The sequence below is a fragment of the Microcoleus sp. N9_A1 genome (assembly GCF_036701795.1).
Classification (GTDB): Bacteria; Cyanobacteriota; Cyanobacteriia; order Cyanobacteriales; family Microcoleaceae; genus Microcoleus.
On sequence record NZ_JAUBRI010000024.1, the window covers coordinates 1 to 87,749 of the forward strand.

65 protein-coding genes and 2 pseudogenes are annotated in these 87,749 nt (G+C 46.0%); 22 read left to right on the forward strand and 45 right to left on the reverse strand.

The annotated features are described in order from the left end of the window. Nucleotides 1-254 precede the first annotated feature (254 nt). The 6 genes from QUA58_RS13310 to QUA58_RS13335 all read right to left on the reverse strand — a co-directional run bounded on the left by QUA58_RS13310 (nt 255) and on the right by QUA58_RS13335 (nt 5,297). Nucleotides 255-1,031: a DUF6816 family protein gene (locus QUA58_RS13310; protein ID WP_333394429.1), complete on the reverse strand. Its 777-nt coding sequence runs from the start codon at nt 1,029-1,031 to the stop codon at nt 255-257. A 254-nt stretch (nt 1,032-1,285) separates the two neighbouring features. Then, nucleotides 1,286-1,690 carry a ChuX/HutX family heme-like substrate-binding protein gene (locus tag QUA58_RS13315; protein ID WP_333255493.1) on the reverse strand — a complete coding sequence of 135 codons (405 nt, stop codon included), beginning with the start codon at nt 1,688-1,690 and terminating at the stop codon, nt 1,286-1,288. 120 nt (nt 1,691-1,810) lie between these two features. Beyond that, the gene (locus QUA58_RS13320) at nt 1,811-2,764 is read right to left on the reverse strand and encodes a PhoH family protein (protein WP_333255495.1); all 954 of its coding nucleotides are present in this window, start codon (nt 2,762-2,764) and stop codon (nt 1,811-1,813) included. A gap of 372 nt (nt 2,765-3,136) precedes the next feature. Further along, the gene (locus QUA58_RS13325) at nt 3,137-3,625 is read right to left on the reverse strand and encodes a KH domain-containing protein (RefSeq protein ID WP_333085049.1); all 489 of its coding nucleotides are present in this window, start codon (nt 3,623-3,625) and stop codon (nt 3,137-3,139) included. Further along, nucleotides 3,597-3,881: a 30S ribosomal protein S16 gene (gene rpsP, locus QUA58_RS13330; protein ID WP_333255498.1), complete on the reverse strand. Its 285-nt coding sequence runs from the start codon at nt 3,879-3,881 to the stop codon at nt 3,597-3,599. The genes QUA58_RS13325 and rpsP overlap by 29 nt, the downstream gene beginning before the upstream one ends. 81 nt (nt 3,882-3,962) lie before the next feature. Next, nucleotides 3,963-5,297, reverse strand: a complete 1,335-nt coding sequence (locus QUA58_RS13335) for a D-alanyl-D-alanine carboxypeptidase (RefSeq protein WP_333255500.1) — start codon at nt 5,295-5,297, stop codon at nt 3,963-3,965. 351 nt (nt 5,298-5,648) lie between these two features. On the opposite strand from QUA58_RS13335, the gene plsX reads away from it, so the two are divergent. From plsX to fabD, 3 genes are all read left to right on the forward strand, one after another. Further along, nucleotides 5,649-6,698, forward strand: coding sequence for a phosphate acyltransferase PlsX (gene plsX / locus QUA58_RS13340; protein ID WP_333255502.1), 1,050 nt, complete (start codon nt 5,649-5,651; stop codon nt 6,696-6,698). Between the two features lie 295 nt (nt 6,699-6,993). After that, a complete protein-coding gene (locus tag QUA58_RS13345; protein ID WP_333394430.1) occupies nt 6,994-7,995 on the forward strand; it encodes a beta-ketoacyl-ACP synthase III in 1,002 nt (333 codons plus the stop codon). A gap of 401 nt (nt 7,996-8,396) precedes the next feature. After that, nucleotides 8,397-9,278: an ACP S-malonyltransferase gene (gene fabD / locus QUA58_RS13350; RefSeq protein ID WP_333255506.1), complete on the forward strand. Its 882-nt coding sequence runs from the start codon at nt 8,397-8,399 to the stop codon at nt 9,276-9,278. Nucleotides 9,279-10,210: 932 nt separating this feature from the next. Here fabD and QUA58_RS13355 read toward each other — a convergent pair. The 3 genes from QUA58_RS13355 to infC form a co-directional block, all read right to left on the reverse strand. Further along, nucleotides 10,211-10,687 carry a cyclic nucleotide-binding domain-containing protein gene (locus QUA58_RS13355; RefSeq protein ID WP_333394431.1) on the reverse strand — a complete coding sequence of 159 codons (477 nt, stop codon included), beginning with the start codon at nt 10,685-10,687 and terminating at the stop codon, nt 10,211-10,213. Between the two features lie 122 nt (nt 10,688-10,809). Beyond that, on the reverse strand, nt 10,810-13,854 hold the full coding sequence (locus QUA58_RS13360; RefSeq protein ID WP_333394432.1) for a HEAT repeat domain-containing protein: 3,045 nt from the start codon (nt 13,852-13,854) through the stop codon (nt 10,810-10,812). A 107-nt stretch (nt 13,855-13,961) separates the two neighbouring features. Further along, nucleotides 13,962-14,498 carry a translation initiation factor IF-3 gene (infC, locus tag QUA58_RS13365; RefSeq protein WP_006635262.1) on the reverse strand — a complete coding sequence of 179 codons (537 nt, stop codon included), beginning with the start codon at nt 14,496-14,498 and terminating at the stop codon, nt 13,962-13,964. Between the two features lie 417 nt (nt 14,499-14,915). Here infC and QUA58_RS13370 point away from each other — a divergent pair, with 417 nt between their 5' ends. The 5 genes from QUA58_RS13370 to QUA58_RS13390 all read left to right on the forward strand — a co-directional run bounded on the left by QUA58_RS13370 (nt 14,916) and on the right by QUA58_RS13390 (nt 20,895). Then, nucleotides 14,916-15,938, forward strand: a complete 1,023-nt coding sequence (locus QUA58_RS13370) for an alpha/beta fold hydrolase (RefSeq protein ID WP_333255514.1) — start codon at nt 14,916-14,918, stop codon at nt 15,936-15,938. A gap of 478 nt (nt 15,939-16,416) precedes the next feature. Further along, a complete protein-coding gene (locus tag QUA58_RS13375) occupies nt 16,417-16,779 on the forward strand; it encodes a hypothetical protein (protein WP_333255516.1) in 363 nt (120 codons plus the stop codon). 584 nt (nt 16,780-17,363) lie between these two features. Next, nucleotides 17,364-19,157 carry an N-acetylmuramoyl-L-alanine amidase gene (locus tag QUA58_RS13380; RefSeq protein ID WP_333394433.1) on the forward strand — a complete coding sequence of 598 codons (1,794 nt, stop codon included), beginning with the start codon at nt 17,364-17,366 and terminating at the stop codon, nt 19,155-19,157. Nucleotides 19,158-19,278: 121 nt separating this feature from the next. Further along, complete coding sequence (gene murI / locus QUA58_RS13385; RefSeq protein ID WP_333255520.1) at nt 19,279-20,160, forward strand: glutamate racemase; 882 nt, start codon at nt 19,279-19,281, stop codon at nt 20,158-20,160. 180 nt (nt 20,161-20,340) lie between these two features. Continuing rightward, nucleotides 20,341-20,895 (forward strand): NYN domain-containing protein, encoded by a 555-nt coding sequence (locus QUA58_RS13390; protein ID WP_333255522.1) that lies wholly within the window; start codon nt 20,341-20,343, stop codon nt 20,893-20,895. Between the two features lie 637 nt (nt 20,896-21,532). On the opposite strand, the gene drt5 is transcribed toward QUA58_RS13390, so the two are convergent. The 3 genes from drt5 to QUA58_RS13405 all read right to left on the reverse strand — a co-directional run bounded on the left by drt5 (nt 21,533) and on the right by QUA58_RS13405 (nt 23,713). Beyond that, complete coding sequence (gene drt5, locus QUA58_RS13395; RefSeq protein ID WP_333394434.1) at nt 21,533-23,029, reverse strand: antiviral reverse transcriptase Drt5; 1,497 nt, start codon at nt 23,027-23,029, stop codon at nt 21,533-21,535. A 299-nt stretch (nt 23,030-23,328) separates the two neighbouring features. Further along, nucleotides 23,329-23,454, reverse strand: coding sequence for a hypothetical protein (locus QUA58_RS13400; RefSeq protein ID WP_333394436.1), 126 nt, complete (start codon nt 23,452-23,454; stop codon nt 23,329-23,331). Nucleotides 23,455-23,566: 112 nt separating this feature from the next. Then, complete coding sequence (locus tag QUA58_RS13405) at nt 23,567-23,713, reverse strand: hypothetical protein (protein WP_333394437.1); 147 nt, start codon at nt 23,711-23,713, stop codon at nt 23,567-23,569. 175 nt (nt 23,714-23,888) lie between these two features. Between QUA58_RS13405 and QUA58_RS13410 the strand changes: the two genes are divergently transcribed. Continuing rightward, nucleotides 23,889-29,864 (forward strand): AAA family ATPase, encoded by a 5,976-nt coding sequence (locus tag QUA58_RS13410; protein WP_333394439.1) that lies wholly within the window; start codon nt 23,889-23,891, stop codon nt 29,862-29,864. Between the two features lie 71 nt (nt 29,865-29,935). Here QUA58_RS13410 and QUA58_RS13415 read toward each other — a convergent pair whose 3' ends face one another. The 3 genes from QUA58_RS13415 to QUA58_RS13425 all read right to left on the reverse strand — a co-directional run bounded on the left by QUA58_RS13415 (nt 29,936) and on the right by QUA58_RS13425 (nt 35,198). Further along, on the reverse strand, nt 29,936-31,141 hold the full coding sequence (locus tag QUA58_RS13415) for a glycosyltransferase (RefSeq protein WP_333255531.1): 1,206 nt from the start codon (nt 31,139-31,141) through the stop codon (nt 29,936-29,938). 562 nt (nt 31,142-31,703) lie between these two features. Further along, the gene (locus QUA58_RS13420) at nt 31,704-33,335 is read right to left on the reverse strand and encodes a polysaccharide biosynthesis protein (RefSeq protein WP_333255533.1); all 1,632 of its coding nucleotides are present in this window, start codon (nt 33,333-33,335) and stop codon (nt 31,704-31,706) included. A gap of 582 nt (nt 33,336-33,917) precedes the next feature. Then, nucleotides 33,918-35,198 (reverse strand): PilT/PilU family type 4a pilus ATPase, encoded by a 1,281-nt coding sequence (locus QUA58_RS13425; protein ID WP_333394441.1) that lies wholly within the window; start codon nt 35,196-35,198, stop codon nt 33,918-33,920. A gap of 288 nt (nt 35,199-35,486) precedes the next feature. Between QUA58_RS13425 and QUA58_RS13430 the strand changes: the two genes are divergently transcribed. Then, the gene (locus QUA58_RS13430; RefSeq protein WP_333394443.1) at nt 35,487-36,656 is read left to right on the forward strand and encodes a DUF58 domain-containing protein; all 1,170 of its coding nucleotides are present in this window, start codon (nt 35,487-35,489) and stop codon (nt 36,654-36,656) included. A gap of 286 nt (nt 36,657-36,942) precedes the next feature. Further along, the gene (locus QUA58_RS13435; protein ID WP_333394444.1) at nt 36,943-37,932 is read left to right on the forward strand and encodes a DegT/DnrJ/EryC1/StrS family aminotransferase; all 990 of its coding nucleotides are present in this window, start codon (nt 36,943-36,945) and stop codon (nt 37,930-37,932) included. 44 nt (nt 37,933-37,976) lie between these two features. Here QUA58_RS13435 and QUA58_RS13440 read toward each other — a convergent pair whose 3' ends face one another. The 5 genes from QUA58_RS13440 to QUA58_RS13460 form a co-directional block, all read right to left on the reverse strand. Next, nucleotides 37,977-39,221: a cupin-like domain-containing protein gene (locus QUA58_RS13440; RefSeq protein ID WP_333394445.1), complete on the reverse strand. Its 1,245-nt coding sequence runs from the start codon at nt 39,219-39,221 to the stop codon at nt 37,977-37,979. Between the two features lie 48 nt (nt 39,222-39,269). Continuing rightward, nucleotides 39,270-40,043 carry a glycosyltransferase family 2 protein gene (locus QUA58_RS13445; RefSeq protein WP_333394447.1) on the reverse strand — a complete coding sequence of 258 codons (774 nt, stop codon included), beginning with the start codon at nt 40,041-40,043 and terminating at the stop codon, nt 39,270-39,272. Between the two features lie 70 nt (nt 40,044-40,113). Then, nucleotides 40,114-40,908 (reverse strand): methyltransferase domain-containing protein, encoded by a 795-nt coding sequence (locus tag QUA58_RS13450; protein WP_333394448.1) that lies wholly within the window; start codon nt 40,906-40,908, stop codon nt 40,114-40,116. A gap of 73 nt (nt 40,909-40,981) precedes the next feature. Next, on the reverse strand, nt 40,982-42,796 hold the full coding sequence (locus QUA58_RS13455) for a M3 family oligoendopeptidase (RefSeq protein ID WP_333394449.1): 1,815 nt from the start codon (nt 42,794-42,796) through the stop codon (nt 40,982-40,984). Nucleotides 42,797-43,334: 538 nt separating this feature from the next. Then, on the reverse strand, nt 43,335-43,901 hold the full coding sequence (locus QUA58_RS13460) for a hypothetical protein (protein WP_333394451.1): 567 nt from the start codon (nt 43,899-43,901) through the stop codon (nt 43,335-43,337). A gap of 530 nt (nt 43,902-44,431) precedes the next feature. Between QUA58_RS13460 and QUA58_RS13465 the strand changes: the two genes are divergently transcribed. Continuing rightward, complete coding sequence (locus tag QUA58_RS13465; protein ID WP_333394452.1) at nt 44,432-45,580, forward strand: hypothetical protein; 1,149 nt, start codon at nt 44,432-44,434, stop codon at nt 45,578-45,580. A 298-nt stretch (nt 45,581-45,878) separates the two neighbouring features. Here QUA58_RS13465 and minE read toward each other — a convergent pair whose 3' ends face one another. From minE to minC, 3 genes are all read right to left on the reverse strand, one after another. Further along, nucleotides 45,879-46,250, reverse strand: a complete 372-nt coding sequence (minE, locus tag QUA58_RS13470) for a cell division topological specificity factor MinE (protein ID WP_333394453.1) — start codon at nt 46,248-46,250, stop codon at nt 45,879-45,881. A gap of 215 nt (nt 46,251-46,465) precedes the next feature. Then, nucleotides 46,466-47,272 carry a septum site-determining protein MinD gene (gene minD / locus QUA58_RS13475; protein ID WP_333394454.1) on the reverse strand — a complete coding sequence of 269 codons (807 nt, stop codon included), beginning with the start codon at nt 47,270-47,272 and terminating at the stop codon, nt 46,466-46,468. A 584-nt stretch (nt 47,273-47,856) separates the two neighbouring features. Then, complete coding sequence (gene minC / locus QUA58_RS13480) at nt 47,857-48,660, reverse strand: septum site-determining protein MinC (RefSeq protein ID WP_333255106.1); 804 nt, start codon at nt 48,658-48,660, stop codon at nt 47,857-47,859. 762 nt (nt 48,661-49,422) lie between these two features. Between minC and QUA58_RS13485 the strand changes: the two genes are divergently transcribed. Together QUA58_RS13485 and QUA58_RS13490 are read left to right on the forward strand one after the other, a co-directional pair. Then, the gene (locus tag QUA58_RS13485; RefSeq protein ID WP_333394455.1) at nt 49,423-49,674 is read left to right on the forward strand and encodes a hypothetical protein; all 252 of its coding nucleotides are present in this window, start codon (nt 49,423-49,425) and stop codon (nt 49,672-49,674) included. A 590-nt stretch (nt 49,675-50,264) separates the two neighbouring features. Then, entirely contained in the window at nt 50,265-50,459 is a 195-nt protein-coding gene (locus QUA58_RS13490) for a hypothetical protein (RefSeq protein ID WP_333255155.1), read from the forward strand. A 116-nt stretch (nt 50,460-50,575) separates the two neighbouring features. Here QUA58_RS13490 and QUA58_RS13495 read toward each other — a convergent pair. Continuing rightward, nucleotides 50,576-51,641 (reverse strand): annotated as a pseudogene (locus QUA58_RS13495) (IS630 family transposase). 405 nt (nt 51,642-52,046) lie between these two features. Between QUA58_RS13495 and QUA58_RS13500 the strand changes: the two are divergent. Further along, a complete protein-coding gene (locus QUA58_RS13500) occupies nt 52,047-52,685 on the forward strand; it encodes a lysophospholipid acyltransferase family protein (protein ID WP_333075772.1) in 639 nt (212 codons plus the stop codon). A gap of 109 nt (nt 52,686-52,794) precedes the next feature. On the opposite strand, the gene QUA58_RS13505 is transcribed toward QUA58_RS13500, so the two are convergent. The 3 genes from QUA58_RS13505 to QUA58_RS13515 all read right to left on the reverse strand — a co-directional run bounded on the left by QUA58_RS13505 (nt 52,795) and on the right by QUA58_RS13515 (nt 55,658). After that, a complete protein-coding gene (locus tag QUA58_RS13505; RefSeq protein WP_333309636.1) occupies nt 52,795-53,406 on the reverse strand; it encodes a GAF domain-containing protein in 612 nt (203 codons plus the stop codon). Between the two features lie 103 nt (nt 53,407-53,509). After that, entirely contained in the window at nt 53,510-54,100 is a 591-nt protein-coding gene (locus tag QUA58_RS13510) for a YdcF family protein (RefSeq protein ID WP_333255114.1), read from the reverse strand. A 727-nt stretch (nt 54,101-54,827) separates the two neighbouring features. Continuing rightward, nucleotides 54,828-55,658, reverse strand: a complete 831-nt coding sequence (locus QUA58_RS13515) for a GUN4 domain-containing protein (RefSeq protein WP_333394456.1) — start codon at nt 55,656-55,658, stop codon at nt 54,828-54,830. 221 nt (nt 55,659-55,879) lie between these two features. Between QUA58_RS13515 and QUA58_RS13520 the strand changes: the two genes are divergently transcribed. After that, entirely contained in the window at nt 55,880-56,158 is a 279-nt protein-coding gene (locus QUA58_RS13520) for a hypothetical protein (RefSeq protein ID WP_333394457.1), read from the forward strand. A 20-nt stretch (nt 56,159-56,178) separates the two neighbouring features. Here QUA58_RS13520 and QUA58_RS13525 read toward each other — a convergent pair whose 3' ends face one another. The 8 genes from QUA58_RS13525 to QUA58_RS13560 form a co-directional block, all read right to left on the reverse strand. Beyond that, on the reverse strand, nt 56,179-57,321 hold the full coding sequence (locus QUA58_RS13525; RefSeq protein ID WP_333394458.1) for a hybrid sensor histidine kinase/response regulator: 1,143 nt from the start codon (nt 57,319-57,321) through the stop codon (nt 56,179-56,181). Between the two features lie 150 nt (nt 57,322-57,471). Beyond that, nucleotides 57,472-60,153, reverse strand: coding sequence for a GAF domain-containing protein (locus QUA58_RS13530; protein ID WP_333394459.1), 2,682 nt, complete (start codon nt 60,151-60,153; stop codon nt 57,472-57,474). A 424-nt stretch (nt 60,154-60,577) separates the two neighbouring features. Beyond that, nucleotides 60,578-60,739 (reverse strand): hypothetical protein, encoded by a 162-nt coding sequence (locus QUA58_RS13535; protein ID WP_333255122.1) that lies wholly within the window; start codon nt 60,737-60,739, stop codon nt 60,578-60,580. Further along, nucleotides 60,740-61,873 (reverse strand): glycosyltransferase, encoded by a 1,134-nt coding sequence (locus tag QUA58_RS13540; RefSeq protein WP_333255123.1) that lies wholly within the window; start codon nt 61,871-61,873, stop codon nt 60,740-60,742. Nucleotides 61,874-61,901: 28 nt separating this feature from the next. After that, complete coding sequence (locus QUA58_RS13545) at nt 61,902-62,066, reverse strand: hypothetical protein (RefSeq protein ID WP_333255124.1); 165 nt, start codon at nt 62,064-62,066, stop codon at nt 61,902-61,904. A 491-nt stretch (nt 62,067-62,557) separates the two neighbouring features. Beyond that, nucleotides 62,558-63,706, reverse strand: coding sequence for an NAD-dependent epimerase/dehydratase family protein (locus QUA58_RS13550; RefSeq protein WP_333255126.1), 1,149 nt, complete (start codon nt 63,704-63,706; stop codon nt 62,558-62,560). Between the two features lie 111 nt (nt 63,707-63,817). Further along, entirely contained in the window at nt 63,818-64,408 is a 591-nt protein-coding gene (locus QUA58_RS13555; RefSeq protein ID WP_333394460.1) for a chromophore lyase CpcT/CpeT, read from the reverse strand. Nucleotides 64,409-64,629: 221 nt separating this feature from the next. Beyond that, nucleotides 64,630-64,842 carry a helix-turn-helix domain-containing protein gene (locus QUA58_RS13560; RefSeq protein WP_332942973.1) on the reverse strand — a complete coding sequence of 71 codons (213 nt, stop codon included), beginning with the start codon at nt 64,840-64,842 and terminating at the stop codon, nt 64,630-64,632. 174 nt (nt 64,843-65,016) lie between these two features. Between QUA58_RS13560 and QUA58_RS13565 the strand changes: the two genes are divergently transcribed. Further along, nucleotides 65,017-65,205: a hypothetical protein gene (locus tag QUA58_RS13565; protein WP_333255130.1), complete on the forward strand. Its 189-nt coding sequence runs from the start codon at nt 65,017-65,019 to the stop codon at nt 65,203-65,205. Nucleotides 65,206-65,487: 282 nt separating this feature from the next. Further along, a complete protein-coding gene (locus QUA58_RS13570; RefSeq protein ID WP_333394462.1) occupies nt 65,488-65,901 on the forward strand; it encodes an SET domain-containing protein-lysine N-methyltransferase in 414 nt (137 codons plus the stop codon). A gap of 181 nt (nt 65,902-66,082) precedes the next feature. On the opposite strand, the gene petL is transcribed toward QUA58_RS13570, so the two are convergent. After that, nucleotides 66,083-66,184 carry a cytochrome b6-f complex subunit PetL gene (petL, locus tag QUA58_RS13575; RefSeq protein ID WP_333227274.1) on the reverse strand — a complete coding sequence of 34 codons (102 nt, stop codon included), beginning with the start codon at nt 66,182-66,184 and terminating at the stop codon, nt 66,083-66,085. 517 nt (nt 66,185-66,701) lie between these two features. On the opposite strand from petL, the gene aroB reads away from it, so the two are divergent. Then, nucleotides 66,702-67,796 (forward strand): 3-dehydroquinate synthase, encoded by a 1,095-nt coding sequence (gene aroB / locus QUA58_RS13580; protein WP_333255135.1) that lies wholly within the window; start codon nt 66,702-66,704, stop codon nt 67,794-67,796. A gap of 96 nt (nt 67,797-67,892) precedes the next feature. Here aroB and QUA58_RS13585 read toward each other — a convergent pair whose 3' ends face one another. Then, nucleotides 67,893-68,663, reverse strand: a complete 771-nt coding sequence (locus QUA58_RS13585; protein WP_333255137.1) for a tetratricopeptide repeat protein — start codon at nt 68,661-68,663, stop codon at nt 67,893-67,895. Nucleotides 68,664-68,854: 191 nt separating this feature from the next. Here QUA58_RS13585 and QUA58_RS13590 point away from each other — a divergent pair, with 191 nt between their 5' ends. After that, nucleotides 68,855-69,691, forward strand: a complete 837-nt coding sequence (locus tag QUA58_RS13590) for a stomatin-like protein (RefSeq protein WP_333255139.1) — start codon at nt 68,855-68,857, stop codon at nt 69,689-69,691. On the opposite strand, the gene folP is transcribed toward QUA58_RS13590, so the two are convergent. From folP to QUA58_RS13615, 5 genes are all read right to left on the reverse strand, one after another. Continuing rightward, a complete protein-coding gene (gene folP / locus QUA58_RS13595) occupies nt 69,682-70,530 on the reverse strand; it encodes a dihydropteroate synthase (RefSeq protein ID WP_333394463.1) in 849 nt (282 codons plus the stop codon). The two genes, QUA58_RS13590 and folP, sit on opposite strands and share 10 nt — an antisense overlap. A gap of 104 nt (nt 70,531-70,634) precedes the next feature. Beyond that, nucleotides 70,635-70,973 (reverse strand): hypothetical protein, encoded by a 339-nt coding sequence (locus QUA58_RS13600; protein WP_333255143.1) that lies wholly within the window; start codon nt 70,971-70,973, stop codon nt 70,635-70,637. Between the two features lie 219 nt (nt 70,974-71,192). Beyond that, the gene (gene tpiA / locus QUA58_RS13605) at nt 71,193-71,918 is read right to left on the reverse strand and encodes a triose-phosphate isomerase (protein ID WP_333255157.1); all 726 of its coding nucleotides are present in this window, start codon (nt 71,916-71,918) and stop codon (nt 71,193-71,195) included. Between the two features lie 75 nt (nt 71,919-71,993). Further along, complete coding sequence (locus tag QUA58_RS13610; RefSeq protein WP_006633749.1) at nt 71,994-72,179, reverse strand: PCP reductase family protein; 186 nt, start codon at nt 72,177-72,179, stop codon at nt 71,994-71,996. Nucleotides 72,180-72,278: 99 nt separating this feature from the next. Continuing rightward, nucleotides 72,279-73,232, reverse strand: coding sequence for a hypothetical protein (locus QUA58_RS13615; RefSeq protein ID WP_333394464.1), 954 nt, complete (start codon nt 73,230-73,232; stop codon nt 72,279-72,281). Nucleotides 73,233-74,067: 835 nt separating this feature from the next. On the opposite strand from QUA58_RS13615, the gene QUA58_RS13620 reads away from it, so the two are divergent. Beyond that, the gene (locus tag QUA58_RS13620; protein ID WP_333255147.1) at nt 74,068-75,081 is read left to right on the forward strand and encodes a PleD family two-component system response regulator; all 1,014 of its coding nucleotides are present in this window, start codon (nt 74,068-74,070) and stop codon (nt 75,079-75,081) included. 232 nt (nt 75,082-75,313) lie between these two features. Next, nucleotides 75,314-81,346, forward strand: a complete 6,033-nt coding sequence (locus QUA58_RS13625; RefSeq protein WP_445301875.1) for a response regulator — start codon at nt 75,314-75,316, stop codon at nt 81,344-81,346. 94 nt (nt 81,347-81,440) lie between these two features. Here QUA58_RS13625 and QUA58_RS13630 read toward each other — a convergent pair whose 3' ends face one another. The 3 genes and pseudogenes from QUA58_RS13630 to QUA58_RS13640 all read right to left on the reverse strand — a co-directional run. Beyond that, entirely contained in the window at nt 81,441-85,301 is a 3,861-nt protein-coding gene (locus QUA58_RS13630; RefSeq protein WP_333394467.1) for a GAF domain-containing protein, read from the reverse strand. A gap of 566 nt (nt 85,302-85,867) precedes the next feature. Further along, the gene (gene psbC / locus QUA58_RS13635) at nt 85,868-87,247 is read right to left on the reverse strand and encodes a photosystem II reaction center protein CP43 (RefSeq protein ID WP_333255153.1); all 1,380 of its coding nucleotides are present in this window, start codon (nt 87,245-87,247) and stop codon (nt 85,868-85,870) included. 157 nt (nt 87,248-87,404) lie between these two features. Then, nucleotides 87,405-87,749, reverse strand: a pseudogene (locus tag QUA58_RS13640) (photosystem II D2 protein (photosystem q(a) protein)); the annotation flags it as partial.

Genomic DNA, 87,749 nt, shown 5'->3' on the forward strand with positions numbered 1-87,749 from the left:
GCTTGTGACCCACTCACAAAAGCGTTCCCAGACGTTGGCGCTTTCGCGCTGCTGTAAGGTTGTTGTCATGGTTTTATAATTGCTGTATTTGGTTGTCAATGTTCGGATGATGTTTCTATTATTAACGGTTTTGTTAATCTTTGTAAAGGGGTTGAGCGACAGTTAAACTGATAGAAGTCATCAGGAAAGCTGATGAAAGGAGAGAGGGGCGAACAAGGTCGATCGTTGCTAGGTCGATCGAGATGACAGCTTAATTATGCCCGCACCAACTCCAACCGATATTGGTACAGAGCCACAGGATGCCCCCCAGCCGCAAAATAATCCGGGTCTTGCGGCGACAAATAAATTGCTGTCACCTGATCGGCCTCAATTCTTTTACTCGCAGAATCTCCATTTTTTCCGCCTGCAACCACTCGATAAGCCGTTGTAGTTTCCACCTCGTTTAAATAAATATCAGACTCTCCTCGAAAAATCTGCTGAGAAATCTCTGTAGACACAAACTCGCGAGGATTCGGCGTCTCAGTTCCCCGACTGGTAACAATCGAAATTAATTGGCGTTCCCCTTTCAAAACAGTAATTTGGCGGTTGGGATTTGTCGGATCGACTTTCACCGAAACTACGCCACGATCGCCTAAATAAGCCTTGGCAATATTCAAACCGTTAAAAGTGCGATCGGCTACAATCTTTTGAGCCTTTTTAAAGGTATAATTAGAAATCAACCCAAAATTTTTTTCAGGTTTAAATCGCACTTTAAATAATACCGGCTGCTGCAAATACTGGCGGTTGCTTTCAAACCCTGGCGTGACAATATTTGGCGCTAAAGGAGCGGCTAAATCTACCAAAGTGCTCGCAACATTCCAATTACCCGCCATCCAGTCGGGATATACCAAATCTCCCTTAGCGACAGCGATAGGAGGCTTGCTTTCCCAATTGGGAAAACTTGATATGCGATCGCCCAAAACGCCCGATCTCGCAACGCCACCCCACAGCAGTAACACCAAAACCAGACAAAAACCCCAAATTACCTTCATACCCAATTACATTCAAACAACTAACCTGATATTTCTCTTTATCTTCTTTCTCTCTTCGGGGCGTTCTCTGCGCCCTCTGCGCTTCATTAATTCAAAAATTAGACAACAAATCAGTTAAACATCATATTTTATACCATTTTCATAAACAGGCAAGATGCCTGTTGCACAAAAATAAATGTTCTGCTTGTGGGGAGTAGGGGTTGGGCATCCTGCCCACCCCCAATATGCAATTTAAAGGTGGAAAAGCCTATTTTTTAAAGCGCCTCAACAGGTGCAGGTTCCCAAACCTCCCCGTATTTTTCCTTTAATTCGTGCCAATTTTCTACCTGTCCCGGTTCGTATTCCCCCGGTTTTCCCCACTGCAAAAACGCGCTCAAAGCAGCCTCATTTTGCTCGTCGAGGAAACGAATTGCATAAGTTGTAAAATTGCCTCTTTTCGCCTCCCCAGTCTCGAACTTCACCTGTTTGATTTTGTCGATATTCAGGTGAAATTCAAATATTTCGGCGTGCATATTTGCATATTTACCCTTCGGCAACTCCGCATAAAACAGCTTGTGAATTGATCCGCGCACTTCCAGCACAGCCGCGCTGCTAGTCACGATCAAACGCAGCGTTCCCAATTTTTCGCAAGCTTCTAAGAATTCTTTCAGATTAGGCATAATTTGGGAATTAGGAATTGATAATTGGTAATTGGGAATTGGTAATTGGTAATTGGTAATCACAACCCAAAACACCAAATAACTAATAATACCCCATGACAACTGACAACTGACAACTGACTATTTTTCGTGCAGTTCGTAAGCCGCAACAATCCGCTGTACTAGCGGGTGTCTCACCACATCCGCCTGATTGAATTCGCAGAAAGCAATGCCCTCAACGTTTCCCAGTATTTTTTGGGCAACTGACAATCCCGACTGTTGGTTTGGTGGCAAATCTGTTTGAGTGATATCGCCCGTCACTACCATTTTCGATCGAAAGCCGAGACGAGTCAACACCATTTTCATTTGAGCAGGCGTTGTATTTTGAGCTTCGTCCAAAATTACGAAAGCATTGCTGAGAGTGCGCCCTCGCATATAAGCTAACGGAGCTACTTCGATCAGGCCTCTTTCCATTAAATCGGCCATTTTTTCGGGGTCGATTATTTCTTGGAGGGCGTCGTAAAGCGGACGCAAATAGGGATCGACTTTTTGCTGCAAATCTCCCGGCAAAAATCCTAATTTTTCCCCAGCTTCTACGGCTGGCCTGGTTAAAATCAGCCGTTCGTACTGCTTGCTTAACAGCGCTTGTACAGCGAAAATAGCTGCTAGAAATGTTTTGCCAGTACCCGCTGGGCCGATGCAAAATGTCAGGTCGTGGGTGCGTACTGCTTGGACGTATTGCCGCTGCTTGAAGGTTTTGGCTCGAATTTCTTCGCCGCGGCGGGTTTTGGCGAGTACGTCTCGTTGCAAGTCTTGCAAATCTTCTTGGCGGTTGGTATCCAATGCGTAGCGCGCTGTTTGGATTTCTACTCCGGTGATGGTTTTGCCGGATTTCCAATAGTCGGAGAGCGATCGCACTAATTTATGACACAATTCTACTTGGCTTTTTGTGCCGGAAATCAGCAGTTCTTGCCCTCGCATAACCAGGTTAGCACCGGTTTGCTTAGAGATAATTTTCAGGTTTTCTTCTTGATTACCGGCCAGCGACATTGCGCTTTGAGTGCTCGGTAACTCTATTGTTAGTTTTTCATTCATGCCAACATAAGCTCCTCCAAATAAGCAATTAAAATTTAACAACTAAGCGTTAAACGACTCACTATTTGCGAACAAAAAAACGCCAGTTACTAGGTTTTACCTAGTATCTAAGGCGTCTTTTAGATTTAGCCCAAATGAGTTTGGTGCTTGAGGCACAAATCAAATCTCCCTTCTATTAAGTCAGGCAATTTTAGATTTTAGAGTGGAAATTTTAGATTTTAGATTAACCTGATGCCGCTGACATTTGAAATTTAAAATTTTACATTTGTGTCCGATCGCAAAATCGGCAATTTCAAACTAAACGCGGCTTGTAATACACAGTCTACAACAGGCAATCTAAAATCTAAAATTCTTTCTTAGCTCTGCAGTTAGTTAATAACCGGGAGTATTTCTGCTCGTTCTAAACGTAGGTGTGTTAGTACGGCGAGGTTGTTCTCTCGGAGTTCTGCTAGCTAAGGGACTCGGCGACGGAGGTGGCGTCCGGGGTCGGAAGTCGCCTCGCGGCTCCCGCGAGCCACGATCAGGGCGGTCGCGATCAGGGCGATCGCGATCGCCCCTGGGCGGGCCAGATCCACGATCGCCCGCTTCACCATCGTATATATCTAAGTAGAGGGACTGACCCGCCGTCTGCGCCACCGCTTCCAGCGTAGTTCTAATTGCCTGAATATTGCGTCCGCCCCTACCGTAAACCCGGCCTTTGTCGGGATCTTCAAAAGCAAGCCTAACCCAGACCCGCGATTGGCGCGGGTGCAGTTCGCAATCAACCCGCAAAGAGCCTGGGGTCTCTAAAAAAGGCCCAATTAAAAACTTAACCAGTCCAGCGTAGTTGGGACTAGCTGACTGCTGTTGTGCTGGATTCAACGTTGGCTCCGGCTCCGACTTGTTCAAATACATGGGCTTTTCTGAGGATGTCACGCACGGTGTCAGTTGGCTGAGCGCCTTCTTGCAGGCGCTTGACAATCGCTGGAACATCCAGCCTGGTTTCATTATTTCTCGGGTTGTAAAAGCCGAGCTCTTCTAGGGGACGGCCGTCGCGGCGGGTAGAACTGTTCATCGCTACAATCCGGTAGCTTGTCTCGCGTTTTTTCCCGTATCTCTTCAATCGCAGTTTGATCATCTTCTTGCACAATAGTCTTGTTCCAATTCTAAGCTATTTTGTCAATGCTCCTTCCCCGAACCCCAACTCAACCCGTATTTCTTAACCTCCGACCAAAATATCGCTACGATTTGCTGCCCCCAAGGCAGGTCTGGCGCCGTCAATGTGCGGTGTAATTGCTAGTGGCAAAATCGATGCTGTTCCCCATTGCTGCACCAATTTTTGCAAAAATATATCTTGCTGCGCTCTCAAAGAGTCCCAATCGGTGCCGCGATTAATAATTGCAAACCAAACTAAACCCCGATCGCGCGTGGGTATGGCTCCAGCCAAAGCAATCACCGTGTCCAAAGTACCAGTTTTCACCACAGCCGATCGCGGAATGTGTCGGTGTTCCAAAGTTCCTCGATCGCGCCCGGACACCGGAAACAAGTCAGCAACTGTCAGCCCAGTCGTCTGAAGGTTGCGTCCGATCGCCTGCATCATCCCACAAGCCGCCCTCGGAGACATCCGATTTTCCACTCCCAATCCCGAACCGTTAATTAATTGAAGTTCCTCCTCCGGCACCCCCGCAGCCCAAGTCGCTTGCTGCTGCACTATTTTTGCCCCGCCCAAATCGTCGGCCAGCATCTGAGCTATTTCATTATCGCTGTGGACGTTCATCTGCTTCAGAATTTCGGCTAAAGGAAGCGATCGGCGCTTCAGCAACAAATGCCCCGAACTCACAAATTTCTCAGCAATGACGCTGCCGGCCACCGTTACTTGCGGCTTTCTAGTTCCCGGAGCCATCTTAGAATACATTGCCACCACATCCTTTGGCCAACTGCTCCCGTCGAGGGCTTGCCGCAGTATGTCCCCCGCCACCAAAGGATCGGACTCGTAATTCATGCGGAAATTGCCTGTCACCACCAAATTTCCCGCCACACGATTGATACCCATTTGATTGAGAGCATTGCCAACAGCGATCGCCTCCTCCCACACAAACAGCGGATCGCCCCCGCCGCTGACCACCAAATCTCCCTGCAATACACCATTGGTAATCGGCCCCGTTGCTCGGAACCGCGTTTCAAACTGATAATCCGCGCCCCAAGTCTCCAGCGACGCCAGAGAAGTCGCAATCTTAGTCAGCGAAGCCCCAGGCATCAGCGTCTTGCCCTGCTGACTTACCAGTGGCACCATTCCCGCTTGCACCCAAATTCCCTGATTGCCCTCAATCAAGTTCTTGTCTTTCAAATCTTTTAAATATTCCCGCACCGTCGCTTCTGCAGGCAAGTCTGAATTAGCCACATCTATTCCCCCAAAAGCCAAATCTTCTGCCACCACTAACCCGGGTATCCCTCCCCGCCAAGCCAGCACTGACGCAGCATTAGGCGCGGCACTGCGTACCCCAGCCATGTCCAGCCACAGAGATATGATTCCTGAGCTAAATAAATCCAGCATTTTTTACTCCTAAAGTCAATCGATTTGAGATTTTAGATTAAAGAATTGAAGAAAGCGCTCCCACTGATAAATCCGGGGGCTTGTGATCAGGATGGGGAGCTTTTTATCGCTCCACGGATGAATCCGGCGTTACCGGACTAAAGTGCTTGCGGTCATGTAAACTATTTCATTGATTTTTTCAATATGCCGTCAAAAATAGTAAAGTAGTGACAAAACAAGTTCTATCAGAGTAGTCGGAAATAAGAATTGTCCGATCACTAGGGCGAGCGGATTTTAGTTCTTTATTCAGACTTCTGGATTCACGCTCCTGACTTCCTGGTAGAATTTTTAGTGTTTCTCAAACATTGGTCAATGGGATCGACACGCGCAAGAATTGCAATAGACGCTATGGGTGGGGATCATGCCCCCGCCGAAGTTGTAGCTGGAGCGCTTAAGGCACAAGAAGAATTAGGCGTAGAGATTTTGCTCGTGGGCGACCCGCAGCAAATAGAAGACTCGCTCCGGCAACAAGACGCGATCGGCCGCGTCTCTACAGGTCAGCTAGAAATCGTTCCTTCTGAAGGAGCGGTGGAAATGCACGAAGAACCTTTAAGTGCCCTCAAACGCAAGCCCAAGGCTTCGATTAACGTAGCGATGAACTTGGTGAAGCAGCAGCAAGCTGATGCTGTGGTGTCCGCCGGTCACTCCGGCGCGGCAATGGCTGCTGCCCTGCTCAGGTTGGGGCGGCTCCCTGGCATCGATCGCCCTGCGATCGGTGCGGTTTTGCCGACAATGGTATCGGGCACTTCTGTACTCATTCTAGATGTCGGCGCTAATGTGGACTGCCGCCCCAAATTTTTGGAGCAGTTCGCTCTTATGGGAACTATTTACAGTCAGTGTGTGCTGGGTGTCGCCGAACCTAAAATCGGCCTGCTCAACATTGGCGAAGAACCTTCTAAAGGCAACGACGCAGCGGTGCGAACCCACCAGTTATTGGTGGACAACCCGAACATTCCTTTTGTGGGCAATGCCGAAGGCCGCGACGTGCTGTCGGGGAAATTCGACGTGATTGTCTGCGACGGATTTGTCGGCAACGTGTTGTTGAAGTTTGCCGAAGCGGTGGGCGAAGTCGTAGTCCAGGTGCTTAAGGAAGAGTTGGTCAAAGGACTCCAACATCAAATTAACGACCCTATGCTGCAAAAAAGCTTGCAAGGATTCAAGCAGCGGGTAGACCACGTTGAACACGGCGGCGGTTTGCTATTGGGCGTTGCTGGAGTTTGCATTATCAGCCACGGTTCGTCTCAAGCTGCCTCGATTTTTAATGCCATTCGTTTGGCGAAGGAGGCTGTTGACAACCAAGTGCTGGAGCGGATTCGATCGTCCAATCAGCAAAGCGCTCTGGAACAAGAAGCTGTAAATTAGAGGCAGTAAGTTGACAGTTGACAGTTGACAGTTGACAGTTGATAGCGACCTCTACCTGGAAGGAAGAGGATTGGAGTAATGAATAGTCTTCTTCTAATTTCTCCCGATCAGGGAGAGGCTTTAAACCAATTCTTTCTGGTAAGTAGGAATTAAAAATTAAAAATGTAAAATTAAAAATGTCAGCTTAAACCAACTGTTTTGCTTAAAAAAAGTAATTTCAGCAGTTTAAAAAATAATTTTAATTGGTAGTTTTTAATTTTTAATTTCTCGATCGAGCGCTCATAAATGGAGAGGAATGTTGCAGCAATCAGGGTTCGGAATTGCCGTCACAGGTAGCGGTTCTTGTATACCGCAGGTTTCGCTTGATAATAACGGTTTGAGTCAGATAGTAGAAACGAATGACGAGTGGATTGGGGCGCGAACGGGCATTCGCTCCCGCAGGCTGGCGGACGATCGCACTTCCTTGTGCGATTTAGCGTCCGAGGCATCGCTGCAGGCGATCGCAATGGCAGAAATTTCGCCGACAGATATCGATTTGATTATTTTGGCAACCTCAAGTCCTGATGATTTGTTTGGCACTGCCAGTAAAATTCAATATCAGTTGGGCGCGACAAAAGCTGTGGCTTTTGATTTGACAGCAGCTTGTTCGGGCTTTATTTTTGGTTTAGTTACAGCCTCGCAGTTCATTCGGACAGGGGTGTATCAAAATGTTTTGCTGATCGGAGCAGATATTTTGTCTCGCTGGGTGAATTGGTCGGATCGGGGTACTTGCATTCTCTTTGGAGACGGTGCAGGTGCGGTGGTATTGCAAGCTTCCGAAGTCGATCGCTTTTTGGGATTTGAAATTCGCAGCGACGGCACGCAAAATTCGTCTCTCAATTTGGCTTACAAAGCCGAGTCAAAAGAATTAATTGAAGGCGTGAATATCGGAGTAGGCGGATTTGGGCCCATCACAATGAACGGTCAAGAAATCTATCGCTTTGCCGTGAGAAAAGTGCCGGAAGTCATAGAAAAAGCTATGTTTCGGGCAAATATTAGCGCTGCTGAAATTGACTGGCTGTTGTTGCACCAAGCCAATCAGCGGATTCTGGATGCAGTTGCCCAAAGGCTAAAGATTCCCCCCGAAAAAGTAATCAGCAATTTGGCAAATTACGGCAATACCTCAGCGGCTTCAATTCCCCTTGCCTTAGACGAATCCGTGCGTCTGGGTACAGTTAAAACGGGCGATACTATTGCTGCGGCTGGTTTCGGTGCAGGTTTGACTTGGGGGGCGGCGATTTTTCAATGGGGAAGGTAATATTTGGCTGCCGGCTGTAAACTTGCTCCGGTTATTGTCGGGAGTTCGATCGAGTAAAATACAAATCCTTTAACACGCCATACATAAGGCAAGGTTTGCAGCGGTGGACCACCTGGACAGCAGTTATTGACAAGCGTGTGCTGAAATGGAAAATCCTCTATTCTTCGATCGACTTTCCCCTGCTTGAAGCTTGAAAATTGTGCTACGGCTATTAATCAGATTCAAGTAGCAAAAAAAATAAACCTGGTAAAAATCGCAGTTAGATGTTATAATTATGAGTCGCGAGTAGATAGTTCGTTAACAGAAAGATAGCGGATACCAGCGAGCGAACTTAGAAGCGGGAAAGAAAGAATTTTTGCAATCACCAATTAGCAACCACCAATTAGCAGATTACCGGAAAAATGACTAAAACAGCATGGGTATTTCCCGGACAAGGTTCCCAGGCGATCGGGATGGGTGCAGACTTATTAAACTTGCCAACAGCCAAAGCCAAATTTGAGCTCGCTAAAGAAATTTTAGGCTGGTCTGTCCCGGAAGTTTGCCAAAAAGAAGAAGCAAAACTATCTCGGACTCTCTACACTCAGCCTTGCTTGTTCGTAGTAGAAAGTATTTTGGCCGACTTAGTGCGAGAAAAAAGCGATCGACCAGCGGTAGTTGCAGGTCACAGTTTAGGAGAATATGTTGCCCTTTACGCAGCAGGCGTCTTTGACTTTGAAACCGGATTGCGCTTAGTCAAACGCCGCGCCGAACTCATGGACACTGCCTCCGGTGGGCAGATGGTGGCTTTGATCGGGTTCGACAGGCAGGAACTAGAATTGCAAATTCAATACAGCCGAGATGTGGTGCTGGCAAACGACAACAGCGAAGCACAAGTCGTGATTTCTGGAACGCCCACAGCAGTAGAAGATTTGCTTGCCAAAATCAAAGTCAAACGCGCCGTTAAATTGAATGTTTCTGGTGCGTTTCACTCTCCCCTGATGGCATCAGTGGCGGCAGAGTTTCAACTAGCGTTAAAGTCTGCAAGGTTTTCCGATGCTAAAATGCTGGTACTCTCGAACGCAGAACCGTCAGCCACTACCAGCGCAGCCACTTTAAAGCAGCGGTTGAACCAGCAGATGACCAAAGGTGTGCGCTGGCGAGAAATTTCCCTGCAATTGCCACAACAAGGAATCGATCGCGTAGTGGAAATTGGCCCCGGCAAAGTTCTCACAGGTTTGATCAAACGGACTTGTCCGGATTTAGCGCTGGTAAATGTTAGCAGTTTTGCAGATTTGCCCGCTTAGTCTATGTTTAACCTGTTATTCAACGGCAGGTTAGAAAATTGAGAGTTAACAAAGCAAGTTTTGGATGGGTTTATAGACGTGAAAATTGGTTAATTGCCCATGACTGCTGTCGGGAGTGGGTAGCATCTATGATGAATTTAGTTCCCATTCGCAATTAGCAGTCATTTTACCAGAGGTGCACAGAGCTATAAAGCAGATAGAGCAACCACTTTAGCCTCGTTCTCGCCCCCTGAAGCGGTTAGGTTTAAGCACTGTCGTTATGGTCCGTCTGCACAGAGAATCATGGAAGGAAACCACCACGGAAATTCAATTCTATCTGAGCAGTTTAGAAGATCAGGCTAAACGACACAACCAAGTGATTCGTTCTCATTGGACTGTGGAAAATAGTTTACATTAGGTGCTAGATGTCACCTTCAATGAGGATGCCAGTCGGACTCGGTTTGGTTAGCCCCCCCAAATCTGAGCTACCTCCGTCATTTAAGGTCAATTTACTCAAGCAGGAGCCGTCCAAGATGAGTTGAAAAATGAAACGTTATAAAGCTGGTATAGATAATGACTTCCTGATTCAAATCCTCAAAAGTAGTGTGAGTGAGATTTGAGCGGGTCCTAATGCAAGCAATACTTATCATAATCAATAGCCAGAATAGATGATGGAGATTAATCAATGAGGTAGAACCCCAATTTGGTGGTAGCAGGCTATCACCAACCTACCAAATTGGGGGGTCTTACTTCACGAGGATCTCTTGAATGGTGGTGTCAATTTTTTGAATAATTTCCCGCTCTTAGGTATCTCTATTAAGATGCGATTACCCTGGCATTGTGTAATCTACCAGAGAAATTGTGCGTATTCGTAATCGCTATTGGCAGCTGACAAAAGATAAATTGTGCAGAATTACCGAGCGACTAAAAACACAATTCCCAATTCCCCAATTTCATCGCATCTCAGGAACTCTCAGAGTCTCAGTAGGAGGCATAATTGCCTCTTTAGCATTCAACTTTTGATTCAACTCCCGAATCCGGCGCGACAGCAAGCGAATAATATTCACAGCAATTCCCGGCGTTTCATCAATCGCATCATATAGCTGCATTTGAGTCAACATCAAACACTCGGATTGTTCGAGAGTAGAAATAGAAGCCGAGCGAGGTTCTGCATCAAACAGCGACATTTCCCCGAAACAAGCCCCCGCTTTCAACTGTGCCAAATCCCGATCGCCTATATGCACCCGCACCGTTCCCGATACCAAAATATAAAGAGACCGACCTTCTTGTCCTTCCGTAAAAATCCTGTGCTTGGAAGGAAACGAAAGTTCATCCATTACCGATGCTAGACGCACGAGAAAATCATCCCGCAGTTCCTTAAAAATCGGAACCTCCCTCACAAACAATAGGCGTTCGACGCTGGTTAACATAATGAGATGCAATGATTAATTTAAACTTAAAAAAGGGAACAAGAAGGAAAATAAAAACGGTTGACGGTTGACGGTTAACTGTTGACTGACAATAACAACTGCCAACTGACAACTGACTCATATTACCTTTTTCCCCCAGCACCCAACTCTGCCATCATCTCTTCAACTTGAGCGGACACCAAATTATCTGGGTCATTTTGCAGCCTCGGCAACAATTCGACCAAAGCCCGCGGCGAGGCTATTTTCAAATAGGCTAACACTGCTTCGCGGACAAAACCCGTCGGGTGTTGCAGACAGACAAGAGTTTGTTGAGCCGTAAGGCTCCAGCGCGCTTCTCTCGCCAAGTGAAAGCAGCAGGCCAAGGCCCAATCCGAAAGGAAGTGGCGCAATTCTAGCAAGCGGCGCAAACGATCGCTAGGGGCTAGAGGTTTGTAAACCATCAATTCCGAGAGGTTGCTCAATTTTTCTCTTTCCGAGTGTTGATCTAACAAATTGATGAGCGATCGCTTCCTAACTATATCCACAGTATTATCGAGAATTTCCAATCCCCTAGCAACCAAAGAAGGTTGGCCAGAAGCGATGTTGAAAGCAGCCGCTTGTACCGTGTCCAGCGGATAAAGAAACTTCATCAGCAAAAAACACCGCTCCCTAGCATCAGCTTCCAACCCCGCCAGAGCACGCTGCAACAATTGAGCCGGATCGTTCCCAGGTTCCCGGGCGCTGTTGGCTTCTCGCTCTGAGAAATTGCCGTAGCTTGTTACCCCAGACAAATCTACCAGACCTGCATAAATTTGACCGATAAACATCAACTCCTGTTCGATGAGAGTTTCCAAGCCGCTACGGCCGATGCGGTCTAGAACCCCTTCTATCCCCGCTTCCGAAGGCATTTTTAACAGAATGCGGAGGATATTGCGCCTCGTCGTTCCCCAAGCCGTCATCAAATTGCTGACCAAAATGTCGATCGCCTCCACAGTCCCAATTTGACCGAGAGCCGTCCAAGCTTGCAACCTGACCAAATCCGACTTGTGGATATCCTCAGCCAAATACACGAGCAAAGGAATAGCATCGTTGTGAAGTTTGACTATCGCCTGCAAAGCCGCTTCCCGAGTCGATTTGTAACCGAGTCCGCGCAGCAGCGAAGGATAATATTCTTCCGAATGAGTAGACGAAATCACGTCTAACAGAGCGCAGCGCACTCGCAGAGATTCATCTTGCAACAGATTGGGGATGTACAGCCGTAGTCCTTGCAAATAATCAGCTTCTCCCAGAGCCCGCGTCCCCATCACCCGTTCTCGCTCTTGCTTGTGCGTCAGCATTTGGCGCAGCGTGTTAGTCGCCTCTGCCTTTTGCTGGCGATCGCCCCTTCTCATAATTAAAGCAGCCGCCGTACCCCGCACCACCGGATCGACGGTCGGCTGCAAGTAAGGCCGCAAGCTCTCAATATTCGGTTCAGCTTCCGTCAGCCAGATGTAGCGCAAAGCCAAGGCCAGCACCTCCGGCGGCAAGGATTGCTGCGAGAGTGCGCGGACAGATTCTAAATATGCGGGGTTCGGGTGTTGCAGCATCGTTTCCAAGCTCTGGCGCTGCAAAACTGGCGGCAGCGAATCCAGGATGGGAGCCAGAACTTCTCCGACATTTTTGGGGTCAATTTGCGTCAGGAGTTCTATGCAAGAGCGCTTTTCATCTTCGCCCCCCGGCTTTTGTAGAGTTTCCACCACTGCGCGCTTAAGAGCTTTGAGGTCAACGTCGGTGACGCCCAAGCGTCCGCGTTCGGCACTTTTGACCAACAAACCCACGTATTGAGAGCGGATCAACCATACGACAAACACCCACAACAGTGCCAATATGACGATCGCGCCAATAAATATCAAGCTTTGCTGGTCGTGAAATACCTCTTCATCTTGCTGGGGGAGTATCTTGCCTGTCACGAAGAGCATAATCAGGATGCCGACTCCTGTAACTCCGCAGGACAAAGGTTCGCCCACACCGTTGACCAGAGTTTGAATTCCCGATCGAATATTGTCGGGAATCGGTTGAAATAACACCGGGCTAACGGTTTCCAAAAGCGTGTAGTGAAGCAGTTCGTCTAAAAATCTCAGCAATATTAGCCCGATAAACACAGATACTAGCTGGCCCAGAGATGCTCCTATGGTCAGCACCCCGAGTATAGCGATGCCTGCCGGCAAAATCATCGCCGTCACGAATACACCGATTCTTTCCACCAACCGGCTCGAAGCGAACCACTGAGTCGCCACTTGAAACAAGCCTTGTATGCCTTCATAAATGCCCAGGAAACTAGCGATCCAGCTAGCTCCGTCCCCCGGGTTTTGGTATTCTAACTGGCTATAGAATTGGAAATCTATCAGCACGTAGACGACTTCTGCCAGGATGAAGAAACTGACTAGAGGTACGGCGTATTTTTGGAGCGGGCCTGTAACTTTGCGGGCGGTAAATTCTTCTTGGTCGTCCTCTTCGTCATCATCCGTCCAGTGAGCCGTTTCCGGGAATGCTTGGCTGTATTTTTCCGTGAGGTAGTAGAGCAACACCGAGCCTGTCGCCACCATCAACCCCGATATGAGGGTAACGTTTTTGAGTCCGACTACGTACAGTAAAACAGGCAGAGAAAATCCGCTGACTACTCCAGCGACTAGATAGCCGCTACTGACTAGCGGATAGGTGCGCTTGATTTCTCTAATATTAAACAGTTGGTTGGAAGTGATAGAAGTATTAAGGTCGTTGAGGACATAGCAAGCTTCTACCCACAGCCACATCAAAAAAATAGTAATAAAAGCGATGCTGACGCCAGCTATCTTAGTATTTTCGTAGCCGATGCCGAATCGAAACAAAAATAGCGGTATCGACATCATTGCCAGAACAACCACTACGGTGCGCCTTAGCGGCAGGATTTTTTGCAGCCACGAGTAGACAAATCCCAAGCCAGAACCGATAAACGCGCTGGCTATGTAAATCCAGGGCATTTTGTCTGCACCAAATTCATCTAGAAAAAGACCTACTGTGCTGAGTTCCAGCCAGATCAGCCCGACGGAGGTTAGAGTGTAGACGAGGAACATCAGTACGGTTCGCTCTACTTCTTCCGATCGCAGGTTGAGCGATCGTAGCACTCCTTGTCTTACTCCCGCCGAACCGCTGATTTGAAAATTTTCCATGCAGCGTTGATTTCCCTGTGTGGTAGCTTATTCCTGACTAAATTCGGAAGTCATCAGTTATCAGTCACCAGTTGATGACTGATGACTGCTTACTAATGACTATCTATTTATACTTTCTTCGGCGACAGCAGCATCATCATACTGCGTCCTTCTTTTTTGGGGGCTTGCTGCACTTCTGCGATTTCCTGCAAATCTGTGGCCATGCGCTTAAGCAAGTCCTCTGCTAGGTTGCTGTGTTGGATTTCCCGACCTCTGAACATGATCGTGGCTTTTACTTTGTCCCCAGATTTGATAAAGCGGTCTGCTAGTTTGAGGCGCACTTGGTAGTCGTGTTCTTCAATTTTGTAGCGCATCTTCACTTCTTTAACATCGGCAGTGTGCTGCTTCCGCTTTGCTTCTCGCGCTTTCTTTTCCTGCTCGAATTTGTACTTCCCATAGTCCATTACCCGGCATACGGGCGGGTCAGCTTTGTCGCTGACAAGTACAAGATCCAGTTCTTTTTCTTCTGCCAGGCGCAGCGCTTCTGCAGGCGTCAATATCCCTAGTTGCGCGCCGTCGGTATCGATTACCCGGATTTTGGGGTATCGAATATTTTCGTTGATCTGGGGTAGGTTGCGATTTTGTCTTCTTTCAATCACAGGCATGAATGGTTTTACAAGCAGTAGTTTAATAGCGAAGCTTCTTGATAGTTACAGGTTTGATCGGTCAATATTTCACGATTGACGATCGAACTGTTTTGCAAGGTGTTACCCTTACCGGACGTACTACCGCGTCCTGTCTCCCCTCCGCTAAAGCCTTGGGGAATATTTGGACGATCGTAAATGAATTCTTACAATACTTGCTATTCTACTCAGTCTGGCTGAATTTCTGCCGAGTTTTATTTTAACTTCACACACGATCGCCCGCCCCCTTACCCGATTGATGACAAAACCGTCAAAAATTCAGGGTAAAAGCTTAAGGATGAGGTACAACCGCTTTTCGCAGCCCATCTCCCCCAGTCTGGCAAGTCCCCCAAGTCGCCTGATTTGCCTTGTAGAATAGGTATAAGCAAGTGTAAATTTATGTTGCGAGCTGAGGCAAAATTGACAAATTCTCTGCTGTGGCACCAACGGGTGGGAACTCAACGAGACTGGATGTGGCGGGGTTGGCAAACTCGCTACACTTATTTGCGGCCGACTTTGGGGCGAAATCAAGGCGCGCTGGAATTTCAAGATTCTGCTGCCGAACCAATGGCCCCGCGCGCATCGGGAACGCCGATTATTTTACTGCACGGGTTTGGAGCTTCGATCGGTCACTGGCGACAAAATCTCGCCCAACTAGCCGAAAACCAAACCGTTTACGCCTTGGATTTGTTAGGGTTTGGCGCTTCCCAAAAAGCTCCTATCGACTACTCTGTGTCTTTGTGGGTTGAGCAAGTTTATGATTTTTGGCTGACTTTTATCAGAGAGCCAGTAATATTGGCAGGAAACTCGATCGGCTCGCTGATTTGTCTGGCCGTGGCGGCAGCTCACCCGGACATGGTGGCCGGCACGGTGATGATTAGCCTCCCCGACCCCTCTGTGCGAGCCGAAGCGGTGCCTGGATGGCTGCTTCCGGCGATCGAAGCTGTTGAAAGTTTGTTTGTTTCTCCGATCGTACTCAGGCCTTTGTTTTATTTTGCCCGCAAGCCTTCCTTTGTCCGTCGCTGGGTTGGCTTTGCCTACTCCAACCCCGAAGCTGTTACCGACGAATTAGTGGAAATTCTAGCAGGGCCAGCAGGCGATCGGGGAGCCGCCCGCGCCTTCTGCGCCTTATTTAAAGCTGTAGGCAGTTCAAAATTTTGCCCCAGTGTCAAGATTGTGATGCGAAATTTAAACATCCCCATGCTGTTAATTTGGGGCAAACAAGACCGGATGATTCCCCCTCGGTTCGCCCGACCCCACCAATTTGTCGAATGCAATCCCAATTATGTAGAGCTAGTTGAATTAGACAATGCGGGCCACTGTCCCCAGGATGAATGTCCGGAACAAGTAAATCAAGCAATTTTGAACTGGATGAGCCGGAATTTTGCACCTCTGGGCGAGAACCAATTGCAGCACTGTTGATTAGACATGGGGCCGTGGATTACTAAGGGGAAAAATAACTTCCAGGTATCGATCCCGCTCAAAAATAAATTTGCTATAACTCGATCGCACCGGTGGTATGGTATAGCAGATGTTGAAGGCTATAGCAGCGAAGCGGAGCGGGTAAAAAGAAGTCAAGCGTGAAGGCGCAATCAACCGCTTAGGTTTCAAAAATTAAGAACGTCCTCACCGTCAGGGCGGTTGCTATATTACAAAACTTCCCTATCTTGAGAGTCAGTCGATTTGAGGTTCAAGATTGACTCCCCAGCCGCTATCTAGAGGCTTGAACTAACCTAAACCACTTGTTTGCTGTGGACGACTCCTGCAGGAAAGTAAGTCTCCGTCTTTCTGTGATGTCATGTATCTACTGTTATTGATGGCCCCTTTTTTTAGAAGCTCAGAGATTGACACAATCACCAAGATAGTGTATCTTCTCTAACTGGTAGTACACATCCAAGTTATGCAGTTAGTCGAAAGGCAAGTCATTAAACCAAATCACAGATTTTACCCAGAAGCCGATCGATTGTCCTTGCTGTCCAACAAACTTTACAACTGCGATAACTATATCTACGGTCAAAACTTTTTCTCAGGTCAACCAACCAATGCTCTGGCTGTCGATCGTGCACTCAAAAAGAGTCTAAATGACAAAGCATTGCCGGCCCAAGTAACACACAAAACTCTCCCGTTACTGCTGAAAACATGGACTAGCTATCATAGTGTCAAATTGGCGGGCGCGATCACGATCGCCCCACTAAGTTTCAAGCAGCACCGAAAATCCCTGATTAAAAAATTCAGAAAAAAAGAGAGCAGGGGCGATATGTAGTTGTATTTAACTGTCAATGTGTTAGCAAAAAAGCTTTTCCCAAAGAATATGTCAGTTTGTCTGGGAGTAACATTTGGCAACCTTGAAAAGTTACCTAAATCTTGAAAATCCGGATTGTTCGCGAGGTAAGTTGTTAAGTTATTGAGGTAATTTAGGAAAAGTTAGAACAAAACGCAAGTGTAAAGCGGATTATAACCGTTGCCATAACGAGCTTCGCCAACATTAAAGAGCTATGAAACCCCTCCCTGAAAAAACGGTAAAATTATACCTTCTAACTTGTACCTTCTAACTTGTACCTTCTAGCTTCAAGAAACACCTTGTTTCTTGCTCCTAAAAATAAATACTTTCCCTTGTGCCAACAATCTTTCAGTCTGCTTATAACCGATCGCCCCCAAGTATACGGGAAAGTTCCAAAATGCCGGAATCTGGCATTTTGGAGCCTGTTAACGCATAAAAAGTCAATTTAGCCAACAACTGACGGCCCCCGTGCCCCCGGTCTGCTGGCGGCTAACTGCTGAAAGCCTCTGAGGGCAAGCAGCGCCCTTCCAGCTTTTGGCAGTAACGCAAACGAGGAAAAAACTGTCGTGAAATTCCACTGGCTACTACCGAGTTTCTTAAGTGTATTTTTGCTCGCCGGAGCCGCCGAAGCAGCTAGACTGCAATCTTGGCGGTTTGATGCTTCAGAGAACCGGCTTTACATTACAACAGAAGGGGGAGTACAACCCAAGGCTCAACTGATTTTCAACCCGATGCGGTTGGTAATCGACTTGCCGGGGACGAGTCTGGGTCGTCCCTCGGTCAGCAAACCGCTCTCAGGGGCGATCGAATCGGTGCGGGTAGGGCAGTTTGACAACGATACGACCAGAATTGTCGTCGAGATCAGAGACGGGTTTACTATAGACCCTCAGCAAGTAAAATTCCGGGGTATTTCTTCGAGCGAGTGGACAGTGGATTTGCCAACGCCGGTGCGGGGAGAAACTCAAAATCCGATTTCAGAGCCAGGGGGAGAAAGGTTATCGGTTGAACCTTCAGCATCCCAAGCCCAGTCGGCTGAGGCGACTGTAGTTCAGAACGTTCAGGTGACGGCGGACGGTTTTTTAGTCCGCACTGCGGGCGGCAGCCCCCAAATTAATTTTCAACAAAGTCGGGCCGGGGACATCGCCACCCTCGATATTGAAGGAGCTAGTTTAGATCCGGGCCTAAGCAGCCAACAGCCTCAAACTAACGGTAAGCACGGGGTTGACAAGATTGAAGTCCGGCAACTGCCAACAGACCCGCCCGTTACCCGCGTGACTTTGCGGATGAAGAGTCCTAATACTCAGTGGCGGGCGTCTGTGAGCAATTTAGGCGGGGTTGTGCTATTGCCTGGAAGTGTAGTAAGACAGCCCTCGGTTTCCCGCCGCCTGACTGTAGATCCTCCGGCTAGACAAGCTCAAGGAAATTTAGCGAGAGTTCAGTCAATTGATTTAGCCAGTAATGGCACGCAACTCGTGGTGAGAACTGACCGCCAAGTCTCCTATACCAGCGGGTGGGACCAGGGGTCGAGAGCTTACTGGATCAGGATCGCCTCTAGTTCTCTGACGGGGCAAATTCCTCAGCTCGATGCCAACAGTCCTGTATCGTTTACTGCCAGCCAAGAAGATGCGGAGACTGTGGTGATTTGGGTGCAGCCGCGATCGGGGGTAGAGGTAGGCAGGGTGACGAGGCCGAGTCCGCAGTTGCTGTCTTTGCAGTTGCGATCAAATGCTAGCGCGCAGCAACCTTTGACTCGAACTCCCAATTTGTCGCCTTTGCCGAGAAGGACTTTGGGAAGCGACGATTTGCCCCAAGCTTCTAACCGCCGGGCCGTAGTCGCGATCGATCCTGGTCACGGCGGCCGCGATCCGGGGGCAGTCGGGATTCAGGGCATTCAGGAGAAAGAAATTGTTTTGGATATCTCGTTTCAGGTGGCGAGGCTGCTGGAACAGCAGGGCGTGCAGGTGGTGATGACTCGGACTGACGACAGCGAAATCGACCTGGAACCGAGAGTTTCTTTGGCGGAACGGGTGAATGCTACTTTGTTTGTCAGCATTCACGCTAATGCGATTAATATGAGCCGGCCGGATATTAGCGGGATTGAGACTTATTATTTCAATAACGGCCAAGATTTGGCGAAGGTGATTCACGCCAGTATTTTGGAGGGGACGGGGGCGACTGACCGCCGGGTGCGGCAGGCGAGATTTTATGTTTTGAGAAAGACTTCTATGCCTTCTGTTTTGCTGGAGGTGGGTTTTGTCACGGGTGCTGAGGATGCTGCTAGGCTTTCAGATCCAGCTTACCGCAGTCAAATGGCGGCTTCGATCGCTCGCGGCATTTTGTTTTATCTTCAACAAAGATAATGGGCAGTGGGCATGGGGCATTGGGCATTGGGCATTGGGGATGGGGCATGGGGCATGGGGCATTGGGAATTGGTAATTGGTAATTGGTAATTGGGAATTGGTAATGGGGAATTGGTAACTAATGACAACAGACAACAGACAACAGACAACAGACAACAGTCAACAAAGAATCGGTATTTTTGACAGCGGCGTGGGCGGTTTGACTGTGTTGACCCAGTTGTACCGACAATTGCCCAACGAATCGATACTTTATTTTGGAGATACGGCGAGGCTGCCTTACGGCACTCGCACGCCGTCGGAAATTGTGGAGTTTGTCCGCGAAATTATGGCGTGGTTGGTGGAACAGGATGTGAAAATGGTGATTATGGCCTGCAACACCAGTTCTGCTTTGGCGATGGAGATGGTGCAGGCTGAATTTGATATTCCGGTGCTGGGAGTAATTCTGCCGGGGGCGCAGGCTGCGGTGCAGCAAGGCAAGCGGATCGGGGTCATCGCAACTCCTGCTACGGCTGCTAGCAATGCTTATCGAAATGCGATTTTGGAGATGGACGATTCTTGCCTGGTGTGGCAGGTTAGCTGTCCGGCTTTTGTGCCGCTGGTGGAGCAAAACCGGATTCACGACCCTTATACTTGTGAGGTGGCTCGGGAATATTTGGCTCCTTTGATTCAGCAGCGCATCGATACGCTGATTTACGGCTGCACTCATTATCCGCTGTTGGCTCCTGTGCTTCGCTCGCTTTTGCCTGCTGGGGTGACATTGATCGATCCTGCGGTACGGGTGGTGGCTGCTGCTGCCAGAGAATTGGAGCTTTTAGGGCTGCGGAATCCTGGTACTGCGCTACCGACTCGTTTTTGCGTGAGCGGCCCCCCGCAGCAGTTTGCGGAGTTGTCCGTGCAGTGGCTCGGTTGTACTCCGGCTGTTGAGAAAATATCCCTGCCGACAGTTGTACGTAGCGAAGCGGGGCGTAAGCCATCGCCCGTATCGCTGGAATCTGGCGAATAAGCCCGAAAATTTATAGGTTAATCTAACCCCCCAAAACTCAGGTAAAGCTGGCTCTGGGGGGTTTAATTATTGCGATGTAATCTAGCAATTACACATCAATAGGTAATATTATTGAACAAAAGCTTTGATGAACAATGCAAATAATGTCCTATACGTGCTGGATCTCTTCAGCCTTGAACCATGTCACCCTATGTATCACAAGCAGTTTTACTTGTAGACGGCTATAACATAATTGGGCTTTGGCCTCGACTCCGAGAGAAGCGCGATCGCGACGAACTCGAAACGGCTCGCCGCGAGTTGATTGAGGTTTTAGTTAACTACAGCGCCGTTCAAGATTTTGAGGCCAGGCTGGTGTTTGACGCGCACTATCGAGATACTCCCAGCGTTAAAGAAATTATTACTAAAAATTTATCGGTGCACTACACTGACTTCGGTCAGACAGCAGATACTTATATTGAAAAATCTTGTGCTAATTTGCGGTATGAGTTGCGATCGGTCAAAGGCAAAGGCCGCATGATTGTCGCCACATCAGACCGAGCGCAGCAATTGACCGTAGTCGGCTACGGTGCCGAATGGATGTCCGCCGAACAACTAGCGGCTGATGTAGAATCCACCGCCCGCCGCAGCGAGCGTCGGCACAAATCCCGCAAACAAAATTCCAGTCGCTTTCTCTCCAGTTCCCTCGATCCAGAATCCCAGCAGCGCCTCGCCAAGTTGAGAATGGGGCTGCATTAACTGCTGAAACCCGCTCGCTGTCTGATTAAAAAAAAGTTTCTCAAAGGCCTTGCCAAATCGAGTAAGTTCAGCTATTGTTAGTAAATGTGGGTAACAAAAACCCCCAATCCTCGGTAGCTCAGTGGCAGAGCGGTCGGCTGTAATGAATGCAAGCCTTTGGCATAAACCAAAAGCCCTAGTGACATAGCAGCTCTATCCGGTAACGGATACTGAAAAATCGGGTGAATTCAAGGAAACCGCAGCACTTCGGGTGGCGGCAATCTTGAGCCAAGTCTGGCGAAAGGCAGCGGTTACGATCGCAATTAGCCGGAAAGGTGCAGAGACTAGAGATGAGGAGCCTAACCAATAAATCTCATAGCGCCCGACATCCGACGACAGATCACAAACATGATTTGTAGGGATGATGAAATAGTCCGCGCCCTTCGGAAACGTTGGGATAAGTGTAACCGATTGGTCGTAGGTTCAAATCCTACCCGGGGAGTTAGTAAAAGTCTGAAGTTGGAATTTTCCAGCTTCAGATTTTTTGTGTTTGTTGCGCTGGCGAAATAACATTCCGATTCAGCGGCTACTAATACCTGGAACTCATAACCAGCGACGTTTGTGAGTCTGTTGCACGAGAATTGTTATACAGGATTATTTAGAGTGCAGAAATGCAATCAGATATCAGCTTGTTCATTGAGCTAGCTTTGGAGAAATACTTCAAAATATAATTCCTACGGCTTTCAGTCTCTTTACGACAGCCTACTGCTGCTGACCAAGATAACCAATCTGACTTTCCAACACGAAGATGTTCAGACCTGAGTTCAGGTAATCCAAACCGATGGTCTGGGATCTCAAGTAATTTTGCTTGTGTCAAGCTTGTGGCGTGAGGATGATTATATAACAAGTCAATTATGTCACCATAGTTATGAGACTTCATAAGATAATCTTCTGCCATTTTAGCAAGCCAAAATAATTGATTTTCTGTTGTATTTCTAGAGGTCTTAAGAAATTCGTGAACCAGGTTAGATAGCTCTGTTTTATCATTTAAATATCCGCAGTAGGTATAAAAAGTTTTGCTAAGGCTTGGGAAACGTTCTAGAAAACTTCTCATTTGCTCTAGAACATCACTTCCATGATTTCGGAGTAGAACTAAAACCAGTTCAGCATCTTCTTCATGAATATCTGGATCTTTTAAAATATCTAGCAAATATGCGATTTCCTCATCACTCAGGTTCTCATACTCTTCCTCTTCCTCATCCTGCTCAAACTCTATACCAGAAACTTCAATAATATGTCGTCTAACTTGCAATAAGCCTGCTTTAATAGCATCAACTTGCTTTTCAATATTAATTTCGTCTACTTGACCAATTTTTGTTTTTGCAGAATTCAAAAAAAGACCTTTTTCCCCCAACATTCTCTGAATTACAACAAAATCTGAATTAATTACAGTCTCATCATTATCAAAGAGATAATAATCATCCATGAAACGGAGCATCAGTTGACTTCTTATATTAATAGAATTGTCAACAAATTTTAAAAACTCTGCACCTATAACCTTACATGGATGCAGTCCTTGCGGCAAACAATCGACTGATCTGCCAGCATTTATTTCCCTTAGAAACTGCCCAAAGTCTTCTGTGTCCTTTAAACTTCGCCCTCCTTCACTTGGCTTTTTTTCACTAAACCAAGCTATAAGATCATGATGATAAATTGAGTTGAAATACGAACTTATGTCAAACTTGGCGCTAAACCGATAAGATTTCTTTGCCTCTCCAATACATGACTTAAATTCTGCATAACTCTTGGTTTGAGCAACGGGTTGCCCACCTTCAAATCTATAGCCAAAACTTTTTCTATTCTCACGAAAATCAGAGCGAAAACTTGTTCTATTTCTATAAACCAGATCATAAATAAACAATTCTGCCACAGGATCTAATTTAACTGTTCGCCGAAGGTGAAAACCTGTTTTAGAGGCATAACAGGGAAGCTGAGGCACAAATGAGTACTCTTTCTCTGATTCATTTAATACTTTTTCATAGATATATTTAAGAATTGCGTCCCCATGATTCTCAATAAGAATACGAGTAGTAGCCAGGGGAAACAATGTTCTTGGGTAATCTGCTAAGAAGTATTGCAGTGTTGCCTCGTTCATGCTCTTTGTCTCCTTTTGGTGTTGGCTAACTGATAATTATATCGCAGATGGGGTATAATACCTTGTCTAACCTAAAAATACCCCAGGTCGCTCAGAGAGCATCTAAGTTTTGCAAAAAGTATTTTTTTTATTCGTCGGAGCGTCCCCGCACAGCGAAGGTTGCAGAGCGAAGCGGGCGGGGACGCTGGTACTATAAAACCAAAACTGAGAGGCTCCCGATCGCTCATACAGCAAATTGCAAGTTTATAGATGACAGTAACAGCATTTAGTAAACCAGTTTTTTAGATGTTGAGGATTTATTAAGCGGTTATTTGTTCTGGCGATCGCAAGTGCAGGGCCGTAATGCGATCACCCACCACATCTACCTTAACCACCGCCGTTTCTTCTCTGACTAAGCATCCCATTTCTTCAGCGTGTCGCAGCAAAATTTCGTCATATTTTGCTCGATCAATTTGGAAAGCAGTTTAGAGTTTTCCAGCCCCGGGCGTCTAATTTTTTCTTGGTAACAAGGGTCAAAAAGTTAGCTAAACCTTGAATTCATAAGGATTTGTCTTTCATGCGTGCGATCGGCATCACAGAATTTGTTACAATATTGCAATCAACTCGGTGAGGTGTCAGACCGTACATGATTAAGTCAAAGCTCAAACCAGATGTTCTGCTGTCCGCCCCTCCATGCCATTTCAAAGTTTAGGCATCTCCCTATCTAAAAAATCCCTGAGTAATTACTGATATTTTAACATAGTTAAAGTATTATAAAATACCCGCTACCTAAAAAATACTTAAGTACCGTCCGTCCGAGAGTCGCTCGACATCAAGAAAAATGTTTACCCAAAATTTAGTCATAGATAGAATAAAACCCATGAATGCAATTCCCGGTTACAGAATAACAGAAGTTGTTCAACTTGGTGTGAAATCCATCATTTATCGCGCAGTCAGGGAATCAGATCGAGCATCAGTCATCGTTAAAACACTCAATACCGAATATCCCACAATAGAAGAAATAACCCGCTTGAGACATGAATACAAAATTAGCTCGAATCTCAAAGTCGAAGGGATTGTCCAACCCTATAGCTTAGAAAAATATAAAAACAGTTTCGCCCTCATATTAGAAGATTGTGGCGGTCAATCTCTCAGACACCATCTAGCGGGTAAAAGGATTAAAATTCAGAAGTTTTTGCCGCTGGCTATTCAAGTGGCTCAAACTCTCGGAGAAGTGCATCAAAACCAGATAATTCATAAAGATATAAAACCCTCAAATATTATCATTACCCCAGATTTTCAACAAGTAAAAATCACCGATTTTAGCATGGCAACGCGCCTATCTAGAGAAGTCCACCAAAATAGCAATGCCACCATGCTAGAAGGCACTCTAGCCTATATATCCCCAGAGCAAACCGGTCGGATGAACCGAGACCTCGACTACCGAACAGACTTGTACTCTCTAGGCATCACCTTTTATGAAATGCTGACAGGAGATTTGCCTTTTAACTCAACCGACCCATTAGAATTAATTCACAGCCACATTGCGGTGACGCCCGTTCCTCCCCATCAACTAAACAATGAAGTCCCGCAGATGGTTTCATCCATTGTCATGAAACTATTAGCTAAAAATGCCGAAGACAGATATCAAAGTGCCTTTGGAGTAAAAGCAGACCTGGAAAATTGTCTAACTCAGCTACAAACTACTGGCCAAATAGAAAATTTCATTCCAGGGACACTTGACAAATCAGGTCAATTTTTGATTCCCCAAAAACTCTACGGCCGCACACAAGAAGTCGCTGATTTGATGGCATCATTCGAGCGAGTCAGCTTTGGGAAAACTGAGATGGTGTTGGTAAGCGGTTACTCAGGCATCGGTAAAACCTCAGTTGTCAGTGAAATCCACAAACCAATTGTCAGGCAGCGGGGTTATTTTATTGCTGGTAAATTTGACCAGTTTAAGCGGGATATTCCTTATGCTTCCCTGACTCAAGCCTTTGAGTCATTGATGCAGCAGTTATTAACAAAAAGCTCAGACGAGTTGGCAATTTGGAAAGAAAAGCTCTTGTCGCGGCTAGGTCAAAACGGTCAAATTATTATTGATGTTGTCCCTTCTGTCGAACTAATAATTGGTTCGCAGCCTGCTGTTCCACAATTGGGGCCGACAGAATCTCAAAATCGCTTTAATCGATTGTTCAAAGAATTCTTGAAGGTGTTTGCCCAAGCAGAACACCCCTTAGTTCTATTTCTGGATGATTTGCAGTGGGCAGATTTAGCTTCCTTAAAATTGATTCATGAACTGGTAACAGACTTGGAAAGCAGATATTTTTTACTGATAGGAGCCTATCGAAATAACGAAGTCAATTCGACTCATTCTTTAGTTCAAACTGTCGAAAAAATTCAACAGAGTGGTGCTCAGGTGCATCACATTATGCTCCCATGTTTAGAGTTGAGCAGCGTCACTGAGCTAGTACAGGATACTTTGGGTAATGAAACCGAAAAGTTAAAGTCTTTGACACAGTTAATTTTTGATAAAAGTGGCGGAAATCCCTTTTTTCTAACTCAACTGCTCTCAACTATTCATTCAGAAAAACTGTTAGCTTTTGATTTCTCTGTTGGTGCGTGGCAGTGGGACATCATGGAAATTGAAGCCGCTGGCCTTGCAGATTACAGTGTCGTTGAATTAGTGGCTCGAAATATTCAACAATTGCCGGAGGAGACGCAGCAAGTATTAAAATTAGCTGCTTGTATCGGGAACCGTTTTAGTTTAGAAAATTTGGCAATTGTTAGCGGAAAATCAGGCTCGGAAACGGCGACTTATTTATGGGATGCGCTGCAAGCTGGTTTAATTCTGCCAATGAGCGATGCTTACAAAATTCCCCTGGTTGATGAAGAAATCGTGAAAACACAGCGGAGGGGTGAGACGCCCATCCCACAAAACAATCAAAATCATCCCGCGACGGGCGAGACGCCCATCCCACAAAACAATCAAAATTATCCCGCAATTACGCAACGCTCAATTGATTACAGGTTTTTGCACGATCACGTACAGCAAGCCGCCTATTCTCTCATCCCTGACTCCCAGAAAAAACAAACCCACTTAAAAATCGGCTCCCTGCTGCAAAAGGGCGGGCACGGGGGCACCGTCCCTACGGCATCGGAAATAGCAGAAAATATCTTTGATATTGTTAACCAACTCAATATCGGGGTGGAATTCATCATAAATCAAGACAAACGAGATGAACTAGCTAACTTGAATCTGATAGCTGGTAAGAAAGCTAAGAGTTCTGCCGCCACGCAAGCAGCGCTCAAATATTTTAATGCAGGTTTAGAACTTCTACCCGATCGAGCTTGGCAGAGTCACTACGATTTAATCGTGGAACTCCATACCGAAGCGCTGGAATTGTCTTATATAAATACCGATTTTGAGCGAGCGTTCCAGGTATCAGAGATTATTATATTACACGCCAAAAATTTGCTAGAAAAAGTCAAAGTTTACGAGCTAAAAGTTAGTTTTTACTTTAATCAAAATCAACCCCAAGCTTCGATAGATATAGCTATAGAAGCTTTAAAAATGCTGGGAGTGTACATCCCAAGAACCCCACAAAAATTGAAGATACTCAAGGAGCTATTTCTGACAAAACTAGCTTTAAGAAATAAGCAGATTGAGGATTTATTGGAACTGCCACCAATGGCTGACCCTAATAAAATTGCAGTTCTACGGATTTTAATGAACATGAGTCCGGCTACTTTTGTAGCAGCACCCGATATGTTCCCATTGATAGTCTTGAAAATGGTTACACTTTCTCTTAAATACGGGAATGCGCCGCTATCTAGTTTCGGATATGCAAACTATGGTTTGCTCCAGTGTGGGGTGTTAGGCGATATGGATGCTGGATACCGATACGGTCAAATGGCTCAGGCACTTTTAGAACGATTCCACACCAACTTGCACAACTCTCAAATTTCACTAATTTTTAATGGTTTAATCCGTCACTGGTCTGAGGGTGGCCGAGCAAGTTTTACAGGTTTAATTGAGGGTATTCAGAGCGGACTAGAAACTGGAGATGTCAGCAATGCTTGTTATTGTGCTAGTTTTTATAGCAATTATATATTTTTGAGCGGCGAACCTCTGGACTCCGTGGAAACTAAGCAGAATCAATATATTCAAATGTTGCTTAATTATCAAAATGAAATTATGATTTATCAAGCCAAAGTTGGGGCGCAAGCTGTCTTAAACTTGCAAGGTAAAACAGCAAATAATTGCCTATTGACGGGAGAAGAATTTAATGAAGAAACTATGCTGCCAGCTTTAAGGGAGAGTCAAAATAATCTGGTATTATTTGTAGTATATTTATATAAATCATGGCTAAATTATTTATTTAAAGATTATGCTAAATCTGCGGAAAATGCCGCGACAGCATCAAATTATTCTGAGGGTGCGATGTCTTCGATGTATGTTCCCATCCACAATTTTTACTATTCCCTAGCGCTCTTAGCTTTGTATCCCACAGCTTCAAAAATTGAACAGAAAAAACATTTAAAAAAAGTTGCTTCGCTTCAGAAAAAAATGAAGCATTGGGCTTTGAACTCTCCGGGAAATTATCAGCATAAATATGACTTAGTAGAGGCCGAGAAAGCGCGAGTATTGGGACAGTCTGAAAAAGCTGCTCTGTATTACGATCGCGCGGTGAAAGGAGCCTCGAATAATGAATACATCCACGAAGCAGCGCTAGCAAACGAACGGGCGGCAGAATTTTATCTAGCTAACGGTCGAAATAAAGTAGCTCAGACTTATCTGATAGATGCTTACTACGGCTATATTCACTGGGGAGCAACCGCTAAGGTAAAACATTTGGAGTCACAGTATCCGAGTTCTTTACCGCCTGCATCGGTGGGAAAAGCCAGCGCCGATCGAACTATTACTAGCACTAATTATAGCACGAGCAGCAGTCACAGCAGTTTATTGGATTTGACAACTGTTGTTAAAGCATCTCAAGCGCTAGCTAGTGAAATTGTGTTGGACAAGTTATTAGAAAAGTTAATGAAAATGGCGATTGAGAATGCTGGGGCGCAAAAAGGTTTTCTCCTGATGCCCAAGGACGGAAAATTGCGGATTGAAGCAGCGGCATCGGTGGAGTCTTCGGATGTTGCAGTTGAGCAATGTCCGACAGTTGCTCCAGCGGAGGTTTTGCCAATAACGGTGATTAATTATGTTGAAAGGACGCACTCTGATGTGGTTTTAAGTCAGGCGGCTAGGGAAGGTCTATTTACAGATGACCCCTATATTAAAAGACGGCAAGTGAAATCGGCGCTTTGTACTCCCATTCTGAATCAAAGCAAACTCGTAGGCATTCTTTATCTGGAAAATAATTTAACTTTTGAAGCGTTTTATCCAACCAGATTGGAGGTGTTAAAAATGCTTTCTTCCCAAGCGGCTATCTCTCTGGAGAATGCCGTACTTGTTGCTAATTTGTCGGCGGCTAAGGAACAGTTGGAGGATTATTCGCGGACGCTGGAGGTGAGAGTAGAAGAGCGCACGCAGGAATTAAAAACTAAAGAAGCTAAGCTGCAAGAAGCTCAAAAACTGGCGCACCTCGGCAACTGGGAATTTGATTTGGAGGGGGATAAATTAACTTGGTCTGAGGAAGTATTCCGAATTTTTGGTCTTGACCCTAAACTACCAGAACCCACTATTTTAGAACACAGGAAGCAAATTCATCCAGATGACCTACAGTTGTGGTTAGAGGCAGTAGAGCAGATTAGTCGGTTAGGAAATCCTTGCGAGTATGAGATGAGAATTTTGCGCGCTGATGGAGCTGTCAGATATATTTATGTTAAGGCGCAAGCTATTTTTGATGGCGGTAAGGTGATTAAGTTATTTGGGACGATACAGGACATTACCGCGCGCAAGTTAGCGGAGGATGCTTTGCGACAGTCGGAGGGGCAATTGAGAGAAAAAGCGACACAATTGGAAGTTACTTTGTCCGAATTACGCTCGACGCAGACTCAACTAATTCAAACTGAAAAAATGTCTTCTTTGGGGCAGTTGGTGGCGGGGGTTGCTCACGAAATTAATAATCCGATTAATTTCATTTATGGCAATGTTCTCCATGCTAACGATTATAGCTCGGATTTGCTGGGATTGATTGATCTTTACCAGGAGTCTTACCCGAATGCTAATCCTGAGATTGTTGCTAAAACAGAAGATATTGACCTCGCTTTTATTCAAGAAGATTTGCCCAAAATTCTAAAATCAATGCAGGTTGGGGTCGATCGCGTTCGCAATATTGTGCTGTCCCTGCGGAATTTCTCACGCCTGGATGAAGCCGAGATGAAACCAGTGGATGTTCACTCCGGGATTGATTCGACTCTGCTAATTTTGCAGCACAGGTTGAAAAAGGATGCAGTCGGACATGGCATTGAGGTAGTTAAAGAGTACGGTCAACTGCCGGAGGTAAATTGTTATGCTTCTGGGTTAAATCAGGTGTTTATGAATATTTTGAGCAATGCAATTGATGCAGTGGAGTTAGGAGTTGGGCGGCCGGAGACAACTGCCAAACTAGAAAATCCTTTATCTCCAATCTTTGAGCGAAAGATTAAGATTCGGACTGAGGTATGCGACAAAAACTTGGTGAGAATTTATATTGCTGATAATGGTCGGGGGATGATGGAGGAAGTACGATCGCGAATATTTGACCCTTTCTTTACTACAAAAGCTGTGGGGAAAGGTACCGGTTTAGGGTTGAGTATCAGCTATCAGATTGTGGTAGAGAAACACGGTGGGAAGCTAATGTGCATTTCCGCACCGGGTGAAGGGACTGAGTTTGCGATCGAAATTCCGGTGCAGCGGTGAGCTTTTATTGAGTTTTTATATAATGTTTTTTAACCGCAGATATCTGCGGTTAAACAATCTCAATCTAAATATTAAACATCGCGTTCTGTTCGCACCCATTTGGTTTGGCGTTTGAGCAGAAAACCCAGATACAAAGGGATTTTCCAGAGTATGTAAAAAGGTACGGATAACAAAGTGGAACCGGAAATGTCGGCACGCCCAAATTTAGCCCAAGCGCCGACAATTGAAATTAAAATTAGCAATCCTTGTAGTCCTAACAAGACGGCCGGAATTGGAGATATTCCGAGGGTTGCTGCTAGTAATGAGGCTGCAAAAGCTGCTAGCCAGATAGCGACTAACAGCGAAAGGGGAGGGACGGATAAGTCGAGGGCGATCGCCATTAAGTCAAAACGCTGTTGCTCGATCGAAGCTGTCGCCAGCCTGGGAGTCTGAGTTAGCAGTGTCTGGATGTGTCCGTGTTCCCATCTGGTTCTTTGACTTTTAGCTGCTTCCTGCTGCTGCGGCAAACACCCTGTGACTCGGGCTTCGGGGCAGAATACGGTTGGATGTCCGGCGATCGCCAGATCCAAACTCATTTGCATATCTTCCACGATATTGCTGCTAGCTAAAGGAACATCTCGAATGATTAACCAGGGAAAAGCCATGCCCGTACCTGTTAGCAATGACGGGAATCCTAGCTGTTTTAATCCGCTGGGGCGGACGAGGTTTTTCACGAGAAATGCTAAGGCTGAAATGGAATCTTTTGGGGTAGGATCTGGCGGTTGTTCCATTAAATATGTGGCCTGCACCGGTCTTTGTTTTGCCATTGCAACGCGGGCTAATGTTTCTATGGAATCTGGCTCACAGATGCAGTCTGCATCAACCATAATGACTACTTCTGGGGGGTCTGAGGCGATCGACTGCAAGCCGAAATCCAGGGCGTATCCCTTCCCCTTGCGTTCTGTGTCGTGGCGCTCGATCGCCGTTGCACCGTAGTTGCGGGCGATTTCTGCCGTAGCATCCGTGCAGTTGTCAGCAATGACTAACAGGCGGTCTTGAGGTGTTAGCTGCGGCAGAATGGTGGAGATGGTGGCGGCAATTCCTGCTGCTTCATTGTAGGCGGGAATTAAAACTGCTATTTTGGGGCGGGGTTCTTTACTTTTTGCTGTTTCACCGAAGCCCGACAAGAAAGCTGCACTGCATTCTAGGAATAGAACTGCAACGGGAATTAGCAGGATTAGGGCGATCGTCAATAGCACAACATCAATCAATAGAAACAGTAGCTGATTAATTTCCACAATTCTAGTACCTTAATTTTATTTTATTTTTTCCGTTCATTGAGTTTATTTAATCTTATTGCACCTTTGTTAACTCACGACGCCACGCTCTCTAAAGTATCATTATATCATGCACGCAAAAAATCATCATTTTCACATTAGTTGCGACGACTTAAGTCCTCCTAAAATTACTAGGAATAGCGTCATTACTACCAATTAATTTCATTGCGGTTGTGCGATCGCAACTAATATCATATCATGTCTATTCTGACAATGTTAAGTCACTCAATTTAATTAAACCTCAAACAAGGCCAGACTGGAGAAACCAGGTTTCTTTTAGAAACCTGGTTTCTGGGTGTTATATTTTTAATCAACTAAACACTTAGTCGATGTTTAACATCCAATCCGGTTGCATCGGAATAATAAAATGGAGTCAACAGTTAACACTCAACCATTCAGTTTTTAGATCTTGAGTCAACAGTCAACAATCATTTCGCTCGTGCAACCGGAATTGATATAACTCATTTACCCCCTGTGGGTGGCCAGTCAGGAAGCAATCTCCCAACTCAAAACTATGTTCAAGCTACGCTGCATCGGGGATAGCAAAAGGTTCAGATTTTTTGGTGTTGAACTGTGCGGGGGGTGCAAATTCTCTGAGATATCTCGACACCGATCGCAAATATCCCACTTCTGCTTGAATCAAATCCAGCGTTGAAAGACTCTCAACTAAGTCATCAAACTCATCTGCAGTAACTCCCGCACTGTGTAAGACTTCTTGGTTAAGCCGCCCGCAAATTCCTTGCAGGAGGAGTTCGATAATTTCGCTGTAGTCAGCGATTTCCGTTCCATAACCTTGCAATTTCTTCGGATTGATCCCCCACTGCAAAATCTTCAACAAGTCTTCGGGGGAACTCCACGCAAAAGAGGAAGCAATCACTTCTTTTTCCGCTGCGACAAGAGCGTGCTTGATTTCCACCTCCGGGAAATCTGCATCGCCGATTAAGCTTTCCAGTTTCGACACTTGTTTATCTAACACGCGCAAAGAAAAAGGAGCTAATTCTACACTCACCATGTCACCAGTATCATCAACACTTCTAAAAGGATCTTCCAAAACATTAATTAGGAGGTGAATGTCTGTAGGCTTTTTCCAGTCAAACTGTCCAAGGAAAAACGGTTCTTCATATCCCGGCAAAAGTCCTTGAAAATAAATCGGCAGGTTTTTGCCTGATTCAAGAATTTTATAAAGAGCTACTTCCAAGGTTTCTGTCGGCCACCCGAGATTACTCACGGCGACAAATTTCAGTTTTCCGGGAACGGATACAACCAGCGAATTCAGTAATAAATGTACAGCTTCGACAAGATTTTGAGCGGTTACGTAGCGGTGGGGAGCGTGAACGTTGACAGTTTTACCTTGCTGTACTTTTTTGGACATTTGCTCGCAGAACAAGCTATTTTCCAACATATGAGTAAAGCGAACCATCCCATAGGTGACATCTCCTTCTTGAGCTGCTTTGGCAAATTGCCATTCGGCAAACTTTTTGGAGGCCGCGTAAACTTCAGTTGTAAAATATCGAGATGTTTTGCCTGTGGAAGAGAAGATGCAGTGTTCTATGCCGTATTCTTCGCAGAGTTGGATGATGTGTTTACATCCTAACAGGCTGGTTGTAACTGTTTCTCGGATTTTGATTTCAGCGAGTCCGGGTTGGCGTTGGGCTGCTAGGTGAAAAACAATTTCTGGTTTTTCTACCTCAAATATGTGTTTTAGCGCCTCGAAGTTGCGAATGTCGGCGGCATAGAAAGTTACAGCACCTTCTCTGTTAAAAACCGGGAGATTTTCTTTGGGGTTTTGACATCGGGCGTTGTCTGCGGAAATGATTTTAGTTGCGCCTAATTCGAGGAGTTTTGCGATTAAGAAACGACCCACGCATCCTTCTCCACCAGTGATGAGGATGGTTTTTCCTTTGATTTTGCTGCTGCAGGCGGATGCGTATAGGTGAATTGTACGATCGCGCACGTCGCTAAAAGGTTCGCTTTCTAATTGTCCGTCGGCTTGATAGGCCCAGATTAGCTGTGCGGTGAGAGTTTGTAAGGCCGCTAGGATTTCCGGATTTTGCGGTTCCGGGGAACCTGGGGGAACTAGCTGCTGGATGCAATCGATGATTTCTGCTTTGCTGGCAGCTTCAAACACTTCTGAGGGGTTAAATGCACTCTTCACTTTTTTGGCTCCTTTAAATTGTAGAAATACGGTTAGTGATAAGCGAGTTGTTAAACAGATTTTCGAGGGACAGAATCTTTCAAACTCTGCTTAGTTTTAAGATTTTTTAGACTGAAAGCCACTTAATGGAAAAAACACGCGATCGGCTCTGCTACTAATTGCTTGTATTAAGCCTACTTGTAGTTTTATTAAGCGCTTTTTTAACCGACTTATTTTTGAGATCGGCAAAGTCGGAACCTTCTATCTCCAAAATTTGTCACTACAACTATATACTTAAATTGCTGAGTGTTGGCAATACTCCGAACATATCTTTACTATTTCTTTGCAATCACCTGCGAGTTTTCACGCAATTTTAAAGTTTATGTAAAGTAGGGTCTACGTTTAAAAAACTTAACAATACACTCGATATTGATTCTAGCATTTTACTCTTTAATTAAAATGTATTTTTTGTTACCAAATATAGTTGAATTTTAAGTAAAAATACGCACAAAAGCCCTCATCAAATATTTCCGTCTGCTGAAAATCTTGTGATTTGATGGGTGGGGTAGTCCTGCTGTGGCTACCCCTGTATGTGTGCTGCTACTAGGCGCGAACAATGCGTTCTTTTTTGCTGCCTTCAAAGCCACGAGCGTCCCCAACATCGTAGCCTCCTGTTCGCAAGCGACGGTCTAAATCGCTGGCTTCGGGAGAAGTTTTGGCCGCTTCTTCGATCGTCACTCTGCCTTCGAGCACCAGTTTGTAAAGACCCTGGTTGATAATCTGCATTCCTTCGTAAGTATCATGTTCCATCAACCGGAAAGCTTCATCATCAGCACCTTTCATCAAGTATTCCTGCATGGCTGGCGTGTTCACTAAAATATCGTGAACTGCGACGCGGCGGTTGTCAACAGTTGGCAACAAAAGTTGGGCAACTACTGCTACTAAAGAATCGCAAATTTGAATCCGCATCGCCTGCTGTTCTTCGGGCGGGTAGAGGTTCAACAATCGATTGAGAGCGTTAATCGCGCTGCGAGTGTGGAGAGTTCCCAATACTAAGTGACCAGTTTGAGCTGCTTGCAACGCTGTATTGATGGTAACGCGATCGCGCATTTCCCCAATCAGAATTACATCCGGATCTTCCCGCAAAACTGCCCGCAAAGCCTGTTGAAACTCGTGGGTATGCAAGCCGACTTCACGCTGGCTGACCAAGCATTTTTTAGAGGGGTGAATGAATTCGATCGGGTCTTCAATTGTAACTACGTGCTTCTGTTCCATCTGGTTGAGATGGTCGATCATCGCAGCTACGGTTGTCGATTTCCCCGAACCGGTAGGCCCTGTAACTAATATTAATCCCTGCGACCGCAAAATGATATTTTTGAGAACTTCTGGCAACCTCAAGGAATCGATAGTCGGTATTTCCAAACTGATCAACCGCAATACTATGGCACCGCCGCTGAGGGAATCAAAACAGTTTAGCCGACACCGCACGAAGCCCGGGTAAAAAATTGCGGCATCTAATTCCTTGGTAGCTGCAAACTGTTTTCGCTGTTCGGGGGTGAGAATTTCGGCTAGGTAATGTTCAAAAATTTCTGGCGTTACTTTGGGGTGGGTGGTTGCTACTTGCATCACGCCACGAATCCGAAATCGAGGTACTTGGCCGACTCGAATGTGAATGTCGGAAGCTCCTGCGCTATGGGCATCTCTGACCATTTGTTCGATCGTGCTGACGGGTGTCTCGACAGGCCGCTGCTGGGCAGGAGCGGGTGCAGGAGGCGCGGGTGCAGGAGGCGCGGGTGTTACAGCCAAGGGCGGCGGTGGCGGCGGTGTTCGTCGGCGGGCTTGAGCCTCTGGTTGAACGGGTGTAGGATTGTTTAATGGGTTCATTTTTTGGTCTCCAGTCAGTCTATTTTAGATTTTAGATTTTAGATTTTAGATTTTAGATTTACTCCACAGATTAATCTGGGAGCAGGAACTAGAGTCTAAAATTTGGGGAGCAACCCTGACTGAGTGTCGGGGGCTTGTATCCGTTTTTGGGCGGGGTCAATGTGATTTATTGCGAAAAAATGCCCGATTTCTAATCTAATGGCTCGCAGCTAATTCGGTGCTAAATGCTGAGAATATTTTACAATTAGGCTTGATGGGGCGATCGAGTAATTAACAATTGCAACTCCTATGAACATCGGTCACAAAATTGCCGACTGGCTCGAAAATCGCGCTGTTAGCCCCGCCTACGCGGGTTGGCTGCTCTTGGGGATGACGGTTTTCTTTTTTGGGTCTGCGACCAATACAATGTCTGGGTGGCTGTACGCGCTTAGCGGTGGGGGTTTGGCGTTGTTGGGAGTAGCGGCGGTTTTGCCGGGAAAATCGCTCCGTTCCTTGGAAGTCCGCCGCCGCCCGATCGAACCGGTGAGTGCGGGCGATCGAATCACCGTCGAACTAGAAATCGAAAATCGCGCCAGCGAACCTAAGACTTTGTTGCAAGTGGTAGACATCTTGCCGTTTGTACTGGGAGAACCAATCGTCCGCCCGATCGAAGTCATAGACCCTAACAGTATATACAGGGATACATACTATCTAGAGGTCCGGCAGCGGGGCGTCTATCGGTGGCAAGAGGTAAACTTGAGGACGGCGGCGCCTTTAGGGTTGTTTTGGTGCCGGCGCAGCCGCCCAGTCAAAGCGGTGGCAATTGTCTATCCGCAGGTTTTGCCGTTGAGCACTTGCCCTTTGATCGATCGCATCGGTCAAGAAGACAGCCCGCAATTTTACAATCGCAGTCGATCGCAAGCTGCTACCGAAGGCCTCACCCGCAACCTTAGACCTTACCGCCACGGAGACCCCACCCGCCTGATTCACTGGCGCACCAGCGCCCGCTACGGAGAACTGCGAGTGAGAGAATTAGAAGTTGCAGCCGGCGGTCAAGAAATTATTATTGCTCTCGACAGCGCTGCGGTGTGGCAACCAGAAGAATTTGAACGAGCCGTAACTGTAGCTGCATCCCTGTACTTCTATGCTAGCAAGCGCCTGTTAAACGTCAAACTTTGGACTGCCGGGACTGGACTCGTCTCGGGGAACAGGGTAGTTTTGGAAACTTTAGCGGCAGTTAATGCTGGAGAAGATGCGATCGATAATCGGTCGAAACTGCCGATAATTTGGCTGACTCAAAACTCTGCAAGTTTAAGCACTCTTTCCCCTGGCAGCCGCTGGGTACTCTGGCCGTTGGCAACTGCTGAAACAGGCGAAAAAATGTTAGTCAAACACGAGTTACCCGGTTTAGAAATTCGCTCCGACCGACCCTTAGAACTCCAGTTACAATCTCCTCTGGAAAGAGCGATTAGTTATTAAGATAGTCCGGGACGCAAGCTTCTCTGGAAAGAGCGATTAGTTATGAGGATTAACTTCATAAATTTTCAGATAAGTAGCTCCACCTAAAAAAACATAAGATAGATTGAGGCTAGTGGATAGAGATTAACAGATCCCAGCTCCTTTACGACTCAAGCGAGGGTGAGCGAGGAATATCGCAAGAGAGCGTGAACGAGCGTAGCGCCAATGGTGTGCCAGTAAGAATTAAGCAGCGTGCGAGACACAAGAGGGCTAAAATTCAGCAATAACAGTTTCAGCCAATTTGTTTATGACTTCTAAATTGTTAGGCCGTATAGCGCTAACACAAGGGCTTGCAAAATTTTACGGAAAAACGACTGGTGCGCTGGTTAACAGTGGTGCGGCGGCAATAGAGCTAGCCCTGCACTATCTTGGCATTCAGCGTGGCGATCGTATTCTCATTCCAGATAACTGCTGTTACCTAGTCCCCGAAGCAATCCTGCGTTTCGGTGCCGTACCGCTTCTAGTAACCGTAGGCGATGACCTCGTGCTGACCCCCGAGCGTATTGCCTGCGCCCTATCCAAAAAAGTCAAAACGATTATTGCTATCCACCAATGGGGATTGCCTTGCGATATTGCAGCCCTTCGCCATCTTGTGGGAACACAAATACCTATTATTGAAGATGCAGCTCAGGCGTGGCGGCTAAAAGCAAGAGGGCGAGAGATTGGTTCCGAGAGCGATGTAGTTATTACTTCCTTTGGCGATCGCAAACCAGTATCCATCGGTGAAGGTGGCGCGGCTTTCGCAAACATTGAGGCTATTGCTGAAATTATCGATCGCTGGTCTCCCAATCAGCGTTCTCGCTCCTTACCGCACCTGCCAATTGCTCTATCTCAATACGCTCTTCCCCATCTCCCCGAAGCACTACATCTCGCTGACACCTTGGTTGAAACTAGACGTGCCTTCGTAGCGCAAGCACTGCCCCTTTTACACCAATACGGTCTTCGCGTTTGGACTCCCGCAGCAGGTGATGAACCCTACTGGTATTATTTACCCGTGTGGGCGGAAACTGAAGATTTAGCACAGCGAGGTAGGAATTCGACCCATGCAGATATTCTCGATATCTGCCGACCCCACCCTGTCCCCCTACGAGATATTCCCCTATTACAAGGAAAGATTGAAGTTGCGACCGCTTCAAAAAAAGAGGCCAGCCAAATTCCCTGTCTCTTGATTGGAACGTCTGGGGAGCCTTCAACTATTAGCGTTTTGAAGGCATGGTTGCGAGATATTTTTAATTAGGGAAATGGCTGGACTTTGACATTTACCTGCTATCTTCAAAAATTTCACAGTAACTTGAGAGCTGAACTCAGGGCGCTTGCCTCTTCTTTACTCAGCTCCTCTATTTTGTCTTTGCCAAAACACTCCTTAAGCGTCAATGTAAAACACTGCTTTTGCTGGGGACTTTTCTCTAGCAAACCCTTTAGGTGGTCTATCTGTAATTCTCTGGCGCTAAAGGGCGCGTCTTCTGTCAGCCACAAGTTTTCCTGGGGATGGTAATAGGAAAGCTTCGAGAACAGCGAACTCTCAAACTCTTCAAGATTTGACAGCATATAGAGTTTTTCTTCACCTTTGAGACAGAGATTTCGGTACGTCTCTCGCACTACGCTATGGACAGCTTCATAACACTCCTGGGCTGTTTTATAGGGATAGAGGCGAGCCACAGCAATTTTCATAAAGTCAGCCAGATATTTCTCCCTCACCGTTTGCTCGTCAGCAAATCGGGAAACAAGACCTTGCCAGTAAAGATTTGGGTAGATATTCTTAACTAAGAAGCTAAGATATTGATTGTCTTGATGGATAAATCGAAAGCCGACTGACATACCTGTATCAATGTACTCTATATAGTGCCAGCTAGCTTTGGGAATAAAAACAGCATCTCCGGGTTGGAGGATGGCTTCTTGAGCATTAGTATAATCAAGAAAAGGTTTCAAGTCGCTAACAGAAAAGTGTTCCAAAAAAACGCCGCTGAAATTCCTGACAGGCGAAAGTTTCGGCGTTTGCTCCTCCGAAATAATCACTACCCGTTTGCGCCCGAAAATTTGACAAAGTAAAACATCTCGCCCATCCGTATCAAAGTGAAGATGAGCGCGGTTTCCAGCATTGCCTACAAATAAACGCATCAGTGGTTCGCGAGAGTTTGACCCCATACACAAAACAGGTGATGGTAATATTTGACGCAGAAGCGAAGGAACTTCATTGACAGAAGCCATCTTTCTAGTGTGAGGATTTCGGGCTATAAAGGAGAGATATTCATCCAAGTTACAGGATTGAAAAGAGTCTTCAGACTCAGAAGCTAGGGATGGAAAGATACCCATTTCTTTGAGCATTGTCGTGCCAAATTCCTCTCCCAGCGTCAATTGCATTGACCCCAACTTAGAACGAGCCACTTCAAGATTGGACAACTGTTCGAGCGGTGTATTGCGGAATAATCCCTCAATAATGACGGGTTGGCGACACTCCACAAAGTCTCGATTAAACGCTTCTAAAGTAATGTGTTCTACCCGTTTAATATTTTCCAGTAAATACATAGTTTTTTCAAAAATTTATTACTTGATATATACTCGTTCACCCTAAAGTTAAATCCTGATTTTTTCCGGTTCGCCATCTTCATCTTTCTTAGGTTGCGGCCAACCTTGAATCTCCGTAATCCCCCACTTCTTAAACATCAGTTGCCGATCGTGGATGAACCGCATCCGAAATTCTTTGTACTCTTCCGGCATTTGTTTATCGTGCAGGATCTTAACGGTTGGCTCATAACCCACACGCACGCGGCGTTGTTGACATTGGAGGAAAAAGTCGAAATGCTCAGACTGTTTGAGATTATCGTCCCAACGTATAGCCTTTAACATATCTGTCTTAGCGGCGAAAAAGTTCAGCACAATGTCGGCTCCTTGGTGACGTTTATACTGTTCTAGTGGCGAAAGTCGTAAGATGCCAGACTTTAGCTCCATGTAACCCTCAAAATGCTCAATTTGACCGTCAGGAAGAATCCAACTTCCTCCCACCAAATCGTACTTATCTGCACGTACGTGTTCTACAAGTACGTCAAGTATTGTCTCGTTTGTCAACACGAAATCGTCATCGAACAAAATCACATACGGTGTCTGTGCAGCATCAACAAGACGATTTCTCCCGGCAGAAAGCCCGACATCGAAAGGCAATTTCAGGAACGTCAACCTGTCGCCAGCACAAGCGAGCGCTAGTTCTGCAATTCTCTCTTGTGTTGCCGGCTCGCTGTCATCAGCAATAATAATGGGTAGATAGGGATAGAATTGGGCGATGCTTTGCAGTAGGTGTTCAATACATTGTGGGCGAAGGAAAGACTTGATGATTAGTGTAGTATCTTGCATAGCAAATACTGAGTGTGTACTATCTAAAATGCGTGTGGGTAACTAGGGCAACAGATATTTTCAGCTAGTTCTAATGCCGTGTTCCAATAAAAGCGAAAGATAAATCTTTATCCGTTGCTGGCTCAAGAGTATAGCTGCGAACCGCTAAAATTTCTGAGAAACCAGCAGCTTGCAACATAGTTTTGAACTGCTCTTGGGTATACCAGCGGAAGGACATTGCGTAATTCTCGACAGAGACAATTTCTCCAGCGTCCAGTTTCTCATAGCGGAATTCTGAGTGTCTGAGTTGGTTTTCCAAGTCGTATTTCGGACGCTCCCAGCAACGAAATACCGCACCATCTTCCGATCTGGTATACTCGCGTCGAAACTGCCAGTGGTCAGATACGGCAACATCAACGGCTATATCTTCCGGAGAAGGTAAATGTAGGGGAATATAGACCTTACCTTGAGGCTCTAGATGCTCGAAAAAGCGGCGAAGAGCCTTTTTTGCCTCATCGACTTCAGCTATTAACCCAAAGGTGCTAATGGGAATGTAGATAGTGCGGTAACGACGCTTTGATCTAAAAAGCTGCATCTTTTGTTGGTGTAAGGTCACCTGGCAGCCTCTTTCCTCTGCCTTTAGACGGCAGATATCCAGCATCTCTGGCGATATATCCAATCCTTCAACATCTAATCCCGCAGCGACAAATTCAACTAGCAAGCGACCTGTACCACAGCCAATTTCTAGCGCTGGCTCCCCATTAGCTGCGATCGCATTTCGGAAAAACTCCAGATCGCCAATATTATTTTGTGCGATCATCGCATCGTAGATCGACGCGCGAATACCTCGATAAGACAATTCAGATTCTTTGATTTTATTTTTCATCCTTGGGTTTATAGAAAATAACGACATTGAAATTTAGGGCATAGTGATATCGATATTAAACGATAAAAATTTGTTAAGCTGGCGCAGAATCAGTCACTTGACTGTATTGAGAGGCAATAGCGATCGCGCTTTTGAAATTATTGACATCTTCTGCGATCGCATCAATAGTAGCATTCCAGAAATCAGGAGCTTTTAGATCGATGCCGAGGTATTGCCAAGCACAGTTCTCCACAGTGTCACTGCCAGATGTCCGCAAAAAAGTTTCATAGCCAGAAAGAAACGCTGACCCCTCTTGTTTGAATCTGGCAAAAAGACCTTGACTAAACAAATAACCGAATGTATAGGGGAAGTTATAGAAGCTGATTCTAGAGCTATAAAAATGTGACTTCGAGGCCCAGTACCAAGGGTCAAGCCAGTTTTCATCAAGACTGCCTCCGAAGTAAAATTTCTGAGCTTCTAACATCAGTTCTTTGAAGCGACTGATGGAAAGTTCGCCCGACGGTCGCTCCTCATAGACTGCCTTCTCAAAGTCAAAGCGCATCGGGATATTGAGCAAAAAAAGTGAGGCATCACTTAGGCGCTTATTCAGCAGCACAGCTTGTTGTTTCCCTGAAGAACTGGCATTTTCTACAAACCGATCTGCCGCTAGCTGTTCGGCAAAGATAGAGGCAGTTTCAGCGAGTGTCATGGGATAGCGCCGCGACCAAGGCCGCAGTTCGCGCATCAGCCAAGCATGAAAAGCGTGACCTAACTCGTGAGCTAGAATAGAGCGATCGCTGAGCGTACCATTGTAGGTCAAGCAAATGCGCGACTCGCGGATTAAAGTTGAGGTCGAACAAAAACTTCCTGGCAGTTTCCCCGGACGCGGCTGGTAATCAATCCATCGTTTTCTTACAGCCATTGCCGCGAAATCTCCCATATTAGGGTAATAGTTATAAAAAGTTTCCAAGACAGATTGACAAGCATCATCCCAAGAAATCCGCTCGTTGTCTTGAAACGGCAAGGATGCCTGAACATCTTGAAAACCGAAGCACTCGCCTCCCAGAATTTCTGCCTTGCAGTGCAAGAAGTTTTGAAGAACTTCCCGCCTATCCCGCACCACATCAAGCATGGTTTCGAGCGTCTGCTTTGTAATGCCTGCATCAAACAGAGCTGGCTCTAAAAAATCAGGAATTCCTCGTTGTTTGTACAGAGCGAGCCTCGTACCGGAGATCGCATTCAGGCAAGCAGCCATAACCTCAGCAGATGACTCCCAAACAGCGCTGGTTGCTTTGAAAGTAGCTTGACGAACGATCGAATCAGGGTCTTCCAAGAAACTCTGAGCCATTGCTACTGGTAATCGCTTGGTGTTCTGAGTAGGTAGCTCTAGCTCAAATTCCAGCTTACAGGTGAAGCTGTTGTAAAGACGTTCCCAAGCGCTCAGTCCGGCAATCTCCAGTTCAGCCGCCAGTGCTTCCAATTCTGGCGACATACTCCAGCGACCGCTTTGGCGGAAGCATTCCAAAAAATACTGGGTTCCTCTCAGTTTTGGATGGGCGAGTAGCTGTTCAAGCAGACCGTCAGGCAAATCGCACAATGCCATGCGAACCGCTGCTAAAATTTTGTTTACACAGACGCGAGTCACTGACATCGCGGATATCTCGTGCTTTACCGCCTCATTCCTAGAGTTCGCCGTCTCCATACAGATCAGGTAGGAATTAAGATGATCTGCTTGCGAGCCGATTTCCTCGATTTCAGTGAGAATGTCTGCCCAGCGATCTAGATTGAATACTTGACTCTCGGAAATTAATTGAGAAACATTTTTTTGCAAATCTAATATAGCTGATGTGAGTTGGTTGCGAAATGTTCGATATTCTGTTCCGTCGAACGTCTCGAAGTAGGGGGTCATGTCCCAATCGGATACATTCGAGCTGGCAGTTGTAAGCGTTTGCTGCATATTGGAGTAGGTTTAAAAAAGAAAGATGATTGTCCGCAAAACAATCCGGCCTTAGCTGTCTTTATAAAATCAGCTCATGGAATCCAAAAGTGTTGGGTTGTTTCTCCCCAACAGGATGAGAGCTATCGTCTCTATTGTTTTTATAGCTTCACTCCTTCTAGAAGATGGGGCGTCGTTGAATCATGTTGCGCTCGGACACCTCAATCCGCAATTTTCTGTACCCGGAGGCGGCGGAAGAGTTCTAAATAGGTAGCGCCCTCGCTCCTGAACTCTTGAGAAGGGAGCGATTGTTTCTTAGCCTACTTCTACACCACTAACGACCGCCTCCCCTGAGATTTCTGGCGTTGCTTAATCAGGGTATGAAAAAAATGGCGTTGCTTAATCAGGGTATGAAAAAAATCAGTTTAAAATCCAGAAGCTTTGTGGATACTGGTTTCTATGACTTGCATATTTAGCCTTTCATACCGTAAATCAGCAGCGCCAGATTTCTCTACTTACACTTGTCCTGAACGCAGGCTGTCATCACGACAGGAGCTTTGCATTTGTCCTGAGCGCAGGCTGTCATCACGACAGGAGCTTTGCATTTGTCCTGAGCGCAAGCTGTCATCACGACAGGAGCTTTGCATTTGTCCTGAGCACAGGCTGTCATCACAACAGGAGCTTTGCATTTGTCCTGAGCGCAGGCTGTCATCACAACAGGAGCTTTGCATTTGTCCTGAGCGCAGGCTGTCATGGATTCAAAGGATGTTGAGTCATCGGTCATCGTGGAAAAATTCCAGCTTGTTGCCTTAAAATCAACCTCGGCTAATTCCGATCGCTTGACCACCTCCATAGATAGCGATCGCGCTTCGGGGTCGTTTGTTTCCAGCAAGACCTCATCATCTTCTAAAGCAAAATGCTCGTGGAGCAGCGTCAAGCCAAATCGGTGAAGGTTGCCATGCTTGGCAAGGAGTGCGTGAACTTCCTTTACAAAAGCCTCATCACCTGCGCCGAGCGGTTGGGCATCGTCAAAGGTTGCTAGCACCGTTCTTGTATTGCTTTGAAAAGCTTGTAGCATTATTACGCTCTCCATTAAAATTGGATGTATTAGTTACTTTTTTCTCATATCAAGCTCGTTAAAAACGTATTATTTATATTTATTTATATTTCTATACAGAACTACTTTTTTTTACATAAGTAAACAATTGCTGCGTCCCATAGAGCTAGCTGACTGAAAATGATGTGCTTTGCCCGCTCAAATGAGGTAGATTAACCTTTATAAAACTGCAGCACCACTACAGGAGAAGCACCAGAGAAGTCGCTGTCGCTTCTGACCGGATGGTGATAAACGTTTTGCTTGCCGATCATCAATATAAGACAAAATTTGGTCAACCGCCTTGATTGACTCAGTGGGAGTTTATTTGGATCGAGGGAGTGACTTTTTGCCAGTTCGGGTAAGAGGGAATAATTTATTTTCTGTTACGTAAGCCTTACAGGATAATGACGGAAATTCTTTCAGAACTTATATCTGCCCAGTGGGGTTTTGCCTGCGACCCTGTTTTAAATTCACTGACCCAGTTTCGAGAGCAGCCATTGGCTCCAGAATTTATGAATGCTGTTGAGGGAGCGCAAGTTATTTGCGCTAACTACGACTTGCTCTTCCATGATTTCGGAAAACAGCTCGTTGAGTTCACTGGCACAACCCATCCACATGGCAACGCTCGTGTCCGGGAGACAGTCGATCGCTGGCTCGTAAAACAAGTTGCGTATATATCAAAGTCTCAGTCCGCCCAACAAATTACCAATACTCGAATTCCCATCACAAAAGAGGAAAAGATAGTCTACCGTCCGCCTCGCTATGGTCGCGCGGCGGTCATGTGCGGTGACTCTAACAATGGGAAGGCAGTCATTTTTGATGTCAAAGGCTGTGGGGTTCCTCCAGATGAGGAGCCGATTCTGCCTAACTCTAATGGTTTGCTGACTTTAGAAGAAGCAGTCTGGGAACTTGTATTTGAGCGATTGGTTTACTCAGCCCTTGTACATTCTGGAACGAGTATTCGACCTATTCCAGCCTATGCTATTGTGGATCTCGGTATAACAGCGACTTTTCACGGTCATCAACCGGATGGGAGGGCAACACTTTTGGTACGTCGAGCTCAAACCCGTCCGAAGTTTCAGTGGGGTCAAGCCGATCCAGGCCCAGTCGTGGCTCATCAGTTGCTCGAAATAGAAAGCACCTTGCGCCGATACGGCATTAGTGCTAGCAACTGCGGAGCCGTGCGTTTTAAATTTTTTGAAAAAGATGGAGTGTTTAAGGTAACTAGGGACGATGAAGAACTTGAGTTTAGCGATGCCGAGCTAGAACGAATTAAAGCCGATACTAGCTTCAATGGCCAAGAGATGATCTTTGATGGAGTAAATGTTCAGGTTTCTAGCAGTTTACTTGAAGATCCCCAAAATCCTAGAATCCTAGATTTTGGTCGTTACAGGCTGTGCTCGTCGTTCAGTGCCAGTCTCTATTCCTGGCGGGAAAGGAACTACTTAAGCCTACGAGGGGAAATACTTCATCCGTGGGAAACCAATTACGTACAACCCGATCCATTGCTGAGTATGGCTCGAATGCAAGATCACCCGCTGAAGGAGGCGATTCAAGAAGCGATCGTGGGTTATGAAAGGGGAAAACTCGATAAAACTACACTAGCATCAACTATCAATGAATTCGTTTTGGAGGCAACTGCCCCGTTACGGGGAGGGTGAACGAAACTCAAACGCACTACAAGAGCCAAAACCAGGGAAGCTGATGTGAGGCCCAAGTAAAACTTAGAAGTCCTGCTGGCGTTGCTGAATACAGGTATGAATTCAAGATTTCCCAATTTCTAGAAGCCCGCTTGAGGGTGAGTTTTCAACATCAAGCGAAAAGTTGATTCATACCGTGAATCAGCAACGTCAGAGTTCGCACCCCACAATATTTTAATTCTATAGAGATAGTTTAATTTAAATGGCGATCGAGCGATCCGATCGAACTCGTTGTCTGAGATGAAAATGTTAATCCCTATCACTCTCTAGTGTCGGGGAGAGTTTCGACTACATACTCAGGTACATACTCAGGTACATACTCGGGCCGATTTTGGGGCAAATTCTCGGGAAAATTTGCCGGTGGATGTTCGAGCCTGACTCGCCGGATCGGGAGATTTGCAATTAGTGCTGTGGCCCGCTGGTCACTTTCCAGGGAGAACTCAGACCCGGTGGTATCGATTTCCACGTAGCGAGATACCACCTCTAGAATTTCTCGGCGCATCGACTCAACCATTTCTGGGCTGAGTTCTGAGCGATCGTGGGCTAGAACCAGTTTGAGGCGCCGTTTTACCTCGTCGCGGCTGTTGTCAGGGGTGCGCGGGAAAAGTCGTTCGAGAAGTGTGTGTATCATGGGTCGGGCTGGTTTGTCAAGGGTTAGGCATAGAAAAGGTCATACCGTTTTCGATTTTCGATTTTCGATTTTCGATTGGGGAATCACTCATTCCCTAAGGGTTTGGAGTTGACCTACAGTTTCATTCTTTTTGGGAACTGGTGTCACTGGGGGAAATCTCGGCTAGTTTTTGTGATGCAGTTGCTGCGGTTAAAGACCGATCGCCAATGAGCACATCACATAATTTTAGTGTTTAAGAACTTGCGGAGGCGAGTGAAGAAGTTTTCCCGACGGGGATTGAGATCTAGAAATTCAACTTTTTCGCCTTCTAAGCGGCGGGCAATATTGTCGAAGGCAGTTCCAGCTACAGAGGCCGTTTCCGACAATACTAATGGTTCGCCTCGGTTGGTGGAAACGATGACGCGCTCGTCGTCGGGAACGACGCCTAACAGCGGAATGGCGAGGATTTCCCGCACGTCTTGCACCGACATCATATCATTTGCCAGCACCATTGCGGGTCTAATCCGGTTGACGATCAGGTTGATTTTCTTGACGTTGTTGGCTTCCAGCAGGCCGATGACTCGATCGGCATCGCGGACAGCAGCGATTTCGGGAGTGGTGACAATTATCCCTTCTTGAGCCGGCGCGATCGCATTTTGGAAACCTTGTTCAATTCCAGCAGGAGAGTCGATCAAAATATAGTCGTATTTTGCTCCCAACATCCCCACAAGCTGCTTCATTTGCTCAGCGCTGATGGCATCTTTCATCCGAGTTTGGGCAGCCGGCAACAGCACCAAGCGCGGCTGCCGCTTATCTTTCACCAAAGCTTGCTCTAATCGGCACTCTCCAGCGAGAACTTCTAATGCCGTGTAAACAATCCGATTTTCTAAGCCCAGCAGCAAGTCTAAATTTCTGAGACCGAAATCGGCATCAATTACGGCAACGTTCCGCCCCCGCTTAGCTAAAGCCATGCCGAGATTGGCTGTGGAGGTGGTTTTTCCTACCCCGCCTTTCCCTGATGTAACAACAATAATGCGAGCCATAAGCGATTTTAGATTTATTGGGAATTGGTGATTTGGAATTAGTAATTGGTAATTAGGAATTGCTAATGGGTAATTGGTAATGGGTAATTGATCTTATTCTTGGTTGATAATTAGCAATTATTCTTTGGTAATTTGGCAGCAATCGGTAATTCACTGAATAACAGCAGATTTCACGTTTATGAATGACACCCGCTTATCGTTTCCCCCGCCGTAAGGACACGGCGAAAGCCCTTGTCCCTACTTCATCAACTCACAAATCTCCTTATTTTACTAATCCTCTATGAATTTGCACTTAAATTTTAAATCGTCCTTGAGTGACTGATTTAGCCTAGGCAAAAATTATCAAGTGCAGGCGGAAAGAGAAATAGTATTACCAATTACTCATTACTAATTCCTAATTACCCATTACCCATTACCAGAAAGAATTGGTTTAAAGCCGGAACCCTTGTAGGGAGAAATTAAAAGAAGACTATTCATTACTCCAATCCTCTTCCTTTCAGGTAGAGGTCGCTGTCAACTGTCAACTGTCAACCCTTCGGCTTCGCTCAGGGCGAGCTGTCAACTGTCAACTGAACCATTATCGATTACTCATTACCCCCGACTAACTGCGATTTGTCAAAATCAGAGGCTCTACCGATCCGAATCCCTTGGGGTGTCACATAGGCGACTTCCGGGAAAAACTGAGCGGGTGACGTTTCTGGGCCTCTGGCAACATACTTAGCAATCCTAATCACCATCGGTTCCATCTGCAAGGTCATAATCACGCTTTTGGTATTGCCACCGGCACCGGCGTGCACGACCCCCCGCAAACGGCCCCAAACTAGGATATCGCCTCCGGCGATGACTGAGCCGCCGGGATTTACGTCTCCCAAAAGTACGATCGTCCCTGGATGACGAATTTCTACGCCCGATCGCACTGTCATCTGCAAATATAAAGGTTCCGCCAGCGATTGCGGTTTTTGGGCAGTGGATTTATTCAGGGAAGAAACCGGAGGCTGCTGTTCTACACAATAGCCGACAGTAGCTGCGGCAACGGCCGTTTGGCGGCGGCTGGTGTGGACTCGTTTGAGTTGCAGTTCCACTTCAGAGAGGGCGTCGGCGATTTCTTGCAGTTGGCGGATATCTAAAAGTCGATCGCTCCCCATCAATTGTACTTCTGCATTTGGCTGCCAAAAGCGTTCTCCAGCATTCAGCCTAACTTTTAGCTGTTGCCAAAGTTCAGTCCAAGTCGATGCCGTACCAGTTGCGGCTTCGTTGTTGGTTTCTGGGGGAAGTAGCAACAATAGCTGTCCATCTTCAGTCTTGAGTCGGACTTGCAGCTCTAAGCTGACTTCGGGTGTCGATTGAGGGGCGGCAGCAGCAGCTCCGGCGGAGGCATCGGGTGTCATGGGACAGTTTGATATCGGGTAGAGACAGGTTAACATCAATATTAGCCTGAGTGGTCATTAGTCATTAGTGATTAGTCATTAGCAGGGCACTCTGCGCGCACTTTCGACAATTATAGGACTTACGCATGGGGGCCTAGAAACCGGATTTTTTTACAAAAATACTTCGTTGCAACCTGCAGATTCGGCAAAAAACCCGGTTTCTTCTATCGGTGCATAAATCTTGAATTACTCATTACCAATTCCCCCAGAAGTGTTGAATAATAGGAAAGAAATGCCAAAATTGGCAGACAAATGTCTAATTAGAGAGCTATAAAATACTGACAACCAACTAAAATGCTATTTTCTAACTTCCCCAAAATTGTCAAACGGTATCTCGCCCATTTACTCAAAGATGACTATCCTGTTTTAGACACTTTCACATTTGTATCCTGCTGGCTGGGCTTTAGTTTTGACCAAAGCCTCGATACTATGCGTTCGCTATTTATTTGTTTAAACAGTCGAGATATTTTCCTAGATATATATATCAACCTTCTCAAAAGCAAGTAAGCATAGAGATATAGGCGTATTTGTAAAATTATTTGAAAGATCACAAGCGGATATAAAACGTCAAGTAAACAATAAAAATGATATCTGTTTATTCGCCTTATATTCTACGATAGTTACCTTGACAAGCAAATTACCATGGCAACAGGAATACCATCAAGTAAAGTAATTTACTGGAACGGATAATGAACGGGTAATGATTGATGGAGTACATTCATTTTGGTCAAGGTCATTAAGCGTGAGTATGGAGATGAAACCATAGCAGCCACACCTCAAAATGGAGTGGATGTAATAGATAGAGGCTTCTCCAGTTCCGAACGTGTTCAAGCATTACTGAAAAAAGAAAATCAATATTTTGTACTACGAATTAAGAATAATTCTACTATCAATATCAAGGAAGATGTAACTTATGAAGTGTGGAGTGGTCAACGAACTGTTCAAGTAAGATTGGTGAATTTTTCAGATGTATAAACACGGACTGAATTTAGGTTTGTAACTAATTTACCTGAATCAGGAAAATTAGCATACACTAATCAAGAAATTGGAGAAATTTATCGAAGGAGATGGCAGATTGAGTTGCTGTGAAAATTCTTAAAAAAGCATTTAAAATTGTCTCTTATAATCACAAAAAATACCAATGTAATTCGGATACAAATCTATGCTTGTTTAATTTGTTATTTATTCAGTTGGTTAAAATTCCGGATAAAATTGGTAATAAACCATTAGAAAAATTACGACAATTACCAGAAAGAATTGGTTTAAAGCCTCTTTATTTTAGGGAGAAATTAAAAGAAAACTATTCATTACTCCAATCCTCTTCCTTCTAGGTAGAGGTCGCACTCATCTGTCAACTGTCAACTGAATGAAATGCTTTTATGTGTGAAAAGATCAGCTATATTCATTGGTTTAAGGAAATCGTTTTTAATTGCTAAAATCAGCAGTTGATATGATGCGTGTATCTATTTTTAGAATCCTCTTAATAAGCATTCAACACTTCTGGATTTTGTGGTATTGGTTTCTGACACCGTAAGGGTATAAGTTCCTCCGCTCAAGTTCAAGATATCTTCAAGGGAAATACTCAAGACTGGTCGAAAGTCGGCGGCCCGGCGGGCCAGATTAAAGTAATTAACAGACCGGCAGTTAGCGGCACTCACCAAACGTTTAAAGAACAAGTGCTCCGAGGTGGGGAGTTTGGCACGACGCCAAATATTACCACGCTCGACGAGATGCGACAACTCCCCTGCTGCAAGCTTTAGGCAACAACGGCATTGGTTATGCGACTTTTGCTCAAGTAGCCAATCAGAAAACTGTGCGCGTTGTTCCAGTCAACGGTGCGACGACGGATGCGGGTAACTATCCTTATACCATTTTTTTAAAGATGTGCTATAGATAAAGAATGTAAAATCCAAGACCATCCTGTGAGAAAACCAATGACATGATTTGTTAAAGATGATAATATTTCGTTAAGTTTTACGCGGAGTTCGTCAAGATTACTAAAGACTAACCAAGCTAAAAATTCTTTGATATATTCCCACACTCTTTCTGTTGGATTTACTTCAGGAAAATGAGGAGGCTGAAATAGTAAAATAATATTGTCTGGCAATTCAGATGTACTTAAAAGATGACCGGGAGCATTATCGACTTGAATGATATGTAATTTATCGGGATATTCAAGCGATAATTGTTGCAAATAGGCTTGAAAACAAACTTTATCTAAATGGGAAAACTCCCAAAAAAAACTTTTTCCAGTAGATGGGGATACGGCTCCGTATAGCCGGAAATATTTAAATTTCCATTGATGTTTTCCTACGGGTTTTACACCCGCAGTGTTAGCCTTCATCTCTGAATTGTATGTAGCCCTAATCGAGTTTCGTCACTACACCAAAACAGAGATTTTTGTATTTATTTACTCGGTCAGGAGCCTTATCTAGTAAGGTTTTTATTTGCTGAGAAACGCTATTTTTAAGTTTATTAATTGCCATTGGCTTTTGCTCCGTACGAGGCCTAGGGATTTTTAATTTACTTTTCAACTCCCCTTTGACCAAGGAGTATACAGCTTGATAACTACTAGGTATCTCTTTGATCAACCAGAGCCAGAGATGAACTTCTTTATAACTGGAAAATCCTTCTGGGTCTCTCAATTATTGTTGTAATGAAGCCGCTACTTCAACTGAAAACTTTTTGGGCCTGCCAAAAAGCTGCCGATTTCTCAACAAGTTTTCTATACCACCCTCTTTATATTGAAAGAGCCAGCGATGAATTGTGGTTTCACTTTTGCCCAAAATAGACGATATTTCTCGGACTGTTTCTACTTGTTTTGACTGAAATAAATAAAGCATTTGAACTTTATTATATGCTAAGATTCTTTTTTGTTGTTTCCTAATCTCTAGCAATACTTCTACAGATTCGGCAATCGTTATATGAGGACGCCCAGACATTTTAATGTTCTCCTTTACTTTTAACATAAGTCTAGCATAACTTTATAAAAATGGTATTACAAGCGGCAGTTGTACTACGCCTACAAAAACCCTCCTAGCCAAACAGTTAAGGATTTCTTGGGCTATACGACTTCTTCGGAAGGACAGAAAGCTATGCTGGCCGGAAATTGAGCCTTTGCAAACGTCGGACATTCAGTGAAATAGTCCACCAGACTGAAGTCTGGCGCTACACAAGCTTGCGTCCGCGCAGGTGGACTTCTTCTTTAACCCACTTGGAGTGGGTTTTGTGTGTGTAGGCGCGGTTTCCAAGGGCAGGCAACCCTACAAACCTCAAAATACTATTCATTTGTCATTGCTGAACTGATAGGCTAATATTCGATGTAATTTAAAATTTAAGGTTTTTCTGTGAGCAAAAGTCGCGAACCCGTCGAAAGTTTACTTCTCTACTATTTATTCAAATGGTCAATTGTCAGCCCGATGCTGCACCTGTACTTTCGAGGCCGCATCTACGGTGCAGAAAATGTTCCGACAGAAGGGCCTGTGGTAGTAGTCAGCAATCACGCCAGCGATTTTGATCCGCCGATTTTGTCGAATTGCATGAGGCGGCCGGTCGCATTTATGGCAAAGGAAGAGTTATTTAAAGTTCCTATTTTGAAGCAGGCAATTACGCTTTATGGTGCTTATCCAGTGAAGCGGGAAAGTGCCGATCGCAGTGCAATTCGATCGGCTATCAATTCTTTGGAAAATGGCTGGGCGACGGGTGTATTTTTGCAGGGAACTCGCACGCCAGATGGCAGAATTACTGAACCGAAATTAGGTGCTGCGCTGATAGCCGCTAAGGCAAAAGCGCCGCTGTTACCTGTTAGTTTGTGGGGAACTCACGCGATTTCGTCGAAAGGTTCGGGAATTCCGCGTCCGGTGCCACTGACGGTGCGAATTGGCAAGCTAATTGAAGCGCCCGGTTCCTCGGATCGCGAGGAGTTGCAAGCGCTGACTCAAAGATGTGCGATCGAGATTAATGCCATGCACGATTTGGGTCGCTGATTTGCTTGGAGGTTGTTTTGTATAACTTACGCATAAACCTGGTTTGATAGATAAAAAACATCGTTACAGGTTTGTAGTGAGTACGAAGACTCCTCATTACAAACCTATTTTATTGCGGTTGTACGATGCCTCTGACATAAGCGACAGCTAAAGGGGAAATTTTTTCTGTAACTGCTGCGATAACTTGGCGATCAAAGTCAGTCCACACTCTAGGGCGATCGAACATACAAGGCTGCAATACCCCCCACAATAACCCGTCATCACAAAGGTGAGTGTGAATCAAAGCTCGATGTCCGAACTCTTTTGCCTCAAAATTTTTGTTGACTACTTCAGGATTTGCTGTCTCAACATCCTCAACAAAAATTGATGGTTCAGTTCGCAAAGCTGCTGCAAACAAAGGGTCTTCTTCCCCTAAAGATTCCGGTTCTTTTTTCCATTCCGCGTCCCAAACCTCTGGATAGTTTGAGTTGCGACGCCAGCAGTAAGGTACTCTGCCCATTTGCGTTTCAGGATTGCGGAGGTAGAGAAAAACCCGATCGCAATTTAACACCTCGCCTAAAGCCGGCACCAAAGCCGAAAAAACAGCATCCGGCGTTTTGCTGTCACTCAAAATTTGCTCTAGAACTTGTGGCAGAATTTGGTCGGTCATTAATTTTAGCTTTTGAAGTTCATCTACTAATTTTAAACTACTCCTTCTTTTCTCTTCTCTTCTTTTACGCATTTGTCATCAGCGTCTTCGCTGTTCGTTAAATCGCTATAGAAGAGAAGTTTTAAAACCAGAGGGAATGGAAAAAAATTAAAACTTGCTTAATCCTTCCCTTTGTTTATTCAATTCTCGCTTGGCTGAAGTTAGCACCCGTATAACCGGTTGTCAGCCAAAGAATAGCCCTAGCGCCGTCGCGAACAGCTTTTTGCATCGGTTCGGGGGTTCGCCCAGACGGAACTGCCACAGGCTTAAAACTAATGCCTCGACTGCCGAGCACGATTTCGCCGATAATCTGAGCTCGCCGCATATGATCGTCCGAAGTGATCAGATACACGCTCTCAATCCCTTGAGCTTTCAATTCATCTACCAGAGTGGTAAAATTTGTTACCGTATCCACCGCTCTGTAGTCTAAGTGCAGGCGATCGGACTCAATTCCCGCTTCTGAAAACACCCATTCGGCGAACTCGGGATTACTCCCAGACGACACCCAAATCGGCAATTCAGGATACTCCTGAGCAAATTTGGCGGCAAACACCTCTCGCTCCGTAGCCCCACCTAGAACGAACAAAGCTTGGGGTCTCTGAAATTCGCTCTTAACCTGCTGATAGCCAAACCAACACGCCATCAAAAGCCCTACTAGGAACCAAAAACTGCGTGAAGTGTTCAAACGCTTGTAACGCTGCGTGTTTGAATTGATTCTTAACCACATCTAAACCTATAAAAATTTTATGTAACTCACAAAGGAACCATAACAAAAAATACCGCACGTATAGCCCACTAACAGGAATTAAAAATTAAAAATTAAAAAAGGGTCGGGGGATCATAGATTTTAGATTTTAGATTTTAGATTGACTCTACGCTTGTGGTGGGGCTTAAACAGGTGATTTTAGATTTGAGATTTGAGATTTCAGATTTCAGATGGATTTTATAGAGGTTCTGCCTAAGTCCTCGTCTTCAAGCAAGTATTCGTCCTTGGGCAAATTCGTTAGCGGATATGCAAAAAAGAGGGGTAAAACTTAGGCTTACCCCTCCTGCTTTTAATTTTTCTTGATTGTTAACGGGACTGGCCGGGTTCGAACCGGCGACCTAGCGCTTCAGATTTGTGTGAGTTTCCCCACTCTCTGGACTATACCTTCACCATATGCTTGCAGCTTTTAGGTGGTGACCGTCTAGTCTCTAAACCTTCCTGATTTCAATATAGGCGATTGTTTAATCGCGCTGAAATCAGGCTTGGCTTGGTATTGCCTTAGAGTCATAGGAACCCACGAACTCTTTAGGTTTCACCAAATTTGACCACATTCACTCCTAGAGTTTCCTCGCAGGGTGCCCGATTCTTCAGGAGGCGCTTGCTCTATCCATCTGAGCCACAGCCCCAGTTGCTAAACCGTTTTGATTATAGCAGTTAATGTCGATTTTGAATTTTTTATTTTGGATGATTAGCGATCGCCAGTTGCAAGTTTCGCAGCGATGCGGGCAAAGTTTTCGGCTGCGGTGAGTTTACCAGCACCGTAACAGGCGCGCTGTCTCCATGCGGTGACGGGGAGATGTCCGGGGGGAGCATTTTCGTTAAAGGAGAGCTCGCTGTAATATTTCCAATTTTCCTTGACTCGCCAGCCAACTCGATCGCAAAATTCAGTATAATTTGCCTCGGTACTTTCCCAAATCTGCTGCTGCACGCTCAACCCGAACCGCCCGCTGCTGTATTGTTGCCAAAGTTGGTCGATCGTGCGAAGGTCTGTAGGAGGAAGACTGTCAATATCGGCTGCACTCAGCCAGCCTTCGTCTTCCCTGACAGCGATTTGGAGCAAGATTTCCCAAGTGTGTTCATCAGCTTTGCGCCATTTTCCAGTTTCTAATAGCTTTGTCAGTTGTCGATAGTCCATCCCCACTTCAGAGATAGCCGGAGTTTTGTCAGGTATAGCGCCGATTTTGTCTTCCAGCCGCAGTAGAGTGCTGACAATCAATTCGGGGTTTAGTTGTTCGAGGCGGTACAGAACCCATTCTAACTGAGATTGCAGGTACGTGCGGGCGATCGCACCTTGCTGCATTTCGCCGTGCAACTCATCAAATTTTGCTGACCAATTTTGTTGATTGCGGGTCAATTCCCACATTTGTTTTGCCCACTGCAATCTAACTTGTTCTTTTTTTAAATAAGTTTTGGAAGGCTTCGCACGCTGCGGGTAGGGAGTCAAATCCCAGCCGCAGATTGAGCAAAACTCTGCTTTTTCTTCTATGTATTCAGCACCGCACACTGGACAGTTAGACATATAGCCTTCAGTTGACAGTTGACAGTTGACAGTTGACAGTTGACAGTTGACAGTTGATAGTTGACAGTTGACAGTTGATAGTTGACAGTTGACAGTTGATAGTTGACAGTTGACAGTTGATAGTTGACAGTTGATAGTTTACAGCTAACAGTTGACAGTGAACAGCTAACACCTTTATAGCTTTATAGCGACCTCTACCTGGAAGGAAGAGGATTGGAGTAATGAATAGTCTTCTTTTAATTTCTCCCGCTCAGGGTTCCGGCTTTAAACCAATTCTTTCTGGTAAATTCGGTTGCCAAGTAATTATGTTACATCGGTATAATTTTCCGATTGCATTGCTTGCAGAGACGATCGCACGAGCGGTATCATGGCGATCGAGCGCGGATTGGATACTAATTATCAGTGGTAAGGTGCGCCGAAAAGCACCCGACAATTACAAGACTCCTATTGCAAACATTCGCTCTTTTATCACAAAAGGCATCTGCGTTAATCTGCGTTAATCTGCGGTTTCCCGATCAATCTAACAAGGCAAGCGAATAGTAAACAAACTGCCCTTACCCAACTCGGATTTGGCCTCGATGGTGCCGCGGTGAGCTTCGACAATTTGCCGACAGAGGTGTAGTCCCAAACCTGTACTGGATCTCTTGTGAGTTCCCGAGCCAAACCTTTCAAATAACTTTGCTTGTTCGGTGGGAGAAATGCCGGCGCCGGTGTCTTTGATTTCTATGATTACCCATGCCAGCGGTTGGTTTTTGAAGCTCGTATAAGCAGGTGAATTAGCAGCTTTTAAGCTGACATCTATTGAGCCGCTGTCGGTGAATTTAATCGCATTTCCGATTAAATTTGTCATCAAGCGGTGCAGTTCCAGACGATCGCCCGGATACTTCGCAATCGGTGCACTTTCTGCACTTTCTGTCAAGTCTAAATTTACCGACAAACCTTTAGCATCCGCTAGGGTAGCTAGTTCTTCAGCTACCTCAGTAATAAGCTGGCGCAAGTCCACGGCAGCGAAACTTAGGGATTTGCGGCCTGCTTCGTAGCGGTAGACTTCCAGCAACATATTTACCATCGTGATCAGGTTTTTGTTGCTGCGAACCATCGTCCCGAAAGCGTCGCGCATCTCAAGCGAAATTTCTCCCAAAGCTCCCTGCTGCATTAAACTTAGCATTCGATCGGCTGCTACCAGGGGCGTCCGCAAGTCGTGAGCGAGTCGGGAGACAAAATCTTCGCGCTGGAGGGCGATCGAATTGCGCTCGTCTACGCTGTGTTTTAGCCGCAGGAGCGATCGAACCCTCGCCAGCAGTTCATCCATTTCCACTGGTTTGCGGATGAAATCGTCTGCTCCCATGTCCAATCCCTGGACCACGCTGGCACTGTCGTGAGCCGTGATCAGCAAAATTGGGATAAAGGGCAATTCCTTATTTTGTCGGATTCGTTTAGTGACTTCGTAACCATCCATTCCCGGCATCATCACGTCTAGCAGTACCAAATCCGGGGCTGCCTTGTCAATTTGACTCAAGGCAGAAAATCCGTTCTCTGCCGTGCTAATTTCGTAACCTTCTTCTTCTAGGATTGTCTGAACCAACAAAACATTATCTGGTGCGTCGTCTACCACCAGAATGCGATCGGCTTTTGTGGCATTCGGAACAGATAAATAACTCATTTAATTGTTAGCCTGGAAATAAATACTAACTTTAATATGGCATCCGATTCATGCTTTCACATTTTTACAGTTGTTAACTCTGTCATAAGGAAGATCTCACAACTTTATCAAATCTTTTTACTTTTGAGCACTCGGATGTAATATAATCTACTACTTGGTTGTCATCGTATGTACGCCGTTCCAATCCTCGGGCGGGGGTATTTCCAAATAGCTCAGGGATCGGTCGAGGTGAACTTCCACAGGTCGATCGCTGGGTCGCATTGCTAAAGCCGCTTCAAAATAACTAATAGCTTTGTGAAAATTTCTAGCAATATAAGCATCCCTACCGTTACTGTAAAGTTCCAAAAATCGAACCGTTTCCCCGTCGATGGGTTCAGAACTATTTTGCAGCAACTCATAAATACCCACTGGCTGATTTTTGCCCTTAACCCGCACTTTGTCTAACTCTCGCACCCAAATCCCTTCGCGGCACAAACTGTATGTAAATTCGCTCAAAATTATATCGCATCCGTACTCCTTCGTAAGCTGTTCCAATCGCGAACTCAAATTCACCGCATCCCCGATTACCGTGTAATCCATTCGCTTTTGAGAACCAATATTTCCCGAAACCACCTCTCCGGAACTAATCCCAATCCCGAAGCGAAACGGATCTGCACCGGGGCGAGAATCATTAAACTCTTTCAAACGCCGGCGCATATCTAAAGCCGACTGAACCGCCATCCAACCATGACTTTCCGGGGGATTGAGCGGCAGGGGCGCGCCGAAAACCGCCATTAAAGCATCGCCGATAAACTTGTCTAAAGTGCCTTCGTAGTGAAAAACGGCCTCCACCATCGTCTCAAAATAGTCGTTCAGCAGGGATACCACATCGGAGGCTCCCAAATTTTCTGTCAGCGTGGTGTAGCCGCGAATGTCGGAAAATAAAATAGTCACTTCTTTGCGTTCGCCCACCATGAGGGCGCCTTCGCCCAAGGCCATGACTTTATCTACGACTCCGGGAGTCAAGTAGCGGTACATCGTATTTTTCATCCGCTTTTCGTGGCTGATGTCTTCGAGCACCACTAAACCGCCGCGCACGCCGCCTTCTGGATTGATCAGCGGGTTGACCGTCAAATTCAAACTACGTTCAATTACTTTAATTCGAGAGGCGGGGATGGGCAGCGGACAATAAGGGTGATACAGGGCAGAATTTCGCAGCGCAAATAGAGATTGGGCATTAGCTAATTCTGCCAGCGCTACTTCCTCAGTCCAGGCGCGGTTTTCGCCCCAAGCGTAATATAAATTGGGGTCAGTGCGATCGGGCACGGCCAAAATATAACTTTCTTCTTCTTCTTCTTCTTCTTCTTCTTCTTCTTCTTCTTGTTGTTGTTGGGAATTTAACGTTTTTTCTACCAACAGTCCCACAGTTAAACTTTGTTCGGGAACGTAATGTCTGGCAGCAGTTTTGAGACTGTCTTCTAGTCGAAATTGCAAATTATCGATCGGCACAACTTCCCAAACATAGCGATTCACCAGTTTATCTTCCCAAATCTGGGGATTGTGTTTGCCTTTAGCTTGATTTGGGGGACAGCCCAACAATTCCAGCGCCGCTTCGTTAATTGTTACAACTCGCCCCTGTAAATCGGTGGAAATTACTGCATCAGAAAGACTTTGCAGCATATCTTTTTGATACTGTTTTTCCACCATCACATTCTGAAACAGTTGAGAATTTTGCAGCGCCATTCCCGCTTGGGAATTAAACGCTCGCAAAAACTCTTCGTCAGAAGGGGTGAAAGTACCTTGGTTCTTATTAATTAGCTGAGTTACGCCGATCAGCTCACCTTTAGCGTTATGCACCGGCATACACAAGACAGTCCGAGTGCGGTATCCCGTTTTCTGGTCTGTAGAAGGGTCAAAGCGGGGATCGTCGTAAGCATCTGTAATATTTAGAGGTTGACCTGTCGAAGCGACGTAGCCAGCAATTCCCTTATTAGCAGGAATGCGGACTTCCATCATCGTTTTGTCGTCGGCCTTGGCAACTTTTGTCCAGAGTTCGTTGGTTTCCCGATTTAACAAAAATAGCGTGCTGCGATCGGCTTGCATCAAGTCGCGAGCTTGATCCATCACAGAGCGCAAAGTTGTTTCCAAGTCAAGACTTTGACCCAAAGTCGTGGTGGCTCTCAACAGTGCGGCAACCCCTCGCTGGTTGCGGGCCACGACGTAGAAAGACTGACAGCTTTCGAGAATAATCCCGATCGAATCTGCAAAAGCCTGGAACTGCTGTTCGTCTTCCTCGCTAAAGGAGACATCGCCAGCTTTATTTAACAGTCTGACCACTGCTACGGGTTCATGTTGGCTCTTGCTGCTAAAAATCGGCATACAGAGCATGGTTTCGATCTGGTAGCCCGGTGGTTCGTCTACTTCGGAATTAAAATGCTCGTGCGATCGAGCTTCGGCGACATTAATCGATTTTCCGGTTGTTGCGACGTAGCCTAAAATGCCTGCATCCATAGGCAAGCGCACTTCTACATCCTCGCCCGTAAGTGGATCTAGTGTTTTGTGCCACAGTTGATTTTTGTTGGAGTCAACCAAAAAAATTGTTGTCCGGTCTGCTTGCAAAATTTGACCAATTTTGACAGTGAAGGCATCTAACAGTTGCTCTAAGAGAGTTTCGAGTGCTTCATTGTTAATCAGGTCCATCGCCCGGATAAATTGCTGAAATTCAGCCGTGATAAAGTCCAGCAGGCACACTAATTCAGGAACTGGCAGGCTCTTAACACGGGAGGTCAATGCCCCCATAAAATTGACTTGAGTCAGTGTAGCCAGAACGCTACCAGTATTGGAGAATGTCATGATTAACTGCTTGCTCAGAGGGGTAAACTGACCGCAGGTCGATCGGCGCTAGATGCGGCGGCGGTGCAAACTCTTGAATTTGTTTGCCAGGGCATCGGCACTCGCTTGTCGCTTTGATGAATCGTCGTGAGTTCAAAAGTGGCGCACGCAACTTCAGTTTGCTTGTTATGTATGTTCGATCGATCTTTTTTACAACCTCGATACTGATGAGGGTTCGTCAATTCAAGCTGAACTTGAGTTCGCAAAACTGCTAGCCTGAAAATTAGGTGACAGGCTTTAGTTCGATCGAGAGTGCAATGTGGATTTGACGCTCTGTGATCGGCAGCAGCGCGCGGTGTGACTGTTTTAGCGCACTCGGCGACCGTATCCGGTCAGGTAAAGGGCGCTATGAAAGCAGCGCGCAAGGCATTCCTACAGAGCTTACTCATAGTTTAATGGTAAACGCAACAGCAGGATAGCGACGGTAATTTATGCAGCAAAAAAGTTCGATCAGTCTTTGAAAACATTCCGACAATACTACCAACTGACGATCGAACAACGAAGCTAAGCTGGCGGTGATGTTTAAAGGTGCTACAGATCCTGACATTTAGGCCGCTCTGGGCAGGGACTCGGCAAATACCACTGATTGATAGTAGCGCTGCAGTTGTGCGGCGGCGGCGGCCCAACCCCAGCGTTCGGCTTCTCGGCGAGCGTTATGGCCCAGGGTTTCCCGTTCTTCGGGATTCGCAAACAGACGCTTGGTGGCGGCGAGTGCTCCTTCTTCGTCGGCGGGGTCAAATAAATATCCGTTAACGCCGTCAGTGACGATATCGGGAATTCCGCCACTGCGCGCCGCCACTACAGGCGTCCCCGCAGCCATTGCTTCTAGGAGCACCAAGCCCAGGGTTTCGGTGCGGGAGGGAAAAATGAAGGCGTCGGCTGATGCGTAAGCAGAAGCCAATTCTTGCCCCTTGAGGTAGCCGACAAAATTGGTGGGTGTACCGGCAAAATATTGTTCAAGGGTTTGCCGATGCGGGCCGTCTCCCACTAGGGCGAGGCGGGCATCGGGAATCGCTGCGAGGACTGGTTTGATGCGTTCGATTTCTTTTTCTGCACCGAGGCGGCCGACGTACAGCAGGAGGGGACTGTCTGGGTTATTTTCAGAAAGGCGCGATCGCATTTCTCGACTTGCCAATTCCGGGACAAACATTTCAGTATCTACGCCCCGCTGCCACAAGTCTACTCGCTCAATGCCGTGAGTTCTCAATTCCTCGACCATTGCTGTGGAAGTGCACAGATTCAATTCGGCTTGATTGTGAGCCCCTTTAAGCAATTCCCACAGCAAAGGTTCGAGCATTCCAAAACCGTAATGGTGCAAGTATTTAGGCAAATGCGTGTGGTAAGAAGCCAAAATCGGAATATTGAACTTTTTGCCGTAATATATGCCCCCCAATCCCAAAATAGCGGGATTGACAACGTGAATAATATCTGGTTTAAACTGTTCTAATTCTCGACCAACAGCCGGAGAAGGAAGTGCCATTTTCAATTCCGGGTACATCGGCAAAGGCAAACCCTCCACACCGTAAACTCGGGCACCTTTGTATTCTGTAATCCCGTAATCTGGAGAAAAGATCAAAACTTGTGCGCCCGATCGCTGCAAGTGATCTACAGTGTGAATCAGCCGAGTGACAATGCCGTCTATTTTCGGCAAAAATGTTTCAGTGAACAGAGCAATTTTCATAAAAATAAGTTATTTAGGGAGCCGATAATCATAGCCTGCGGCCAAGGTCATCGGTAACAGGATACACTGTCTCGCGGGGAGCTAAGTCATGGCGTGCGATCGGCTGCTTTTCTACACTTCTTCTGTCAGTTGCACTACCGCTAATTCCGAGCGAGAGGTTTTTGGGATAAAATGCCAATTCCCTGAATGCCAATTGATAAAATTATCCCACCTAAAAGCCATCCCACACTTTCACTCAAGCAAAATTCTGTGAATTTCCTGTGCTGTTCTGGCAATTTATCTGGCTTTTTAAGTGGCAGATAAGCCTTCGCTAACTCGCCACTAATTTAGACTTCTCGGCGTTACAGCAGCCCATTCCCCTATTAAATAATAAGCAAAAACTGCCATCGCTGAAAATCCAGGCAGAACCACCAAAAGCAACAGAATGAGAATTCGACTTTTCACAGCATTTCTTCCGAAACAAGCCAGCAGTAAAAAAAACCTGATGCCATTTTTTAATTAACCGCAGAGGACACAGAGGACACAGAGCAAGAGACAAAAAAGATAGATCATCGTAATATACAGCCAAATTCATTCAGAACTTGCGAACCCTTCTCCTCTCTTCCCTTCTTTTCTCTTACTTCGCGCCCTTCGCGCCTTCGCGGTTCGTTAAAAATCTCTTACCCCGCAAATAGATACCAGAACTTACTTCCAAGAAACCTTCGGCAAAATCTGGTTTTTATCGACGCGGTGCTGATATTTTGTAGCAAAATTCAACAGAGAATCGAGCAGGGAATCTGAGAGATAGTGCGGCTGCAAGCCTAGTTCTAGCAAACTGGTGTTTTTGGCATTGAAATAATGTTCTTCTTTCTCGACTCTGGGATTTTCGAGGTGGTTGATTTCTACTTTTAATCCCATTGCCGTGCCTGCTTTTTGCACCAATGAGGCTAAGTCGCCGACGCTGAATTGTTCGGTGAATTGGTTGAAGACGCGGAATTCTCCGGCGGCGGCGGGGTTGGCGATTGCTAATTCCACGCACCGCACGGTGTCCCGAATGTCTAAGAAGGTGCGGGTTTGTCCGCCTGTACCGTAAACTGTCAGGGGATGACCGATCGCAGCTTGGATGCAAAATCTGTTCAATGCCGTACCAAATACTCCGTCGTAGTCCAAACGGTTGATTAACAGTTCGTCCATGCCGGTTTCTTCTGTGAGCACGCCGTAGACTACGCCCTGATTTAAGTCGGTGGCTCTTAAACCCCAGATTTTGCAAGCAAAATGGATGTTGTGGGAGTCGTGGACTTTTGACAGGTGGTAGAAACTGCCCGGTTGTTTGGGATAGGGTAGTGTATCTTTGCGGCCGTTGTGTTCGATCGTAATGTAGCCTTCTTCAATGTCAATATTCGGCGTGCCGTATTCGCCCATTGTCCCCAATTTCACTAGGTGACAGTCGGGGAAGTCTTCGCGGATGGCGTACAGCAGGTTGAGTGTCCCGACGACGTTATTGACTTGGGTGAGGACTGCGTGTTCGCGATCGATCATTGAGAAAGGTGCCGAACGCTGTTCGCCGAAATGGACGATCGCCTCTGGTGCAAATTTTCTCATGCTTTTGCTGAGAAAATCGTAGTTGGTGATGTCACCGACGAACAAGTCGATCGACTTACCCGTTAAATCTTGCCATCGCTGGAGTCGTTGCTGAATCGGTGCAATGGGAGTGAGGGTGTCGCTGCACAGTTCCAGATCCCAGTGCCGCCGCACGAAGCTGTCGAGGATGCCAACTTCGTGACCTTTGTTAGAAAGGTAGAGTGCGGTTGCCCAACCGCAATAGCCATCGCCACCAATAACCAGGACTTTCATAAATCAACAACGGTGAATCTTGCTTGCCAATACTGGGTTAATGTACCAGGTATTGGTGCATTCTGAACCTTTTATCCAAGCGTGTTGGCCAAGTCGGGACTCGGTTTTTCGTCAAACCGGAATTTCGTCAGCGAAACTGGCCCAGCGGGTGAATTCAAAGGGGCCGGCGAGGGCTCCCCAGACGTGGGCGTCGGTTTCTGGGTCGCGTCCGCGATCGTGGCTAATAAATTTGTCTTGGTCAATCTCGAATTCGCTGTCTAGATAGGTTTTTTTACCATTTCTGACCACCATACAGCCTTTTCCGGGTTCGACAGACCCTTTGAAGCTGTTGCCCGTCCAGTGCGTAAAAAAGGTGCAGCCTGGGAGGAGTGTCAGTTGTTCTTTTGTGATTTCTTGCAACCGTTGCGGGTCGCGGGATGCGCCGTAGAATTGTTCTTCGTTTTCTATGGCATAATTTTCGATGTCGATGCGATCGCCTACCGGGACTAATTTCAAAACTCGGACTCGGTACGGTACATTCAGTTCAATATCGTAGGCTTGTTCTAGGTACAAGCTAACCCCATCCAGAACTTCGACGGGTAAAGGCCTCATGCAGACGCGGATGTGGGCGAAGAAGGGCGGGTTTTCAAATGCTTGGGCTTGGTTGCTGAAATCGGCGGCCATCCAGCGGGCGAGGGTGACGATATCTGTGGAATGAGTCATTTCGATTTTAGATTTTAGATTTTAGATTTTGGATTGAGGGAGTAGAAGTTATTTTAGGGGAAAGCGGGCGATCGGCTATAGAAGGTGTTATGTGCTTTACGAACAAGTAAAGAAACGGCGGCGATAAGTACGGCATTAATCAAGCTATCCCCGACGCGAGATCGCTCTTTTCTTCTACCAGGGCTCGAAGTTTTAGTCGAACTCGCCCCATTGGTGCGCCCTCAATCTTCCAAAATCTCGACCAAATCTTCCATTGTCACGTCGAAGGCGCGGGCAATTTTGTAGACAGCAGAAAGATCGACTGTGTTTAAAGCATCGCGCCTCCCGTAGCTTTTTACTGTGTTGTAGTTGACTCCCGAGCGATCGGCAACTTCTTTGAACGTCCAACCTCTTTGCTCAGCTAGTTCTCGAATCCGCAGTCTAACGTAGCCCATATTTGGCTTGACATCGGTGCATATATACCCGACAATAGCTATGTACACTGAAAACGATCGCCCTCCTAGCCTCGAAAACTTAAGGGCGACCGTTTTTCTACCAAATCTCGCTTTCGGCGGGAAGGATTACCCTATGATACCAACATCCAAGCCCAAATTAAACACTCATCCCTGGTGTATCGTGCGGCAATTGCCAAGCAGCGATTGGTGGTTGCTCGGTTCCACCGCCGGGGCGATGCTGAGGGATACATACAGATTTTACGGCGGTTGTTGCCGGCGGCTAAACACGCGATCGTTTTTGATACGACAGGGGCCCAGAAATTGGCAGAAGTTCGATCGACTCAATTAGAACGAATTTTGTAATTAATCAGGAGCGATCGTGTTTTATAGCAAGTGCGATCGCTCCTGTGTTATTATCCAGAAGTCAGCCCCTAGCCCGACTCCACGCTACAATTATCATCTTTAAACGGATAATTCTTTTAGGTTTTTTTTCCTCTATTATACTCTATAATATTTCCAATTTCAATTATAAGCGCTATAGTGAACGGCAAGTTTCTTTAATGGGATGTAGGTGATAGAGTTGTGGTGTTGATAGTTTTAAGCAGCATTTTGTCGTTTATGATCCTAACAGGAGAATAACACAGTATGCTACTGGTTAAGACAAAACTTGGCATCAGTTTTATTCATGGTATTGGTCTTTTCGCGGCGCAGTTTATTCCCAAAAATACTGTTACCTGGGAATACTCTCCATACTTCGATACGTCTTATGAAGAGGCTGATGTTGAACGTATGTCTCCTTCCGCAAAAGAACAGTTCCTAAAATATGCCTATTTTGACAATATCCTCTGTAGATATGTTCTTTGCTTTGACGATCAACGTTTCATCAATCATTGTTCGGAGTCTCATAATATTCTTTCGACAGTGCGACGAGACGTTGCAGCAGTTGACATCTACGAGGAAGAAGAACTTGTTTGCAACTATAACTGTTATGATGATACTTATTTTATACGTCTTGGCATTCAGGAAATCACTGTGACACGCACCATACAATCTAGTTGAAGTGTTACAATTGCGTGCTGGATTTATTGAATTAGTTAATAATAGCATAAAATTTTATAGGAGGAAGCATTTGCGCCGTCAATCTACAGATAAACCTAGAGATTTTTGGCGCAAATACTTCGTCGAACTGATACTTTGGCCAGAGATTAAATACTCTGGTTCAGACATCTAAATCAGTGAATTAGATGAGTTTGACAGCCCGCAGACCAAACATCAGCACTGTCGCCAAGCCGACCATTCCGCCGAAAAGCCCGAAATAAGTTATTATGCCGCTAAGAGTCATTGCAATTTCCCCAAAACAATCAATAAAAAGACATTTGACACTCCCCAGCCTTAAGGGGTGGGGATTCTTGGTTCACTGATACACCTTACAACTCTCTATCCTTTCGGCACTACTTAAACCAAAAACCCGTTCAATAGAACTAAGTTTCGAGTCTAATTTAGAGGAGTCCCAGCGGGCTTATCTCCGCAAGCTTTAGAGGATTGCTCCCCTTGTTTCCGTATGCCCTACGGTACAACTTGAATATCAAGTATTTGATTTGGCTGGTTAACAGGTGATCATTGGCTACCCTAGCTCTGTTTATCGTGGTTATCGCCATCCACTACGCATTACTACTTCCTATCCTGTCAAGTGGGGACACCCCAGATTTATATTGTCTTGTGATAGCGGTTTTTCAGCCTGTGCTATCTCTAGTATGCCATACTAGAGCGACACTATATCGACATTAATCCGTCGAAGTGACGGGGTTTTCAACCCAATTTTCTGATAATCTAAAATCTAATATCTAAATTAGATCAATATGCAATCCATAATTAAAGTTGACTTGGGGCCACAATCTTACAATGTTTGCGTGCGATCGGGCGGTTTAGACGAACTCGGCAGTCTGATGGGCGATCTAAGTTTGGGCAAAAAAGTGCTGCTGGTGTCGAATCAGTCGATTTTTCGGCAGTACGGCGAAAGAGCAACCGCAGCCCTCGAATCAGCCGGTCTGGAAGTCGGTACCTGCATTTTACCACCGGGAGAACAGTACAAAACTTTAAATTCGGTACAGAAAATTTACGGTGCGGCTTTGGAAAACCGCTTAGAACGTTCCTCGACAATGGTCGCTTTGGGCGGCGGGGTTGTGGGCGATATGACGGGTTTTGCGGCGGCGACTTGGCTGCGGGGAATTAATGTCGTGCAGGTTCCGACTTCGCTGCTGGCGATGGTTGATGCTTCTATTGGTGGCAAAACAGGGGTAAATCATCCTTTAGGGAAGAATTTAATCGGGGCTTTTCACCAGCCACGTTTGGTGTTAATTGACCCGGATGTCCTAAAAACTCTGCCGGCGAGGGAGTTTCGTTCGGCGATGGCGGAAGTCATCAAGTATGGGGTGATTTGGGATGCTGAACTTTTCGGGAAGTTGGAGAATTGCAAGCGTTTGGATCAAATGCGCTATGTGAAGGCGGATTTGTTGGCAGAAATTTTGAGTAGGTCTTGCCAAGCTAAGGCTGAGGTGGTAAGCAAAGACGAGAAGGAATCGGGTTTGCGGGCGATTTTGAATTACGGGCACACCATTGGTCATGCTGTGGAAAGTTTGACCAATTACAAGGTGATCAATCACGGGGAAGGAGTGGCCATCGGCATGGCTGCGTCAAGCCGATTGGCTGTGGAGTTGGGAATGTGGGATGCTGAGTGCGATCGCCGCCAGTCTGCTTTGCTTGAAAAAGCGGGTTTACCTGCCAAATTGCCGGCGGGTGTGGATGTTGAGGAAATTTTGCATACTTTGCAACTCGATAAAAAGGTGCAGGATGGCAAGGTGCGGTTTGTGCTGCCGGTGCGCTTGGGTGAGGCTGCTGTGAGCGATCGGGTGGATGGGGATTTGATTATACAAGTTTTGAAGGAAATGCTTTAGATTCTCGTTTTTGGGGGTGTTTAACCGCCGCTGAACGCTGATTCACGCCGATCGCCACAGATGTTTTTTCTTTCTCTGTGCGATCGGCGGTTGAGTTCAGGAACCGCTCGACCGCGAATTAATATCCTCCAAAATTTGATCGACTCTGTTAGCCGCTTGAGTTCTGCCTTGCTTGATAAATAACTCCTTAGCTTTTGTGAGGCTGGCTACGGCCTCGGCTTGGTTTTCCTTGTCTCCTTGCTGGTACAAACCGACTCCTAAATTGTTTAAAGCATCGGGATATCGATCGTTAATTTTAACGGCTTGTCTCCACTGAACAATTGCCTCGGGCAACTGCCCCTGACTTGCCATCGCCACGCCTAAATCGTTGTGAGCTTTGGCGTGCTGCGGGTTGACTTCAATTGCTTTTTGGAATAGACCGATCGCATCGCTCATTTTACCTTGCCCCGACAGCATACTTCCCAACTTGTAATAAGCATCCGCTTGTTTGGGATAGCGAGCGATTAGTTGCCGATACAAAGCTTCGGCATTAACAGCATTTCCTTGACCGTAAAGGTCGTTGGCAGTTCTCAAGCCCATCGTGTAGCCTTTACCTACAACTTGGCACTTTTTCTCGGAGTTGCCTTCCTGCTTGCAAATCCTGAGTTCGTCTCCCTTCATTTCGTAGGATAGAACTTCCCGAACAGCAGGGCCTCGGCGCGATGGCTGCAAGTTCTGCGACTGCAAGTTTTGGGAGAGTTGCAGGGCGATTGGCTCAGCTTGTGCCGGTTGGGCCACTGCTGCAATGCAGATTCCTGCACCTACCAAAATGCTTGGGGCAATCCACCTCAAGGGTTTGAACAAGCGAAACTCTCGATCGTTTTTCATGTCTTTTGTGGAAACGTGTTGTTGATATCCTGGGTTTCACTAGGGCCGTAAGAGTCGGAGCCGATGGGGCCCACCCGATGAAATAGTTAGTTATTAACAGTCGAGATATTTTAGCACTGCGGGGCCGAGTTTGAGTTAAATTAGAGTAGAATTCCGATCGATTCTCAGTCAACCTTAGCAGGAAAATAGAAATGGGGCAGTCTATTCTTACCATGCTCTTTGCGCTCATCCTCGGCTACGCTGTTAACTCAAGCGTCAAAATAGTCAGCGGTGGCGACGAAGCTTTAGTGGAACGTTTGGGTCAATACAAGCGCACCCTCAAGCCAGGATTCCACTTTATCAGTCCCCTGGTCGAAAAAGTCGTCTGCGTGGACACAAGCCGTGAAAGAGTTTTAGACATTAAACCTCAGTCAGCAATCACGGGAGATAATGTGGCTCTCGAAGTCGATGCCGTTGTGTATTGGCGGGTTGTGAATTTGCAGAAAGCTTATTATGGAATCGATCAAATTGAAAATGCGATCGCCAACTTAGTTTTAACGACGTTTCGCGCTGAAATTGGTCGATTGCCCATGCAAGACATCTTGGGTTCCCGAGATGACATGAATAAAAAGTTACTCAAGAAGTTGGACGAAGCTACCGAAACTTGGGGCGTCAAAGTAATTCGCGTAGAAATTCAAAGCATTACACCTCCGAAAAGGGTGCAAGAAGCTATGGAAGAAGAGCGGGCTACCAAGAGCGAGTGGCAAGCAATGGTCAATAAGGCGATCGGCACTAAGGAGTACATGAGGCTCTTAGTTGAAGCTTTAGACTCCAATCCGAATAGCCAGCAAGTTTTGAATTACTTAGTAACAGAAAAATACTTAGACGCTCAACAAAAATTAGGCGAAAGTGACAATGCCAAAATTCTGTTTATGGATCCGAGGAGCATGAGCGAAGCCCTGGGCGAGCTGATGGGTTCTATGCCCGATGTGATTCATTCTGAGGGCGGAGAAATGAAAGTTATCGATACTAACACTTCTCAAGACTGATTCCTGAAGATAGCGTCGGCAACCAGACAAACATCGTGCATTTCTCTGACATCGTGAACTCGCAAGATATCTGCCAAATTTGCGATCGCACCTGTACAAGCCGCCGCTGTCCCCCAAACTCTTTGTTTCGCTTCTGGCTGATTCAAAATGTGACCAATGAAGCTTTTTCGCGATACTCCGACTAAAATCGGACAGTTGAAAACACGGAATTTTGGCAACTCGCGCAGAATTTCTAAGTTTTGACTGTAAGTCTTGGCAAAGCCAATACCAGGGTCGAGAATTATTTTAGATTTGTCAATCCCCGCAGCAACTGCTGCCACAATTCGACTCTCGAAAAATTCCCCAATTTCCCCCATTAAATCCCGATAATCTGTGAGTTGTTGCATCGTCTGGGGAGTACCCCGAATGTGCATCAAAATTATTGGCACTTTTAACTGAGCAACCGTTGACAGCATTTCTGCATCAAAAGTAGCTCCCGAAATATCGTTAATTATATCCGCTCCCGCCTCAACCGCAGCTTTTGCAACCTGCGATCTGGTAGTATCGACCGAAATAGGAACTGAGCCAAAAATATCGGCTTTTTGTCGCAGTATTTGTACTACAGGTATAACGCGATCGATCTCCTCTCCTAATGATATTTCCGCTGCACCAGGCCGAGTAGATTGACCGCCAATATCAATAATATCTACCCCCGAGTTTACCATATTTTCCGCTTGCGCCAAAGCAGATTCTATGGTAGTGAAATCTCCGCCGTCGCTAAAACTGTCAGGGGTTACGTTCAAAACGCCCATCAAATAAGTGCGTTTTCCCCACTCGAAAGATTGACCTCTAATTGTCATTTTTATTTAGTGACTACCTTCTTTTTCGACTAGCTAATCCGCCAAGTGCGAGCGCGTAAGTCGGAAGCCGTGGTTAATATCCCTAAAAAGCTAGGCGACTCAATTTAAAATGCTACCAATAAAGGGCCAATCGTTTGCAAGACAGAGACAACAGTCTCAATAGACAATCCTAGCAAGGTCGCCAATTGACCGAGCCCCGTTGCTATTTCAGTAATTCCCGCCCCGGAACTGATTAAAGCTATCAACTGGCTGATAATTTCAGTAACAGCAGGTAATGTAGCAGTAATAGCGGGTTCTTGAGCAACCAAGCCAGACAGAAACGCAACAGCTCCAACTCCCGCTTTGAGAGCTGTGAGTAGTGCGGTTAGCTGCATGAGCGCGTTTGGCCCTTGGGTGTGAATGTAATCTAAAATTTGTGCGATTGTTGCTACGAGTGCATCCATGCCTCTGTCCTTGTTAAAGTTTTATTTTACTTAAGCTCGATTTTGAATCGTTTAACAAAGTTTGCTAGAGGAGTGTATGACACTTTTCCTACTGTCCTGGTTCAAGTGTTGGAAGCAAACAATTTTCCAGATTTCGTCTGCTATAACTCTTACAGATTATCTGGTTTTGGTGTCATCACTCCTGGCATAACCCCCCAATTACTAATTACCCATTAGGACTTATTTGTAATTGACAATTCGAGCAAAACTCGCAGCTTCCAAACTAGCACCGCCTACCAGAACCCCGTCAATCTCAGGCATCGCCATAACTTCATCAATATTCTCCGGTTTAACAGAGCCGCCGTACTGAATTGGCACGCCAGAATTAGTCAATTTACTGCGAATCAAACCAATAACTCGGTTAGCTTCCTTCGTTTCGCAAGTATCGCCAGTGCCAATCGCCCAAATCGGTTCGTAAGCAATTACCAACTTATTTTGGTCAACACCAACTAAATCTTTTTCCAACTGAGAAAAAATGTGAGATTCAGTTTCCCCTGCATCTCGCTGCTGCTTGGTTTCCCCAACGCACAGAATCGGAATTAAATCGTATTTCTGAGCTGCTTTTAGCCGCAAATTGACCGTTTCGTCAGTTTCCCCAAAATATTGGCGTCGCTCGCTGTGGCCGATGATGACATAACGGACACCAAGTTCACTCAGCATTGGCCCGGAAATTTCCCCAGTAAAAGCTCCAGACTCTTGCCAGTGAACGTTCTGAGCACCGAGTCTGATCCGGCTGCCGTGCAAATTTTTCGAGAGGACAGCCAAGGAAGTGAAGGGAACGCAAAGCACGACTTCCCGTTCCTCTGGGGTTTCCGTCAGGCAGGACATGAATCCTTGAAGAAACTCTAGGGATTCAGTCCTAGTTTTGTACATTTTCCAGTTGCCAGCAATAACTATTTTCCGCACGGGTGACTCAGTAGCTCTGTGAACATCAAAATCAGGCAACTTATAGTTTAAGGCTTTAGCGTACCTTTCGATCCTTCATTGCCCAAACTCGATGCGAGCTTGCTCAACTAAGTCAACGGTGACGACTTCGGTTTCGGCTTCGCGGGCCAACTGCTCGATGCGGACGCGAGCTTGTCCCCGGACAAAGTAGGGAATATTTTTCAGCTTCGCCTTGGCTTCTGGCGTCCATTTTAAATCATCGGAAAATTCGGAATCGGGCATGGCGTTTTGAGCGATCGACTACAAGCCTTCATGGATCTGGCTTTGATGGAAGCCTGGATGTATTAAATTTACCACGAGTTGCGATCGCCCCACACCTTCTCACTCTGCCTTAAATTTGTTGCCTAAAATAGCTGACGCTTCTTGTAAAAGCTGATTCTGCTCTTGTCGAATTGCCTCCAACCTTGTCAAAATATTAGCAAGTCTTTCTTGAGACTCCCAACTGTTTGATTCAACTCCCCTCAATTGTAAACCTGAATTATTTTTGTCTTCTGAATTCTTTGAAACCAATGAGTTTACAGCCACTCCACCGACCTTACTTACAGATTTAGATCCGACACTCAAAACTCTTTGCATAAATTTTACAGGGCTTTGCAGAAGAAATAACCATCCTCCTGCAAAAAAGCTACTTAAACCCTGAAAAAGACCCAATATAATGAATATAAATAGTAGCAAAATTGCTAAAGATATCAGCGGATGACTCACCAACCAGAAGACTACAGGGTGAGAATCAATCCAATCTTTGACAGTACCATTGATAGCACTTTTGATGGCATCTGAAGCGGTGCCGCTCATATTTCCCGCCTTGTTAATGCTATCTTCTAATGAAGCCTTAGCCTTTTCGGCAGCTTGATTTACACTCTCTACAGCTTGGCTAGTGCTTTGATTCAGAGTATTGACCGCAGAGTTAGTAGTTTGATTAATAGTTTCTTTAGCAGTTGCCGCAGAGTGAGAGATCGCATCAACAGCTTTGTTGGTATTTTCACTGACGCGACTAACTGCTTGATTCACCACTTCAGATATAGAAATTCTCGCTTTTTCTGTTTTGTCCGCTACAGTGCCTAAAGCATTGTTCGTAGCTTGATTAACAGTATTAACCGCAGAATTCGTAGTCTGAGTGAGAGCTTCTTTTGCCTGAAATGCAGTTTCGGAGAGAGAATATTTAGCTTGGGCTGTTGCTTCTGAAGTAGAATTCACTGCTTTTCCGACTTGTTCCGTCCAAACTTCTTTCGTTTTTTGAAAGCTTTGAGAAAAATCAGGCAGTGCTACTTGCATAGTAAGTGATATCCATTAAGTTAATTTACTGTTTCCAGTGATTGATAGTATATAGCAATGCTTGCAGGAGCCATAAACTTTTTCCCCACCCCAACCCTCCCCGAACTCGCGGGGAGTCCGTAAGAAATTCACAAATGATGCGAGAATTGCTATAGTATAGCTTCCCTGCCCCCATGCTTTGAAAGATGGTGCCAATGCTGTGACGATGTGTTCCAGACTCAAGCCCAAAGACAGGAGTTTAGACACTATCTGGGCGGATTATTGGGAGAAAGAAGAGAAACAACCTATCCGAGAACGCGCAAAAGGCTGTAAATATTTCTTAACAAAGCTTACGCCTTTTGGCAGTCAGAGCTTCCTGGTGCGAACAAACGTTCAACTAAGGGCGAAGCTATACGCGATAATGTGACCATCAGATGTATTTCCCAAAAATAGAGCGGACGATCGCTCAAAGATGAGGGAGGAATTTGATGCACCTGAAAAAGCCTGAATTAAGTTGAGAAATATAGCATATTATTCGAGCGGCGATCGCCAGATAACAGGCGATCGTTCGTCAAAGCTCGCTCGACGTTGTAAAAACTGTTTAATGCCCGCAAAAATAATTACATATTTACAAAAATTATCGCAAGTTACCAGACTTTATACCCCCGAAACAAAGCGATAAATTTTAAGTAGGCTGTGGCTGTTGGTTTAAAAAACCCGACGCTGCCTAGGATGTTGTGGGGGCAGCTTAGCTGGTGTATAATTTATAACATATTTGCTAATTTTTCACTTTCCGTCCCAAGCTCAAAATATGCTAGGCTAGAATGTTTCCAAAGCTTAAGATACACCATGACGTATGTATCAATCATTAGAAGAGTCAGCCATTTCGACTAACCTATCTACGGAACCGTCCTCTCTAATTCTCATCGTGGATGACGATGCCTTGATGCGTTTGCAACTTCGACTGTATTTACAGAAGGAAAAATACCGAGTGGCTGAAGCTAATGATGGGTTGACAGGGCTAGCAGCTTATGAGGAAGTACATCCAGACCTCATCCTGCTAGATGCAGTGATGCCCACTATGGATGGTTTTGCTTGTTGTCAAAAATTATCTGAAGTGCCTGAGAGCGATCGCCCACCTATTTTGATGATTACTAGCTTGGAAGACAAAGAATCTGTCGATCGAGCGTTTGCAGCCGGAGCGGCTGACTATATAACCAAACCAATTCACTGGGCTGTTCTGCGACAGAGAGTGCGGCGGTTGATTCAGCAATTCCACTTGCAACAGCAACAAACCCTAATTTACAAGCAGCTAGAGGCCGCCAATCGACAATTAAAATACCTAGCGTCAATTGACGGTTTGACTCAGATTGCCAATCGCCGTCAGTTTGACCAACAGCTAGAAGACGAGTGGCGACGCATGACGAGGCAGCAAACTCCTTTGTCACTAATTTTGTGTGATATCGATTTCTTCAAGCCTTACAACGATACTTATGGACACCAAGCAGGCGATGTATGTTTACAGCAAGTTGCCGCAGCTCTCAATCGCAGTATTAATCGAGCGGGAGATTTAGTCGCACGTTATGGAGGTGAAGAATTTGTAGTGATTTTATCCGACACCGAGCTTGAGGGAGCAGTCCAAATCGTTAAGCAAATGCAGACTCGTATCCAAGCTTTAGCAATAGTACATAAGAGTTCTCCAAATCATTGCATTACGCTCAGCTTCGGTATTACCACTGTGATTCCCACCCAAGAGATCCTGCCAGAAACTTTAATTACTGCTGCCGATGCAGCACTTTATCAAGCTAAAGACCAAGGTCGTAACACTTTTTGTACCAAGATTCATACAGTTAATAAATTCACCCGTTAAATCATAAGGGGAAATACTATGCCTCTCGTAATTGGGAATAATTATTTATTAAAATTTTAGCGAAATATCAATTCCTGCCTGAGTAAGCCTTGATTTTAGTATTAAAGATTAAAGCCTAAATAATCGGTTGTGCGACCTTCATGGAAACTGTCAGGGATAGAACGAGAGTTTCTCTACGACGATTTTTTATCAAAATCAGTTTATATTCAGCAAGTAGCGATTCTAGAAGTTTATGGAAGGGGCTAGCTCAGTGCGTAATAAAAGATGGTTAGGTGCGATCGCCCTTCTCACTGGAGCGGGTTTTCTGGGCAACTATTTCAATTTGTCTCTTTTCTTTGGGGTTGATTTCCTCTTTGGCAGTATTGCAATACTGATTATTACTTACTACTTCGGCTGGGGCTGGGGAGGTTTTGCCAGTCTAATAGCAGGCAGTTATACTTATGTCCTTTGGAATCATCCATACGCCACCATTATTTTGGTAATTGAGGCTCTATTTGTAGGGTTTCTTTGCAAGCGCCAACATCCGAACCTCCTTTTATTTGATGGGATTTACTGGTTTTTAATTGGAATGCCTCTCGTTTGGCTTTTCTACGGTCAAATGCTGCACATGGAGGCGGGTCAAGTCCTGCTAGTTATGTGCAAACAAGCAGTCAACGGCATTTTTAATGCCTTAGTTGCCAGCTTAATCATTTCTTATGCGCCCATTCATCGGTGGGTTAGGCATTCAAAGCATCTCCATGCCCTCTCTTTACAACAAACTATTTTTCATCTGTTGGTTGCTTTTGTCTTTATTCCTGGACTGCTCCTATTAGTTATTGATGGTAGATACTGGGTCGCTCAAATTCAGACGAAGGTGCAAACTGAGTTACAAACAAACGGGACTAATCTCAGTAGCGCTGTATCTAGATGGCATGAGCGACATCTATTAGCTTTGAATACATTAGCTGAAAAATCACTCCTTCCGGAATCCACTACTGCTGCTAATCAAGCAATTCAATCATCCGAGCAACTGCAACAAGACATTAGCCTGATCGAGCAGTTGTTTCCCCATTTTGACAAAATTTATATTGCCGATGCCTCTGGAAAAGTTTTAGCTGCCTCTTCTCCTTTAAATCAAACCCGTGGGCGGTTGAGTGAACAAATCACCGAACATAAATCTCGAATTAGCCTGGTTCAAGAGCGGTTGAGACCTTGGATGACTCCTATCCACAACGATTTATTAATTGACGAACCTCATGTAGGATTGAATGTTCCCCTGCAAGTTCAAGGTCATTTCCTTGGCCTGATCCACGCTTCATTAGCATTGAGCCAGATCCAAGCTCTATACATTTTTCAGCAAAACAATCAGCAACTACGCATTACATTGCTGGATCAAAACAACCGACTGATTGCCAGTAATCAATCCGACCAAAAGCTTTTGAACACTGTTCAGGAGTCAAAAGATGGCAGCACTCGCACCTTAGAGGGAACCCTGCAGCAGTGGGTTCCTAGCAAGGGCAACTATCCGATGATCCGTTGGAAAAACTCTCTATATATACAGGAATTTACGATTACTCCTGAATTGAACTGGAGATTACGCTTAGAAATTCCCGCCGCTCCCTATGTAGAAAATTTACAAAACCGCTACAGGATAGATCTGATTATTCTTCTCGTGATCACAATGTTGGCATTTTTGTTGGCAACGCTGGTTAGCGAACGACTGGTCAAGCCGTTATCCTTTTTAGCTCTTGCGACTACTGACTTACCAAACAAGCTTTCAGAAAAAACATTTGAATGGAAACATAGTTCTGTTACTGAAATCAATGAGCTTGCTAGAAATTTTCAATTGATGGCGATCGCGCTAAATCAAAAATTTAGGGAGATTAAACACGCCAACACTACATTAGAACAGCGGGTTCAAGAACGAACGCAAAGATTATCCAAAATCAATCGCTCTCTAAAAGCTGAAATTAAGAGACGTAAACAAGCCGAAGCTGAACTAAGAACAAGAGAAGCGGCAATACGAGCTTTATATGAAGTCACTGCTACCCAAAATCTCAATTTTGAGCAGCGCATCCAAGCTTTGATTGACATGGGATGTCAGAATTTTGGGCTGGAAAGTGGAATGTTGGCTCGCGTGCAAGATAATCTTTATGAGGTGATGGTTGCACGATCGCCCGATCAAGTCCTGAAACCAGGTAATGTCTTTGATATTAACCAAACTTTGTGCTGTGAAGCTTTAGACACAAATGAACCCCTAACCATCGAACATATAGGCACCTCAAAATGGCGTTACCATCCTGCCTATCTTGCCCTTGGCATAGAAGCTTATATTGGAACACGAGTGTTAGTTGCAGGCAAAGTCTACAGTACCCTCAGCTTTTCTAGTAAATCTCCCCGTGCAGACAGCTTTAAATCTGCCCATGTAGAACTACTGAAGCTGATGGCTCAGTGGATTGGTAGTCAAATCGAACAACATCAGGCAGAAGTCGCTCTGCAAGCGAGTGAAGAGCGATGGCAACTCGCCCTACGTGGCAGTAATGATGGGGTATGGGATTGGAACCTCAACAGCAATGAAGTATTCTTGTCGGCTCGCTGGAAAGAGATGTTGGGCTACCAGGAGCAGGAAATCCCCAATCACTTAGAGGAATGGAGTAAACGAGTTCATCCCGACGATATCGGATGGGTGATGCAAGCCATTCAAGATCACTTTCAGCGCAAAACTCCCTTTTATATTACAGAACATCGAGTGCTTTGCAAGGATGGGAGCTACAAATGGATTTTGGCTCGAGGGCAAGCACTTTCGGATGCAGCGGGTAGAGTTGTGCGTATGACTGGTTCTCACAGCGATATTACCAACCGGAAAAAGTTAGAGCAGGAAATTAAAGCCAGAGAGCAATTATTGAATGCTTTCTTTAAAGGCTCTTCCCTAGCAGGGGTGGGGCTGTGTATATACGATCGGCAGTTGAGATTTTTACAAATAAATGAGGCACTAGCTGAAATTAATGGCCACTCTGTGGAGGCTCACTTAGGTAAGATAACCGATGAGATTTTGGGGGAATTTGCTCCTGGTATAAATGCACTGTTACAACAGGTTTTAACGACAGGAAAACCTTCCATCAGCTTGGAAATGAGTTCAGAAGTAACCAGTCAAACTGGTGCCAAACGCTACTGGCTAACTTCTCATTTCCCCATTTTCAAGGATGCAGAGCAGCCTGTAGCAGTGGGCTGCATTCTGATTGAAATTAGCGATCGCAAACGAGCCGAAGCGGAACTGCAACAAATGAGTGGGGCGCTAGCAAATGCCGTGGCAGGCATTTCTCGACTGGACTCTCAAGGGCGCTATGTCTCTATTAACGAAACTTATGCCGCCATCTGCGGATATCAGCCAGAGGAAATGCTAGGGATGGAATGGCAAAAAACTGTTCATCCTGAAGATGTTGAGAAGATGGTGGGTGCTTATCAACAGATGTTGAGAGATGGCAGAGTCGAAGCGGAAGCTAGGGGAATGCGAAAAAATGGCTCTAGCTTTTATAAACAAGTGGTGATGGTTTCTGCTTATGACGAGCAAAATGTGTTTGTCGGGCATCACTGCTTCATCAAGGATATTACCGATCGCAAGGAGGCAGAAGAAGCACTACAAAGACAGTTGCAAAAAGCCCTACTGCTGAAGCAAATTACCGAAGAAATTCGTCAAAGCCTCAATGCTCAGCAGATATTTGCAACGGCTGCTATTCAGATTGGGCAAGCTTTTGGGGTCAGTCGCTGCTTAATTAGTACATACCAGGACAATCCACTGCCTCAGTTTCCTATCGTGGCAGAGTATCTAGCAGTGGGGTCAGCGCCCAGCGGGGAGGATGATATTCTGGCCGCGATTTCTGCTTATACAAAACGGTTGATGGATCAAGATGAAGCCATCGCCTCCCCGGATGTCTATTGCGAATCATTGCTCACCTGTGCTCATTCAATTTGTACCAGTCTCAATTTGAGATCGACATTAGCAGTGCGAACCTCTTACCAAGGAGAACCGAATGGTGCGATTTGTTTGCACCAGTGCGATCGCTACCGTCATTGGACTACCGATCAAGTGGAGTTGCTAGAATCAGTGGCGGCTCAAGTAGGAATTGCCCTAGCTCAAGCCAAATTACTAGAGCAAGAAACTCGACAACGAGAAGAATTAACTCTGAAAAACTTTGCCTTGGAGCAAACTAGACGAGAAGCCGAAGCTGCAAACCGAGCCAAAAGTGAGTTTCTGGCGATGATGAGCCATGAAATTCGCACTCCGATGAATGCGGTTATTGGCATGACGGGACTACTGCTAGATACAACACTCAACGCTAAACAGCGAGATTTTATCGAGACAATTCGCAATAGTGGAGATACGCTTCTCAGCATCATCAACGACATCCTTGACTTCTCCAAAATTGAGTCGGGCAAGCTAGAGCTAGAAATGTATCCCTTGAGCTTGAGAGATTGCATAGAAAATGCGATCGACCAACTTGCAGTTAAAGCAGATGAGAAGGATATTGAGTTGGGCTACCTCATCCACCCTCAGACTCCTAAGTTGATTTTGGGTGATGTCACCCGTCTCCGTCAGATTCTAGTTAACTTGCTCAACAATGCGATTAAGTTTACTGAAACTGGGGAAGTTACCCTTTCCGTAGAAGCCTCTCTAGTTGATTCTGACAAAACAATTTCTGAGCCAGGTAACTTGTCAGAAAGCTTGTATGAAATCCAGTTTGCCATTCAAGACACAGGCATTGGTATTCCAGCCAATCGGCTCGATCGACTGTTCAAGTCTTTTAGTCAAGTAGATGCTTCGACGACTCGGCACTATGGAGGGACAGGTTTAGGTCTGGCGATTAGTAAACGACTTAGTGAAATGATGAACGGCATGATGTGGGTTGAGACCCGAGGTCACGTCGGAGGAACCCCTTCACCAAAATGGCAAGCCGCTAAGCCTCATCGACTCACAATTGGTTCCACCTTCTACTTCACGATTGTGGCATCCTCTGTTGCTACTGAGTTAGCCGAACCGATTGAAATGCTACCAGAATTATCGGGCAAGCATCTATTAATCGTCGATGATCTGCCCACTAACCGACAAATTCTGACGTTGCAAGCCCAGACTTGGGGGATGCAGATTCGGGCTGCCCAATCGGCTGTGGAAGCGCTTAACTGGCTTGAGCGTGGAGACACCTTTGATGTCGCTATTTTAGATATGCAAATGCCACAAATGGACGGCCTCACACTCGCCTCAGCCATCCATCAGCATCCTAAGTGCCACCGTTTACCCCTAGTGATGCTGACTTCAATGGGCAAACCAGAAGCCAGTTCTTCAGAGCTCTCCAGCCACTTTGCGGCTTGTTTAAGCAAACCCATAAAACAATCCCAACTTTATGAAGTCCTGACCCAAGTGCTACAAGCTCAACCGAAAAAAGTTCAACAACAGCTCCCTATATCTGTCCAGGATGATATGAAACTGGCCCAGAGACTGCCACTGCGAATTCTGTTAGCAGAAGATCATCTGGTGAATCAGAAGGTGGCACTGCTGCTGTTAGAGCGTTTGGGATACCGGGCAGATATTGCTGCCAATGGATTAGAAGTTTTGGAAGCCCTGAATCGCCAGCCTTATGATGTGGTGCTGATGGATGTACAAATGCCAGAGATGGATGGACTAGAAGCCAGCCGTCGTATTTGCCAGGAGTGGCCGGCTCATACTCGTCCCAGGATTATTGCCATGACGGCGAATGCCATGCAGGGCGATCGCGAGCTTTGTCTTGATGCTGGCATGAATGACTATATCAGTAAACCAATTCGAGTAGAGGCTCTCATCCAAGCGCTGAGTCAGTGTCCACCCAACCAGGAACAGCAGCAGGCCCAAAAGGAGGAATCAGATAGCAACCAGCCAGAAATTGATATGCCAGCGGTTGACCTCACAGAACTACAAGCCTTCTGTAGCAGCATCGATCAAGATTCAACCCAGATTTTGAGCTTGCTGGCGAACTGCTACTTTGAGGAATCTCTAAAGTTACTACAAGCTATGAAATTTGCGATCGCCCAAGCGGATACTCAAACCCTAAAGCGAGCCGCTCATACCCTCAAAGGCAGTAGTGCGAATCTAAGCGCGGCTCCTCTGGCTCAGCTTTGTGGCAGGTTAGAAGCCATGAGTACCTCTGGTGAACTAGATCAAGCCTCAACCCTTTTGGCTCAAATCGAGGTTGAGTACGATCGTGTCAAGAACACTCTCCAACAAGAACTACAAAAGACCGAAACTGATCTGTAAAAGTCAATTAAATAGGCATCTTTTGGCATCAGGACTTACGCAACTGTCACATCTCCGAAGTGACAAAAGAGAGATAATGACTGATAACTAATGACTAATGAGTAATGACTGCTGGCTGCTGTCGAAGAGGAATCTCGATCACAAACTCAGTACCTTGCCCCAATTCCGAATTGCATTTTAAAACGCCGCCGTGTTTCTCTACCACAATTTGGTAACTAATTGACAGTCCCAATCCTGTACCTTTCCCCACCGACTTAGTGGTGAAAAAAGGGTCAAATATCCGTTGTCTCATAGATTCCGAAATTCCCGTGCCGTTGTCAGAAATCCGAATCACCGCGCTAGGAACAGTACCATTAAGTTGACCGACAGCAGTATAGATTTTAATTTGAGGAACTACAGATTGACCAGCGAGCATCTTGTGCGATTCTAAAGCATCGATCGCATTCCCAATTACATTCATAAATACCTGATTCAACTGTCCAGCATAACACTCAACTACAGACAAAATGCCGTATTCTTTCACTAGCACAATGTTGGCACTGTCCGCGTTAGATTTCAGCCTGTGCTGTAAAATTAACAGCGTGCTGTCAATGCCGTCGTGAATATCAACCGCCTTCATTTGACTTTCGTCAAGACGAGAGAAATTCCTTAACGACAGAACTATTTGACGGATGCGATCGGCTCCCACCTTCATTGACAATAGCAACTTGGGCAAATCTTCTAGCAGAAATTCCAAGTCAATATCTTCGGCCAATTCGCTAATCTCAGGACTAGCATCGGGAGATTGCTGCTGGTAAAGTTCCAGCAAACTCAGTAAGCTAGCAGTATATTCACTAGCGTGATTGAGATTGCCGTAAATAAAATTAACCGGATTGTTGATTTCGTGAGCAATGCCGGCCACCAGTTGCCCCAAACCCGACATTTTTTCAGTTTGAATCAATTGAGCTTGAGTGTGCTGCAAATCCTTTAAATTTTGAGCTATTTGTTCTGCTTGGTGTCTGGTTTGAGCTAGCAAATCTGCTTGTTGGATAGCAACGCCTAATTGATTAGCAATCTGAGCTAAAAAGTTAACTTCTGAACTTTCCCAACAGCGGGCCCCAGAATGTTGATACGCTGTCAGTAAACCCCAAATTTCTTGTCCTACAAAAATCGGCGCGATCGCATAAGCCTTCACCTGAAATTGCTCTAAAATACCGACGTGACACTCGGAGTGATAAGCTTGATAGATATCGTCAACGGCTATAGTTTCATTATTTAGATACCTGCCGCCTTGGTTTGACTGCAAATAAGTATCTTGCCAAGCCGTATTGATACCTTCCCCTACCAATTTCATCCAGCCATTTTTTACAAACTCGGCAATATATTGACCGCTCCAATCAGGATTTAAGCGATAAACGGCTATTCTATCGACTTGCATAAACTGACAAACTTCTTGAGTAGCCGTCTTAAAAATTGCGTCGATATCGAGAGATTCCCGAATCTTTGCCACCACTTCAAACAGTATCCGCTGTTGCTCGGCTACCCACTGTAAATCAACTGATTGCTGCCGCGTTTTAGCCAACAAATCTGCTTGTTCTAATCCTACACTCAACTGAATTCCAACTTGCGTAGCAAACTGAATTTCCGAAGTGTTCCAATGGCGCAAACCGCTGCACTGGTGCACGCACAGCAAACCCCAAAGTTTGCTGCCATTCATCAGCGGCATAATCACCTGAGCTCTAATTTGAAATTGAGCTAAAAGAGCAGCATGGCAGTCTGAAAGTCCAGCATTTTCGACATCTGGTAGCACTTGAATCTGTCCCTGACTGTATTTTTTCGCATAGTTTTCGCTAAAAAAATGATCGCGAACTTTTACACCCATTGCCGAAGAAAAACCAGGCAAAACATCTTCGGTGATAAATTCGCCTTCATTAAACTTTAAACTAGGATCAAAGCGATAAATACCAACTCTATCGGCCTTTAAGATCCGCAGCATTTCTGTAGTTGTAGTACGAAAAATTGTATCTAAATCGAGAGATTCTCGAATCTTAGCAACTACCTCAAACAATATCCGCTCCTGCTCGGATGCCCGCTGCAACTCAACTGCTTGCTGCTGAGTTTGAGCGAGCAAATCTGCTTGTTCAAGGGCGATGCTGAGCTGAGCGGAAATTTGGGTAGCAAACTTAATTTCGGAAGATTCCCAGTTGCGGGGAGCCGAACACTGGTGCACGCACAGCAACCCCCAAAGGTCTTTGCCTTTCATCACCGGTGCAACTAAACTAGCTTTGACCTGAAATTGCTCTAATAGTTGCTCATAGCAATCTTGCAGTCCGGCTTGTCTAATGTCGGACATTGTGTGAACTCGTCCCTGAGAGTAGAGATTGGCATAGTTTTCTCCAAAGCAGCGATCGTGCACTTTGACTGCCATTACTGAGACAAAATCGGGCAAAACATCTTCGGCAACGAATTCGCCGTCGTTAAATTCCGACGCGGGATCGAAGCGGTAAACCGCAACTCGATCGGCATTTAAAGCCTGCCGCACTTCCTGGGACATCGTGCTAAAAATCTTGTTCAAGTCGAGGGATTGCCGCATTTTTGCGACCACTTCAAACAGCACTTGCTGCTGTTTCGTCAACTGCTGTAGTTGATCAGTCCGCTCTTGAACTTTATTTTCTAAATTAGTGTTAAGTGCGTCGATTTCTCGGTGCAGTTGGCAATGGTTAATAGCATTAGAAAAGTGGGTGCAAAAAAATTGGAGCAATTCAATTTCTTCAGCTTTCCATTCGCGAATTTGGGCAGTTTTTGACTCTTTCCAGGCTTCAAAAGATATCCGAGATTGGGCGAGCCGCCCGTCGCTATCAAACTGTCGAGCCCAGAGAGTTTCGGTGTCAAATTCTTCTCGAAAAATGGTCAAGTAACCGAATATTTGCTGGCGGGTTCTGAGCGGTACGATTAAAATGCTGCGAATTTTGGTCGATCGAAATGCAGGTTGCAGGCTTCTCAAATTGCTAATTTGGTACAAGTCGGGAATTGCCCAAACCTGTTGCTCGCCGGATTTAAAATATTCGTGCCAGACGCTGTATTGCTCCATCTGCGGGTATTTTGCCAAAATTTCCATCTTCGGCCCTGAGCCGCAAGTGTAGACTGTGAGTTCCCGATTCGAGTTATCTGAATAGGGAACTAGATTCGTAACCTTGATGCTGTCGGAAATGAATGGCGTGGCGAAAATGCACAGTCTGCCGCCGGCGGCGTCTAGTGCTGCTACCGATTCTACCAAAGCTGTTTGGAGTTCAATCGCAGGCTGGGAGTTAAGGGCTGCGGCGACGCGGTTGACGACAGCTTCCCGTTGAGCTTTCGCCCTCGCTTGGGCGAGGAGGGCTGATTGGGCTATGGCGACGCCGAGCTGATCTACCACCATCTGAACGCCTTGGAGTTCGTTTTCTTCCACACTCCGGGACTCGGAGTGGTGAGATACCAACAACCCCCAGAATTCTTCGCCGTGAAAAATTGGTACTACCAAGCAAGCCTTGACGCCCAGTGCAGTCAAGTATTCAGCGTGGCAGGGGTCAACCGCACGAAAGCGCATTTCGTCGTCGGGCCACAGTTTGCCGGCAACCGCCTCGCGGCGCGGACTTTGGCCTAGCTGCCCGGAATCTAGATCGACGATCGATCGCACCTGTACTTGCGCGAACAGTTCGCGGGCGTGAGGGGGAATATCGTCTGCTGGAAAATGCAGACCCAATAGGGAGGGCAAGCGGTTGCCGTTAATTGATTCGGCAATCACTTCACCGCTACCGTCGCTATGAAATTTGTAGATTTTTACTCTGTCTGTTCCCAAGAAGGATTGAACTTCCGCTGCTGTTGCGCTCAGAATTTCGGGTAGTTCTAGAGAGCGGCGAATGCGGTTGGCGATGCGTTCGAGCAAATTTGCTCGATCGAACCTCACCTTAACATTTTCGATCTTTAATGAGTCCATTATTAATTTTTTGCTTTCCTAGCAATAAAAGTAAGCGGCCCAAAAGTTTTGTGCCTGTTAAAAATTTCGGCAAGCACAGCCATTTAATAAAATATAAATATCCTGATGGCGATCGTCGATTAGTTTTGCACCTGTAGCGATCTGCCTTAAAATTGCAACTTTCCATTGCAACTTTCCATTGTGGGGGATTAAAACTTTTGTACTTTAAATATAAACTTTGTAGCGCCTGCCTTGCAAGCTCTTTACCCCAACGGATTAAAATTGTCAAGTTTCAAGACTTGCAGAGTCAATCACCGCCACCGATGAAGGTTGCACCGAAATATCTCAGTCCCGGATGGAAAAGCTCGCTGAGGAACGAGCTGACGGAAAGAAACAGCATTGAATTCAACAGGTTAACTCAGAAACCGGGTTTCTACGTGTAGGATTGTATCTGCTGCTAGGGGGCTCGGAGAACAGTCGATCGACCGCAACATCGCTTTTTCCAGATATTAAAGCAAAAAAAGCTCCCGCGGTTAAGCAGGAGCTTTTTTCGATTAGACAATCAAATCAGAAATAAGTTCGATCGATTAGTCTAAGTCTGGCATAGAAAGTACCGCTTCATTTTCGCGATCGATACCCTTCTCAAAGCCAGCGACAGCCGCGCGAGCGCGACCAGCGTGCCACAAGTGGCCGACCAAGAAGAAGAAACCCATCACAAAGTGGAAACAGGCCAGCCAAGAACGAGGTGACGTATAGTTAAACGCGTTAACTTCCGTTGCCAAGCCGCCCACAGAGTTCAAAGAACCCAAAGGAGCGTGAGTCATGTACTCAGCAGCGCGGCGAGCTTGCCAAGGCTGAATATCGTTCTTGATTTTGTTCAAGTCCAAACCGTTAGTACCGCGCAAGGGTTCCAACCAAGGGCCTTGGAAATCCCAGAAACGCATCGTTTCACCGCCGAAAATGATTTCGCCAGTAGGAGAACGCATCAGGTATTTACCCAGACCGGTGGGGCCTTGTGCAGAACCGACGTTAGCACCCAAGCGTTGGTCGCGGATCAGGAAGGTCAAAGCTTGCGCTTGAGAAGCTTCCGGGCCCGTCGGGCCGTATAATTCGCTGGGGTAAGCAGTGTTGTTGAACCAGACAAAGCAGCAAGCGATGAAGCCCATCAGGGACAAAGCACCCAAGCTGTAAGACAGGTAAGCTTCGCCAGACCAGATTAAGGCGCGGCGAGCCCAGCCGAAAGGCTTGGTCAAAATGTGCCAAACACCACCAGCGATACAAATCAGGCCGAGCCAGATGTGACCGCCGATGATGTCTTCCATGTTGTTGACGCTGACAATCCAGCCTTCGCCGCCGAAAGGAGAGCGAACCAAGTAGCCAAAAATCACGGCCGGATTCAGAGTGGGGTTCGTGATAATACGCACGTCGCCGCCACCCGGAGCCCAAGTGTCATAGACACCGCCGAAGAACATGGCCTTAGCTACCAGCAGCAAGCAACCGCCACCCAACAAAATTAGGTGATAGCCGATGATGTTGGTCATCTGGTTCTTGTCTTTCCAGTCGTAGCCGAAGAAAGAAGAGTATTCTTCAAGAACTTCCGGGCCGCGAACGGCGTGATAAATGCCGCCCAAACCGAGAACAGCAGATGAAATCAAGTGAAGAACGCCGACTACGAAGAACGGGAAGATATCCGTAACTTCACCGCCGGGGCCGACGCCCCAACCCAAAGTAGCGATGTGGGGCATCAAGATTAAGCCCTGTTCGTACATGGGCTTTTCTGGGATAAAGTGAGCGACTTCAAACAAAGTCATTGCACCGGCCCAGAACACGATCAAACCAGCGTGAGCGACGTGTGCGCCCAGCAGTTTGCCGGAGAGATTGATTAAACGAGCGTTGCCAGACCACCAAGCGAACCCGGAGGATTCTTGGTCGCGACCGCTTGCGTAGGAATTAGAGAGCGTTACCACGCGGTAGAACCTCCAACGATTTTAGATTTTGGATTTTGGGTTTTTTTGTTCCCTAGTAGGGCACGGTATCACCGCGCCTGCGCCGGGGAATAGGGATTTGGATTTCAATTTCAGTTTAAAAAATTTAAATTAATCTGAAATCCAAATCCAGATTTTTTTAAAGTGCGTTACCGCGAGGCAGAACTTCTTCAGGGAAGATGAAGTTTTCGTGGGGTTGGTCAGTCGGAGCCATCCAAGCACGAATGCCTTCGTTAAGCAGAATGTTCTTAGTGTAGAACGTTTCAAACTCAGGATCTTCAGCAGCGCGCAATTCTTGGGATACAAAGTCATAGGCGCGCAGGTTTAATGCTAAACCGACGATGCCAATGGAGCTCATCCACAAGCCTGTGACAGGTACGAACAGCATGAAGAAGTGCAACCAGCGTTTGTTGGAGAAGGCAATTCCGAAGATTTGCGACCAAAAACGGTTGGCTGTCACCATCGAGTAGGTTTCTTCTGACTG

Bases quoted from the DNA above. Each gene is read 5' to 3' on its own strand.
- QUA58_RS13310 (WP_333394429.1), bottom strand. From the start codon at position 1,031: ATGAAGGTAATTTGGGGTTTTTGTCTGGTTTTGGTGTTACTGCTGTGG.
- QUA58_RS13315 (WP_333255493.1), bottom strand. From the start codon at position 1,690: ATGCCTAATCTGAAAGAATTCTTAGAAGCTTGCGAAAAATTGGGAACG.
- QUA58_RS13320 (WP_333255495.1), bottom strand. From the start codon at position 2,764: ATGAATGAAAAACTAACAATAGAGTTACCGAGCACTCAAAGCGCAATG.
- rpsP (WP_333255498.1), bottom strand. From the start codon at position 3,881: ATGATCAAACTGCGATTGAAGAGATACGGGAAAAAACGCGAGACAAGC.
- QUA58_RS13335 (WP_333255500.1), bottom strand. From the start codon at position 5,297: ATGCTGGATTTATTTAGCTCAGGAATCATATCTCTGTGGCTGGACATG.
- plsX (WP_333255502.1), top strand. From the start codon at position 5,649: ATGGGATCGACACGCGCAAGAATTGCAATAGACGCTATGGGTGGGGAT.
- QUA58_RS13345 (WP_333394430.1), top strand. From the start codon at position 6,994: ATGTTGCAGCAATCAGGGTTCGGAATTGCCGTCACAGGTAGCGGTTCT.
- fabD (WP_333255506.1), top strand. From the start codon at position 8,397: ATGACTAAAACAGCATGGGTATTTCCCGGACAAGGTTCCCAGGCGATC.
- QUA58_RS13355 (WP_333394431.1), bottom strand. From the start codon at position 10,687: ATGTTAACCAGCGTCGAACGCCTATTGTTTGTGAGGGAGGTTCCGATT.
- QUA58_RS13360 (WP_333394432.1), bottom strand. From the start codon at position 13,854: ATGGAAAATTTTCAAATCAGCGGTTCGGCGGGAGTAAGACAAGGAGTG.
- infC (WP_006635262.1), bottom strand. From the start codon at position 14,498: ATGCCTGTGATTGAAAGAAGACAAAATCGCAACCTACCCCAGATCAAC.
- QUA58_RS13370 (WP_333255514.1), top strand. From the start codon at position 14,916: ATGTTGCGAGCTGAGGCAAAATTGACAAATTCTCTGCTGTGGCACCAA.
- QUA58_RS13375 (WP_333255516.1), top strand. From the start codon at position 16,417: ATGCAGTTAGTCGAAAGGCAAGTCATTAAACCAAATCACAGATTTTAC.
- murI (WP_333255520.1), top strand. From the start codon at position 19,279: ATGACAACAGACAACAGACAACAGACAACAGACAACAGTCAACAAAGA.
- QUA58_RS13390 (WP_333255522.1), top strand. From the start codon at position 20,341: ATGTCACCCTATGTATCACAAGCAGTTTTACTTGTAGACGGCTATAAC.
- drt5 (WP_333394434.1), bottom strand. From the start codon at position 23,029: ATGAACGAGGCAACACTGCAATACTTCTTAGCAGATTACCCAAGAACA.
- QUA58_RS13410 (WP_333394439.1), top strand. From the start codon at position 23,889: ATGAATGCAATTCCCGGTTACAGAATAACAGAAGTTGTTCAACTTGGT.
- QUA58_RS13425 (WP_333394441.1), bottom strand. From the start codon at position 35,198: ATGAACCCATTAAACAATCCTACACCCGTTCAACCAGAGGCTCAAGCC.
- QUA58_RS13430 (WP_333394443.1), top strand. From the start codon at position 35,487: ATGAACATCGGTCACAAAATTGCCGACTGGCTCGAAAATCGCGCTGTT.
- QUA58_RS13435 (WP_333394444.1), top strand. From the start codon at position 36,943: ATGACTTCTAAATTGTTAGGCCGTATAGCGCTAACACAAGGGCTTGCA.
- QUA58_RS13440 (WP_333394445.1), bottom strand. From the start codon at position 39,221: ATGTATTTACTGGAAAATATTAAACGGGTAGAACACATTACTTTAGAA.
- QUA58_RS13445 (WP_333394447.1), bottom strand. From the start codon at position 40,043: ATGCAAGATACTACACTAATCATCAAGTCTTTCCTTCGCCCACAATGT.
- QUA58_RS13450 (WP_333394448.1), bottom strand. From the start codon at position 40,908: ATGAAAAATAAAATCAAAGAATCTGAATTGTCTTATCGAGGTATTCGC.
- QUA58_RS13455 (WP_333394449.1), bottom strand. From the start codon at position 42,796: ATGACCCCCTACTTCGAGACGTTCGACGGAACAGAATATCGAACATTT.
- QUA58_RS13460 (WP_333394451.1), bottom strand. From the start codon at position 43,901: ATGCTACAAGCTTTTCAAAGCAATACAAGAACGGTGCTAGCAACCTTT.
- QUA58_RS13465 (WP_333394452.1), top strand. From the start codon at position 44,432: ATGAATGCTGTTGAGGGAGCGCAAGTTATTTGCGCTAACTACGACTTG.
- minE (WP_333394453.1), bottom strand. From the start codon at position 46,250: ATGATACACACACTTCTCGAACGACTTTTCCCGCGCACCCCTGACAAC.
- minD (WP_333394454.1), bottom strand. From the start codon at position 47,272: ATGGCTCGCATTATTGTTGTTACATCAGGGAAAGGCGGGGTAGGAAAA.
- minC (WP_333255106.1), bottom strand. From the start codon at position 48,660: ATGACACCCGATGCCTCCGCCGGAGCTGCTGCTGCCGCCCCTCAATCG.
- QUA58_RS13505 (WP_333309636.1), bottom strand. From the start codon at position 53,406: ATGCGTAAAAGAAGAGAAGAGAAAAGAAGGAGTAGTTTAAAATTAGTA.
- QUA58_RS13510 (WP_333255114.1), bottom strand. From the start codon at position 54,100: ATGTGGTTAAGAATCAATTCAAACACGCAGCGTTACAAGCGTTTGAAC.
- QUA58_RS13515 (WP_333394456.1), bottom strand. From the start codon at position 55,658: ATGTCTAACTGTCCAGTGTGCGGTGCTGAATACATAGAAGAAAAAGCA.
- QUA58_RS13520 (WP_333394457.1), top strand. From the start codon at position 55,880: ATGAATAGTCTTCTTTTAATTTCTCCCGCTCAGGGTTCCGGCTTTAAA.
- QUA58_RS13525 (WP_333394458.1), bottom strand. From the start codon at position 57,321: ATGAGTTATTTATCTGTTCCGAATGCCACAAAAGCCGATCGCATTCTG.
- QUA58_RS13530 (WP_333394459.1), bottom strand. From the start codon at position 60,153: ATGACATTCTCCAATACTGGTAGCGTTCTGGCTACACTGACTCAAGTC.
- QUA58_RS13535 (WP_333255122.1), bottom strand. From the start codon at position 60,739: ATGTCAGGATCTGTAGCACCTTTAAACATCACCGCCAGCTTAGCTTCG.
- QUA58_RS13540 (WP_333255123.1), bottom strand. From the start codon at position 61,873: ATGAAAATTGCTCTGTTCACTGAAACATTTTTGCCGAAAATAGACGGC.
- QUA58_RS13550 (WP_333255126.1), bottom strand. From the start codon at position 63,706: ATGAAAGTCCTGGTTATTGGTGGCGATGGCTATTGCGGTTGGGCAACC.
- QUA58_RS13555 (WP_333394460.1), bottom strand. From the start codon at position 64,408: ATGACTCATTCCACAGATATCGTCACCCTCGCCCGCTGGATGGCCGCC.
- QUA58_RS13560 (WP_332942973.1), bottom strand. From the start codon at position 64,842: ATGGGCTACGTTAGACTGCGGATTCGAGAACTAGCTGAGCAAAGAGGT.
- QUA58_RS13570 (WP_333394462.1), top strand. From the start codon at position 65,488: ATGCTACTGGTTAAGACAAAACTTGGCATCAGTTTTATTCATGGTATT.
- petL (WP_333227274.1), bottom strand. From the start codon at position 66,184: ATGACTCTTAGCGGCATAATAACTTATTTCGGGCTTTTCGGCGGAATG.
- aroB (WP_333255135.1), top strand. From the start codon at position 66,702: ATGCAATCCATAATTAAAGTTGACTTGGGGCCACAATCTTACAATGTT.
- QUA58_RS13585 (WP_333255137.1), bottom strand. From the start codon at position 68,663: ATGAAAAACGATCGAGAGTTTCGCTTGTTCAAACCCTTGAGGTGGATT.
- QUA58_RS13590 (WP_333255139.1), top strand. From the start codon at position 68,855: ATGGGGCAGTCTATTCTTACCATGCTCTTTGCGCTCATCCTCGGCTAC.
- folP (WP_333394463.1), bottom strand. From the start codon at position 70,530: ATGACAATTAGAGGTCAATCTTTCGAGTGGGGAAAACGCACTTATTTG.
- QUA58_RS13600 (WP_333255143.1), bottom strand. From the start codon at position 70,973: ATGGATGCACTCGTAGCAACAATCGCACAAATTTTAGATTACATTCAC.
- QUA58_RS13610 (WP_006633749.1), bottom strand. From the start codon at position 72,179: ATGCCCGATTCCGAATTTTCCGATGATTTAAAATGGACGCCAGAAGCC.
- QUA58_RS13615 (WP_333394464.1), bottom strand. From the start codon at position 73,232: ATGCAAGTAGCACTGCCTGATTTTTCTCAAAGCTTTCAAAAAACGAAA.
- QUA58_RS13620 (WP_333255147.1), top strand. From the start codon at position 74,068: ATGTATCAATCATTAGAAGAGTCAGCCATTTCGACTAACCTATCTACG.
- QUA58_RS13625 (WP_445301875.1), top strand. From the start codon at position 75,314: ATGGAAGGGGCTAGCTCAGTGCGTAATAAAAGATGGTTAGGTGCGATC.
- QUA58_RS13630 (WP_333394467.1), bottom strand. From the start codon at position 85,301: ATGGACTCATTAAAGATCGAAAATGTTAAGGTGAGGTTCGATCGAGCA.